100 protein-coding genes, 2 pseudogenes, 1 riboswitch and 1 other annotated feature (1 of these 104 running past the window's edge) are annotated in these 115,343 nt (G+C 48.0%); of the genes and pseudogenes, 66 read left to right on the top strand and 36 right to left on the bottom strand.

The window, feature by feature from the left end; translation table 11 throughout:
* Positions 1-476, top strand: the 3' portion of a protein-coding gene (locus tag AR543_RS21035) for a TrmH family RNA methyltransferase (RefSeq protein WP_060536300.1). Its footprint begins 316 nt before the window's first position; 476 of the gene's 792 nt are visible here — the last part of the coding sequence; the start codon falls outside the window, past its left edge; its stop codon occupies positions 474-476.
* 275 nt (positions 477-751) lie between these two features.
* Here the strand turns inward: AR543_RS21035 and AR543_RS21030 are convergent.
* Positions 752-1,980: pseudogene (locus tag AR543_RS21030) on the bottom strand (multidrug effflux MFS transporter).
* A gap of 179 nt (positions 1,981-2,159) precedes the next feature.
* Between AR543_RS21030 and lipA the strand changes: the two are divergent.
* Both lipA and AR543_RS21020 read left to right on the top strand, forming a co-directional pair.
* Positions 2,160-3,053 (top strand): lipoyl synthase, encoded by an 894-nt coding sequence (gene lipA / locus AR543_RS21025; protein ID WP_017815568.1) that lies wholly within the window; start codon positions 2,160-2,162, stop codon positions 3,051-3,053.
* Positions 3,054-3,074: 21 nt separating this feature from the next.
* Entirely contained in the window at positions 3,075-3,860 is a 786-nt protein-coding gene (locus AR543_RS21020) for a YutD family protein (protein WP_082472355.1), read from the top strand.
* Positions 3,861-4,142: 282 nt separating this feature from the next.
* Here the strand turns inward: AR543_RS21020 and AR543_RS21015 are convergent, their stop codons facing one another.
* Positions 4,143-4,952: an NAD kinase gene (locus AR543_RS21015; RefSeq protein ID WP_060536299.1), complete on the bottom strand. Its 810-nt coding sequence runs from the start codon at positions 4,950-4,952 to the stop codon at positions 4,143-4,145.
* Between the two features lie 594 nt (positions 4,953-5,546).
* On the opposite strand from AR543_RS21015, the gene AR543_RS21010 reads away from it, so the two are divergent.
* Entirely contained in the window at positions 5,547-5,945 is a 399-nt protein-coding gene (locus AR543_RS21010; protein WP_060536298.1) for a globin domain-containing protein, read from the top strand.
* 21 nt (positions 5,946-5,966) lie between these two features.
* Entirely contained in the window at positions 5,967-6,677 is a 711-nt protein-coding gene (locus tag AR543_RS21005; RefSeq protein WP_060536297.1) for a DUF2225 domain-containing protein, read from the top strand.
* A gap of 167 nt (positions 6,678-6,844) precedes the next feature.
* Here the strand turns inward: AR543_RS21005 and AR543_RS21000 are convergent, their stop codons facing one another.
* Positions 6,845-7,075: a hypothetical protein gene (locus tag AR543_RS21000; protein ID WP_060536296.1), complete on the bottom strand. Its 231-nt coding sequence runs from the start codon at positions 7,073-7,075 to the stop codon at positions 6,845-6,847.
* Positions 7,075-7,227 carry a YycC family protein gene (locus AR543_RS20995; RefSeq protein ID WP_064505603.1) on the bottom strand — a complete coding sequence of 51 codons (153 nt, stop codon included), beginning with the start codon at positions 7,225-7,227 and terminating at the stop codon, positions 7,075-7,077. Before AR543_RS20995 ends, AR543_RS21000 begins: the two co-directional genes overlap by 1 nt.
* 397 nt (positions 7,228-7,624) lie before the next feature.
* Here AR543_RS20995 and AR543_RS20990 point away from each other — a divergent pair, with 397 nt between their 5' ends.
* Both AR543_RS20990 and AR543_RS20985 read left to right on the top strand, forming a co-directional pair.
* Positions 7,625-9,430, top strand: a complete 1,806-nt coding sequence (locus AR543_RS20990; RefSeq protein WP_060536295.1) for a M3 family oligoendopeptidase — start codon at positions 7,625-7,627, stop codon at positions 9,428-9,430.
* Positions 9,431-9,891: 461 nt separating this feature from the next.
* Positions 9,892-10,299 (top strand): hypothetical protein, encoded by a 408-nt coding sequence (locus AR543_RS20985; RefSeq protein ID WP_060536294.1) that lies wholly within the window; start codon positions 9,892-9,894, stop codon positions 10,297-10,299.
* A 327-nt stretch (positions 10,300-10,626) separates the two neighbouring features.
* On the opposite strand, the gene AR543_RS20980 is transcribed toward AR543_RS20985, so the two are convergent.
* Positions 10,627-11,604, bottom strand: a complete 978-nt coding sequence (locus tag AR543_RS20980; RefSeq protein ID WP_060536293.1) for an aldose 1-epimerase — start codon at positions 11,602-11,604, stop codon at positions 10,627-10,629.
* 128 nt (positions 11,605-11,732) lie between these two features.
* Positions 11,733-12,007 (top strand) — a binding site (T-box leader).
* Between the two features lie 163 nt (positions 12,008-12,170).
* Here AR543_RS20980 and trpS point away from each other — a divergent pair.
* Positions 12,171-13,160 carry a tryptophan--tRNA ligase gene (trpS, locus tag AR543_RS20975; RefSeq protein WP_060536292.1) on the top strand — a complete coding sequence of 330 codons (990 nt, stop codon included), beginning with the start codon at positions 12,171-12,173 and terminating at the stop codon, positions 13,158-13,160.
* A 1-nt stretch (position 13,161) separates the two neighbouring features.
* Here the strand turns inward: trpS and AR543_RS20970 are convergent, their stop codons facing one another.
* Positions 13,162-13,347: a hypothetical protein gene (locus AR543_RS20970; RefSeq protein ID WP_060536291.1), complete on the bottom strand. Its 186-nt coding sequence runs from the start codon at positions 13,345-13,347 to the stop codon at positions 13,162-13,164.
* Positions 13,348-13,730: 383 nt separating this feature from the next.
* On the opposite strand from AR543_RS20970, the gene AR543_RS20965 reads away from it, so the two are divergent.
* The 3 genes from AR543_RS20965 (at position 13,731) to AR543_RS20955 (ending at position 16,797) form a co-directional block, all read left to right on the top strand.
* Positions 13,731-14,735 carry a FecCD family ABC transporter permease gene (locus AR543_RS20965; RefSeq protein ID WP_060536290.1) on the top strand — a complete coding sequence of 335 codons (1,005 nt, stop codon included), beginning with the start codon at positions 13,731-13,733 and terminating at the stop codon, positions 14,733-14,735.
* The gene (locus AR543_RS20960; protein ID WP_060536289.1) at positions 14,736-15,761 is read left to right on the top strand and encodes a FecCD family ABC transporter permease; all 1,026 of its coding nucleotides are present in this window, start codon (positions 14,736-14,738) and stop codon (positions 15,759-15,761) included. It begins immediately after the preceding gene.
* A 106-nt stretch (positions 15,762-15,867) separates the two neighbouring features.
* Positions 15,868-16,797, top strand: coding sequence for an ABC transporter substrate-binding protein (locus AR543_RS20955; protein WP_060536288.1), 930 nt, complete (start codon positions 15,868-15,870; stop codon positions 16,795-16,797).
* Positions 16,798-17,185: 388 nt separating this feature from the next.
* On the opposite strand, the gene AR543_RS20950 is transcribed toward AR543_RS20955, so the two are convergent.
* Positions 17,186-18,181: a metal-dependent hydrolase gene (locus AR543_RS20950; protein ID WP_060536287.1), complete on the bottom strand. Its 996-nt coding sequence runs from the start codon at positions 18,179-18,181 to the stop codon at positions 17,186-17,188.
* Positions 18,182-18,621: 440 nt separating this feature from the next.
* Here AR543_RS20950 and cyoE point away from each other — a divergent pair.
* Positions 18,622-19,544, top strand: a pseudogene (gene cyoE / locus AR543_RS20945) (heme o synthase).
* Positions 19,545-19,667: 123 nt separating this feature from the next.
* Here cyoE and AR543_RS20940 read toward each other — a convergent pair.
* The gene (locus AR543_RS20940) at positions 19,668-20,018 is read right to left on the bottom strand and encodes a toprim domain-containing protein (protein ID WP_060536286.1); all 351 of its coding nucleotides are present in this window, start codon (positions 20,016-20,018) and stop codon (positions 19,668-19,670) included.
* Positions 20,019-20,226: 208 nt separating this feature from the next.
* Here AR543_RS20940 and AR543_RS20935 point away from each other — a divergent pair, with 208 nt between their 5' ends.
* From AR543_RS20935 to AR543_RS20860, 16 genes are all read left to right on the top strand, one after another.
* A complete protein-coding gene (locus tag AR543_RS20935) occupies positions 20,227-20,682 on the top strand; it encodes a VHS/ENTH/ANTH domain-containing protein (RefSeq protein WP_060536285.1) in 456 nt (151 codons plus the stop codon).
* Between the two features lie 34 nt (positions 20,683-20,716).
* Positions 20,717-21,871: a transglutaminase domain-containing protein gene (locus AR543_RS20930; RefSeq protein WP_060536284.1), complete on the top strand. Its 1,155-nt coding sequence runs from the start codon at positions 20,717-20,719 to the stop codon at positions 21,869-21,871.
* A 268-nt stretch (positions 21,872-22,139) separates the two neighbouring features.
* Positions 22,140-24,158 carry a peptidoglycan D,D-transpeptidase FtsI family protein gene (locus tag AR543_RS20925; protein ID WP_060536283.1) on the top strand — a complete coding sequence of 673 codons (2,019 nt, stop codon included), beginning with the start codon at positions 22,140-22,142 and terminating at the stop codon, positions 24,156-24,158.
* Positions 24,159-24,613: 455 nt separating this feature from the next.
* Positions 24,614-26,644, top strand: coding sequence for a peptidoglycan D,D-transpeptidase FtsI family protein (locus AR543_RS20920; RefSeq protein WP_060536282.1), 2,031 nt, complete (start codon positions 24,614-24,616; stop codon positions 26,642-26,644).
* Positions 26,645-27,195: 551 nt separating this feature from the next.
* Complete coding sequence (locus AR543_RS20915; protein WP_418304205.1) at positions 27,196-28,101, top strand: metal ABC transporter solute-binding protein, Zn/Mn family; 906 nt, start codon at positions 27,196-27,198, stop codon at positions 28,099-28,101.
* Between the two features lie 226 nt (positions 28,102-28,327).
* The gene (locus tag AR543_RS20910) at positions 28,328-29,119 is read left to right on the top strand and encodes a metal ABC transporter ATP-binding protein (protein ID WP_060536281.1); all 792 of its coding nucleotides are present in this window, start codon (positions 28,328-28,330) and stop codon (positions 29,117-29,119) included.
* Positions 29,120-29,134: 15 nt separating this feature from the next.
* On the top strand, positions 29,135-30,052 hold the full coding sequence (locus tag AR543_RS20905) for a metal ABC transporter permease (RefSeq protein WP_060536280.1): 918 nt from the start codon (positions 29,135-29,137) through the stop codon (positions 30,050-30,052).
* On the top strand, positions 30,042-30,932 hold the full coding sequence (locus tag AR543_RS20900; RefSeq protein ID WP_060536279.1) for a metal ABC transporter permease: 891 nt from the start codon (positions 30,042-30,044) through the stop codon (positions 30,930-30,932). Before AR543_RS20905 ends, AR543_RS20900 begins: the two co-directional genes overlap by 11 nt.
* A 591-nt stretch (positions 30,933-31,523) precedes the next feature.
* Entirely contained in the window at positions 31,524-32,273 is a 750-nt protein-coding gene (locus AR543_RS20895) for a Cof-type HAD-IIB family hydrolase (protein WP_087071289.1), read from the top strand.
* Between the two features lie 223 nt (positions 32,274-32,496).
* Positions 32,497-32,985 (top strand): DUF456 domain-containing protein, encoded by a 489-nt coding sequence (locus AR543_RS20890; protein ID WP_060536277.1) that lies wholly within the window; start codon positions 32,497-32,499, stop codon positions 32,983-32,985.
* A gap of 252 nt (positions 32,986-33,237) precedes the next feature.
* Positions 33,238-34,875, top strand: coding sequence for a putative polysaccharide biosynthesis protein (locus tag AR543_RS20885; protein WP_060536276.1), 1,638 nt, complete (start codon positions 33,238-33,240; stop codon positions 34,873-34,875).
* A gap of 32 nt (positions 34,876-34,907) precedes the next feature.
* A complete protein-coding gene (locus tag AR543_RS20880) occupies positions 34,908-35,264 on the top strand; it encodes a thioredoxin family protein (RefSeq protein WP_060536275.1) in 357 nt (118 codons plus the stop codon).
* 464 nt (positions 35,265-35,728) lie between these two features.
* Complete coding sequence (locus AR543_RS20875; RefSeq protein ID WP_060536274.1) at positions 35,729-36,742, top strand: COX15/CtaA family protein; 1,014 nt, start codon at positions 35,729-35,731, stop codon at positions 36,740-36,742.
* An 839-nt stretch (positions 36,743-37,581) separates the two neighbouring features.
* Positions 37,582-37,738: riboswitch (SAM riboswitch) on the top strand.
* A 139-nt stretch (positions 37,739-37,877) separates the two neighbouring features.
* A complete protein-coding gene (locus AR543_RS20870) occupies positions 37,878-38,894 on the top strand; it encodes a methionine ABC transporter ATP-binding protein (protein ID WP_060536273.1) in 1,017 nt (338 codons plus the stop codon).
* On the top strand, positions 38,894-39,568 hold the full coding sequence (locus AR543_RS20865; RefSeq protein WP_060536272.1) for a methionine ABC transporter permease: 675 nt from the start codon (positions 38,894-38,896) through the stop codon (positions 39,566-39,568). The genes AR543_RS20870 and AR543_RS20865 overlap by 1 nt, the downstream gene beginning before the upstream one ends.
* A gap of 94 nt (positions 39,569-39,662) precedes the next feature.
* Complete coding sequence (locus AR543_RS20860) at positions 39,663-40,502, top strand: MetQ/NlpA family ABC transporter substrate-binding protein (protein ID WP_060536271.1); 840 nt, start codon at positions 39,663-39,665, stop codon at positions 40,500-40,502.
* A gap of 156 nt (positions 40,503-40,658) precedes the next feature.
* Here AR543_RS20860 and ybaK read toward each other — a convergent pair whose 3' ends face one another.
* On the bottom strand, positions 40,659-41,144 hold the full coding sequence (ybaK, locus tag AR543_RS20855; RefSeq protein ID WP_060536270.1) for a Cys-tRNA(Pro) deacylase: 486 nt from the start codon (positions 41,142-41,144) through the stop codon (positions 40,659-40,661).
* Positions 41,145-41,302: 158 nt separating this feature from the next.
* Between ybaK and AR543_RS20850 the strand changes: the two genes are divergently transcribed.
* On the top strand, positions 41,303-42,094 hold the full coding sequence (locus AR543_RS20850) for an SDR family oxidoreductase (protein WP_060536269.1): 792 nt from the start codon (positions 41,303-41,305) through the stop codon (positions 42,092-42,094).
* A gap of 162 nt (positions 42,095-42,256) precedes the next feature.
* On the opposite strand, the gene AR543_RS20845 is transcribed toward AR543_RS20850, so the two are convergent.
* Positions 42,257-42,760, bottom strand: coding sequence for a hypothetical protein (locus AR543_RS20845; protein WP_060536268.1), 504 nt, complete (start codon positions 42,758-42,760; stop codon positions 42,257-42,259).
* A 287-nt stretch (positions 42,761-43,047) separates the two neighbouring features.
* Positions 43,048-43,293, bottom strand: a complete 246-nt coding sequence (locus tag AR543_RS20840) for a NifU family protein (RefSeq protein WP_017815716.1) — start codon at positions 43,291-43,293, stop codon at positions 43,048-43,050.
* A gap of 214 nt (positions 43,294-43,507) precedes the next feature.
* On the opposite strand from AR543_RS20840, the gene AR543_RS20830 reads away from it, so the two are divergent.
* Entirely contained in the window at positions 43,508-43,762 is a 255-nt protein-coding gene (locus AR543_RS20830) for a YuzB family protein (protein ID WP_060536266.1), read from the top strand.
* 87 nt (positions 43,763-43,849) lie between these two features.
* On the opposite strand, the gene AR543_RS20825 is transcribed toward AR543_RS20830, so the two are convergent.
* Positions 43,850-44,926, bottom strand: coding sequence for an NAD(P)/FAD-dependent oxidoreductase (locus tag AR543_RS20825; RefSeq protein ID WP_060536265.1), 1,077 nt, complete (start codon positions 44,924-44,926; stop codon positions 43,850-43,852).
* Positions 44,927-45,246: 320 nt separating this feature from the next.
* A complete protein-coding gene (mqnE, locus tag AR543_RS20820; RefSeq protein WP_060536264.1) occupies positions 45,247-46,353 on the bottom strand; it encodes an aminofutalosine synthase MqnE in 1,107 nt (368 codons plus the stop codon).
* 446 nt (positions 46,354-46,799) lie between these two features.
* On the opposite strand from mqnE, the gene AR543_RS20815 reads away from it, so the two are divergent.
* Positions 46,800-47,162: a HesB/IscA family protein gene (locus tag AR543_RS20815; RefSeq protein WP_060536263.1), complete on the top strand. Its 363-nt coding sequence runs from the start codon at positions 46,800-46,802 to the stop codon at positions 47,160-47,162.
* A 166-nt stretch (positions 47,163-47,328) separates the two neighbouring features.
* The gene (locus AR543_RS20810) at positions 47,329-47,514 is read left to right on the top strand and encodes a hypothetical protein (RefSeq protein WP_060536262.1); all 186 of its coding nucleotides are present in this window, start codon (positions 47,329-47,331) and stop codon (positions 47,512-47,514) included.
* 351 nt (positions 47,515-47,865) lie between these two features.
* Here AR543_RS20810 and AR543_RS20800 read toward each other — a convergent pair whose 3' ends face one another.
* Positions 47,866-48,582, bottom strand: coding sequence for a metallophosphoesterase (locus AR543_RS20800; protein ID WP_060536260.1), 717 nt, complete (start codon positions 48,580-48,582; stop codon positions 47,866-47,868).
* A gap of 622 nt (positions 48,583-49,204) precedes the next feature.
* Positions 49,205-50,005 (bottom strand): hypothetical protein, encoded by an 801-nt coding sequence (locus tag AR543_RS20795; protein WP_145953938.1) that lies wholly within the window; start codon positions 50,003-50,005, stop codon positions 49,205-49,207.
* A 332-nt stretch (positions 50,006-50,337) separates the two neighbouring features.
* Here AR543_RS20795 and AR543_RS24905 point away from each other — a divergent pair, with 332 nt between their 5' ends.
* Positions 50,338-50,472 (top strand): hypothetical protein, encoded by a 135-nt coding sequence (locus AR543_RS24905; RefSeq protein ID WP_257790506.1) that lies wholly within the window; start codon positions 50,338-50,340, stop codon positions 50,470-50,472.
* Positions 50,473-50,551: 79 nt separating this feature from the next.
* Here AR543_RS24905 and AR543_RS20785 read toward each other — a convergent pair whose 3' ends face one another.
* The 5 genes from AR543_RS20785 to AR543_RS20765 form a co-directional block, all read right to left on the bottom strand.
* The gene (locus tag AR543_RS20785) at positions 50,552-51,124 is read right to left on the bottom strand and encodes a hypothetical protein (protein ID WP_060536258.1); all 573 of its coding nucleotides are present in this window, start codon (positions 51,122-51,124) and stop codon (positions 50,552-50,554) included.
* 403 nt (positions 51,125-51,527) lie between these two features.
* On the bottom strand, positions 51,528-51,755 hold the full coding sequence (locus tag AR543_RS20780) for a hypothetical protein (RefSeq protein WP_017815708.1): 228 nt from the start codon (positions 51,753-51,755) through the stop codon (positions 51,528-51,530).
* Positions 51,756-51,977: 222 nt separating this feature from the next.
* Positions 51,978-52,625, bottom strand: a complete 648-nt coding sequence (locus AR543_RS20775) for a TraX family protein (protein ID WP_060536257.1) — start codon at positions 52,623-52,625, stop codon at positions 51,978-51,980.
* Positions 52,626-52,679: 54 nt separating this feature from the next.
* Positions 52,680-52,868, bottom strand: coding sequence for a hypothetical protein (locus AR543_RS20770; RefSeq protein ID WP_060536256.1), 189 nt, complete (start codon positions 52,866-52,868; stop codon positions 52,680-52,682).
* A 368-nt stretch (positions 52,869-53,236) separates the two neighbouring features.
* Positions 53,237-54,235 carry an NAD(P)/FAD-dependent oxidoreductase gene (locus tag AR543_RS20765; RefSeq protein ID WP_060536255.1) on the bottom strand — a complete coding sequence of 333 codons (999 nt, stop codon included), beginning with the start codon at positions 54,233-54,235 and terminating at the stop codon, positions 53,237-53,239.
* Positions 54,236-54,834: 599 nt separating this feature from the next.
* Here AR543_RS20765 and AR543_RS20760 point away from each other — a divergent pair.
* Positions 54,835-56,028 (top strand): NAD(P)/FAD-dependent oxidoreductase, encoded by a 1,194-nt coding sequence (locus tag AR543_RS20760; protein WP_060536254.1) that lies wholly within the window; start codon positions 54,835-54,837, stop codon positions 56,026-56,028.
* A gap of 1 nt (position 56,029) precedes the next feature.
* Positions 56,030-56,281 carry a hypothetical protein gene (locus AR543_RS20755; protein WP_060536253.1) on the top strand — a complete coding sequence of 84 codons (252 nt, stop codon included), beginning with the start codon at positions 56,030-56,032 and terminating at the stop codon, positions 56,279-56,281.
* Positions 56,282-56,408: 127 nt separating this feature from the next.
* On the opposite strand, the gene AR543_RS20750 is transcribed toward AR543_RS20755, so the two are convergent.
* Both AR543_RS20750 and hemQ read right to left on the bottom strand, forming a co-directional pair.
* Positions 56,409-58,406 (bottom strand): methyl-accepting chemotaxis protein, encoded by a 1,998-nt coding sequence (locus tag AR543_RS20750; protein ID WP_158523999.1) that lies wholly within the window; start codon positions 58,404-58,406, stop codon positions 56,409-56,411.
* A gap of 296 nt (positions 58,407-58,702) precedes the next feature.
* Entirely contained in the window at positions 58,703-59,452 is a 750-nt protein-coding gene (gene hemQ / locus AR543_RS20745; protein WP_060536251.1) for a hydrogen peroxide-dependent heme synthase, read from the bottom strand.
* A gap of 332 nt (positions 59,453-59,784) precedes the next feature.
* Between hemQ and AR543_RS20740 the strand changes: the two genes are divergently transcribed.
* The 4 genes from AR543_RS20740 (at position 59,785) to uvrC (ending at position 65,923) form a co-directional block, all read left to right on the top strand.
* The gene (locus AR543_RS20740) at positions 59,785-61,341 is read left to right on the top strand and encodes a replication initiation and membrane attachment family protein (RefSeq protein WP_060536250.1); all 1,557 of its coding nucleotides are present in this window, start codon (positions 59,785-59,787) and stop codon (positions 61,339-61,341) included.
* A gap of 156 nt (positions 61,342-61,497) precedes the next feature.
* Complete coding sequence (dnaI, locus tag AR543_RS20735; RefSeq protein ID WP_060536249.1) at positions 61,498-62,463, top strand: primosomal protein DnaI; 966 nt, start codon at positions 61,498-61,500, stop codon at positions 62,461-62,463.
* Between the two features lie 180 nt (positions 62,464-62,643).
* The gene (gene trxA, locus AR543_RS20730) at positions 62,644-62,961 is read left to right on the top strand and encodes a thioredoxin (RefSeq protein ID WP_017815698.1); all 318 of its coding nucleotides are present in this window, start codon (positions 62,644-62,646) and stop codon (positions 62,959-62,961) included.
* A gap of 895 nt (positions 62,962-63,856) precedes the next feature.
* Complete coding sequence (gene uvrC, locus AR543_RS20725; RefSeq protein ID WP_060536248.1) at positions 63,857-65,923, top strand: excinuclease ABC subunit UvrC; 2,067 nt, start codon at positions 63,857-63,859, stop codon at positions 65,921-65,923.
* Between the two features lie 182 nt (positions 65,924-66,105).
* Here the strand turns inward: uvrC and AR543_RS20720 are convergent, their stop codons facing one another.
* Both AR543_RS20720 and AR543_RS20715 read right to left on the bottom strand, forming a co-directional pair.
* On the bottom strand, positions 66,106-67,845 hold the full coding sequence (locus AR543_RS20720) for a type II CAAX endopeptidase family protein (protein ID WP_060536247.1): 1,740 nt from the start codon (positions 67,843-67,845) through the stop codon (positions 66,106-66,108).
* A gap of 131 nt (positions 67,846-67,976) precedes the next feature.
* Positions 67,977-68,243, bottom strand: a complete 267-nt coding sequence (locus AR543_RS20715) for a hypothetical protein (RefSeq protein WP_060536246.1) — start codon at positions 68,241-68,243, stop codon at positions 67,977-67,979.
* 309 nt (positions 68,244-68,552) lie between these two features.
* Between AR543_RS20715 and AR543_RS20710 the strand changes: the two genes are divergently transcribed.
* Complete coding sequence (locus AR543_RS20710; protein WP_060536869.1) at positions 68,553-69,899, top strand: TrkH family potassium uptake protein; 1,347 nt, start codon at positions 68,553-68,555, stop codon at positions 69,897-69,899.
* A gap of 211 nt (positions 69,900-70,110) precedes the next feature.
* Here the strand turns inward: AR543_RS20710 and AR543_RS20700 are convergent, their stop codons facing one another.
* Complete coding sequence (locus tag AR543_RS20700) at positions 70,111-71,079, bottom strand: LysR family transcriptional regulator (protein ID WP_060536244.1); 969 nt, start codon at positions 71,077-71,079, stop codon at positions 70,111-70,113.
* A 333-nt stretch (positions 71,080-71,412) separates the two neighbouring features.
* On the opposite strand from AR543_RS20700, the gene AR543_RS20695 reads away from it, so the two are divergent.
* The 9 genes from AR543_RS20695 (at position 71,413) to AR543_RS20655 (ending at position 80,037) form a co-directional block, all read left to right on the top strand.
* Positions 71,413-72,081 (top strand): succinate dehydrogenase cytochrome b558 subunit, encoded by a 669-nt coding sequence (locus AR543_RS20695; protein ID WP_046228398.1) that lies wholly within the window; start codon positions 71,413-71,415, stop codon positions 72,079-72,081.
* A 145-nt stretch (positions 72,082-72,226) separates the two neighbouring features.
* A complete protein-coding gene (gene sdhA / locus AR543_RS20690) occupies positions 72,227-73,969 on the top strand; it encodes a succinate dehydrogenase flavoprotein subunit (protein WP_060536243.1) in 1,743 nt (580 codons plus the stop codon).
* A gap of 98 nt (positions 73,970-74,067) precedes the next feature.
* Positions 74,068-74,856 carry a succinate dehydrogenase iron-sulfur subunit gene (gene sdhB / locus AR543_RS20685; RefSeq protein WP_060536242.1) on the top strand — a complete coding sequence of 263 codons (789 nt, stop codon included), beginning with the start codon at positions 74,068-74,070 and terminating at the stop codon, positions 74,854-74,856.
* Between the two features lie 114 nt (positions 74,857-74,970).
* Positions 74,971-75,768, top strand: a complete 798-nt coding sequence (locus AR543_RS20680) for an AAC(3) family N-acetyltransferase (protein WP_060536241.1) — start codon at positions 74,971-74,973, stop codon at positions 75,766-75,768.
* A gap of 57 nt (positions 75,769-75,825) precedes the next feature.
* On the top strand, positions 75,826-76,605 hold the full coding sequence (locus AR543_RS20675; RefSeq protein ID WP_060536240.1) for a DUF3891 family protein: 780 nt from the start codon (positions 75,826-75,828) through the stop codon (positions 76,603-76,605).
* Between the two features lie 100 nt (positions 76,606-76,705).
* Complete coding sequence (locus AR543_RS20670) at positions 76,706-77,671, top strand: metallophosphoesterase (protein WP_060536239.1); 966 nt, start codon at positions 76,706-76,708, stop codon at positions 77,669-77,671.
* Between the two features lie 25 nt (positions 77,672-77,696).
* Positions 77,697-78,437: a metallophosphoesterase family protein gene (locus AR543_RS20665; RefSeq protein ID WP_060536238.1), complete on the top strand. Its 741-nt coding sequence runs from the start codon at positions 77,697-77,699 to the stop codon at positions 78,435-78,437.
* A gap of 20 nt (positions 78,438-78,457) precedes the next feature.
* Positions 78,458-79,102, top strand: a complete 645-nt coding sequence (locus AR543_RS20660) for a GNAT family N-acetyltransferase (RefSeq protein WP_060536237.1) — start codon at positions 78,458-78,460, stop codon at positions 79,100-79,102.
* Positions 79,099-80,037, top strand: coding sequence for a DMT family transporter (locus tag AR543_RS20655; protein WP_060536236.1), 939 nt, complete (start codon positions 79,099-79,101; stop codon positions 80,035-80,037). The genes AR543_RS20660 and AR543_RS20655 overlap by 4 nt, the downstream gene beginning before the upstream one ends.
* Positions 80,038-80,255: 218 nt before the next feature.
* On the opposite strand, the gene AR543_RS20650 is transcribed toward AR543_RS20655, so the two are convergent.
* Positions 80,256-81,065, bottom strand: a complete 810-nt coding sequence (locus AR543_RS20650) for a histidinol-phosphatase (protein WP_060536235.1) — start codon at positions 81,063-81,065, stop codon at positions 80,256-80,258.
* A 24-nt stretch (positions 81,066-81,089) separates the two neighbouring features.
* A complete protein-coding gene (locus AR543_RS20645; RefSeq protein ID WP_060536234.1) occupies positions 81,090-81,992 on the bottom strand; it encodes a LysR family transcriptional regulator in 903 nt (300 codons plus the stop codon).
* 420 nt (positions 81,993-82,412) lie between these two features.
* Between AR543_RS20645 and AR543_RS20640 the strand changes: the two genes are divergently transcribed.
* A complete protein-coding gene (locus AR543_RS20640) occupies positions 82,413-82,868 on the top strand; it encodes a chemotaxis protein CheX (RefSeq protein WP_060536233.1) in 456 nt (151 codons plus the stop codon).
* Positions 82,869-82,998: 130 nt separating this feature from the next.
* Here the strand turns inward: AR543_RS20640 and AR543_RS20635 are convergent, their stop codons facing one another.
* On the bottom strand, positions 82,999-84,123 hold the full coding sequence (locus tag AR543_RS20635; protein ID WP_060536232.1) for a S1C family serine protease: 1,125 nt from the start codon (positions 84,121-84,123) through the stop codon (positions 82,999-83,001).
* The gene (locus AR543_RS20630; RefSeq protein WP_060536231.1) at positions 84,116-85,453 is read right to left on the bottom strand and encodes an FxLYD domain-containing protein; all 1,338 of its coding nucleotides are present in this window, start codon (positions 85,451-85,453) and stop codon (positions 84,116-84,118) included. Before AR543_RS20630 ends, AR543_RS20635 begins: the two co-directional genes overlap by 8 nt.
* Positions 85,454-85,705: 252 nt before the next feature.
* Between AR543_RS20630 and AR543_RS20625 the strand changes: the two genes are divergently transcribed.
* From AR543_RS20625 to AR543_RS20575, 11 genes are all read left to right on the top strand, one after another.
* Positions 85,706-86,482, top strand: coding sequence for an SDR family NAD(P)-dependent oxidoreductase (locus AR543_RS20625; protein ID WP_060536230.1), 777 nt, complete (start codon positions 85,706-85,708; stop codon positions 86,480-86,482).
* A gap of 140 nt (positions 86,483-86,622) precedes the next feature.
* Entirely contained in the window at positions 86,623-88,047 is a 1,425-nt protein-coding gene (locus AR543_RS20620) for a DEAD/DEAH box helicase (RefSeq protein WP_060536229.1), read from the top strand.
* An 11-nt stretch (positions 88,048-88,058) separates the two neighbouring features.
* Positions 88,059-88,823, top strand: coding sequence for an ABC transporter ATP-binding protein (locus AR543_RS20615; RefSeq protein ID WP_060536228.1), 765 nt, complete (start codon positions 88,059-88,061; stop codon positions 88,821-88,823).
* Positions 88,780-90,039 (top strand): ABC transporter permease, encoded by a 1,260-nt coding sequence (locus tag AR543_RS20610; protein WP_082472298.1) that lies wholly within the window; start codon positions 88,780-88,782, stop codon positions 90,037-90,039. Before AR543_RS20615 ends, AR543_RS20610 begins: the two co-directional genes overlap by 44 nt.
* Before the next feature lie 163 nt (positions 90,040-90,202).
* Positions 90,203-91,420: a PucR family transcriptional regulator gene (locus AR543_RS20605; protein WP_060536226.1), complete on the top strand. Its 1,218-nt coding sequence runs from the start codon at positions 90,203-90,205 to the stop codon at positions 91,418-91,420.
* A 342-nt stretch (positions 91,421-91,762) separates the two neighbouring features.
* Positions 91,763-92,899, top strand: coding sequence for an alanine dehydrogenase (gene ald, locus AR543_RS20600; RefSeq protein WP_060536225.1), 1,137 nt, complete (start codon positions 91,763-91,765; stop codon positions 92,897-92,899).
* Between the two features lie 635 nt (positions 92,900-93,534).
* Positions 93,535-94,746, top strand: coding sequence for a branched-chain amino acid ABC transporter substrate-binding protein (locus AR543_RS20595; RefSeq protein WP_060536224.1), 1,212 nt, complete (start codon positions 93,535-93,537; stop codon positions 94,744-94,746).
* 104 nt (positions 94,747-94,850) lie between these two features.
* Positions 94,851-95,837: a branched-chain amino acid ABC transporter permease gene (locus tag AR543_RS20590; protein WP_060536223.1), complete on the top strand. Its 987-nt coding sequence runs from the start codon at positions 94,851-94,853 to the stop codon at positions 95,835-95,837.
* Positions 95,838-95,846: 9 nt separating this feature from the next.
* Positions 95,847-97,145 carry a branched-chain amino acid ABC transporter permease gene (locus AR543_RS20585; protein ID WP_060536222.1) on the top strand — a complete coding sequence of 433 codons (1,299 nt, stop codon included), beginning with the start codon at positions 95,847-95,849 and terminating at the stop codon, positions 97,143-97,145.
* A 149-nt stretch (positions 97,146-97,294) separates the two neighbouring features.
* Positions 97,295-98,083, top strand: coding sequence for an ABC transporter ATP-binding protein (locus AR543_RS20580; RefSeq protein ID WP_060536221.1), 789 nt, complete (start codon positions 97,295-97,297; stop codon positions 98,081-98,083).
* Entirely contained in the window at positions 98,080-98,784 is a 705-nt protein-coding gene (locus AR543_RS20575) for an ABC transporter ATP-binding protein (RefSeq protein ID WP_060536220.1), read from the top strand. Before AR543_RS20580 ends, AR543_RS20575 begins: the two co-directional genes overlap by 4 nt.
* A gap of 168 nt (positions 98,785-98,952) precedes the next feature.
* Here the strand turns inward: AR543_RS20575 and AR543_RS20570 are convergent, their stop codons facing one another.
* The 3 genes from AR543_RS20570 to AR543_RS20555 form a co-directional block, all read right to left on the bottom strand.
* Positions 98,953-101,964, bottom strand: a complete 3,012-nt coding sequence (locus tag AR543_RS20570; RefSeq protein ID WP_060536219.1) for an S-layer homology domain-containing protein — start codon at positions 101,962-101,964, stop codon at positions 98,953-98,955.
* Positions 101,965-102,272: 308 nt separating this feature from the next.
* Positions 102,273-103,571, bottom strand: a complete 1,299-nt coding sequence (locus tag AR543_RS20560; protein WP_060536217.1) for an aminotransferase class I/II-fold pyridoxal phosphate-dependent enzyme — start codon at positions 103,569-103,571, stop codon at positions 102,273-102,275.
* Between the two features lie 454 nt (positions 103,572-104,025).
* A complete protein-coding gene (locus AR543_RS20555; protein ID WP_060536216.1) occupies positions 104,026-104,688 on the bottom strand; it encodes a pyridoxamine 5'-phosphate oxidase family protein in 663 nt (220 codons plus the stop codon).
* A gap of 283 nt (positions 104,689-104,971) precedes the next feature.
* Here AR543_RS20555 and pdxR point away from each other — a divergent pair, with 283 nt between their 5' ends.
* Both pdxR and AR543_RS20545 read left to right on the top strand, forming a co-directional pair.
* The gene (pdxR, locus tag AR543_RS20550; protein ID WP_060536215.1) at positions 104,972-106,543 is read left to right on the top strand and encodes a MocR-like pyridoxine biosynthesis transcription factor PdxR; all 1,572 of its coding nucleotides are present in this window, start codon (positions 104,972-104,974) and stop codon (positions 106,541-106,543) included.
* 130 nt (positions 106,544-106,673) lie between these two features.
* Entirely contained in the window at positions 106,674-107,459 is a 786-nt protein-coding gene (locus AR543_RS20545) for a helix-turn-helix domain-containing protein (RefSeq protein ID WP_060536214.1), read from the top strand.
* Positions 107,460-107,966: 507 nt separating this feature from the next.
* Here the strand turns inward: AR543_RS20545 and asd are convergent.
* Positions 107,967-108,794 carry an archaetidylserine decarboxylase gene (gene asd / locus AR543_RS20540; RefSeq protein WP_060536213.1) on the bottom strand — a complete coding sequence of 276 codons (828 nt, stop codon included), beginning with the start codon at positions 108,792-108,794 and terminating at the stop codon, positions 107,967-107,969.
* 289 nt (positions 108,795-109,083) lie between these two features.
* On the opposite strand from asd, the gene AR543_RS20535 reads away from it, so the two are divergent.
* Both AR543_RS20535 and AR543_RS20530 read left to right on the top strand, forming a co-directional pair.
* On the top strand, positions 109,084-109,683 hold the full coding sequence (locus AR543_RS20535) for a histidine phosphatase family protein (RefSeq protein ID WP_060536212.1): 600 nt from the start codon (positions 109,084-109,086) through the stop codon (positions 109,681-109,683).
* Positions 109,684-109,725: 42 nt separating this feature from the next.
* Positions 109,726-110,346 (top strand): NUDIX hydrolase, encoded by a 621-nt coding sequence (locus tag AR543_RS20530; RefSeq protein ID WP_060536211.1) that lies wholly within the window; start codon positions 109,726-109,728, stop codon positions 110,344-110,346.
* 42 nt (positions 110,347-110,388) lie between these two features.
* Here AR543_RS20530 and AR543_RS20525 read toward each other — a convergent pair whose 3' ends face one another.
* The 3 genes from AR543_RS20525 to AR543_RS20515 form a co-directional block, all read right to left on the bottom strand.
* Positions 110,389-111,324, bottom strand: coding sequence for an AEC family transporter (locus AR543_RS20525; protein ID WP_060536210.1), 936 nt, complete (start codon positions 111,322-111,324; stop codon positions 110,389-110,391).
* A gap of 321 nt (positions 111,325-111,645) precedes the next feature.
* Positions 111,646-112,587, bottom strand: coding sequence for a nuclear transport factor 2 family protein (locus tag AR543_RS20520; RefSeq protein ID WP_060536209.1), 942 nt, complete (start codon positions 112,585-112,587; stop codon positions 111,646-111,648).
* Positions 112,588-112,968: 381 nt separating this feature from the next.
* Positions 112,969-114,177, bottom strand: a complete 1,209-nt coding sequence (locus AR543_RS20515; protein ID WP_060536208.1) for a cytochrome P450 — start codon at positions 114,175-114,177, stop codon at positions 112,969-112,971.
* 461 nt (positions 114,178-114,638) lie between these two features.
* Here AR543_RS20515 and AR543_RS20510 point away from each other — a divergent pair, with 461 nt between their 5' ends.
* Positions 114,639-115,082, top strand: coding sequence for a GNAT family N-acetyltransferase (locus tag AR543_RS20510; protein ID WP_064505602.1), 444 nt, complete (start codon positions 114,639-114,641; stop codon positions 115,080-115,082).
* The last annotated feature ends 261 nt before the right edge of the window (positions 115,083-115,343 follow it).

Genomic DNA, 115,343 nt, shown 5'->3' with positions numbered 1-115,343 from the left:
TGCAATCCATTTTGACAGAGCCAAAGGGCATTGTCATTGTACTGGATGGCGTACAGGACCCCGGCAATGTAGGAACGATCATCCGCAGTGCCGATGCTTCAGGAGCAGCAGGCGTGATCCTGGGACAGGGCTGCGCCGATCTGTATAACCCCAAAACGATTCGTTCCACAATGGGATCACTGTTCCATCTGCCGGTGCTGGAAGGCAGTTTGCAGGAGATTCTGCCTGCGGCCAAAGAACAGGGAGCTGTACTGCTGAGTACTTCACTGCAGGCAGAGAAATCATGCTATACGTATGATTTTGGCGGCGGTGCCTGGATTGTAATTGGCAATGAAGGAAAAGGAATCTCGGCGTCTACAGCAGCGATGGTGGACGAGCATATTCTGATCCCGATGCAGGGACAGGCCGAATCGCTGAATGCGGCGATGGCATCGACGATTTTGTTGTTTGAGGCGATGCGTCAGCGTGGCGTCTAAATTATAATTTTTACGAGGAATTTATAGCCGTTCTGAGAATCTGGATGAGATACAGATATTACGGTATGCCAAACCAGTGATACGTGTGAAATAAGAATGGTGAGATATTCGTTGTACAAAAAACACCGCAGACCCGTTAGCTTTACCGGTTCTGCGGTGTTTTTGTATTTATTGTTTATTTCACAGGGTTGCTGAATAAGCTGCATAAAATCCGTGAAATTTATTAACAATACCTACAATCAGCTTATCAGTTACTATTTGTTGCTGATTACCATTTACTGCTGACGCTGACGACGTACCAGTACAATAAAGCTCAGTACCGCCAGCACTTCTGCCCCGAAGATCACCAGACTCATCGGTACAGCCGTCAAGCCGCTGCCCAGACCGACCAGTGGAGAAGCTGCGCCGCCGAGCAGCAGTGGCAGCAGTCCCAGCAGCGCAGATGCACTGCCTGCCGAATTGCCCTGGCTCTGCATCGCGAGAGAAGTAGAGGTAGCCCCTACCGAGCCGACACAGGATACGACCAGAAATAGCATCACAGCAATCGGAATCAGCCCGCCGCCTGCCATGGCAATAACAAGCAGTAACAGAGCAGCAGTAAAAGCAATACCCAGACTGATTCGCAGTATACGATATTCCCCGTATTTACCAGACAATCGGCCGGCAAGCTGGGCAAAAATAACAATCCCCACACCATTAATAGCAAAAAACAGACTAAACCCTTGCGCAGAAACACCGAAAATGTCCTGCACGACAAAAGGCGATCCGGCTATATAGGCAAACATGGCTGCTGTAATAAAAGCCTGTGACAGGGCAAACCCGATAAAAGCACGATCCCGGATCAATCGGCCAAACGTACGCAGTGTAGTACCAAGTCCTCCGGTGACCTTACGCTCCTGGGAGAGTGTCTCCGGTAGTCCGAACAGTACCATAACGAACATAATCGCTCCAATAGCAGCCAGTACAACAAACACACCCTGCCATGGCACAAATTTGAGCAGCAGTCCGCCGATAATCGGAGCAGCAATCGGAGCTACACCATTAATTAGCATTAGCAGCGAGAAGAAGCGGGTTAATTCATGACCAGAGTATAGATCACGTACAACCGCCCGTGAAATCACGATGCCTGCGGCGCCTGTTCCCCCTGGACAAAGCGGAGCAGGATCAGCATCCAGATGTTGCCGGTTAACGCACAGAGCAGGGACGAGACGGCATACAGCACGAGCGAAATGATCAGTGGTGTACGGCGGCCTTTGACATCACTGAGCGGTCCTACAATCAGCTGTCCCAGGGCCAGACCGAGCAGACAGGCAGTCAAACTCAGCTGTGCCAGCGAGGCGTTGGTCTGTAAATGCTCTGCGAGCGTAGGCAGCGCAGGCAGGTACATATCAATCGATAACGGAGCAAAAGCCGAGAGGGAGCCCAGAATCAGGGCAATCCAGAGCCGACGTGATTTGGTCAGCCCGGCTGAAGTTAACGGTTCGGAAGATGCAGATTTTGACATTGTACAATAATCGTCCTTTCTAAAAACAATTCGTTGTTTATACAACAACTTTTAGTGTATACGATCCAAAGGAATGAAGAAAGCAAAGATTTCAGCCGCATGGATTTCGTGTTATAATGTATCCCAATGATCAATAAATCCTGAAAGACAATACAACTGAGGAAGGTAGGTCAAACATCTTGTCTACAAAAGCTAAGCAACCGAAGCCCGAATGGATCAAAATCAAGATGACCAACAACGAAAACTATCAGGAAATCAAGAGCATGATGCGCTCCAAAACACTGCATACGGTGTGTGAAGAAGCACGCTGTCCGAACATTTACGAATGCTGGGCCAACCGTACTGCTACGTTTATGATACTGGGAGATATTTGTACACGTGCTTGCCGTTTTTGCGCTGTCAATACGGGGATGCCAACGGAGCTTGATTTGCAAGAGCCAGAACGGGTAGCGGAAGCCGCTGAGAAGATGGGCCTGAATCATTGTGTTATTACGAGTGTGGCCCGCGACGATCTAAAAGATGGAGGCGCAACCATTTTCGCGGAAACCATCCGTGCGATGCGCAAGCGTCTTCCACTCTGTAGTGTGGAAGTACTGATTCCTGATTTTATGGGAGATATCGATTCCCTCAAAATCGTAATGGATGCCAAGCCGGATATTCTTAATCATAATATTGAGACTGTGGAACGCATGTCTGACCGTGTCAGAGCCAGAGCGAAATATCCACGGTCCATGGAACTGCTGCGCAATTCCAAACAACTTCAACCAGACATCCCGACCAAATCCAGTATCATGCTGGGTGTAGGTGAAGAGTGGGATGAGATTCTACAGGCAATGGATGATCTTCGTGCGGTAGATTGCGATATTCTGACACTGGGTCAGTATTTGCAGCCAAGTCCAAAGCATCTGAACGTGGCCAAATACTACACTCCGGATGAATTCGCTATTCTCAAAGAAGAAGGACTCAAACGCGGATTCAGTCATGTGGAATCCGGTCCGCTGGTCCGCAGTTCTTATCATGCGCATGAACAGGTGAAATCCGCATCCAAGTCGAAGGAAGCTTCGACCGTTTAATTGCTGAAAGGCGGGGAAAACTTGATTCAGATTGGTGGCAAAACTTACGAGCTCATCAAAGAACACCGGGACGGATGGAATGTGGAAGTATTCCGTGACCGCTATAGTGAAGTACTCGATCGGTACGATTATATTCTGGGCGACTGGGGATACAACCAGCTGCGCCTCAAAGGATTTTACCGTGACGGTCATCCGAAGGCAGGCAAGGATACATCGCTGTCCAGCCTGACCGAATATATTAATGAATACTGTAACTTTGGGTGCGCCTATTTTGTACTCCAGAAAGTAAAAGATACCGGCAATCCGCCGAAATCGGCTACCGAAGAGGACAAAGCCGAAAAACCGGACAGACCGTCCAGAGGACATGGCTCACGCAAAGAACGACAGGACAAGAACAACAAAACCGATAAAACAGCATCAGCTGATAAAGGCTCCAGATCCAAAGGTAATGGAGGTTCTAAACCCGCGGCAGAGACCAAAGTCTCTTCGCAGCAGCCGGCAGCGGAAGCAAAACCGGCAGCGCAGCCAGCGGGAGAACCCAAATCTTCACCGCAGCCTGCAGCCGAGTCCAGACCTCCAGTACAACCTGTCGTGGATAACAAAGTCTCTCCGCCACAGTCACCAGCCGAGGTTAAAGCGGCAGCAGAGCAGCCAGCAGTGGAGATTCAAAATCCACCACAATCGCCTGCTATCGATAAAACAGCACCAATAGCACCGGCCGGAGAAACCAGAATGGCTTCACCGCTGCCTGAAGAACCAAACCGTACTGCTGAGAATCCACAGGAAGCTTCGCAGCGATCCGAATAACGGTATAGGCAGCATACAGGGATCAGCAGTTCTCTGATTACTGCCGAGCTCTGCGTGCTATAAAAGGTACATTTTGTCGCTTACGCAATCAGACCGTATGCTGGATATAGGTAGTATTTCTCGCAAATAAACAGTATACCGGATGAACATGCAAAAAGCTGACTTCGTAAAAGAAGTCAGCTTTTTTGTATGTCTATGAGACGGCGGAAGTGCAGAGGCAAGCGATAGCAGAATAAAACAAACAGACGCATGCTTTGTCGCTAACGGGCATTATACGATAAATCAGCCCAGGAAAGATTGTCTTACCCGGTTCCAGAAAGGATAGGGACGATATCGGGCAAAACTGACACGTACCTTGGAAACCTGACAGCGGATCGAGATCAGATCGTCAATCGACAGATTCAGATGATCAATCGTCAGCTGCAGACGCTGCGGCTTGCGGGAGTGAATATCGCAGTGATGATGCTTGGGCAGCATCATGGATGAACCAAGTGTACGATAAACACGGTTATTGATCGAAGCAATCTCGGCAATTTGCAGCGCTTCGATGGTCGGGTGTACCATGGCTCCGCCGAGCGCTTTGTTATAGGCGGTACTGCCGGATGGTGTGGATATGCAGATTCCATCGCCACGGAACATTTCAAAAATCTCGTCATTGATATCGACCTGTGCGACTACGGTTGTGCCGTCTACACCTTTTAATGTGAATTCGTTCAAAGCCGTGTAATGGGATGTACCGCTCTTGGTATTGATCTCCAGGTCTACCAGTGGATATTTGACGATCTTGGGATGGTGCTCCATGCTGTCGCTGGATTCACCTGCCATGAATTTGACCAGTTCTTCCAGTTCATCGGCTTTCCAGTCTGCATAGAAGCCCAGATGACCGGTATGAATACCGACAAAGGCCAGGTCGGGAATATGATCGATAAACGTATGGAAAGCGTGCAGCATCGTACCGTCTCCACCGATAGAGACGACAATTTCAGGTGATTCCGCATCGAGTTCAAAACCGTACTTGGCAGCCAGCTTATGGAATCGTTCACTAAGTTCAATGGATAATTGGTCTCCGCGATCAAGTACATAGTATCTCAAGTTAAGGAAGCTCCTTTGTCCAATATGGTTAACCTACTCACTTTTGATGATAATCAATTCTTGAAGGGAACACAATGTTTTACTGAATAATTACCCGGAAAACCAGATAGTTACGTCGATGCAACACAAACGCAATATTATACCGTTTTGTAAAGAGTCTGTAATCTAATTGTTAAAGTAAACGCTTACAAAAAGGCTCCTATTTGAATGCTGGTATGGTAAAATAAAGACAAGAATAAAACGTTATCCACCGTCGGAAGTCAACATAACTTTGAGAAACGGAGTGATCAAGATGAGTGTAAGTATTATATCCGGTCTGGTTGTGTGTGCGTTTGTGTATGTCATCCGATCCTCTTTTGTACAGCCTGGTGAAGAAGACGGAAGCATGTATTAATGATTTCGACACTTTAATCTAACTTAATATCTACTCATATATCCACTTCCGCCATCACGGCGTAAAAGGGCAGGAGCGCTAAATTAACGTTTAGCGCTCTTTTTATTGGAAAAAAGCAATAAAATCTATACAGATTCCGCTAAATTAGGCCTCTTCATTCAAGTACACATCCAACTATGTTATAATTTTGGCAATGACGCATGGAAAGTTGGCGATTCACTGTGAAATTTGATCGATCTATTTACGAGCTGCTTGGCGGAGATGAAGGTCTTCGTCGTCTAGTTGAAGCATTTTATCCAAAAGTTCAGCGTGATCCATTGATAGGTCCTTTATTTCCGGAAAATATTGATCCGGTAATGGAAAAACAATATATGTTTTTGTCGCAGTTTTTTGGAGGTCCGCCTTTGTTCTCGGAAAAGCATGGTCATCCGATGATGAGAGCAAGACATATGCCGTTTCCAATTACACACGAAAAAGCCGATGCCTGGCTGGCGTGTATGAATGAAGCACTGACTGATATTGGTGTAGAGGACGAGCTGCGCGTCTTTATCGTAGACCGCCTGTCCGGACCGGCGCACCATTTTGTAAATACAAATTGATTTTGGGGGAAGATGGAATAGATGGGGGAGTCTGTAGAATTAGAACCGTTATATCAGATAACGGTAAATTGTCCACAATGCGAGGAGGACTTTAAAACAAGCCGTGTACGTCCCAGCATGAAACGGGCGACGCGGCGGGATTCCGATTTCTGTGCTTATTATCAGCATGAGAATCCTGATTTCTATGTGGTACGGATCTGCCCACATTGTGGATTTGCATCCACCGAGAATTCACTTGCCAAGCTGAGCAGTGAGCAAAAGCAAAAGTATATGAGCCAGATCGGCAGCCGTGTTGCCAAGCGCGAGATGGGCGGACACCGGACAGGAGAGCAGGCGCTGGAAGCCTACAAGCTCGCCCTGATGTGTGCACAAACGATAGGAGATCGTGAACGCATCGTAGCCAGTTTCCTGCATCATATTGCCTGGCTGTATCGCTATAAGGGAGAATCGGAACAGGAGCTGCGCTTTATCCGGTATTGTCTGGAATCGTATATTCGTGTCTTCGAGCTGGAAAGTGTCAGTGGCAGCGATGCCAAATTGATGTATCTGATCGGAGAACTGCATCGCCGTCTGGGCGAGTTCAACGATGCGGTAAAATGGTTCTCGCGTGTTATCAATGACCAGCGTATTACCGATTCGGCCATGATCCGTGCTTCGCGTGAGCAATGGGTCGTTTTGCGTGAACAGATGCTGTCCAAAAATATTGATTTGCCGGAAGAAATGCAGCAGTAAGATCTATCGTATCATTCAGGATAAACAAAAGGAGCCCTCATCCAGAGCGGCTCCTTTTTTAGTTGGATCGTTACAGGGTACACGTTATATTTCCCGAAGATAAAGTATGGAAAGGGAGTATACAAATGCTATCACCAGTCCATAATCATCTGTACTGCAATGTGCGATTAGCGCAGTATCGTATCGGTTAGCAGATAGTCCGAATCGCTATCCAGCAGGGTAACGCGGTTGCTGCAGCAGGGAAAGACCAGTAGCTTCTTTTTGCCATTATGAATCGTAGCCAGCTCTTTGGGAGGAATCGGCAGCAATACATTATTCGTATGACAAAAAGGACATTCCTGAATATATACATCGTTCATTACAATATCGTAAGGCCAGGCCTGATTAAATGGAATCATTACTCACTGCCGTCCTTTTGCTCATCTTTGGCCAGTTCGGCCAGCTTTTGCATCAGGATGTGCTGTGGCATATGCATGAGCTGCTCCAGAGGAACATTAAGCTTCTCGGCCAGTTTGACAGCCGTATCCGCAGAAATCTGTAGTGGTCGCATCAAAGCTCCCTCCTCATTACAAAATAGTATTGAATTAGAGTATACTATAGTTATACCCTCTTGGCGATGATGAAGCATTATCCCTCCAGGGTAAAGCTGACAGTTGCTGATTAGGCAGGCTCCGATCACTTTGCTATGCGGCATTCTTTGCATTTCTGGCAGATGTATACCGGCAGTTGATTCGGTAATTTCGTATTAGACGTGGGTATATTGGTTATTCTATCCGCTGTCATTTGTACACTGCACTATTTTATTATACATATTCATAAACAAATTGTCGGTATAAAAGCAAAGCAGAAGAAAGCCGAGCAGCAGGCGCTGTCGCAACTTGTAATTAACCACTGGTCATATTCTTATTCTGTCTGCATGCAGACCTATACAGAAAGGTGATGTCAACATGAACCATCCGCTGAATCCAACCTGGAATCTGGAACCCATTTTTGCAGGAGGCTCTACTTCCGAACAATTGCAAGTATTTTTGGGCAAACTGACGAAGGATATCGATCTGTTGACGTTTGAACTCAAACAGCTGTCGGCTCCGCAGCAGGTAGAAGAGACACAATCGTTTGATGCGCTGCTGGAGCAGCTGCAGGATACCAGAATACGTCTGCGTGAAGCAGGATCATTTGCGAGTTGTCTGACCGCCCAGGATCAGGGAGACAAGCAGGCTACCCGTCTGTCTGCAGCATTATCCGATCTATCGGCGAATCTGCAAGCCCTGTTTGTACAATTCCAGAGTATTTTGCTGGATACACCGGATGCCGTATTTGCCGGCTGGCTTGAACGCCCGCAGGTCGCACCGATCGCTTTTTATCTGAATGAAATCCGCTCGGTTGCCGGGGAGAAAATGTCGCCGGAGCTGGAAAGTCTGGCATTAGGACTGGCTGTAGACGGATACCATGGCTGGAGTGACTTCTATGATACGATTGTTAGCCATGTGCGTATTCCTTTTGAACAAAATGGAGAGACGGTTATGCTGTCGGCAGGTCAGGCAGCCAACAAAATGAGCGACCCGGATCGCAATCTGCGGGAAGAAATGTTCCAGAAATGGGAAGAAGCATGGACTGGCGTAGAAGACTTTTGTGCGGATACACTGAATCATATCGGCGGTTTCCGCCTAAAGCTGTATGATCGCCGCGGCTGGGATAATGTCCTCAAAGAACCGCTGGCTATCAACCGCATGTCCGAACAGACGCTCAATACCATGTGGGATGTTATTGTCAAAAACAAACCGGTATTTGTCTCTTATCTGGAGCGCAAAGCAGAAGTGCTGGGCGTAGAGCGGCTCAGCTGGAATGATGTGGATGCACCGATCGGCAGTACAGACAGCAAAGTAAGCTATGACGATGCCGCTGATCTGATTGTGGAACAATTCCGTAAGTTCAATCCGGAAATGGCGGATTTTGCTGCCCAGGCGTTTGAGAAACGCTGGATTGAAGCGGAAGATCGCGCCGGCAAACGTCCGGGTGGGTTCTGTACCTCTCTGCCGCTGAGCAAGGAAACACGCATCTTTATGACATACAGTGGTACAGCTTCTAATGTATCGACACTGGCTCATGAACTGGGTCACGGATACCATCAGCATGTGATGAATGATCTGCCTGCTTTTAGTCAGCAGTACGCGATGAATGTCGCCGAGACGGCATCGACTTTTGCCGAGATGATCGTGGCGGATTCACTCGTTAAAGAAGCCAAAACCGAGGAAGAAAAGCTTTCTCTACTGGAAGACAAAATCCAGCGCAGTATTGCTTTCTTCATGAATATCCATGCCCGCTTCCTGTTCGAGACTCGTTTCTATGAGCAGCGCCGCTCCGGTATGGTCGGCAGTGAGGAATTGAGCCGTCTGATGGAAGAAGCGCAGCGCGAAGCTTTCTGTGATACGCTGGCATCGTATCATCCGCATTTCTGGGCATCCAAGCTGCATTTCTACAAAACAGGTGTGCCGTTCTATAACTTCCCATATACCTTTGGATATCTATTCAGCACAGGTATCTATGCGCTGGCTCAGCGTGAAGGCGCCGGATTTGCTGCCAAGTATGATGCGCTGCTGCAGGATACAGGCCGCATGACAGTGGAAGAACTGGCGCAGAAGCATCTGGGTGTAGATCTGACGCAGCCTGAATTCTGGCAGGGCGCAGTGGATGTGGGTATTGCAGACGTGAAGCTGTTCCTGGAGATGACGGCTTCCTATGCCCGCTCTTGATCGGGATTAGAAATTATCAGTATGCATGAAACCTGCAGACTGGATTGCCGAGGAGAACAGTTAAAGGGAATAGCTGGTAAGACACGTAAACACGTAAAATTAAACCCAAAGTATGGCTGCGATAAAAAAACGGGTCTGTTTTCCTCAGCAGTCTGCATAATGATCTATAGTATTCAAAAGCAGTACTACGCAAAAGCTCTTTTTATTTCTGTTATAGAGATAAAAAGAGCTTTTTATGTTATCTGTTGCTGCTTATTAGACAGAGATAATTCTCTCGAATACACAAGGTATAAAAAGGATACATAAAAATAGGGTCACTTAGTAGTTAAAGGAATTTTATGTCGAATATTAGTTCTTAGTACCTAAATATGTAGTTAGAGCTTGATGAATCATAAAAATCGACATATAATGAGTCGTAAGTCCTGATCTTATAGGACTACCAGAGAAAGGAAGGGGAACATATGCCTAAAAACGATCTGGTATCTCTGGCGAGACAACTTGATATCGTATTTAAGGAACTTGAGAAAGAATTATCCTGTCTGGATTCGGGGACGGTGTTTATCCAGATCCGTAATAACATGATTGGAAAATTCGGTATCAAGCATAATCCGATCGCCGGTAGAGAGGGAGAGTGGAATGGTCCGGAGCACGGTCTGAGTGCGATTCAGATCAAATCGTTTCGCCAAATGGCAATTGAATCGCTAAAATTCAAAAACCATTGGACGCATGGGGAAATCAGCTACGAATTTGCAGTGCGCAAAGGGCTGATTGCGGTAGATACGGTTATTGAATCGAACTACAATATGGCTAACCACATGATTCGCTATCCTAGAGCTACATACAGCGATACCAACGCAGAATTATCGTAGTGTTGTAGAAATCCTGTTCAACCAGCAATTCCAAGTGTAGATTTACCTTATGTTGCAAAAATTGAGTAACCATCCATTGTATCCGAACAGCATCATGTTTACTGCCATTATATTATATATTATTTTATTCTATTGGCTCGATAGAGCCGCATATCCGATGTATTGTAACAGAACAATGGAAAAAGGGCTTCCCGATGGGGAGGCCCTTTTTGGTAATATATGAATCGGCATAATGTACATACACAAAGTAAATAAAGACGAAAAGAAGGCGTATCAGTGACAGGCCTATCGCTTATGCACTTATCATCCACATTTATCTATGGACAATTACAGCATCGTAGACTTTTCCACAACATCCAGCTGCAGGCTCAGCTCTACCGGTTCGCCCGGATGAAGCTCGATCAAGCCGGTAAACTGCTGTGGATGCGATGAGTTCGGAGCATCTGGCAGACTCGTATACGGCTCAATGCACAGGAATTGATCACTTTCACCTTTGGTATATAATACCCAGTATTTGAAATAATCCGGATCTGCCGAATAGCGCAGGCCGTAGCCGTCGTCACGTTTCAGCTCGGCACTCACCGGGCGCTTGTCACCAATTCGCAGCAGATTATCCCAATTGCGATTGGCCATATTCATACCGGTATTCAGCTCTTCCCATTCCTCCAGCGGAACAACTTCGCCTGTAGGAATCTGCTCTTCATCCTGAAGCAGCTGATCGCTGACCGGAATCTTGAGCGTCCAGCGCTCCGGCTCGCCATCCAGCAGGAACCAGGTATGCAGTCCAAAGCCAAATGGAGCCGAATGCTCTCCCAGATTGGTAATCTTGAGGCGCTGCATCAATGAAGTACCCTGCAGCTGCAGCGTCATCTCCAGCTTGAGCGGGGTCGGATATTGTCTGATCCAGTTAGGATCATCGGAAGTCAGCAGCTCCGTAACAATCTGGCAGCCGGCATCGTTCTCGTCAATATCGGATACACGCCATGCCTGAGTACGATGCAGACCGTGGATATGGTTATCATTGGCTGTATTCTGGTCAAACTGGTACTCCACACCATCATACTCAAAGTGCCCGCGGCGAATCCGGCCGGGCGGCATCAGCATCGGCATTCCGAAGTGATACGGCTTTTGCAAATAAAAATCCAGCTCGCTCTCTTCCGGACGACGAAGAACTTCACGATTCTCCTGCAGGTCACGAATACCGATAACATTGTTGCCGAGCTTGGGCAGCAGAGTGACTTCGAGCTGCTTGCTTTTTAAAATATACGTCTCATACTTATTCCAGGTTCCTTTGGTCACCTTCATTGCGCTGCTCCTTCCTGATCTTTCAGAACAAATGGGAGTGAGGATAATACAGTTATCATACCAGATTTTACGGATAAAAAGGAATTTGACATTTACGGAATTGGGAATTATGATGAGTGCAAGATACTGGGAATACGATGATAGAGAGTAGTACGCAGAAGAATGCTTCTTCAGAAAGCCGGTGGTGGATGCGAACCGGTGAAGCTGGTCTGCCGAATGGACTCTGGAGTGCTTGGCTGAAATGGACCTCTGTGGAGGATTCCGGATTAGGCCGGCCGGCTGGTTCACCGTTAACGGAACCTGTATGAGGCCGGACTCTGTCTGTGCTGTAGCTATATGATATAGTGCTGCAGCCCAGTGATACCGGTAAATGAGGGTGGCACCACGGTCACACGTCCCTTGCTGGATGTGTGGCCTTTTTGCGTTCCATTTTACAGGCGGAGTGTTGGGAATGGAGCAGATGTACAGGCTGCCATCAATATTCGGACAGATCCAGCCACCGCATAATGTCCAATCCTGTCTTTGTGTATACATCCCATGCATCATCCATTTGAGGAGGAACAATAATGAAAACTGTACTATCCGGCATTCAGCCAAGCGGTCTATTAACGATCGGTAACTATATCGGCGCAATCAAAAACTTTGTAGAACTGCAAAATGAATATAACTGCTACTTTATGGTAGTAGATCTGCATGCTATCACCGTGGCACAGGACCCTGCTGCACTGCGTGAAGCTTCCGAATCGGTAGCTGCTCTGTATCTGGCGGCAGGACTGGACCCGTCCAAAGCGAATATTTTCCTGCAGTCCCATGTCCCGCAGCATGCCGAGCTGGGATGGATCATGACGACGCTGGCTTCGATGGGCGAATTGGAGCGTATGACCCAGTTCAAGGACAAGTCGGCAGGCAAAGAAAATGTAGGCGCAGGCTTGTTCGTTTATCCGGCACTGATGGCAGCGGATATTCTGATGTACAATGCTGACGTGGTACCGGTTGGTGATGACCAGAAGCAGCATCTGGAGCTGACTCGCGATCTGGCAGCACGCTTTAACCACCGATTCGGTGAATTCTTTACCCTGCCGGAGCCGTATATTCCGGAAGTGGGCGCACGCATTATGTCACTGGATGACGGCACCAAAAAAATGAGCAAGAGCAACCCGAATACTGGAAGCTATATTGCCCTGCTCGATCCGCCAAGTGTGATTCGCAAAAAAATTAGCCGGGCGACAACGGATTCCGGCCGTGAAGTACAGTATGATCCAGCGAACAAGCCGGAAGTAAGCAATCTGATGACGATTTATTCCCAGTTCTCGGGATTGTCTCTGGCCGAGGTAGCAGACAAATTCGAAGGACAGATGTATGGAACATTCAAAAAGGATCTGGCAGAAGTGGTAGTAGCCGGATTGGAGCCGCTGCAGCAGCGGTATCAGGAGATTCGCCAAACGGGTGAGGTCCGTGATATTCTCCGCCAGGGTGCACAAAATGCACAGGCCGCAGCGGAGAAAATTCTGACCGGAGTAAAAGACAAGATGGGATTTCTACCTAAAGGATTCTAATTCAGGCCGGATAGTTGCTGCTGCGGCGTTCCCGCTTGGCTTTGATAACAAAGCCCCAGCCAATATTGGCAACGCCCAGTACACCGAGCAGTACGGCGAGCCATGCAGAATGGGAAATAGCAATAGCACAAAACAGCAGCAGCATAATAGAAGAAACGGCGAACCAGAGAGAAAGACCTTTGCTCATGGGGATACAGCCTCCTGAAAAATTGAAATATAGATAGAAAACAAAGAGTTATAAGTGATGTAAGCGTATTACAATGCTTATATCCATTGTGCCTGACCGCTGGTCACGGGTCAAGCGAATCTGTCGGAAGTTTCCAATTCCGGCTGCCTATCCTAACTATAGTTGCAGTATGTCTGAGCCTTTTTTCGGTTATAAAAGCAGGAATGCCGTCGTGGTATGTTTTCGCTTTTGTACTGAAGAAAGGCTTTTTTGTAGTAGAGAGCTGCTTAATATTGGCATACATCTCCATTCCTGCCTTTAATTATGGCTGGGTCGTCGAATAAAGCTATGCTATACTGATAATGATTATCAATATTATTTGAAAAGGAAGGCAATGGACAATTATGGTATTTGGCAGACAACTGCAAATCGGAATCTGGCTTCTGGCTGCAGCAGCGGGATTGCTGCTGTCGGTCTTTTTCGCTGTGTCCTATGGGGCAAAAGAGCTGACACTGTCTGTAGTCTGGTCTGCTGTATGGCATTATGATCCACGCCTGACTTCTCATCAGATCGTACATGATTTGCGGCTGCCTCGTGTACTGGGTGCAGCTGTAATCGGGATGGCGTTTGGTACAGCGGGGGCGATGATGCAGGGTGTCACGCGTAATCCGATGGCGGATACTGGCATTCTGGGCATTAATGCAGGTTCGGCAGCGGTTGTGGCGCTGACATTTGCCTGTATGCCCGGTGTTTCTTACCCGCAGCTGATGCTGTTGTCTTTTGCCGGGGCAGTGCTGTCTACACTGCTGATTCTGCTGCTGGGCTCTGCCACGCCGGGAGGACTTACTTCGTTGAAGCTAACGATTGCCGGAGCAGTGATTGCCGCTATGCTGCACTCGTTTAGCACAGGCGTAGCGATTTATTTTGACCTTAGTCAGGATCTAGCTTTCTGGTATGCCGGTGGAGTAAGCGGGATTACCTGGGCCCATCTGCAGTTGATTGCACCGGTGATTATCCTGACGATTGCAGGTGCTATTCTACTGGGGCGACCGATTACTTTTTTGTCGCTTGGGGATGAATCGGCGATCAATCTGGGGATCAAGGTACGCTGGATACGTGTGATAGCGCTGACGATGGTAGTGATTCTGGCAGGCGTCTCGGTATCGGCAGCCGGCTCGATCAGTTTTGTCGGTCTGGTAGTGCCCCATATGGCAAGACGTCTGATTGGTGTGGATTATCGCGCGGTTATTCCGCTATCTGCGCTGCTGGGAGCTATTTTGCTGGTCTGGGCAGACCTTGCCTCACGCATGGTTCAGCCGCCCAGGGAGTTTGCTATAGGCGCGATGGTCGCACTGGTTGGAGTTCCTTTTTTCCTGTATCTGGCCAGACGGGAAGGGAGGGAACTGTAAATGAATCTTCATTATATACAGGCACAGCGCGCGCGTCGGGCCTGGTGGGTGAGTATTCTGCTGTTGGTGATCTCGGTGATAGTGATCCTGATCAGTCTGAATACAGGAACCATTCGGTTGTCTCCGCTGCGGGTAGGGTATACGCTGCTGGGATTTGGCACCCGGCAGGAGCATATGATCATGTTCGATTATCGCTTGCCGCGTATTCTGATTACGATTCTGGCTGGAGCAGGTATCGCGGTGGCTGGTGTAATTTTGCAGGGGACTTCGCGCAATTCGCTGGCTGACCCCGGTGTGCTCGGTATTCACGCTGGTGCAGGGTTTGGATTGATTGTTTTTGTCTCCTTTTTCCGTACAATGGACGGACCGGTAGCGCTATTGATTCCGTTGTTTACTTTTGCAGGCGGAGTATTGACAGCCCTGGTCATTTTTCTGCTGTCTTATGATCGGCAGCGCGGAATACTGCCGATCCGGATGATTCTGGTTGGGATTGCAGTAGCTGCAGGACTCAGCGCAGTAACTCTGCTGCTGTCGCTAAAGCTGGATGAGGATACGTATACCTTTACAGCAACATGGCTGGCTGGCAGTGTATGGGCCAGAGATTGGGTTCACGTATGGACGTTGCTGCCATGGATAGCGCTGCTCTTGCCATGGGTATACTGGCATTCCCGTTATCTGGATCTGTTCACGCTGGGCGATGAACTGGCTTCCGGTATAGGCAGTCAGGTCCATCGTAACCGAATCGGCTTAATGCTGCTGGCAGTCGCCCTGTCTTCTGCGAGTGTAGCGATGGTCGGCTCGATAGGATTTGTCGGATTGATTGCTCCGCATATAGCCAGGCAGCTGGCCGGATCACAGCATCGCTATTTTATGCCGGCGGCTGCGCTGCTGGGTGTAGTTATTCTGCTGCTGGCAGATACGGTAGGGCGTTCCGTTTTCCAGCCCAATGCTGTACCGGCTGGGGTAGTAGTAGCAGCGATCGGTGGTCCTTATTTTCTGTATTTATTGTTCAAAAGCAAATTTTGATTATAACGAGTACAGAGAAGCTTTACTAAATAAATAGCAAAAGGGTTCCATGTCTGAACCCGAATAATCTATAAAAGTAACCGATAAATCTGGAGGTTCTATAATTATGTTCAAAAAAATACATCTTATTATTGCCATGGGCATCATGATGGCACTACTCGCAGGCTGCGGACAACCGGCAACTGCCCCATCGAGCGCAGTCGTTCATACAGCCAACGGTACAATCACGCATGACGCCAGCGCGCGTATCGCATCCATGTCGATTCATATTACCAACAATCTGCTCGCTCTTGGCATCAAGCCGGTCGGCTCTGTAGTCGGCGGCGATGTCAAAGACTTTCTGCCGCATGTAGCCGATCAGCTGCAGGGTACAACCAAGCTGGGACCGGTCACCGATCCGGATATGGAAGCACTGCTGTCCCTGCAGCCGGACGTTATTTACATTGATAAAGAATACTCTGGCAAAAACCTTGCCAAATTCGAAGCCATTGCTCCAACAATCGTTATCGATATGGATCAGGGAACCTGGCAGGATCAACTCAAACAAATCGCGACGCATACCGGACGTACCCAGCAGGCGGATAAATTCATCCAAACGTACGATACCAAAGCTGCCAAAGTAAGCAAAATGATCCAAGCCAAACTGGGAGCAGATGCCAAAGTAATGGCAATCCGGGCTACAGCCAAAGAACTGCGCATAATGAGCACTGGCAGACCGCTTGGTCCGATTATGTATAACGATCTAAAGCTCAAGCCTGCGGATGGAGTAGCCGATATTGCAGCTACGGAACCATTCGCTGTGATCTCCAAAGAAGTACTGCCGGATTATCACGCCGATGCGATCTTCGTTATTATCAGCAAAGGCAGTGAAGCCCAGGCGACATTCGATGCCCTGGAATCCAATCCAGTCTGGCAGAATCTCAAAGCCGTAAAAGAAAAACATGTTTACATGCTGGATGGACAAAAATGGCTGGATTACTCCTCCCTGGGTCACAGTATGGCACTGGATGATGCCGAACAGTTATTTTCCAAATAAAAGCTTGCTTCTCCCAAAATTATTTTGATAATTGGGAAGATTGAAGATTGAAGATTGAAGATTGAAGATTGAAGATTGAAGATTGAAGATTGAAGATTGAAGATTGAAGATTGAAGATTAGAAGCCAGTGTAAACTTGCAAATGATATCAACTACACGGAACGCAAGAAAGGAAATAAGAGAACTAGAAGCCTGGAGATCCTCTTTTTCAATTAGCGATTCAGGATCTCCAGGCTTAACCGGAGGACAGTCTCTTATTCCTTTCTGAAGTGGATGAATCTAATCACCAAAAAGCCCCTGCAATTTTCCCGCTACCAAAAGGATCTCCATCCTGATCGGTACATGGAAAAGCAGGGGCTTTATTCATTTCATCTTATCAAATGTAATTGTTAGCTCATATGCAGACTAAGCCGGTCATTCATTTTGTCCGGGCTCAGCCAGCCTACATACGAATCAATTGCCTGGTAATTTTCATCCATAACGACAACTGCCACGAACGGATACTGACGACGATGACGGTAACGTACATCGGCCCAGCGCACAATATAGCCGTTTTGGGTCTTCTCTACCTCGGATACTGTGTAGGAAGAGAAGTACAGCAGCGCACGAATATCACGGTGACTGCGTGAAGCTTCGATCGCGGGGTGACTCATGGATTGGATAGAGTCGATCCAGATCAGTTTGTCCGGGCTGTACCAGCCAATCCGGTAGCTGCCGTCTTTTTTGGCATGCACCACATGCCAGCGGCACAGAGAAATGGTCGGGATAAGCACATAATGGCCATCCGGCTCCGGAGAACGTCCATCTTCGATATCCATCTGTTCGACTTTGCGAGTCAGATACCAATGGGTCAGCGTACGCCATACATAATACAAAGCAATAATCGCATACAGGGTGACAAACAGTGGAGCCGGTGCGACCAGTCCGGTCATCCATAAGATCAGGGCTACAATATGCGTACTGAAAATAAACGGATCAAAAATATTAATAATATTCCAGGAAATCCAGGTCTCGCTGAATGGACGTACTGCCTGCGTACCGTACGTGTTGAACAAATCGGTAAATACATGCAGGACGACGGCTACGGCCGTCCATAACAGAATATGCCAGAAGCCTTCCTGATGCAGCAGCAGTGACGTAAATCCGCTGATTAGCGCAATCCACAGCGCCATAAACGGCAGGGAGTGGGTGATGCCTCTATGATTGCGCACATAGGTCGCATTATCTTTTAATCGTAAAATGGTATCGGAGTCCGGCGCCTGGGAGCCTACAATCGTAGCTACCATAACAGCAATAGCAAGCCGCGGATCGGAAGCGACAACAGGGTCCACATAGGCAAGTCCGGCAAGTCCAAAACCCATGGCAAAATGGGTGGCAGTATCCATTCGGTATTCTCTCCTTATGACTTTCAGGATGTCCATATTCATGAGGAATAGGAGGTATAGCGCGACAAAAAGAGCAAGTGTACTGCAGTATTTTGTCTTTACAATATATATCCGTTTTGGTTCGTGTGTAGTTTACCATAAACGGGAAATGAAAATATTAAACCTCGATAAATTCGGGAAGGTTGTCAATAAATTGTCATAATAATGACCGATCCTGTCACTGAATTCCAAAGACATTTGTATACAGGTATGATAAAGTTTATAGAGCGAATATTTTGGATGATTTATTTTATTCACTTTTTGTGAAAATCTGTAAAAATGTGAAGCGCATTTTCAGATGATATACAGAGAGTGAATATTTTTGTGATTATATTTCTTGTTTACTCATCGGCTGATACTGGCTGAATTTTAAGGAGGAACTTATAAACGTGGATAAACATTTGGGTTATCAGACCCCCCGGATTCCACAACGTTCGTAAGCCCGTCTCCGCAAGACCAGGCTGTGACCTGGAGAGATTTTGTCGCTTTAACCAAGCCCGGGATTTTAAGATCGAATCTGGTGGCTACGTTTGGCGGCTTTTGGCTTGCTTCCGGCTGGAATGTTCATTTTATACATCTGATTTGGACATTGCTCGGCACCATGCTCGTTATGGCTTCTTCGTGTGTATTTAATAATTATTTTGACCGTGATCTGGATACCAAAATGGCACGGACACAAGATCGTGTATTGGCGACTCGTCGTTTGTCGCCGAATGTGGTCCTCTGGTATGCGATCGGACTGGGTGTGCTTGGTCTGGCTGTACTCGCCATATTCTCCGGCTTGCTCGCTGCAGCACTTGGGGTACTCGGCATGTTCGTATATGTGGTCATTTACACGCTTTGGCTGAAACGCTCATCTACATGGAGTACTTCGATCGGCGGAATCTCCGGTGCAATGCCGCCTGTAATCGGCTATGTAGCGGTAACCAATCATATTGATCTGGCCGCCTGGCTGCTGTTCGCCATGCTGTTCCTGTGGCAGCCGCCGCACTTCTGGGCACTTGGCATTCGCCGGGTTGAAGAATATCGTGCCGCCGGCTTCCCGCTGCTTCCTGTAGTCAAAGGAATTACGCGAACCAAGTATCAGATGCTTCCGTACATTGCCCTGCTGATTCCGATTCCGATTCTGATGTATGTGTACAATTACACCGGAGTCATTTACATGATTGTATCGCTGGTACTGTCAGTCGTATGGCTGTTCATGGCAGTAGCAGGCTTCCGCAAGCCGGATACAGATAAATGGGCGAAAACGGCTTTTATTTTCTCCATTAACTATCTGACACTGAGCTTTATTCTGATGATTATTGATACGGTTCATAAATAAAAGCCGCATCAGAATATCAGATGGAGTTGTAAGACTCCTATTTCCCGGGTAATACCGGGTCTCTATTATTGTAGCCGCAGAGTGTTCCTGTCTCTGCGGCATTTTTAATAGGCAAAAACGGATTCAGGACCATGAAGGACCGGGATCGATGATGTATTCATCCAGCCCTGCCTTTTCCAGCTGGGCAACGACGTATTCATCCGGCGTGCCTTCTACTCCTGCATAGCCGCGCCGGGTATACATATGAGTGGCATCCGGAAAAGCATCGCTCAAAACCGCACGTATTTTGCGACCGGATGGATCGTTATCCATAAACAGATATACTTCATCCTGACCGATCTGTTTGCGCAACTTCTCCAGCTTTTGCGAATTGAGTGTGCCAAATGTACATAAAATATCGACTTCGGGCTGAAGCAGTCTGCGCAGCTTGCTGCGATCATTTTTGCCTTCTACAATAATATAAATCAAGGTCATCACCTCTATAAATAATTGTATCGGATAGCACGGTTCCTGTGCAAAAACCGGAGTATGCGAAACTGCTGACACCCTGTACACACTTCGGTTATAATGATTCTAGCTTGCTGGCCGAATCGGCAGTACAAGATAAATCTCTGAATTGTAATGAATACACCAATTGTGCTGAATTTGACTCAGCAGATGTAAAAGGCTGGAGGGAAACAAGATGGATTGGCAGGTATGGAGCGAATTTTTCAGGCAGAACTGGCTGATTATTCTGGTAGCCCTGATTATATTGTTTATGGTTATTAATCTGGTCAAAACGGTGATCAAATGGCTAATCGTCATTATTATTGTCGCCGCTGTGTGCATATATAGCGGAATTTCTATCGATCAGATTCGCGATACGGTCTCCGGCGTAACCGGACAGACGGTAGCAGCTCTACAGGAGCAAGCGATGGATGTGATGAAAGATGAAGCAAAAAGCGCCCGTTTTATCCAGAACGGTGATGGCACCTATACAATCAAAACCGATACGATTGAACTAAAAGGCACACCGGGCGCCGGCAAAGTAGGAGTGACGTTCCGTGGTGTTCCTCTGGGAGAATGGGAGATCAATAGTACGATTCGTTCAGTGATCGATCAGGCCAAGAAAAATACAGCTGCAGGAGCTTCCTCCTGATGAACAGTCTGGATCAAATAGGAGGAATGCAGGTATGGAGCTGAGCAGTATCCAAGCATTATTCGATAGCAGTCTGGTCTCCTGTCTGTTCTATGGTATTGTGCTGATCTCTGTGCTGCAGGGGATACGCCACGGCGTGGTCCGCTCGGCAGGTATGCTCTTCTCATGGGCAAGCCGTACACTGCTGACGATTGTCGCGATTATTCTGGCTGCTCCTTTTGCCCTGTGGGTTTCTCCGCATGTGCAGACATGGGCAGAGCAGGTATCTTCGTCTGTACCGCAGGGAGAGCTGCAGTGGTGGTGGGAAATGTATTACTCCGCTGTGTATCTGATCTCGGAGTTCTCGCTGTTGCGTTTTGTGGTGCTATTTATGCTGAGCTATGTGGTAGCTAGTATTTCTTTTTCACTGCTGGCTGTGTTGCTGCTGCCGGAGAGATGGCGTCAGGGAGGACTGCCTGCAGAAGAAAGGCGCTCTTCATGGTTCAGCCGTGTACTGGGTGGCGGTATTGGTCTGGTGAATGGACTGCTGCGCTGCGGTATTGTGATTCTGGTGTTATTTATCGCAATCAGTCTGTATCCCAATACGAAAATGACTTCGTATGTAGAAGCTTCCTCGCTGTATAATCATACGGTGACGGCTGTAGTTCAACCTTTGACAGGCTCTTTTGTCAAAAACACCCTGCCGGTATTCACCAGTGCAGTCGAGCAGGAACTGACCGGTATTTTCCAGCGAAAATATGATGTGGTCGATCGCAGTATTCCGGCAGATATCGAAGAAGCCGCGGCAGCGGTCGTATCGGGTGCGAGTGGAACAGAAGACAAGGCGCGCCGTTTGTACGAATGGGTTGGCTCACGTGTTAGTTATGACTACGGCAAAGTCACAGATTACGAACAGCGCGGAGTATGGCATGAGCAGACACCGGAAGATACGTTTGCTACCCGGATGGGAGTATGTATCGATTATGCTCGTCTGTATGCAGTGATGGCCCGTTCGCAAGGAATCGATGTGCGTGTCGTTACCGGTCTGGGGTACAACGGTCAGGGTGGTTATGGACCGCATGCCTGGAATCAGGTATATTTGCCGGATCAGCAGCAGTGGGTGCCACTTGATCCGACATGGGCCTCTGCAGGTAACTGGTTTAACCCGCCCAAATTTGCAGAGACCCATATTGAACAGAGCGTACTCTAGTCTGCATCGGCAGGCTCCGAATCCGCCAATTGTATGGATCAACGCGAAATTTCTCAATAGCCTGCTGGCTATGCTAATATATATAGTACATGTTGCGTCGCAGTGTCCAAAACCGTACAATACAGCACGTTCTGTAAAGAGGTGTCTGTGAATAGCGGTGTTTATACCAAGGTACCTAGATACATTTGAACGATCAGGCATCATAGACAGTGCCTTATAAACAGGTACTTTCTTGTGATGCCGTGAAAAGAAGGAGAAAGATCAAGAAATGAAGAAATCGGGTATTGATGAGTCGTCCAAGCGCGAACTCCGAAATCAGCGTCAGTTCTCTATCCGTCTGAACGTTTTCTTTTTTGCGACATTTATTGTATTTACCGTTCTGATTGTACGGCTGGCGATCCTCCAGTTTGTTGAAGGACCAACCTTGCGGGAAAAGGAAGCAAGTATTTCAACTAAAAGCACACCGATTCCGCCGATCCGCGGGAATATTATGGATGCCTCGGGTAAAGCGCGAATCGCTTATTCTACGTCGTCACAGTCACTCTATTTTACATTGACCAAAAATTATACATTGGAAAAGAACAAGCCGGAATTGTATGAAATTGTCGGCAAACTAAAAAAAGTATTCAATGAATATGGCGATCCCAAAGAAAAAATGACTGCCGAGCAGATCATCAAAGCGATGGATATCAAATCCAAAGTACAATTTGGATACACACCAAGACGAATCAAAAAGAATCTGACCAATGAAGAAATTGCTCATTTCCTGGAACACAAAGACGAATTTAAGGGGATTGAGATTGTTGAGGAAAGTGTACGTCACTACGATACCGATCAGGTAGCGACACAGACAGTCGGTTATCTGCGTCAGTTTAGCGGTGTCAGCACGACAATGGATCATTATATTAACAAAGCCAGAGTAACCGAGGCAGATGAGAAATATCTGTCTACCGAATATGTCGGTGTAGATGGTATAGAATATGCCTATCAGGATGATCTGCGCGGTAAAAATGGTCTCAAAACAACCCCTGTTAATTCACTCAATATTGCAACAGGCCGAACTGAGCTGACTGCCCCGCAAAAGGGAAATAACGTCTGGATGACGATTGATAAAAATGTACAGCTCGCTACACAAAAAGCTATTACCGATCAGCTGTCCTATCTGCATTCCTATCGAAGCGGCAGCTCTTATGCACCTAATGCCCAGACAGGTTACGCCGTAGCGATGGAAGTGAACACCGGTAAAGTTGTAGCCATGGCAAGTATGCCGGATTACGATACCAATGTCTGGGAAAACATGACAGATGAAACGTATAAAGAGATTCAGCCCCATGTAGCCAACGGTACGATCAAAGAAGTGTATCGTGAAGGCCATGCATCTTCCATGGTATTGATGGGTTCTGTTATCAAACCACTTACCGTACTGATTGGCCTCAAAGAAGGATTGATCTCACCGGGATCAGGCTATCAGGATAGAGGTTACGCCGAGTTTGGTAAAGAAGGTCATGAAACCAAGGTACGTAACTCCAGTGGCCACGTATATGGTTATCTGACACCATCCACAGCTATTCAGCATTCATCCAATGCATTTATGATTGATGAAGTCGGACTGCCGTTATATCGTAAATATCAAGCGGATTCGATTAATGTATGGGATAAATATATGAAGCAGTTTGGATTGGGGATCTCGACGAAAAGTGGATTGCCTGGCGAAAGTAAAGGTTCAGGTGAGTATATGAACCTGGAAGCTGCAGGTAGTGCGCAAGCAGCGATGGCTTTTGCTTCCTTTGGACAGCAGGGGAAATATACAACATTGCAACTGGCTCAATATGTAACGACACTCGCCAATAAAGGCAAACGTCTGAAGCCACAATTTGTCAGCAAAATTACTGACTCTGAAGGCAATACGGTGAAAGAATTCAAACCGGAAGTCGTTAATACAATCAATCTGCCGGACGAATACTGGAATACAGCCATCAATGGTATGCGCAGTGATGTACCAGTATTCAAAGATTACAAGTATGACGTTGCCCGTAAAACAGGTACTTCTGAGCAATCCATTTATGGACATACTGTCGATAACGGGGTATTCATTGCTTTCGCTCCACGTGAGAATCCTAAATTAGCAGTTGCTGTAGTTATTCCAGAAGGTGGATTTGGTGCGCAGAGTGCTGCACCAGTAGCGCGTAAAATTTTCGAAGCTTACGACCAAGAGTATGGTTTGGATGGTATACCGAAAAAAGCAGCTGCTACAGATGCGACAAATCAGGATAGCACACAGCAATAATCAAAGCAGCATAATCAGATCCATTTCTAGTCCAATACGTTTGTAAAGAGGCTGTCAGTCAGCGGATCGATTATTAATCACCCATATAGCGTATTTATCCAGCAGGGAGCAGACGATATACCGTTTGCTCCCTGCTTTTATTTTATAGGCAATAACGGATAGGCGATTTCGAACAACAGTGTGATGATTTTTATCCTGCTGGATTCTTGTTTTTATCCAGAAAGCATGGATGATCGAATATAATCATTTTAGATCCATACTAGTATCTATCATGATTTGTACAACAGCCTGCTTGTGCTATATAGTAATTGGATTAATAGATATCGCATCCGGGATGTGTTCCTGCAGCAGGTTATGCTAAAATGAAGAAACAACTACATATTATGGAATGCTCTATTTGTAAAACATTCTGAAATAGATGATATATCCACAATAAAGGGAGGTTTATAACGTTCATGAAAAAAATAGGTTCATCGGAATCGGAAGAGTTTGAAGAGAGTCATCGACGCCAGTTTTCGATCCGGTTGAATATTTTCTTTTTTGCTACTTTTCTTATATTCACTGTGTTGGTGGTACGTCTGGCTATTTTGCAATTTGTGGAAGGCCCGACACTGACCGAAGAAGAATCGAGCATTACCAATAACGAGACGCCGATTCTGCCGAGCCGTGGAATTATCTATGATGCTTCCGGTTCCAAAATCGCTTATTCGATTCCGACACAGTCGCTGTACTTCACGCTAGATAAAGATTACCAGCTCGAAAAGAACAAACCGGAGTTTTACAAAATTGTCGGAGATCTGAAGCGTGTATTTAACACGTATGGCGATCCGGATAAAAAAATGACAGCTGAAGAGATTATTGATGCAATGGATATTACGTATCGTAAAAACTTTGGTTATACACCGCGCCGGATCAAAAAGGATCTCAGTAATAAAGAAATTGCTTATTTCCTGGAGCACAAGAGTGACTACAAAGGAATTGAAGTTCGCGAAGAAAGTATCCGTCAATATAGCCCGGATCGTGTAGCTGTTCAGGCAGTCGGTTATCTTCAGGGATTTTCTGCAGTCAAAGGAGATAAAAATTATCAGGGTGGTTTGGTTAAGTACCGAAATAGAGCTCAGCTTACAGGTGCTAAAGAAAAATATCTGGATACAGAGTTTGTTGGTGTAGATGGTCTGGAGTATATGTACCAGGATGAACTGCGTGGCAAAAATGGAGTACGCAGCACACCAGTCAATGCATTGAATCGTGCCGATGGACGAAGTGAACTAACACCACCTCAAAAAGGGCATAATCTCTGGATGACTATCAACAAAAATGTACAGGTTGCGACACAGCAAGCAATCACCAATCAGGTTGCACAGCTGCGTTACCAAAAAGGAGCCGGCAATGCGCTGACTGGATATGCGGTAGCCATGGAAGTACAGACTGGTAATGTGATCGCTATGGCGAGTATGCCAGATTACGACTCTAATATATGGTCGAAGTCACCGTCAGGACAGCAAATTGCTGATTTGGCATCTGTTTACCCGAACGGAACGATCCGGGAGATCTATAATGGCAGACGCGCCTCTTCTATGGTATTACTGGGTTCTGTTATCAAGCCGCTCAGCGTTATGATCGGCCTGAAAGAAGGACTATTTACTACGGACACATGGTATTATGACCGGGGTTATGCGGAATTTGGTAAAGCGGGTTACGAAACCAGGGTACGAAATGCATTAGGAGAAGTATTGCAATCTTTGAATCCAACAACGGCTATTCAGAAATCCTCCAATGCCTTTATGGTCGATATGGTGGGTAAGAAGCTTGTCGTTAAATATGGCAGCAAATCTATTGATGTATGGGATAAATACATGAAGGAGTTTGGCCTTGGCGTCACTACCCAGAGTGGGCTGCCTTATGAAAATGAAGGCCGGGGTGAGTATACCAACCTCAAAGCAGCAGGTAGTGTGCAGGCCGCGATGGCGTATGCTTCCTTTGGCCAGCAGGGACGTTATACGACGCTCCAGCTTGCCCAGTATGTCACTACCATTGCCAACAAAGGTAAACGCCTCAAGCCGCAATTTGTGAGCAAAATTACCGATGCCAAAGGCAATGTGGTGAAAGTAACCAAGCCGGAAGTGCTGAATACTGTAGACTTCCCGCCGGAGTACTGGAATACAGTTATTAACGGAATGCGCAGTAAAGTGGAAGTGCTGAATAATTACCGCTACGATGTAGCTCGTAAAACCGGTACATCCCAGCAGTCCGTCTATGGCAAAATTGTTGATAACGGTGTATTTATCGCCTTTGCTCCGCGGGATAATCCGAAGCTGGCTGTAGCCGTTGTTATTCCGGAAGGCGGATTCGGTTCGAAGAGTGCTGCACCGGTGGCGATCAAAATCTTTGATGCGTATGATCAGGAGTATGGTCTGGATGGTGTTCCAAAGAAAAACACATCTACCGCTGATACCGCTGAAAGTGAAGAAACAGCATCACAATAATGGACGCATCAGCAGTTATTTTCGAAATAAACGTCTATCCTGCAAAATCAAGCAAATCGGTACACAAAGGCACTTTCCTTTTTATAGGGAAGTGTCTTTTTTTATGCATATACCGGTTCCATTTTTAGCACTTGCATTTTGACATTTTACCCCTTAAAATTTGCACTAAGGAAACATTATTTACTTATATAAAAATAAAGTCATATAGGCAATACTTTTGTTTGCTGGCAATATCAATCGGTTGAAGATATAGGTATAGCATCCATCATTAAAAGAAAAGGAGAGAGATGATGAACCGTAATGTAACAGTACAAGCAAAAAGTGTAGCTACTGCCCCGAATCACAGCAAAATAGCAAATCAGACTAGAGCGTTGAGCCGCAGTATAGCAATGAGCAGCTGTAGAACGATGAACCTAAACAGAACGATAAATTATAGTGCAACAATGCATGGTGGCAGCCAAACGAGCAGTTCTACGATGCATTACAGCAGCCCGACGAACATTTTTAAACATAAACGACTGATCTGGGGCTTGCCCGTATTTCTTATACTGATGATCACAATGATGACAGGCTGCAGTAATCCTTTTGAATCGGAAAATACGGTAGAAGCCGAGGCAGCAGGCAAGTTCCGAATCACAGCCACTACGGGAATGATCGCAGATGCTGCCCGTCAGGTAGGCGGAGAGCATGTATACGTAACCGGTCTGATGGGACCTGGCGTCGATCCCCATATGTACAAAGCTTCCCAGGGTGATATTCGCAAGCTGGATAAAGCGGATCTGGTTCTGTATAACGGACTGCATCTGGAAGGCAGTATGACGAATATTATGGAGAAAATGAGTCGTACACGGAATGTGATAGCTGTAACTGCCTCCATCCCGACCAGTGAACTGCGGCAGAGCGAGGAGAACTCCAGTGAATATGATCCGCATATCTGGTTCGATGTCAGCCTGTGGATGCAGGCGGTAGAGCAAATTCGTGACGCGTTGATCGCAGCTGATCCTGATCATGCAGAGAATTACCGCGACAACGCCGCAGCCTACCTGGATGAACTAAAGCAGCTGGATAAAGAAGTGCAGCAGCAGATTGCCAGTATTCCACAGCAGAGTCGTGTGCTTATAACGGGTCACGATGCTTTTGGGTATTATGGGGATGCGTATAATATCGAAGTACGCGGACTGCAGGGGATTAGCACCGCTTCGGAATACGGTTCGCGTGATGTGAGTGAGCTGCGAGATATGCTGGTACAGCGCCGTATCCAGGCCGTCTTTGTAGAAAGCAGTGTACCGGCGCGCTCCATGGAAGCCATTATCGCCGGAGCCGCGCAGCAAGGACACACTGTCCATATCGGTGGCGAGCTATACTCGGATGCACTGGGTGAACAAGGCAGCGATGCCGGAGACTATATAGGTATGGTTCGCCATAATACAGAAACGATTGTCAAAGCGCTCCGGTAGATCGGACAGCAGGCAGCTTATCCCGATCCCCAAAGCAGATCACTTGGCGGCTGCTGCATATGAATCTTTCAATGCTTTGCTAGTGATATGAATACGTATCAGGATGACACAATAAAATTAATCTATGAATAAACGATAGGTTTGGAACATACTCCCTTTCTAAATACAGCTCCAATTCCAGTTCCAAATTCAATTTCAAATCCAATTTATAAAAGGAGGAATCAACATGAATAAAAAGACTGTGCAGGGATCCAATCCTACAGCAGTAAATCCGCTGCAGGCCGAAGGAATCACCGTAGCCTATCATAAAAAGCCGGTTGTTCAAAATGTGTCCTTTACCCTGGGAGAAGGCCGGCTGGTTGCGTTAATCGGACCGAATGGAGCGGGCAAGTCGACTCTGCTCAAAGCGATGCTGGGACTGGTGCCTGCAATCAGCGGTGAAGTAAGCGTCTATGGACTGCCTTACGCCAGCCAGCGCAAGCGGATCGGCTATGTACCGCAGCGTGAATCGGTGGACTGGGATTTCCCAACCAATGCGCTCGATGTGGTGCTGATGGGTACCTATGGGCGACTTGGCTGGTTCCGCCGGCCCGGACGACAGGAACGAGAAATTGCGCTAGAATCGTTATCCCAAGTTGGCATGACAGATTATGCCGATCGCCAGATCAGTCAGCTGTCCGGCGGCCAGCAGCAGCGTGTTTTTCTGGCCCGTGCGCTGGCTCAGCAGGCGGATCTGTATCTGATGGATGAACCGTTCGCCGGTGTGGATGCCGCTACAGAAAAAGCGATCATCACACTGCTGGAGCAGCTCAAACAGCAAGGGAAAACCGTGCTGGTCGTGCATCATGATCTGTCGACAGTAGAGACCTATTTTGACGATGTGCTGCTGCTGAATCGGGAGTTGGTAGCAGCCGGCCCTGTAGAGAAGGTATTCAATACCGAGATGCTGCAGCGCACGTATGGCGGTCGATTGACCTTTTTACAGGATAGCGGCAGCATGATCATGACAGGGAAATAGGGAGGAATCATATTGATGGATATACTTGTTTATATCGTTAACGATCCCAATATCCGCTGGATTATACTCGGGTGTATGCTGCTTGGGCTCAGCAGTGGAGTTATTGGTTCCTTTATGGTGCTGCAGCAGAAAAGTCTGATCGGTGATGCACTGGCTCATGCAGCCCTGCCGGGAATCTGTATTGCGTTTATGCTGCTGGGGGTAAAATCGACGGCGGGATTCCTGATAGGAGCGCTTGTTGCCGGTGTGCTGGCAACTGTAGGCATCCGCTGGATCACGGAACATTCCCGGATCAAACAGGATGCAGCCATGGGGATCGTTTTATCGTTTTTCTTCGGAATTGGCGTTCTGCTGCTGACGCGTATTCAGCATAGCGGTAATGGCGGACAGAGTGGATTGGATAAATTCCTGTTTGGACAGGCCGCGTCCATGATGCGCGAAGATTTGTACCTGCTTGCCGGGATCAGCATGTTACTGATTGCTGCCTGTACGCTATTGTTCAAGCAGTTCAAGCTGGTCAGTTTTGACCGTGGCTTTGCACGGGGGCTTGGTTGGCCGGTTGTCTGGCTGGAGCAGATTATTCTGCTGCTAACGGTATTTGTTGTTGTAGCCGGTATTCAGGCAGTCGGTGTCGTGCTGATGTCAGCGCTGTTGATCACCCCGGCAGTAGCTGCGAGGTACTGGACAGACCGTCTGCATATTATGATCCTGCTGGCTGGCATATTCGGTGCAGTTAGCGGCGCTGCAGGGACGGTGTCGAGCAGTATGGTGTCCCAGCTGCCTACAGGACCTGTTACCGTGCTTGTAGCGACGCTGATTTTTGCGGTTTCCGCACTGTTCGCGCCGCGACGTGGCTGGCTGGCCCGTCTCTGGCAGCAACGCCGGAACCGACTGGAGTGGAATAGAGAAGGAGGGATGCCGCATGAGCAGTGATTTCTGGATTATGCTGACAGCAGCACTGATGTCAGCCAGCTGCGGAATCCTGGGCTGTTTTCTGATTTTGCGTAAAATGGCACTGATCGGCGATGCGATCAGCCATGCGGTATTGCCAGGTATTGCGATTGCCTTTCTGCTGAGCGGCGGACGGGATTCGATGGCGATGATGATCGGAGCAACTGCGCTGGGGCTGATTGCTGTATTTATTATTCAATGGCTGCAAATCTCCGGTATCCAGTCGGACGCGTCAATCGGTATTATTTTTACCGCTTTGTTCGCTGTCGGCGTTATTCTGGTCAGTCTGAATGCCCGCAATATCGATCTGGATCTGGATTGTGTCCTATTTGGAGAGATTGCTTATGTACAATGGGATACCTGGATGCTAAATGGTGCAGATATGGGACCACGCTCGGTATGGATGCTGGGCTTTGCATTATTGGTCATTCTGACGCTGCTGGGACTGTTTTATAAACAGTTCAAAATTACCGCCTTTGATCCGGCGATGGCAGCAGCCTGTGGTATTCCGGTCATGCTGTTCCATTATCTGTTGATGGGTATGGTATCAATGACATCGGTAGCTTCTTTTGAAAGTGTAGGCGCTATTCTGGTTGTAGGCATGCTGGTTATCCCGGCAGCTACTGCTTACCTGCTGACCGACCGTCTCGGCAGAATGCTGATTTACAGCGTTATCGTTGGCGTTGTTAGCTCTATTGTGGGTTATTATACTGCCTATATGCTGAATGCTTCGATCGGCGGCAGCATCGTAACCGTAGCCGGTATTCTTTTCATTATTACTTTCCTACTGTCCCCACGCCATGGTGTTCTGTTCCGCAAACTAAAGCAAAAGCGTATAGCCTCATCTATAACTTCCAACTGAGTATGTATACGAATTTGAATGATCTATCATAATAGAATAGACAGGATTTGACGAAATGACCAGTAAACTGCTGGTCATTTTTTATTGCAGAATCAAATTCAATATACTTTTATAATACATGCCTACCCATCAGCAATTCTTTGGAAAAAAGAAGTCAGAAAAATACAAATAACATTGAGCAAATGTGTAAGAAGTAAGAAGTAAGAAGTAAAAAGTAATAGATGGAAAATAAAAGGTGAAAGTAAAACTATATAAGCAATCAGCACGGAACGAAGGCAAGGAAATAAGGGCAAAGGACGAGATTGGAGCCGGGGAATCTACTGCCCCGCCCATTTCGTAGATTCCCCGGCTCCACCGGAGGACGTGCCCTTATTCCTTGCCGAAGTGGACGCTATCCAATCATCTCCAGTACCTTCCAACGATTCAACTACTAGCCTCTTTCACCATAACCAATCTAACCCCTACTTTACAAAAGCTTTTGTGAGCGTTGAGCATAATATGCTAAAATACCTCTGATACCCCTATAGCTAGTAACTGTTAAACTCGCAGTTTACAAATAAATCAACAAAATGGATGGAGGAACACCCCAAAATGACAACACGCAAATACAAGCTGCTCGCTCTCGATATGGATGGAACACTGCTCAATGACAATCACGAAATCACCCTGGAGACGAGCAAATGGATTAATAAAGCGATGGACGAAGGCATCCATGTCTGCCTCTCCACCGGCCGCGCAGCCAGCAGTGCACTGCCTTATGGACAGGAACTGGGTCTGGAGACGCCGATGGTTACTGTCAATGGCAGTGAAGTCTGGAAAACACCGCGCGAGCTGTACCGCCGTACGCTGCTGGACCCGGCGCTGGTACGCCAGATGCACGAACTGGCTGTAGAAAAGGATGTATGGTTCTGGGCGTACGCTGTTGATCGGCTGTATAACCGCGACCGCTGGCTGGAAAATACTCCTTTGGAGCAAATAGAATGGCTCAAGTTTGGCTATAATACCGAAAATGACCAACTGCGTCATGAGATTCTGATGGCCCTGCAGGATATGGGTGGACTGGAAATCTCCAACTCCTCTCCGCACAATCTGGAGATCAATCCTCTCGGCATTAACAAGGCCGCAGGTATCGCTGAAGTGTGCCAACTGCTGAATATCGACATGTCCGAGGTTGTCGCTGTTGGTGATAGCCTGAACGATCTGGCAGTTATTCAGGCGGTTGGTCTTGGAGTCGCTATGGGAAATGCCCAGGAGACTGTCAAACAAGAAGCCGATCTGGTCGTAGCCAGCAATAATGATGATGGAATCGTCGAAGTCATTCGCGATCATATCCTGATCTAATTTTTCTTCGTTCGGTTTATCTCCTGCATTTTGAAACCAATGTGTCATTTGGACAGTATACAGGTATACAAATAGTAGAATATATCTTTGAGACCCTGACAGATGTTTTTATCCGGAACAGGATAAATGTGGCATACAGGATATCTTGAAAATAGGTTCTGATGCATCATGGATTACGATGTGTTAATCCGGCTGGACCGGATCTGACAAAGGAGAGAGACGAATGGTAGAAGTAATAGGTTGGATACTGGTTATTGCCCTGTTTGTAGTAGGGATGCTGGGTACTATTTATCCGGTACTGCCAGGAGCACTGGCAATATATTTTGCATTTTTCGTTTATGGATGGTTTTTCTCGTTCGCCGAATTTGGACCGTGGTTCTGGATTATCCAGACCGTTATTGTCATTGCTCTGTTTGTAGCTGATTATCTGGTCAGCGCCTATGGTACCAAAAAGTTCGGCGGAACGAGGCTGTCGGTGATTTTGTCGACCATCGGTCTGATTATTGGCCCGTTTGTTATTCCGGCGTTTGGTCTGATATTAGGGCCGTTGATCGGTGCGCTCGCTGGTGAGCTGATTAGCGGCAAGAACTTCCAGACTGCACTCAAGGTAGCCTGGGGAACGATGCTCGGACTGCTGTCCAGCGCGATTGTCAAAATCATTCTGCAACTCGGTATGATCATCATCTGGATTATCTGGATTGTGGTGCATTAATCGCGTGTGCATTGCGAATTACGCAAAAGCTTGTCTATAATAGTAATGCTGACGTAAGACGACGACCGGAAGGCCAATCAGCCTTCCGGTTTTTTGTGCCGGCTCGGTTACATAGACAGTCTGTAAGCTTCAGGATTCTAGAGCCGAATTCTGCTGTACCCTTAACCGACAGCAGGCGGCAAAGCAAAACATATAATGAAACGATCCAAATAGTGTGCATCCATGATGTGACTGGAGAGAAGGGGAATTATTTTGGCAAAGGCAGAATCATTTATCAAAGGAACGATCATCCTGGCGATGGCGGCACTGGTCGCCCGCGTGCTGGGACTGGCTCAGCGGGTACCGCTGGAGCACTTGCTCGGATTTACCGGGGATGCGGCATTCTCGATTGCCAATAACGTGTATCTGATGCTGCTGGCGGTCGCTACGGCAGGTATTCCGAGTACACTCAGTAAAATGGTGTCCGAGCGATATGCGCTGGGACGTCCGCACGAAGCGCAGCGCATTTATTATGCAGCACTGTTATTTGCCGGAGCAGCCGGTATTGTTATGACGCTGCTGCTGTACTTCGGAGCTCCTTATTATGCAGCAATGTCCAAAGAACCGGCGGCGGCACTGTCTCTGCAGGCGATAGCACCATCGCTGCTGCTGTTTCCGACGATTGCCATGATGCGCGGTTACTTCCAGGGGCGCAATATGATGATTGCCGGCGGTATCTCCCAGATTGTGGAGCAATTTGCCCGTGTATTTACCGCTATTTTGCTGGCGTACCTGCTGCTCCGTATCGGTTACGGAGATGTAGAAGTGGCTGCCGGAGCTTCATTTGGTAGTGTGCTGGGCAGTATTGGCGCTTTTGCGGTCATGATCTACTTTACCTTCAAGCTGCGCAAGCAGGATGCTGCCAATCGTCTGGAAATGAAAGCAGCCGGTGAAGAATCGGTTATTCCGCTAGGTCTGATTTACAAAGATATTTTCAAATTATCGATTCCGATCGTTATCGCATCACTGACGATTCCGGCGGTTAATATTATCGATAGTTCCATTATCAAACCGCTGTTGATTGATCAGGTCGGCAATCTGGCAGCGACAGCTTCACTCGGTATTCTGGGGCAGCGTGCACAGAGTATAGCGGGCATTCCGCCAATTCTGGCTATCGCCCTTAGTACTTCACTGATCCCGATTATCTCGGCAGCATATGCCCGCAAAGAACAGGAAAATCTGCAAAAACAGATGACACTCGCACTGCGTATATCGGTACTTACCGGAGTCCCGATCGTGCTGATGCTGGCGACAGCTGCTTATTGCATTAATGGATTATTGTTCAGCTCACGCGATAGCGTAGGAGCGGATGCACCAAGCATTATGGCGCTGCTGACGATCTGTACCATTTTCCAGATTACGATGATGACGAGTAACTCGATGCTGATCGGTATCAACAAAGTCAATCTCTCGATGGTCCATGTACTGGCAGGGATAGCGCTGAAGCTGGTGCTGAGTCTGGTACTGTCCCAATTCCTCGGTATCTATGGCATTATTGCTGCGACCGGATTATGCTTTGTTCTGATTACGATTCTGAATCTGCGTTCCCTGCATCAGGTCGTTAACTTCTCGGTGCTGGGCAGCCGCTGGCCGGGCTTCCTGATTACTGTTGTAGTGCTCGGACTCGTCGGTCTGGGTCTGAATCAGGCGGGAATCGGATTGACGGCCTGGATGAATGACAGGGTTGCATTTTTCCTCGGTTGTTGTATGGTAGGAATAGCAACACTCATATTGTATCCGGTAATGCTGGTTCTGCTGCGCGTGGTGCGTGCAGAGGAGTTGTCTTCGTATCCGAAGCCGCTGCGCAAGCTGCTGTCGCCGCTGATGCGCCTGCAGTCCCGCAAAGCCTGATTATTTATTATTTATCAAGGAGGATAATCCCCATGCAAATGATTAATTCAAGCGAAAGCTTTTATACAACCATTAACTCTGCCAAACTGACCGTCGCTGTCTACAAAGCAGACTGGTGTGTGGACTGTAAATTTATCGATCCATTCATGCCCGAAGTGGAAGACCAGTATGCAGATCGCCTGCAACTGGTCGAAGTGGATGTAGAGAGCGTAGGCGATGTGAGCCAGGAACAAAATATTATGGGCATCCCGAGCTTTGTAGCTTATGCCAATGGCAAAGAGCTAGTTCGTTTTGTAAATAAAGCCCGTAAATCCCGCCAGGAGATCGAACAGTTCCTGGATCGCGCTGTAGCTGTATATGAAACGCTGAATATACAGACAGCCGAGTAAGTATTAACAGGTATAGGAAGGATCATCAGTGTAATCAAGTAAGTGTGTTCTGCTGGCGATCCTGCCGTATGTAATCGTAATAGAAGCAGCCTTCTTCAATCGTAGAGCTTAACTGGTATAGGTAATAGGAATTTGCCGACATGCCGTGAGCCCATCGAATACGGAGAAGGCTGTTTTTTGATAATAAGTGAGAGAATGATCCGAACCACAGCTTAGTAGACCATCCTGCTTTGATCGAAACAAATACCGGATTAGTTCAGCAATAAAGTATACTGATCCTGATACACAAAGAACTCCTGTGCTCACGTATCAAACGTCATATCAGCATTTTCGTGGTTCTGTCATACTACAGAGATTGATCATTTTTTGTCACAAACCTGCCGCTAGGATCGGGCCAGAATTGATATAATAAGATTGACTTCAAATGAACGTCACTATCATATAAATAGCGGGTGATTCTCATCATGGCCAAAAAGCCACTAATAACAATTAAGCAACTGAAATGGCTGAGCTATATAACCTGTCTCGCCATGTTTCTCGCAACGATGGGCGGCCTGGTCGTAACCAAAACAGGTTCCGGTATGGGCTGCGGAGCACAGTGGCCGCTGTGTCACGGTAAATTTATTCCGGCTTATACGATCGCTTCATTGATTGAATATTCACACCGTGCAGTCAGCGGATTTGCCGGACTCACAGCACTGTTTTCCTTTATCGGATTTATGTTCTTTAATAGAAACAAAGAGCTGCGCGTGTATGCTTCATTCACTCTGTTCTTTGTTATTTTGCAGGCGATTATGGGCGCATTTGCAGTAGTATTCTCCCAATCGTCTCCGGTTATGGCACTGCATTTCGGTTTCTCGATGATCGCGTTTGCCAGCTCCGCGCTGCTCGCGTTCAGTACCCGCCGACTGCATCTGCGGCAGAAGATTCACGATATTGCCGATGAACCTCCGGTTAGCAAAGGGTTCCGCAATCTGACCTGGTTCGCTACGATCTTCACGTATATCGTTGTTTACACAGGAGCATTTGTCACGCATACCGATTCCCGTGGTGGCTGTTCGGGCTTCCCGCTCTGTAATGGCGCGCTCGTCCCTGAACTGTCTGGCGGCGTCGCAATAGCCTTTTTACACCGCGTCGCTGCTGTCGCACTTGTGATCGTGATCGCTATTCTCGCCCATTACGCCTATCGTCGTCATCCACATAATCCTGGTATCCGCAAAATGGGTCTGCTTGCTATCCTGCTGATCCTGCTGCAATTCGTTAGCGGAGCAATCAACATTTTCACCATGTATGTACCGGAAATCTACTTCTTTGCTACGATGTCACATACCCTGATTATTCAGTTTCTGTTCGGTGTTCTCTGCTACATGAGTCTGCGCGTATGGCAGCTCAGCCGTGGCTCCTACGGCCGCCTCGCACCCAACGCATGGGGAGAAGGTACAAGCACCGCCGATCAGAAAACAGGTACCGTACACTAATGGCGTATACATCTTTGCCGAGCCACGCATGGCATAGTAAAAGGTAAACCATCTAAACGCTGTATTATCTCAAATTCGTATATTGTTCACCATCTGGTCTATTTTCCAGATTGCGATCAAGCCGTTCCATGTATTATGTGGAGCGGCTTTTTTTATTTATATTCCTACACTGAACAGATTCCGATACCATTAAGCAGTAAGAGCAGTAAGAGCAGTAAGAGCAGTAAGAGCAGTAAGAGCAGTAAGAGCAGTAAGAGCAGTAAGAGCACCTATGCAATATTCTATTTCTTTGCTTTTTATCCAAACGAAAATCCCCACCCAACACCAGCGAAGAGAAGAGAATTCTGCCAATGACCGACATTTAAGAATGGAGATCGACCGCTGCAAGCGGTAGTTCAAGATCTCCATTCTTAACCGGAGGGAGTGGCAGAATCTCTTCTCGCAGCGTATGAAGCATACCGTTCCAAAGCCCAAACGCACAATATCCGCTGCTTAAAATAACCCTTCATGAAAACCAATTTTCTTTGCATAATCCTCATCATAATTACAATTTCAAAAAAGCTATAACATATTCCGCCCTTACAGACGAAAAAGTACTAAAGCCCAATAGCTTGCTTCCAAACTGTCCAAAAACACATCAGCAGGCAGATTTATTAGCATGCTGACCAATTTCCTTCTATAAATATGTAACTTTTTACGAATACCAAGTATTCTGATAAACTTTAATTACTTTTTGGCGAAATTTTGCCGAATTCATTAAAAATCCATATATTTCTGCTTTACAAACGATGTGATCTTCAATATACTGAGTAAAGATTTTCATTCGACGTTTTCATATTTTCTTATCGAGAGTGGTGGAGGGACTGGCCCGATGAAACCCGGCAGCCGATTTGGAAAATGACCGTTAAGGTCTTTTTTTCCAAATGACATGGTGCTAAATCCTTCAAAATGGCAGATGCATAATGTATAGCATCCTGCGATTTTGGCAGATGAGAAGGCAATATCTAGATGATAGAGAGCCCTTTTCTGCAAAGGGCTCTTTTTGTGTATAAAGCGGTCGCTTGAAGAACAAATGAAGAACATAACAGCATGAAAGCTTGAAATAGAGCAAGATGCGAGGAGGAGGACCAGCAGCTTGATTCAACTGGAGAATTTGACCAAAACCTATGGCAAAGGCAAAAATGTAACCCCTGCCTTGTCCGAGCTGAATCTCTCGATCGAACGTGGCGAGATTTTTGGCGTGATCGGCCATTCGGGTGCTGGTAAGAGTACGCTTATACGATGTATTAATTTATTGGAACGTCCGACTTCCGGACGGGTATGGATTGATGGAGTGGATCTGACCCGGCTGAGCAAGTCAGCGCTGCAAGCTCGTCGTCGCAAGATCGGTATGATCTTTCAGCACTTTAACCTGCTGTCTTCGGCTACCGTGTACGACAATATCGCATTCCCGCTGCGGCTCGTGAAGACACCGGAAAAAAATGTGCGTGCCAAAGTGGAGGAACTGCTGGCTCTGGTCGGCCTGGAAGCCCACGCAAGCAAATATCCGGCCCAGCTGTCCGGTGGACAAAAGCAGCGTGTCGGTATCGCCCGTGCGCTGGCAAGTGATCCGGATGTGCTGCTCTGCGATGAAGCGACATCTGCACTGGACCCGCAGACGACAGATTCGATTCTGAAATTGCTGCTGGATATTAACCGCCGCTTTAACCTGACGATTGTGCTGATTACGCATGAGATGCATGTGATTCAGAGTATCTGCGATCGTGTCGCTGTTATCCATCAGGGCGGTATTGTGGAAAAGGGTCCTGTCGCTGAAGTGTTCCTGAAGCCACAGCATGCGGTTACCCGCGATTTTATCAGCCGTGAATACAGCCAGGCAGAACTGCTGGATACAGCGCTTGCTGCACCACATGGTGCTTCTGCGCTGGCTGTGAAGATTTCGTTCCTCGGAGACAAAACCTACCAGTCTATTCTGTCGCAGACCGTGCGCCAGACAGGCGTAGATTTTGCTATTATCCAGGGAACGATCTCCACACTGAAAAATGTTCCTTACGGACAGCTGATTGTCCGGTTTGAGGGAGAAGAGGCGCTGATCCGCCGTACGATCGAGATATTGACCGGCGAAGGCCTGGATGTGGAGGTGATTGAGTAATGGATGTAGGTGCACTTGATTTTACGCAGGTAGACTGGACAGAGTTTGGTACAGCTACCAAGGATACACTCGCCATGCTCGGTGCTTCGGCATTGTTCACCCTGATTCTGGGACTGCCGCTGGGAATTATCCTGTTTATGTCGGCTCGCTCGACATCGCCTGTTATACGTGTCGTATACAGCGTACTGTCGGTGATTGTGAATATTCTGCGTTCGGTACCATTTATTATCCTGATCGTAGCCCTGCTGCCACTGACAGATAAGCTGGTCGGTACCACGATTGGTGTCAAAGGAACGATTCCGCCACTCGTTATCGCAGCTGCGCCGTTTTTTGCCAGACTGGTGGAGACGGCACTGCGTGAAGTGGATCGCGGCGTTATCGAAGCCGCTCATGCCATGGGGGCTTCTGTATGGCAGGTGATCACCCGGGTACTGATTCGGGAAGCGATGCCTGGTCTGATCGCCGGATTGACGGTTACTGTGGTCGCACTTGTCTCTAATACGGCGATGGCCGGTATGGTGGGCGCAGGTGGACTCGGAACGCTGGCAATCAACTATGGATATTACCGCTACGAGACAGCAGTCATGCTGGTAGCTGTCGTGCTGATGGTCATCATTGTGCAGGTACTGCAGATGATTGGCGACCGTCTGGTGATTTATTTTTCAAGAAGATAGGAACGAAGAGAGGCAGGCACTGTCTGCAAGCGTTGCTCTGAACTTCATATCTTCATCTTATACACCAAACTATCTTAAAAGGGGATAACACACGATGAAAAAATGGGCACTCGCTCTGATCAGCATCATGCTGATCGCTGTAGTCGCAGCTTGCGGCAATAAAAACACTGGAGATTCCGCATCATCCGGCGCAGCTGAAGGCAGCAAGGAAGTAACACTGCGCGTCGGCGCAACAGCTGTTCCACACGCAGAAATTCTGAACCACCTCAAGCCAATTCTGGCTAAAGAAGGCGTCAACCTGGAAGTGGTTGAATTTACGGATTACATCCAGCCAAACGTACAGCTGAATGACAGCAAGCTGGATGCGAACTATTTCCAGACCAAGCCTTACCTGGATGAGCAAAACAAATCCCGCGGCATGAACCTGGTAACGGTACAAGGCGTACACATCGAGCCATTCGGTGGATATTCCAAAAAGTACACTTCCCTGGATCAGCTTCCTGACGGCGCAACAATCGCGATCCCGAACGAAGTATCCAACGGTGCACGTGCACTGATCCTGCTGGCCAACAATGGTCTGATCGAACTGAAAGACAAAACCAATATCACTTCTGACGTAAAAGATATTACAGCTAACCCGAAAAACCTGAAATTCGTACCCATGGATGCAGCAATGCTGACTCGTCAGCTGAACCAGGTCGACATGGCGATGATCAACATGAACTATGTGCTGGAAGCCAAAATCGATCCTAAATCTGCACTGGTAGTCGAAGACAGCAGCGCGCCATACGCGAACTATCTGGTATCCCGTGAAGACAACAAAGATTCCGATGCCATCCAGAAGCTGGCAAAAGCACTGACTTCCGATGATACCAAAAAGTTCATCGAAGAGCAGTACAAAGGCGCTGTAATCCCGGCATTTGAAACTAAATAATTAATGAATCATAACAAAAATACGGTGATGCCCTTTATGCGGCTCACCGTATTTTTTTGTTTTGCGTCCGTAATGATGCAATGATCAATCTCGTTAGCTTGCTTTCTTTGCAGGATGTTTTGTATATCCAATAGAGGTTGTCTGGTATCTTGAACTCTAATCGTCTATACATAGCTCTTCAAATCGTGCCTGTACAACCTGAGCCAGTTCCTGCGGATGCAGCTCGATCTGGGTGCCGATCCTTCCTGCGCTGACGATGATTTGATCCAGCTGGATTGCGCGATGATCGATAAAGGTAGGATATAGCTTTTTCATCCCTACAGGCGAACAGCCGCCGCGGATATAACCCGTCCATTTTTGTAGTTCTTTAACCGGCAGCATTTCCAGCTTTTTCTCCCCAGCAGCGCGGGCAGCCTGTTTGAGATCCAGCTCTGCACCGACCGGAATAACAAAAATATGAAGCCCCTGCTTACCCTGGGTCACCAGTGTTTTGTGGACCATCTCGGCAGGCTTGTTGATTTTGGCGGCGACGGCATTGCCGTGAATCTGGCCGTCTTCCGGATCGTATTCGTGAATCTGGTAATGGATCTGTTCCTTATCCAGAATGCGCATAGCATTCGTTTTGTTTTTATTGGCGCTCATGGTCAGGATTCCTTTCTGCCGATATTCATACTCTGCTTCTAATCTATCCAAAATAAAGCTGGAATTCAACCCGTACCCTGTAGTGATGTGTTATCAGCAGTTACCTTTTGACATCTGCTATTACTAGTTTGTACACTATTAGTGAACTTGAATTAAGGATGAATGACCAGGGAGGCATCATATTGGAACGCAGAATCGCTCTAATAACAGGAAGCGCCAAGGGACTTGGCAAAATGACGGCGCTTACGCTGGCCGGTCAGGGCTATGATATTGCTCTAAATTATGTACGCAGTGAAGCAGAAGCACTGCAGCTGCAGCAGGAGATTCAGCAGCTGGGTGTACGCTGTATTGCTGTGCAGGCAGATGTGTCAGTAGAAAAGGAGATTGACCGGCTGGTGGACGAGGTAGAGCAGCAGCTGGGCAGTGTAGATATATTGGTGAACAATGCAGGTCCTTTTATTCGGGAACGCCGTTTGTTTATGGAATATGAACGTTCAGAGATTATGGACATGCTGCAGGGTAATCTGATCGGCGCCATGCTGCTGGATCATCGGGTACTGCCGCTGATGCGCAAGCGCAAATGGGGAAGAATTATCCATTTTGGATTTGGTCATGCCGCCGAATCCAGAGCCTGGCCGCACCGCGCCGTCTATGCTGCAGCCAAGGTAGGTCTGGTTTCTTTTACCAAGACACTGGCTGTAGAAGAAGCCGCTAACGGGATTACCGTTAATATGATTTGTCCCGGTGATATTCGCGGCGACAATAAAGAGAAGCGAATCGATGAAGTGCTGGGCATGAGTGACGGCGAGACCCCGCGCGGTCGGCCAGGCAGCGGCGAGGATATTGCCCGCGTGATCGCTTATCTGTGCGAGACGAATTCAGACTTTATTACCGGCAATATTATGGAGATTACCGGAGGACTCGACCCAATCCGGCCGTATATCAAGTAAGAACATGAACATCGAGAGACTGTAAATCAAACAGACATAAGGAAGTACCTTTATGTCTGTTTGATTTTTCGATTAGATATTATAACAAAAGTATGGATCAAGACGATTTAGGTAGCTATGAAAGTCAAAGTATATCCGTACCTATTCATTGATCTTAAAAAATTAGGAGGTAGAAGCACGTACCGAGACATCCATCGATCCAGAAGAACCATCTGAAGTAACAGCATACATATACCAGAATGGGCCAACAGCTGTTGTTTTATCAGTTTTATTCAAGCTTAGAGTATATTCCTTGGTCTGACCCGGAGACAAGTGAGCTTTTTGATAACTTGTTACACTATCCGGATAGATGATATTGATATCGATCCGCTTTTTGGATGTATTATGGACAGACATAATGACTACCTCATGCTGATGATGAGCAAAGGTAATATTGGTTTCTCCGTTCGCCAGCTTGAAATGCTGCAAAGCCAAGATCGACAGCTTATGTTCTGGACGAATCAGAGACATGTCCGTGAATTGTCCCTTTTTTTGAATATTATCAGAAGTACTTATAAGAATATTAGGATGGGAGAATAAGGCGGATAAAGGCTCTTTGCCAGCTATACTACCAGCTCCCAGAGCGACAGCTAGCAGAAAAGCAGCAGATACAGTCATTTTGATCATCGAATATGGTCTCCTTATGTATATCAATAAAAATAATAAAACATGGTATAAATCTTATAGAACCTGATAGATATAATTTATTAGAGTAGGCTACTATTAGGCAAGAGCCATAACATCTAACCATGTTAATAAAACTGATTTTTTCTATTTTACAAATACAATCTATCTATTTACAAAAAATATAAAATCATATGAAAAAGATTATACCGTATATCAAAGAGACCCTCCATCAGGAAGGTCTCTTTAAGTGGCAATTGCCTATAGATCAATGCATGAAAAGGAATGACTTAGAATACTTGCACTACCTCTTCCACACCTTCAACTTCTTCGAAAAGGGCGCGCTCAATACCGGCTTTCAGTGTGATTGTAGAACTTGGGCAGCTACCGCATGCACCCATCAGTTTCAGTTTGACGATACCGTCTTCAACATCAACCAGTTCCACGTCACCGCCATCGCGCTGCAGGAATGGACGCAATTTGTCCAGTACTTCCATTACTTCATCATACATTTCAGCTTGTACGCTTTCACTCATATTGTTCAACTCCTTTCGTAAGTATATTATAATATAAAAGTAAACCAATTTCAGCATTTGCGCCATTGATTTTTATACTCATTTCAAATTTATTTTGAAAATGAGACATGATCCCGTCACAATCTGCATTAAACATGATAAAATAGATCAGATCGGCAGGAGAAAAAACAGCTTTCATCGCTATACTGAAAGGACACAGATTGGAGCGTATCACATGAGACCGATTATTGAATTTTGCCAGAGTAATATGCATAATGGCACAGATCGCATTATGAAGGAGCTCGACAGCCATCCCGATTACGATGTAATTGAATACGGTTGTCTGGGGAACTGCGGTCAATGTTATGCCATGCCATATGCACTCGTTAACGGAGAAATTGTCGCATCGGAAGATGTAGATTCCTTATATACATTAATTATGGATAAAATTAATGAGGCGGATGCCTGGGCTGATCTCGATCTTGATTGAGATCAGCTTTTTTGTATTTACAGACATGCCGGTTACCAACAATTATTCAATATATCACCAGTCAAAGGCACGACAGTACCTGGCCTATTAACCGAAATGATGTCTGGACATCCAGAGCACGCCACTTTTCAGCAGACGTGGTACACGGCCGGTAACAGAGCTTTTGCCACCGAATCCAAATCCTGAACCAAAGCCGGCATGTTTACCGAGTGCACCAAGTGTACCTTTGAGCTTGAGTGGTTGTACTTTGGGTTGTTCACCCTTCCAGCCGGCGACGATAACATTGGCGATTTGTTCTGCCTGTGCTTCAGCAGCCTGTGCGCTGGCAGCGAATGGCAGAGATGCGCAGTCACCACATACGAAAATTTCCGGACGGCCCGGAATGCGATACAGATCATCCAAAATGACGCGGCCGGAGTTGTCCTGATTCACGTTCAGCTCATCGACCAGCGGTACTGGACGAATACCTGCTGTCCATACTGTAATATCTGCCGGGATGCGCTCATCCGGTCCATTGTAGACACAATCTTCCTCAACGCGGCTGATATTGATTTTGTTACGAATTTCTACGTTATGCTCTTTGAACCAATCCTGTACATACTTGGATAGACGTGGAGGAGAAGCCGACAGCAATCTTTCTCCGCGATCCAGAATACGAACATGCAGATCTTCGCGGCTCTCGCGAATCTCGGCAGCAATCTCGATACCACTCAGTCCGCCACCTACAATATTTACAGTTGCCTGAGGCGGCAGATTGTTCACACGGCGATAGGTCTCGCGTGTAGCTTCAAATGTCTGGATTGTAGACGTAAATGTATCTGCTCCCGGTACGCCATGGAAATTATCAACACAGCCCAGTGCAATGACCAGTTGATCATATTCCAGCGGTTCTCCTTCGGCAAAGGAAATACTTTTATCGTCCATGTTGATGCCGGTTACTTCGCCATAACGCATGGACAGTTTGGGATGAACAGGGAATTTGACGCGCAGCTCCATATCGGAGGAAGTTCCTGCCGCCAGCGCGTAATATTCGGTTTTGAGTCCCTGGAATGGCATGCGATCCACCAGGATTAATTGAGTGTCTGCCGGGATTTTGTGATCCAGCAGCTCATGCAGCAGGGTGGTTCCACCGTACCCTCCGCCGAGAATGACTAAGTTTTTCATGATATCTTCTCCCTTTATGCAGTGTGATTAATTGAGAATGTAATAGATTCCCGGATAGAATTACATAGCTTGGAAACGATAATGTATACTGACATCATCCGGCGCAGGGAAGCCAATAACGAGACCGGGTAATGCCAATCGCCTGACCGTATAAACCGTATAATAGGTTTATCGGCAGGCGGATAAACGGGCTTTACTTCAATGAGAAAGCATGTGGTTAACATGCCTGTTCAATTAAGTAAAGCCCGGTGTATAGTGAAATGCAAAGCGCGGATAAAGGTATTCCCTGCAAAAGTATTTATGCTCCTGCAGCTGGACGGTTATTCGTACACTTGAATTTCGTTATAGAAGGTATCCCGCTCAACCGGAATGCGACCTGCGCCTTTGACAAGCCAGACCAGTTCCTTGCGAGTCAGACCTTCCGGTGTCAGGGCTCCTGCAGCGTGACTGATACGTTCCTTGAGGATTGTACCGTGTACGTCGGAAGCGCCAAACGCCAGAGCCATCTGGGTCAGCTGGGTACCGATATTAATGAAATAAGCTTTGATATGATCGATATTGTCAAGCATCAGACGGCTGATCGCGATCGTTTTGAGATCTTCATAAGCCGAGTTACGACGCATAATGCTTGCGTTTTTGCTTTTTGGCTGCATGGACAGTGGAATAAATACCTGGAATCCATGAGTTTCATCCTGCAGTTCACGAATCTGGATCATATGATTCACGCGATCCTCATAGGTCTCGATCGAACCGTACAGCATGGTAGTATGCGTACGCATGCCCAGCTCGTGAGCCGTGCGGTGTACTTCCAGATAGCGGTCTACATTGGCTTTGTTGACACGCATTTTTTTACGATATTCGTCTGACAGAATCTCGGCACCGCCGCCAGTCAGTGATTCCAGCCCAGCTGCTTGCAGCTCAACCAGTACTTCTTTGACGCCAAGTCCGCTGATGCGGGTAAAGAAATCAATCTCGGCTGCTGTGTAAGCTTTCAGTGTAACATCAGGGAAAGCTTCATTCAGTGCTTTGAGTGAATCCACATAATATTGGAAAGGCACGTTGTTGTTGTGACCACCGACAATATGGAATTCGCGAATACCCGGGTGGATATGCTGATTCACATAATCAACCATTTCCTGACCGCTGAGGGTATAAGAACCTTCTTCGCCTTCATCTTTACGGAAATTGCAAAAAGCACAATGGGCTTCACATACATTGGTGAAGTAAAGGCTCATATTTTCGATGAAATATACCTTTTTGCCATTTTTGCGCAAGTTAGCTTCGTTAGCGAGCTGCCCAATTGTCAAAATATCATCGCTCTCGTATAAATATACCCCATCTTCCAGGGATAAACGCTCACCTGCGCGTACTTTATTAATAATCTCTGCCATCCGTGTATCGGTATGTGGTGTAATAAGGGTGGACATGCTATATTCCTCCTGTTCTCCTGTGACGCTTCTGTCTATGGTGTCTAATCCCGTAAGACGCTCTTGTCCTGTCTTACACCAATTTGGCACTATTGAATAATAGAAGCCTATATTTATAGTTCGGTTATCTTTGATTTGTCACAACATTCGACACAACTATATCATTTTTGAAATAACGCCTAATATCCAATATACAACAATGTACATAAGAAGTCATCCATATTAACAATAATTGTGAAAAAAGTTACAACGAAAAATAAGGCTAAAAACGTAATTGTTTTTGACAGAAATTCGACATTTCACGTCATCGTTCACTATTCATTATAAACCTCTCATCAGGGACGGGCAATACAATTACTTAAAAAATGAAGGTTTTAACAAGGTATTCATCCTTGAGAGGACCGAAGCAGAAGAGTATAATGAAAGAGGAAAAGGAGGGAATACGAATGATTACAATTAGTGATACAGCGGCTTCGCGTATGAAGGAAATTATGGAGGCACAGGATATTCCGGGGCTGTTTGTACGTGTAGGTGTTAGTGCCGGCGGCTGCAGCGGATTCTCTTATGCCATGGGCTTTGACAGTGAAGAGACAGAGCAGGATATATATATGGATGTTCAGGATATGAAGGTCGTTGTTAACAAAGAAGACCTTGGACTGCTGAATGGTCTGGAAATAGATTACGAAGAATCGGGTCTTGCCGGAGGATTCACGATCAACAACCCCAATGCAATTGCTACCTGCGGCTGCGGCGCTTCGTTCCGTACCCGCAAAGAAGACGAAGTACTCGCCCAGCCTTGTGAAGACTAACAGACCGAAATAGCCAATAAGTCATGTGTATGCATGCGATGGTAAACAGTATACATTTCGGAATTGTTCATGGAACAGCATTTGGATCTGAAAGGATCAGAATGCTGTTTTTTTATATTATAGGAAAAGCCACGTAATACTTATCAATAAAAAGGAGAACAGTAAAATGAAATCACGCATAACAGCGTTACTGGCTATACTGCTGTTTATTTCCATAGTAATAAACCTGCAGCAGTATCACACACGAATCATGAATACACCGAAACAAGCAGATACCAAAAATCATTATGATCAGTTCACGAATCGGCTGTATCATACCGATCAATCCATGAAAGATTATCAACATTCCTAATCGGCAGCTGCCCGGAATACATCTCTCATACAGGCAGCAGGATATGCAGGCGAAGCAGCAAACGAGCTGAATATAATCAATGCCAGTACGTTCGACCCGCGCGAACAGCCTTTGGATTTGCTTGCACGTGATATGACCGATATACATAACAAGCTTCAACTTTACGCTATCGCCGCAGCTGGAGGTCACGATCCTGCTAACACGGATATACAGCGTACAAGCACACAGATCAATAAACTTATAGCAGCACTTCAGCACATATCATTGCAGGATGAACACTCATTTGCAGAGATTCGAGCCGCGGCAGAAGCAGTCAACAGTCTGTACAGGGAGTAACCACTCTCCCGTACTTTATTGCTTATGCACAGCATAGGAGATTCCGCTGGTCGTATCAAGTGCATTTAGCTGTCCGCCATAGGCTGCTCCTCCATCAATACCGATAATCCGGTTTACACCGTAAAAAATATCAAAATTGGCAGCGTTCTGATGCAGATAAAAAGTAGGGGTATGACCAAATACAACCAATTGCTCTCCGTCATATCCGGTATGAAAAGGTTCACGTATCCAGAACAGCTGACGTGCTGTTGTCTCGGCTGCTGTTTTGCCTGGTTCTACACCGGCATGCACATACAGGTAATCCGGTGTCTCGTAATACAGTGGCAGCTCGCGAATAAACTCCAGATGCTGCTGCAATTCTTCATTGTGCAGATCAGGCAAATGAAAGTCTTCACCCGACAATGTAATCAATTCCTCACGAGTAAATCCGTAACTGAGCAGTGTAGCGAGACCTCCATTGACCTTGAGCCAGCGGTTCCAGTCGGCTTCCCTGCTGCTGGTCAATGCGTTGAACATCAGGTCTTCGTGATTACCTTTTAGTGCAATAGCGCCTGCGCGGGTCAACTGTATGACACGCTCCAATGTGCCACGCGAATTACTGCCACGATCTACATAGTCACCAAGCAGAATCAACTGATCCTGCTCCGGTCGATAATCGATTTTGTCGAGCAGACGGTCGAGGAGGTCAAGTTCACCATGAATATCACTTATTGCGAGAGTACGTCCGGACATGAGAAGCCCTCCTTTATTCATGAATAAAATACAATCACAACAGGAATCAGCTGCAAGCCATATATGCTAGTAACAGCTCTAAGCTATACATACAGCCTTAACAAATGCTATTAACAAACGCATCCCAACTCCTGTCTATACTGCGGCTATCTATTTGATTATTACCCGTGATTGGCCAACTTGAGCGGGCAAGCAGGGGGCAGCCTGTGTGACAAGGCTGATATTGCCAGTTCAGGATTAGGTTAGATCCTGTTCAGAATTGTTTATAGTGGAAGTGCATAAGTCTTTGCTGCATTATGTATATCGCTGGATAAAGCCCGGGTTTATTTCGCGGGATTTTATAAAGAATGAGTATAGAAGAACTTTGGATATAGAAATACACGGATCGGATTTATCATTGATCGATCCAGTAACAGTAACAATGAGAGAGGACACTGTAATTTCTGCGCTGCCGATAAATAGCCTTAATATCCACAAAAAAGTGTAAATGTAAAGAGCAAAAAGACTGTACCGAGGCGCTACCCCGGTACAGTCTTTTGCTGCATCATCGGCTGTTTGGTCATTGCTAGTTATTGTTTTTGTCTATCTACATCACGAGCATTCCCTGTTTAATGATAATGATTTAGACAGAGGTTGTGGAAGTTTTTGGCTCGGGCAATGCTGGTTGAGCAGCTGGATCTTTCGGTTCAGCAGCAGGTGCCGGTTGCTTGTGTTCGATAGGCGGTTTGACAGCATGTTTAGCTTTTTTGGCTGGATCGGTCGTTTCTTTGGCATGAGGTTTGACTGCTGCCGGTGGAGCCAGATGGCGTTCGATTTTGGCAGCTACTTTGCTGTTTCCTTTGAGCAGCACTGCAATACGCTCTCCCGGTTTGAGATCGGACAGGGCGATTTTTTGCTTGGTTTTGCCTACTGCCGGATCATGAGTAATGCTTACAATTCGGGTAGAGTCAGTTACTTTAAATGTAAAAGTGGCGCCGCTGTAACGAGGACCCATACTGTACGTATCCTGCCCTACAGTATGCTTGTCCGGTTTGGTTGTCGAATAGGTGTCTGCAGAAGCAGTTGGTGCCGGCATTCCGTCATCCGGTTTTACAGGTGGTTGAGGCTTGGATGTATGTGAATGGGCTTTGGGATGCGGTGGAGCCGGTTCATAGAGGGTAATCTGGTTGCCATCTATGGATTGGATCATACCGGCTTTGCGCAGCAATGTCTCGGAATCGGATGGTGTTGTCGGAGCTGGCGGATTCTCCGGTGCAGTAACAGACGGAGCTGCTGCTGTGTGACGAGGAGCATCTACCGGATGTTTCTCGCCGCCGGGAGCAGATAATGGAGCTGCAGATACAGAGGCTGCCGAAATGGTGCCTGCCAGTAATACCGCCGAAAAAGCAGATCCGGAAAGTACTTTCCATGTGTTGTTCATCATAATTCCTCCTTACTGGTAATAACAGGATAAAATAAACACGGACAGAGCCGATACGTCAATATCCAGGTTAAAGTCAGTAACTAGATCAGTAACGTATCCATTATGCAATAAAGTGAGCCAATCAGACTTGTCCAGCATAGGACAGGTCTGCATAGCCTTCTGACCGGTGCTAGTAGTGAAGTCTAACGATCCAACATGAATAGAATATGAGTATAAGTTTAAAATAAAATGAAAATTGATTAGGCATCTGGCTATGTAAATAGTACGGATCATCGTTATTACAAGAAGAAAAGGATGAATTTCACCGATTGGTGATAGATATAAAATGTGTTTTGGATACACTTGTTCAGGATGAGGATGAGGATGAGGATGAGGATGAGGATGAGGATGAGGATGAGGATGAGGATGAGGATGAGGATGAGGATGAGGATGAGGATGAGGATGAGGATGAGGATGAGCGGAATTAAAACCAGCCATCTCCGTTATAGATGGCTGGTTTGTAATACTAATAGATCGGCATATTCTGTACAGTCACTGGCTGGCTACTTATTTAGTGGCAGTGGCTTTGGCAGCTGCCTGCGCAGGCATTAATTCGATTTTGCTTACTTTGGTCGTGCTGCCGGAGGCCAGAGTCATAAATACAATATCGCCGGCTTTGAGAGAGGAAAGGGATTTTTTGGTCTCGGTCGCTTTGGTGCTGCCCGCTGCATGAGTCACGCTCACCACGCTGGTTGCACTGGTGACTGTAAGAGTAGTGGTTGCTGTACTGAAGGTCTGGGCAGGAGGCTGACCGCCAGCGTTTGCTTTGGCTTCGCCTGCTGCCGGAGGCGTTGGAGCCTCGCCGCTTGGAGGTGCTTCACCTGCTTTGGGGGCGGTAGCACCTTCTGTACCAGCAGGAATAGCCGGTTGGGTAGAAGATTTGTAGATCACAATCTTGCCACTGCTAATCGATTTAATTTTGCCAATAACGATATTCTTGTTGTTAGCAGCAGTTTTCGCTGCGGTAGAAGTGGCTGTTTTGGTCGTAGTAGCTGCATCGGCTGTAGAAAATGCTGTAAATGAGCCTGCCAGCAGAGCAGCGGACAGAGCAAGACTGGATAGTACTTTTATCGTTTTCATGAATAGTATTCCTCCTGAATGGTAGATGGTGGGTCAAGCTGTATGACTGGCTTACAGTTCACAGTATAGATCCATAATATGAACTCCCTGTGAATAGAATATGTATTTTCGAACTATGGGATAAAGATCGGTTGGAGATGCTGAATAAGACATAATCGCGCGGATGTCGAACAATAATCCAAAACGTTCAGTTGTTGTTCATTTTGTGGTACCCGTCCATACACGATCAGCCAGCTGTTGCAGCAAAATCAAGAATACGCATAACCAAAAAGTGCATGATCAAAAAGCGCATAACCAAAAAGCCATCCTCGGCTCCGCTACAAATCAACGGAAAAGAAGATGGCTAAACGGCCAGCAGATTATTCTGCTGCCGGTAAGAGATCAGGTATATAACGTTCAGGAATCAATCTGTTTGAAACATGGTCATATCGCGACTGTACAGACTTTTGGTACCGGATTGCAGATTGCGTACACGTACATATTTATTCGTATAGGCTTCTACATACCCTCGGCCGACTTCACAATACACGCCAGCAGGATCTTCCTGCCATACGATAATCAGGCTGCCGGACAGGCCAGCAGTAAAAAAGTGAATGTCTTCGGTCAACGTATGTTTTTTATTGGATTTCATGGAGGAGCCCCTTCCTATATTTAAAACCGCCTCATCCGGCGGAATTGTTCCGGTAAAGATTATACTCCATGACTGTACATATGGCGATAGCTTTTTTATATAAAATTAGAAAAAACCGGGAACCATACCAATCCCGGTTAATGGGTACAAAAAAGAAGCACAGTATAGAGCCAATTGAATCGTTGGCAGGATCAAAATCTCTGCTCATTTCAACACTATTTATTAAAAGTATCCATGTATACTGCCCTGAACGATAATGGCAATGACTGCCAGATGTGCAGGGTAAAAAGCGCGCCATAACCAGCGCGGAGGAGCAGCAAACCGTACATCCGGACGCAGCTCTGTGCTGGCTGTAATCAAAAGGGTAGAGAATATACTGTACACCTGAATCAGACTCATATGTCCAGTCAGTATGAAGATAAGGGTCAGCGCAAAATGGGCAAGTACCATCATATAACCCGGCATATATCGATAAATCAAAATAAGCAGAATCCCATAAGCCCCATAATCGGTATGCAATACTTCTGCGAGCAAGCTGAAAGCAGCGGCCAGCAGAATCGATATCGGAAATAGCCGTGAAGGTATACGATCCAGCAGAATCATTAATAGCAATCCGATCAGCAGGGTAAAGACCACATTCAGATTCGTAATATTAAAAGCGAACATAAACGGAAACTGGGAAAGCAGTGCAATCACCATCAGCCGAATCAGATATTTATTCACATTTCGGGTATGCCGGTAGCCGACAACCAGCAGATAGCAATAGATCGGAAATGCGATTCGTCCGATAATCCGCATATACCGCTCATCAGAAAAAAAGGCATAGCCCAGATGATCAATCAGCATTGTAATCATTGCCAACCATTGCACAAGGCCACACCTCCCTATTCATAACTATACGTTGTAAACCGGCAGATCCATTTATCAAAAACTTAGCATGACTCCGCGGACAGCGAGTGAAATGACCAGTGCTCCGAAAATAATAAAGCCTGTACCTGCCGCTTTGCTGTTTTGTTTGAAAAACTTGCTGCCCAGCGCTACCATCATGCCACCGATAATAAGCAGCATGAGTGAAATAATAAGTCGAAGGGTGAAGTATACACCAACACTCAAGCCGATAGACCTCCTTTATTTGAACAATCTTCAATTCAAATCAATTGCAATAATCTAATTTTAAACTTCTCTATACTATACGATAAAAATCAGCCGCGAATCCAAGGAAAAGGTGAACAATTTGGCAACATCGGAAGCGCTGACAGCAGAGAATAGACACAGACCCCAGACCAAAGCCGAATCGTTAGGATTCCATATTTCAAAATAGACATAATGATCTGCGATAGATCTTCACATTTTGTCCAGAAGAAAAGCGCTTCTCCTGTCCGTTCATCATCATGGAAAGGGAGAAGCGCTTGTATCCGGTTCGAGCTGCGTAACAGGGCAATCCCTGATAGGAGAATATCCCGGTCAAAATTGGTACAGGCTTAGAGCTTCATGTTACTGCTGTGTCCCGGAGACAGTTTGGCATCCGGATCGACGTATACTTTGGCATTATTGATAGCGGTAGGCGCTTCACCAAAACCGACTGCAATCAGTTTCAGTTTACCTGGATAAGTCGTAATATCCCCGGCAGCAAAAATACCTTCGACATTTGTCTCCATACGGGAATCAACGATAATAGAGTTCTTCTCAATCTCGATTCCCCATTCAGCGATCGGACCGAGCGAGGAGAGGAAGCCAAAGTTGATAATCACATCATCCACTTCGATCTCCTGGGTCTCGCCGCTTTTCACATGAGCCAGGGTAACACGCTCGATACGATCTTCACCATGCAGTTCGGTGATTTCGGTAGGCGTTACCACTTTGACATTGGATGCCATCAGGTTTTCTACACTATGCTCATGGGCACGGAATTTGTCCCGGCGGTGGATCAGTGTCACTTCAGCAGCTACAGGCTCCAGCATCAACGCCCAGTCTACCGCCGAGTCGCCACCACCGCTGATCAGTACCTTTTTACCGGCAAACCGGCTCAGGTCGCTGACAAAGTAGTGCAGGTTGGCTTTTTCGAACTGCTCGGCATTCGGCAGCTCCAGACGACGCGGTTCAAATGCGCCGACACCGGCAGTAATAATAACTGCTTTGCTTTCATGGGTGCCTTTATCAGTAGTGACGACAAAATGACGGTCGCCTTTTTTCTCTACATTCAGTACTTTTTCTTCCAGACGAATATCTGTATCAAACAGATTCATCTGCTGCTGCAGGTTGTTCACGAGCTCCTGGGCAGTGATTTTCGGGAAGCCGGCTACATCATAAATATATTTCTCAGGGTAAAGGGCAGCAAGCTGTCCACCCAACTGAGGCATACTTTCGATCAGTTTGACAGATGCCTGACGCATACCGCCGTAAAAAGCGGCAAACATGCCTGCAGGACCTCCACCAATAATAAGGATATCGCTCATTGCTCCGGTGGTTGTAGATGTCACCGTACCACACCTCCATAAGTAATCAAATCTTTACTCATTATAATCGGTTGAGAACGATTTTCAAAGGAAGGAAATGATCAATATTGTGAAGCCATTAATAACCATCCTGCAATTTCTGAAAAATTAAGATTAAATTTTACATGAAATATACTGAAAATTAAATTTTCTCTTGATCTTTTCAGCGAAAATAGCTATCATTTCAGTTGTGTCGATAATGGTTTGTGACAGAAAACGGACAGTTTTTTGAAAAAAAAGCAAATTTTTTTTGAAAAAATGGTGCATAAGCGTTACAATATAATGTGACATATCGTATAGCAATATTTAGACAACATCTCTATTTCTGCCACCCGTTGTGTATATTTTCACAATTGCGCTATAGAGCTTCCGTGAAATGTATATACAGGTTTCTGCCAGAATGAAGAACCATTATCCAAGGTTTAGTTAACAAGGTTTGGTTAAATAATTTATATCGTTTCAGTGCAGTGTCTGACTGTCTGTCATCAACATAAGTGGGCAGCTAGATAATGCACGTAATGAATATCATTATGATTCAGCATTTTCTAATGCTCAATTGAACAAATTGGAAGGGGAAAACAGACATGAGTAGCATTCCAAAAATCGTCATTCTTGGCGCCGGTTATGGCGGCATCATGACAGCGCAACGTCTTCAAAAAGAACTGAACTATAATGAGGCAGATGTGACTCTGGTCAACCGTCACGAGTATCATTATTTCACAACCCACCTGCATATGCCTGCAGCAGGTACAGACGCTGAAGAAAATGCGTATGTGCCAATCTCCAAACTGGTCGACGAATTCAAAATCGATCTGGTAAAATCCAACGTAAAACAAATCCTCCCACAGGAGAAAAAAGTAATTCTGGAAGACGGTACACTGTCTTACGATTACCTGGTTATCTCCCTGGGCGGCGAGCCGGAAACATTCGGTATCCCGGGTATGATGGAAAATGCAATGATGATCCGCAGCATTAACTCCGTTCGCAAAATCCGTGAGCATATCGAAAGCCAGTTCGTAGCTTACAAAACAGACAAAAAACCGGAGCGTCTGAGCTTTGTTGTCGGCGGTGCCGGCTTCACAGGTATCGAGTTCGTAGCCGAGCTGGCTGATCGTGTAGCCGAGCTGTGCAGAAAACACGGTATCGATCGTTCCGCAGTTAAAATCTACAACGTGGAAGCAGCTCCAACTGCACTGCCAGGCTTCGATCCTGAACTGGTAGAGTACGCGATGAAAGTGCTGCAAAACAAAGGCGTTACGTTCAAAATCGGCGTAGCGATCAAAGAATGTCAGCCTGACGGCGTTGTCGTTGGCGACGATCTGGAGAAAATCCCGGCGAACACTGTCGTATGGACAGGTGGTATCCGTGGTAACCGTGTCGTGGAAGAAGCTGGATTCGAAACGATGCGCGGCCGCGTAAAAATCGATGAATATCTGCATGTACCAGGTTATGAAGATATCTTCATGATCGGTGACAGCGCCCTGATGTTCAATCCGGAAGGACGTCCATACCCTCCAACTGCACAGATCTCCATGCAGCAGGGACCGGTAGTAGCACAGAACATTCTGGCAGCTATCCGTGGACAACAACCGAAGAAATTCACATTCAGCAACAAAGGTACAGTTGCTTCCCTGGGTAAAGGCGAAGCAGTTGGTATCGTAGGCGACCGCAAGCTCAAAGGCTGGGTAGCTGCACAGCTGAAAAAAGTCATTGATATCCGCTGGCTGTTCATCATCGGTGGCGTATCCCTGGCACTGAAAAAAGGTAAATTCCTGTAAGATGCGTCATTGCAGCGTTCAGGTGCGTGGATTGTTGACGCGTGACGAGCTGGACCGTTATAACGGCTTGATGGAAGCCGGTTCCTTTCTGGAAGATCAGAGCCGTCATGATCTGGCTTATGTGATCCAGCAGGAAGTGGATCTTCTGATCCAGCCGGCCATCGAGCGGTTAAAAGATAAAAGCCGGACACGTGACCGTGAAGAGCAGGAGTATCTCGCTTCATTGAAAAATGACGGAACTCCGGCTGAATAACCTTACTTTCCGTGAATCATGCAATACGATATACAGGTCAAAATAAAGAGCAGACTCCGATCAGGAGCCTGCTCTTTTTGTATAGTTAACGGTCTATTCAGGAGAGAATAGAGTGGAAAAGATCATATTAACGGGAAGATGTCTCGTTATTGTGTGCATTGACCTGGAATTGACCAATTTCCTGCAGCAGATGGTTGGCGCTTTCGGTCAAATGCTTGGACGATGTGGAGATGCTGGAAATAGACTGGGTCTGCTCGATAGTGGAAGAAGCCGCTTCCTGTGTTGCAGCTGCACTTTCTTCGGCAACAGCGGCAAGCCCTGTAATAACGTCGGATACTTGAAGCGCACCTGTCTGTACTTCATTAACACCCGAGAGTACCTGGGTGATCCGGCCGATAATGCCATCTACCGAACTGCGAATCTGTTCAAAAGATTCCCGTGTCTCATTCATGGATTGCTGCTGTTGTACAGTCGTCTCCCGGAAGGAAGCCAGTACACTGGAACTTTGCTTGCCGGCATCCTGCAGCTCAACCAGCAGTGCGCTGATATCTTCGGCAGAATGAGAAGCTTGCTCTGCCAGCTTTTGGACTTCGCTGGCGACTACTGCAAATCCGCGGCCATGCTCACCGGCACGGGCTGCTTCAATCGAGGCATTCAGTGACAGCAGGTTGGTCTGGCTGCTGATCTCGCGAATCACCTGCGTAATCTTGGCGATTTCTTCGAGTTTGCTGATAAGCAGCGAGTTGGAAGATTCTACGCGCTTGGTGGATTCCTGACCCGCATTGGCGAGTGAGCTTTGCTGGGTGATTGCATCCGTACCACGTGTCATGGCTCCATTAACTTCATTAATCATGCTGGCAGCCTGTCCGGCATGGGCAGATACCTGCTCCAGAGAATGGGTCATACCCATTACCATCTCGGCACCGACCTGGATCGATTCTGCCTGATCGTTGGCGCCGCGCGCGATTTCTTCGATAACCGTAGAGATTTGCTGTGCGATATCGCCGGAGCTGGAGGCGTTGTTATACATTTGCAGGGATGCTTTGTTTACATTTTCGGCAGAGTTGGAGACGGTCTCGATCAGATTGCGCAGAGCGGCAGACATGGTATTAAAGTCTTCACCCAGCTGGGCAATTTCATCTTTGCCTTTGACCGGTACCTGTACAGTCAGGTCGCCCTGTGCCAGGCGCTGTGCATTTTTCTGAAGAGTGTTCAATGGTTTTACAATACGTGTAGCAAAGAAGAATGCCAGTACAACAAGCACAATCGTGATAACAACAAGGAGAAGAATAATTTTATTGCGAAGCTGTACATAATCGGCAAAAGCCAGTTTTTCGGAAATGGAGGTTGCTACGATCCAGCCGGTGCCGGGAAGTTTTTGATAATATACGAGCTGCGAATCGCCTTTGTAGCTATATGTCATACTGCCGGAATCGCCGGAAAACATCGATGCAGCGATGCTGCTGTAATCGGCCTGCTCGGCAAGAGGCTTGCTGACGAAGTCTGTATTGGGATGAGCCAGTACAGTTCCTTTTTGATCCAGCAGGAAGGTAAAGCCGCCTGGTGTTTTGATATTGTTAATATAATCAGTAATAGTGGAGAGGTAGATATCTTCTGCCAAAATACCGGCAAACTCGCCATTAGCGTCTTTCATCGGCATTGTGATAGGGACAGAGAATTTTTTGCTGATCAAATCTACATAAGGTTCGTTAACGGCCAGTTTGTTGGCTGCTTTACCGTTGATATACCATGGACGTGTACGCAGATCATAATCTTTATCGGGTACCCAGCCGCTGCCATCGATCATTTTATTGTTTTTCAGACCGAGATAGAGGTCAGAGATATTGCCGTTGTTCAATTCACTTTTGTATACTTCCAGATGCTTGGTAGTCACTTCATCCAGCGGAATATTGTTCTGGATAAAGGTACCCATGGTCTCCAGCACTTTGCTGTTGGTATTGATCCAGCCCTGTGTCTGGCTCACGGCTGTTTCGACCGTACTTTTCAATTCACTGTGTACCGATTGTTCTGCTTCCTGATTAAGCGCATACAGAGCAATCGTGCCTACAGGTACAGCAATCAGAATCACTGCGGAAACGACGAGTAAAATTAACTTGAGTTTCAAAGACATAGGATCTCCCTCTTTCTATTCTCCTGAATAATTAGTGATTGGTAATGTCGGTTAATTCGGATAATTATAAAGTTTAATTCTATATCGTCGGATAGATTGGTAAACATTACATTTTTCGACAATTATTTTTGGATGAAATAGGACTTTTTTACTTATGGAAAAGTAATATACCAAGTATGTATTTTCACAAATGAAAATAAAAAGCCTGCGAATGTTCCGGAGGACCGGATCAATCGCAGGCTGGCTTATATTATTTGCTTGAAAAATATATGGACAATTAGCGTATGCTGTTACAACTTCAGCATTTCTTCGAACTTCTCGCTGTCCAGCAGACTACCTACATAGAAAGCGCCAAATTCGCCAAAGCGTGCGCTGGCTTCGTCAAAGCGCATTTCATAGACAAGTTTTTTGAATTGCAGGGCATCATCGGAGAACAGGGTAACGCCCCATTCCCAATCGTCCAGACCTACCGAACCGGTAATAATCTGTTTAACCTTGCCGGCATAGCTGCGGCCGATCAGACCGTGGCTGCGGATCATCTCGCGGCGCTCCTCCATAGGCAGCATGTACCAGTTGTCGCCCAAATTACGCGTTTTGTTCATCGGATAGAAGCAGATATAACGGGAAGCAGGCAGTGCCGGTTTGAGGCGGGCGACAACCTGTGGATTCAGCATGGGATCTTCATCGCTCTTGCCGGCCATATAGCTGCTCAGCTCCACTACGCTGACATAGGAATAGGCTTTTTCGGTAAAGCGGGCGAATGTCGTTTTGTTAAATTCGGTCTCGATCTTGTTCAGATCTTCGAGCGTCTCGCGCAGATGCATCATCACAAAGTCGGCTTTTTGTCCAACGATGCTGTAGACGGTTGTACTGCCGCTTCTTTCGGCGCTGATTGTATTCCATTCATGGATAAGTGCGTTCAGTTCTTCGAGTGCACCGGCACGTTCCTCATCGTCGGCTGCTTTCCATGCCGTCCAGTTAATCGTGCGGAAATCATGCAGTGCGTACCAGCCTTCGAGTGTAGCTACAGCTTCGTTCATAAAAGAAATCACTCCTGTATGTGTAAGTTGGTCAACCGTGTAGTTCCGGGAATATAATAAGGCGCATGGTTGAAATGGCTGCGCCTGGTCTGCAAAACCTGACCCTATTATTGTAACCGAACGGGATGGGCAGGGCAATTCACTTCACAGTCTGTTCATGGTTGCTTCATCTTCAAAATCGCTATTGATGTGTATTCTCGCAAACAATAGATTATGTTGAAGCACAGTGGTTATTCCGCCCATATTTTCACTTTATTTTCAGAGTGGAAAGTGAATGTTTTGTGGTAGAATAGAATTCCGTATAAATGGGTGCAGCAGAAAGGGGGCGGAATATGCGCATCAAGAATTTACTTCATTTTACAGAGAATCACCGTTACTGCGTATACCGCGAATTTGGACTGGGCAGCCTGGACGAACGGATGCTGAACCTGGTCTACCAGCCGCTTACCGGAGCGTTCGCCATCAGTCTGTACCGTCTGCTCTGTGATCATGTGAACGCACAGCAGGTGGGCTACTCACCGGTCGAACAGCAGCGGGGATTATTCCTCACGCTGGGTCTGGAACCGGGTGAGCGTGGACGCAAGCAGCTGATGGAACAGGCATCCCTGCTGGAGGCCGTAGGTCTGCTCCAGACGAGCCGGGTCTATTTTCCGGATCAGGATGATTATATATATGAATATGAACTGCAGCAGCCGCTGGCACCGGGTGAATTTTTCCGCACACAGCATCTGACACTGCTGCTGCGGGACAAGATCGGCAAGTTTGCTGTGCTGTCCTTGCGGGAGCAATTTTTCGGCAAGCAGCCGGAAGGCTGGGACAGTCCATCTGTACAGAAAGAAAATATTTCACAGCCATTCTATGATATATTTGAGCTGAATACGCATGTGATCGATTATGAACTGGAGCAGGCGCTGACCGAGGTGAGTACGCAGACTCGCAGCAATCAGCCCAAGCTGAGTGAGGACGATCTGATCAACTATGCGGATATTATTCGTTATTTCCCGCGTGGATCGCGGAATCGGCAGTTTGTGGAGAAGCTGCGCTTTCAGCCGGAGCAGATGAATGTACTCAGCTATATTGCCTATAAATACAAGCTGGATATCCAGGATATCTGCCGGATGCTGGATGAGGACGGTATCTTTACCGCAGAGGGCGAGCTCGCCGAGGAAGAGATTCAGCGCCGGGCGAACCTCCAGTTCCGTCAGGGCAAAAAGCGGATGGAAGAACGTCAGATTCACGAAGCCAAAGTAGTATCACTGCGTCAGCAAAATCAGGAACCGGATGAGCAGCCGCAGGATTTGCCAGTGGAACATGCGGTAGAAATGGAATACTACCTTGAGGTACCAAGACAATTTACCGGCAAATGCGATATTCACCAGTATAATATGATGCTGCGCAATCAGCCGTATACCCGGATGCTGGAAATGTTCTATCCAGGCAGTGTGCCGAACAGTATTAATGATATTTTCGAGCATATCGATATTAATTATAAGCTGCCTGAAGAAGTGATGAATGTACTGATTCATTACTTGCTGGCCGTCAAGATGTCCCAGCCGGGCGAACGTCTGAGCAGCAAATTCGTCGACTGGATCGTGACGAATATGCTGAATCAGCAGGTCAATACGTATGAAAAGGCTGTTCGTTATGTACGGGAGCAGAACAAGCTGGATCTGCGGATCAGCGACCAGGCCAAGCTGAAAGGCAAGGAATCTGCAGGAGGCGCAGCCAAGCGTACCGGACGCAATTACGGACGTACACCGGCGCGTACCAAACCAGAGATTCCGATCGTAGAAGGATCGCAGGGGAAATCCTCCAGCATATCCGACGAGGAGCTGGCAGAAGTTCTGCGTATGGCTGAACAGATGCAGTCCGGCAAAAACGGCGGATAAGGCAGTGCCAAACAGCATTTACCGGTCAAAAGAATGTTATACATTCAGCTTTCACACCGCATAACAGGGACTTGCGGTATACGGGAGATACAGCTGTCCTCGTTATCGCAGACAGCTATAAGTAAGAGTTGAACAAACGGGAAGGGGCTACACACCATGGAATCCATCGGTGATCTGCTGCGGCAGATGAAGAGTACGCGCTTTCGGGAACAATCGAACAAGATTGCCACGCAGCTGTTCACGGATCCGCTGGTGCTGGAGCTTCGCAGCCAGCATCCGGAGCTAACTGATCAAGAGCTGATGACCAATCTTAGCAAGCTGTACCAGTATGTCGGGGATCAGCGTAACTGCGATAATTGTCCCGGACTCGACCAATGTCCCAATGATTTTCAGGGACATTATACCAAGCTCAGTGTACAGTCATCCGAAGAAGGAGCCAGACTGCATGAGCGCAAGGCACCTTGCCAGAAGCAGCTGAGCAGACAGCATGAACAGCAGGTCAGACAGCGAATTCACAGCTTTTATGTGGATGATCGCGCGCTTAACGAAGGGTATAACGCTGTGGAGATCGTATCCAAGGATATCGAACGTGTTCCGGCAGTGAAAAAGATTTTTGGTTACATTAATGAAGTGAAACAAAACGGACTGCCTGCCAAAGGGCTGTATCTGGTCGGACATTTTGGTACCGGCAAAACGTTTCTGATGTCTTATATGCTGCATGAATTGGCCAAAGCCGGCTATACCGGCGTGATTGTATATATGCCGGAATTTGTGGAAGATCTCAAGTCGATGTTCCAGGATAATAACCGGATGAAAGAAACCATCGAGATTATGAAAAATACGGATCTGCTGATCTTTGATGATATAGGTGCAGAGAATCTGAACCCATGGGTACGTGATCATGTGCTGGGAGCTATTCTGAATTACCGGATGGAACGCAAGCCTACCTTTTATACTTCCAATTATTCACTGGAGGCGCTGCTGCAGCATCTCAGTTTTACGAATAAGGATGGCGAAGAACGTTACAAAGGCGAGCGCCTGATGAACCGGATTGCTCCATTCGTGGATGTAATCAGTGTGAGCGGAGAGAACAAAAGAGGCGATATGCCAGGTGAACAATAACGATTTACAAAGATATTAGTAATTAAAAGTATAATAGTTACTAAAATATAGATAAGTATAATAAATTCGTATTATCTGTTTCGGAATCCACATTCCTGTGTTATAATAGGGGTGTAATAGATTCTATAGTTGTTTAAATAATGAATAATTCAAATAAAGGTATTCAAGGAGGAAATTTCCATGGCAATCGTTAATGTATCTGATCAATCCTTTACAAATGAAGTAGAAGGACAAGGCACAGTATTGGTAGACTTCTGGGCACCATGGTGCGGTCCTTGTAAAATGCTTGCTCCAATCCTGGACGAGCTGGCAACTGAAGTAGGCGACAGCGTGAAAATCGCTAAAGTCAATGTAGATGAAAACCCTGAAACAGCTTCCCGTTTCGGCGTAATGAGTATCCCTACAATGATCTTCTTCAAAGACGGTCAACCAGTAGATAAAGTAGTAGGCCTGAACTCCAAAGATTCCCTGAAATCTATCCTGGCAAAACATCAATAATTTGTCTGGACCCAATTATAGCAGTATAAGACAGCTGATCCTGTTGGATTAAATCGTCTCTACTGCACCAACCCTCGGTATTTGCCGGGGGTTTTTTCTGTCGTCTATTTGCTATGTAGTCTGTTTAAGTCCATGATCACGCTCCAGTTACTACGTATTACGCTGCAACCTATCCTGTCTCTGCCATTTTTACTTCTATTTTCATCATCATACTTTATATTTCATGACTTCATATAGAACATATGTTGCCCTAACACTACCCGATCCCCAATTAGAACTGCTATAATAAAAAAAGGCTATAAACAGAATACAGCCCAAAACACAGCGTCTTATCAAGAAAATAAGCAGCTTATTCATACCAGTATACAATTCGGCATACGACATATATCCAACCCAGTTCCCAAGCACATCCAAACCAAAGCAATATAATCACCAACCCCTATACAAATCCCCTCTCTAGGGGTAATACAGTATATTATACCGTCTGCCCATATTCCATACTGATTCTGTATCGCATAAGTTCTATTTCCAGCCCGCCTAACAATAGAAAAGCGATATCGATACAAGCAACAAGCACAGAGCGAAGGAAAAGGAATTGGACCAAAGGACGACATTTAAGCCTGGAGATCCTCTTTTCCAATTAACGATTCAGGATCTCCAGGCTTAACCGGAGGACATGGTCCAATCCTTTTCCGCAGCGGAAGAACTGCAGCGGCAGATGCGCTATACCAGCGCTTGATATATACCAACGCTTGCTATATATCAGCAACTACCTTTTACCTTGCAGCTACACCTATAGACGTGCATTTCAGACAAGAATCAGGCAGACACTCAGAGCTTATATAGACACCCAGTTATAGCAATATTCAGCAGGAAAGACAGGAAGGAGAAGTCTATGGATTCACATTTGGAAACGATTCGCGAGCAGGAGCAGGCAATCGAGAATATTCGTCACAAGCTTGCTTTGCTGCCCGATTTGCCGGGCTGTTATTTGATGAAGAACCGGGAAGGCACGATCATTTATGTCGGTAAAGCCAAAGTGCTCAAAAACCGTGTCCGGTCTTACTTTACAGGCAGTCATGATGGCAAAACCCAGCGTCTGGTCGCAGATATCCGCGATTTTGAATATATTGTAACCGGCAGTAATATGGAAGCACTCATTCTGGAGTGTAACCTGATCAAAACCCATCAGCCCAAATATAACGTACTGCTGAAGGATGACAAGACTTTTCCGTATATCAAAATTACCAATGAAGAGCATCCGCGTCTGGAAGTGACCCGGCGTGTGCTCAAAGATAAAGCCAAATATTTTGGCCCCTATCCCAATGCATTTGCTGCCCAGCAGACCAAAAAGCTGCTGGATCGTATGTATCCGCTGCGCAAATGCAAAGTCATGCCCAAGGAAGTGTGCCTGTATTATCATATGGGCCAGTGTCTGGCACCATGTGAATATGAAGTACCGGAAAAATCCTATGACGAGATCCGTCAGGAGATCACTCGTTTCCTGAGCGGAGGACATGAAGAGATTAAAAAGGATCTACAGCGCAAAATGGAAGAAGCGGCGGAAGATCTGTATTTCGAACGAGCCAAGGAACTGCGTGACCAGATCCGTAATATCGATGCACTGATGGAAAAACAGAAAATCACGATGGCGGATGCGCGGGACCGCGATATTTTCGGTTTCTCGGTCGACAAGGGCTGGATGTGTGTACAGATCCTGTATGTGCGTCAGGGTAAAATGATTGAACGCCATGCGTCGGTATTTCCTTTTTACGGGGAGCCTTATAACGACTTTATGTCCTATGTGACCCAGTATTACAGTGACAACCCGGCGATGCCGCAGGAAATTCTGCTGCCGGCTATGGAAGCTTCTGTCGATCTGCAAAGTGCCAACGACAAGGCACTGGATGCGGCGGAACAGGAAGGTCTGAATACGAATGATGGAGACGGATCGACAGGTATGAATGATCTGGCTGATCGCGTAGCCGAGACTGGCGAACAATATGCTGTAGAGTCTGCCCAATCGGAAGCAGCAGCATCGGGTTCTGCCGATTCTGATAAAAATCAAAGTGATCCGGAAAGTGTCAAAGCTGCCGGAGGAGACCAGCTGGATGCGCCAAGCAGTGCCCAGATGCTGCAGCAGTGGCTCGGTATCAAAGTACTGATTCCACGCCGTGGTCTGAAGCGTCAGATGATCACGATGGCACAGGATAATGCCAGAGTCTCGCTGGATGAGAAGTTCCGTCTGATCGAGCGTGACGAAGAACGTACCTCCAAAGCAGCCGAGAATCTGGGACAGGCGATCGGGCTGAACAATCTGCACCGTGTCGAAGCCTTTGATAACTCGAATATTCAGGGTTCTGATCCGGTATCGGCGATGGTCGTGTTTATCGACGGCAAGCCTGCCCGAAAGGAATATCGCAAATACAAAATCCGTACGGTTGAAGGTGCGGATGATTACGGTACGATGCGTGAAGTTATCCGTCGTCGCTATGAGCGTGTGCTCAAAGAGAATCTGGAGATGCCGGACCTGATTGTAGTCGATGGCGGGAAAGGCCAGATCTCCGCAGCTACCGATGTACTGGAAAACGAACTGGGATTGTTTATTCCGGTCTGCGGACTGGTCAAGGATGCGAAGCACCGGACAGCCCAGCTGATGGTGGGCGATCCAGCCGAACCGGTCAAGCTCGCTCGTGATAGCCAGGAATTTTACCTGCTGCAGCGGATTCAAGACGAGGTTCACCGATTTGCGATTACGTTCCACCGGGAGCAGCGCGGCAAGTCGATGATCGTGTCCCAGCTGGACAGTATCCCGGGTATCGGGGAAAAGCGGCGCAAGCTGCTGATCAAGCATTTCGGTTCCGTCAAAAAAATAAGAGAAGCCAGTGTCGAAGATTTTCGGCCTCTTTCGATCGGCGACAAGCTCGCCCGTCAAATACTGGATGCATTAAAAGAAGAGTAGCCATTATGGCTACTCTTCTTTTTTGGTTCAGTATTGTCGTAATTCAACCCATCCTGCAGCTATGATATTGCCTGATAAAACGTTGGCTCTCTGGTGCGTTCGCTCCATTTTATATCTAATAGCTGTGCCTATACAGGCTGAATACATTGGATACAGTTGTTGCTCGGTAAACTGCAGCCTTACTATCTGGATTTGTCTGTATCGTCATCATGTGATGGCAGCGAATCCGTAGAAGTAGAAGGTTGCTCAGTATCCCGCTTCATCGGTTCTATCGATGATTGCGGTGGCGCAGCAGAAGGATCCGGCTGCTTGGTTAGATTCACATTCTGCGAATGATCTGGAGGCTGCTGATCCGGCGACTTCAGCTGCTGTTCACCGGTAAAAGATAGCTGGCCGGGATCTTCTAAGGAATGATCCGGACGGTGCTGCTGGTCCTGGTTTTTATTCGGTTGAACAGGTGGCTGTACCGGTGCAGCAGGTGCTTGTGGTTCCTGATATTGATGGAACCGGCTGGGATCATTGGGCAGTCCCTGGCCATGATGATGCGCTGGCGCACCGGGATTATAGTAGGAATGCGGCGGCTGTCCAAGATCCGGCTGGCCTGTCGGTGCGTAGACCGGCATTCCTGGCTGCGGCGGCGTATACGGTGGATACGCGTTGTCTACCCCTTTGTTGCGGGTGAACAGGTAGATAATGTAGGCGATAATACCCGGCATAATAATATAGAAAATACCAAGCGCAATATTACCTGCTCCGCCAACCGTCATCAGACTGAACGACATTAGAATGGTATCGAACATTACATGGGCAAATACGACAGCGATAAAGCCGTAACGCAGGAATACCAGACTGAACAGCAGTCCGATAATCAGCAGCTCTACCGGACGGGAGTAGACCGGATAGATCGGATACAGCGTATGACCGAGTGCCCAGATAATCGAAGTAATAATAGAAGCGACAAAGGTATTGCGCAGCAGCTTTTTCAGCATACCAATCCCGAACAGTCGGTATACTCCTTCTTCGCCAATGCCGGCCATCCAGGCGAGCAGTGGCAGCAGAGCCGGTATCGCCATATTATAAGGGGAGCTGGAATCATCGCTGGAAGAGAACACACCAAGTGCATTTTCCAGTACCAGATAGATAATCGATTGCACACCCAGCAGAATAATAGCGAACAGATAACCGAGTGCCGCGCTATGCAGTACATATTTGCCATAGCCCTTTTCTTTGGAGCGCGGCCACATATTCATGCCACGTTCCCGCCAGAGGCCATCGCCGCCGACAAGGGAGAAGTAGAGCAGCACGGCCATCAGCACGTTCAGGATCAGCTGCAAGCCGACCAGGAACAGCGTCATGAACATACCATAATCCTGACTGCCAAAGCTGGCTTCAAAATAAGGCCACATATTGACGACACTGATCACGGATACGGCACAGTAGATCAGCGATAATACAATTCCTCTTTTAAAAGAAGTATGCTTGCGCTTCAATGAAGCAAAGACGATTGCCAGTACTCCGAGTACCAGCGTAAACAGCCCATACCCTGCAAAGGTCAGCCAGTAGGCGAGGGTAGTCTGTTTTTCGATATACTGGGTATAGGAGGCAGGTGGTGTTAGCACCGGCTGGAATGAGAGCAGTTCGCCCTCCTCAAAAGTAAACTTGAGATGCAGCTGGGCTTCACCGAGCTTGCCGCCATCACGCAGTGTATAATCGAGTCCATAACCTCCATCGGTCTGCAGTTCCAGGGAAGCGGGATCATAGCCCATTGTCTTCAGCACAGGGCGAGCCTGTTCCACTTTCTGGGTCAGCGTCATATTGCCTTCATTAACAGAAGACGGTTTCGGAGACAATGGATTACTGTTATCCATCGGTGTATTCGAATCGGTTTTGATGAGAAAAGCGACTACTTTTCCGGTATTCATATGTACATCAATGTCTACGGAAGAGAGATAGCCGCCGGCTTTGTAGTGTACGCGAAATACATCATAGGGAGCGATCTTTTCCAGTTGTTTGCTGTACTGCTGACTCAGTTTTTCTTTGGCTACATATCCGCTCAGTTCGGAATCGGTATGGTAGCTGGCTGGGGGGAGTGCAGCTGGCTGATCATTTCAGGTGTCAGCGGCAGATTGTTTTTGAAAGCATCGGCACTGGCTATTGCCTTTTCCTGACTGATTACATTGGTCTGATCCACTTCGAGCGTCTCCGAAGCGGTCAGCGGAATCACCTGGGTAAATAAAAAGATAACCAGGGCGATGACTGCCAGAATACTCAGTATCTTGTAATTGGGTTTGAGCTGTACAGGCTTGCCTGTTGGGTTCATAAGTTCCTCCTTGGTGTAAACATGTAGTTTGTCCGTTCGCATACCAGCCTATACGTCTTTTAGAAAAGAAATGATTCGGGTGCAACGTGACAAAAGGCGCAGATAATGCAAGTTTAGCGTAATCTGTAAACTATTGCAAAATAGCTTGGTAGTCCGGCAGAACAAGGATTATAATCGATAAGCATCTGCTTAAAAATACAGCAGCACAGGTATAGAATATAAGGAAGCGGGATATCTGAATATACCATAGCTGCTGGCTGTACTTACTATATTAATAATATGACAGACAGAGGTGTACATAAGGTGAAAATGAATTTGAAATTAAAAGGAAACAGCAGGGTATGGACGCCGCCGCGTATTCTGGCGCTGGGATATGCTGTTATCATTTTGCTGGGCAGCTTTTTGCTGATGCTGCCCCAGTCGCATCAGAGTGGGGAAGGGCTAAGCTTTCTTAATGCCTTTTTTACTGCGACCTCGGCAACCTGTGTAACCGGACTGGTTGTTGTAGATACAGGAACCTTTTTTACTCCTTTTGGCCAAACCGTTATTATGTGCCTGATCCAGATCGGTGGTCTCGGATTCATGACGATGGCGACGCTGATCGCACTGGTCTTCCGCCGCAGGATTTCACTCCGGGAGCGTCTGATCCTGCAGGAATCCATGAACCAGGGGGATATGGAAGGCATCGTACGCCTGATCAAAAAAGTACTGTACTATTCTTTTGCGATTGAGCTGGTTGGCGCGATTGTGTTCAGTCTGCGACTAATGATGGATCATCCTCCCGGCCAGGCTGTATTTTTCGGCATTTTCCATGCGGTATCGCTGTTCAATAATGCAGGGTTTGACCTGTTTGGTGAATACCGGAGTCTGACCGGATATGTAGCGGATCCGGTGATGAACCTGGTGGCTATTTTACTGATTGTGCTGGGCGGTCTGGGCTTTGTGGTTTTGTCCGATCTGATCGAATTTCGCAAAAATCGTCGACTGTCCCTGCATACCAAATCTGTTTTGCTGATGACCGGCATTTTGCTGGCAGCCGGCTTTGTGCTGGTGTTGGTGTTTGAATTTACCAATCCGGGCACACTTGGCAAATTAAGCTGGGGCGGCAAGTTCTGGGCTTCTTTGTTTCATTCCACCACGACCCGTACAGCCGGAGCCAATACGGTAGATCTGACCCAGCTGCGGCAGGCGACACTACTGCTGACGATTATATTCATGTTCATTGGCGGTTCGCCAGGCTCTACAGCCGGCGGTGTCAAAACAACGACCATTCTGCTGATGTTCGGTGCAGTGCTTGCTATGCTGCGTGGACGCAAAGATGTAGTGCTGTTCCGCTTTCGGCTGGGACAGGAACGTATTTTCAAAGCGCTGACGATTGTTGTTTTTGCCCTGGTACTGGTGATCACGGCGACGATGATTCTCAGTATGACAGAATCGACCGATTTCCTGACCGTTTTATTCGAAGCGACATCCGCTTTTGGTACAGTGGGTCTGTCGCTTGGCTTGACTCCACATCTGACGGTGATCGGCAAGCTGCTCATCTGTCTGCTGATGTTTGCCGGACGGGTTGGACTGATTACGCTGGCTTATGCACTGGCACCAAAGCAGGAGAAAGAGCCTTTCCGGTATGCCGAAGGCAAAATTATGATCGGCTGATCCCTTGATTTCTTATATTCTTTGCTGGGCAGGATAGCAATAATCATTATTGGCTGCCTCCTGAAAAAGGAGCTGCATACCGCAAAGCGGCAGCTCGGGATCATCATTGCCAATACCGGACAGATAGTATATCGAAGCAGGGATTATACGAATAAAGATCAATTTGCAGAGTATATCTTCAGTAGAATATATTTTCAAAAGAAAAAAGGCATTACGGTGACCATTCTTCATTCTCCAGCCGGGGAGCCGTATCGGCCACACGGATATTTGCATCCTTGATCATCCGCGAGGAATCGTCAAAACGCGCGGTAGTATCGGCAATCCACTGGCGCGCTGCTGTTCCCAGCTCGGCGGCTTCATTATAAATAAGGCAGGTCGTACGGCGGGTCTGCTCCAGCTCGGGAATATGCAGCGAGACCAGTTCATTACTCGATAGTAGCTGTTCACCGATATAGGAGCGGGGTAGCAGCGCCGCTGCCATGCAGATTGGCAGCAGCCGCACAATCGCTTCAAAAGAATCAATCTCCATACGCAGATCGGGCATGACCATATACCGGTGAAATACATCGTCGATTAGCTTGCGGTACCAGGTACCCTTGGAGAACATAATCATCGGCAGCCCCTGCAGATCCTGCATATCGGGCTGCTTTTTGTCGGCAAGAGCATGATTTTTGGGCAGCACCAATTCCAGATGATCATCAAACAGCGGTGCGCAGACCAGACCCGATTCATGAATGGACGAAGCAACAATACCGATATCGGCGCGTTTGTCACGAATGTCATTGACAATCTCGTGTGTCTTGCCTGTAATCAGCTTGACCTCGGCATAGGGATGTTTCTCTGTAAAGCTGCGTACGAGCGGCGGCATCGTCGTCTGGAGCGTCGTGAGGCTCGCTCCGAAGGTCACAGTGGTCTGTTCCTCGGATTTGTAGCGGTTCAGGCTCTGGAGGAAACGGAGCTGCTGCTGGCGCTGCTCCAGAGCGTATGTGTAGGTAAGCCGCCCGATAGCAGTTAGTTCCAGCCGTTTGCCATTACGGTTAAACAGCGCTACACCCAGCTGTTCTTCCAGTTTGGCTATTTTGCGTGAGAGTGCAGGCTGCGATAAATTCAGCAGCCGTGAAGCCTGGTTCAGACTGGATTGCTCCACAACGACAGCAAAAACATCTAAATCTTCTATCATCTGGGAAATAATCTCCTCTCTTATGCAAAAAAGTTATAACATTTAATAATTATATTGCAATTCCATTATAAGCCAAATTAGAGTAACATAAAAAGCGACACAACTTGTTCACATACGAACGTTATGTGAATATCTTTTTACGGAAGAAAGATATTGCATGATACGACTCCTTATTTACAGTCGTGAACAAGCTGTAAAGCTACGGAAGATGGGGAACTTCCTAGCAAGGATGGATAGAGGTCCGATACTTGCCTGTCCATCCGGGTCTAGGCGGCATTTTAATATGCCTGTCGATATGAAAACGCTCTTATTTAGGAAAGGGGAACGTCATTCATGAAAGGCTTTTATGCCAGAAGGCTGCATTCACTGCTCGGGGTCATTCCGCTCGGTTTATTTTTTCTGGAGCATTTGATCACCAACTTTTCTGCTTATGAAGGAGGAAAGGAATCTTTTGATGCCGGAGTAAAATTTCTGAACGGTCTGCCGCTTGTACTTGTTTTGGAGACCTTCTTTATTTTTCTTCCGCTGCTCTATCATGGCATTTACGGTCTGTATATCGCATATCAGGCCAAGCCGAACAATGCTCATTTTGGAAATGAGCGCAACTGGCGTTATACGCTTCAGCGTGTAACCGGTGTTATTACTTTTATCTATATTGCATGGCACGTATATGACACTCGCTTCCAGGTTGCACTTGGCAATGTAACGCATGAGCAGCTGGGCGGCATCATGCATAATATCGTCACCAACCCGGCTACATTCGTACTGTATACGATTGGTGTGATAGCGGCTTCGTTCCACTTTGCCAATGGTCTCTGGTCATTCCTCGTTACATGGGGAATCACAGTAGGCCCAAGATCGCAGCGTGTATCTTCATACATCTGTATGGCGCTGTTTGTGATCGTATCGATTATGTTCGTTCTGTCTCTGGTAGCATTCCGTAATATGGATTTCCAAGACCCAACCGTTGCATTTCAAAGCATTCGTCATTTCATCGCATAAATGACTCTGTCACTGTAATATGCGTCATGTGATGCTATCGGAATAACCTCCAGCGTAGAGGATTATTCATCAAACAGATGGCTGGCAGGGCATAACATATACAGTCAATCAGGGGCAAGCAGGTTAAAGGGGAGGGTAATTTCTTATGGCAACATCGAATATCATTATCGTGGGCGGCGGTCTGGCCGGTCTGATGGCCACCGTCAAAGCGGCAGAAGCCGGCGTTCACGTTCATTTATTTTCACTTGTACCGGTAAAACGTTCGCACTCCGTATGTGCGCAGGGCGGTATCAACGGTGCAGTTAATACCAAAGGGGAAGGCGACTCGCCATGGCTGCATTTTGATGACAGCGTATATGGTGGTGACTTCCTCGCCAATCAGCCTCCGGTCAAAGCGATGTGTGATGCCGCACCTGGTATCATTCACCTGATGGACCGTATGGGCGTTATGTTCAACCGTACACCGGAAGGTCTGCTCGACTTCCGCCGTTTCGGGGGCACCAAGCATCACCGTACAGCCTTTGCTGGTGCAACGACCGGTCAACAGCTGCTGTATGCACTTGATGAGCAGGCGCGTCGCTGGGAGACAGCTGGTCTTGTAACGAAGTATGAGAACTGGGAGTTCCTGAACGCGGTGCTGGATGATGAAGGCGTCTGCCGTGGTATCGCTGCACAGAATCTGCGTTCGATGGAAATCGTTACTTTTGGTGCCGATGCCGTTATTCTGGCGAGCGGTGGTCCGGGTATCATTTTCGGCAAAACGACCAACTCGGTTATCAATACCGGTACGGCAGCGAGCGCTGTGTATCAGCAGGGCGTTCATTATGCAAACGGCGAATTTATCCAGATTCACCCAACAGCGATTCCAGGCGACGACAAGCTGCGTCTGATGTCCGAATCTGCGCGTGGTGAAGGCGGACGGATCTGGACGTACAAAGACGGCAAGCCATGGTACTTCCTGGAAGAGAAATATCCTTCTTACGGTAACCTGGTGCCGCGTGATATCGCGACCCGCGAAATCTTTGACGTCTGTGTTAACCAGAAGCTGGGCGTCAACGGCGAAAACATGGTCTACCTGGATCTGTCCCACAAAGATCCAAAAGAACTGGATGTGAAACTGGGCGGTATTATCGAGATCTATGAGAAATTCATGGGCGATGATCCACGCAAGATTCCGATGAAAATCTTCCCTGCAGTCCATTATTCGATGGGCGGTATGTGGGTCGATTACAACCAGATGACCAATATTCCGGGCTTGTTCGCTGCCGGCGAGTGTGAATACCAGTATCATGGTGCCAATCGTCTCGGAGCCAACTCCCTGCTGTCTGCGATCTATGGCGGTATGGTAGCCGGTCCAAAAGCGGTCGAATATGTCAAAGGCCTCAAAAAATCCTCTGCCGATCTGCCAACGAGTCTGTTCGATCAGGCGCGCAAGCAGCAGGAGGAGAAATACGAGCGTCTGCTCGGCATGAATGGTAAAGAAAACGCTTATGTGATCCACAAGGAACTTGGCGAGTGGATGACTGATAATATGACGGTTGTACGCTACAATGACAAGCTGCAGGCGACGATAAATAAAATCAAGGAACTCAAACAGCGTTACGGCAATATTGATGTGAATGACTCCTCCCGCTGGACGAATCAGGGAGTAGCCTTTACCCGTCAGCTGTGGAACATGCTGGAGCTGGCCGAAGCAATGACCCTTGGAGCGCTGATGCGTGACGAGAGCCGCGGAGCCCACTACAAGCCTGATTTCCCGGTACGTAATGATGAAGACTTCCTCAAAACAACCAAAGCCACCTGGACACCGGATGGACCGCAGATTTCGTATGAAGAAGTCGATGTGTCCCTGATCCCTCCTCGTGTACGTGACTACTCCAAGAGCTAAGTTAGCTTTGAGAGCCACCGCTTGAATGCAATTGACATGTCGTGAGTATATCGTATGAACACTCAGATTAATGTGAATGATAGAAGGGGGCATTACCCATGGCGGAAGCAGTTTCAACTGAGAATCAAACCACACAGCAAACAGGCCGTAAAGTGAAATTCGTGATTACCCGTCAGGACAAGCCGGAGGGCCCATCCTATGCGGAAGAGTTCGAATTACCATACCGTCCCGGCATGAACGTGATCAGTGCGCTGATGGAAATTCAGCGCAACCCGGTTAACAGCGGAGGCAAGGATACCGCACCGGTATGCTGGGAATCCAACTGTCTGGAAGAAGTCTGCGGCGCATGTTCCATGGTTATCAATGGCAAGCCGCGCCAGGCTTGCTCCTCACTGGTCGACAAGCTGGAGCAGCCAATCACGATCGCACCGATGAAAACATTCCCGGTTGTCCGTGACCTCGTTATCGACCGCAGCCGTATGTTTGGCGCACTCAAAAAGGTCAAAGCCTGGATTCCGATCGATGGTACGTATGATCTAGGTCCGGGTCCACGCATGGCAGAGAACAAACGCCAGTGGGCATACGAACTGTCCAAATGCATGACCTGCGGTGTCTGCCTGGAAGCCTGTCCGAATGTGAACGACAAAACCGAGTTCATCGGCCCTGCGCCGCTGTCCCAGGTTCGTCTGTTCAATGCCCATCCAACAGGTGAAATGAACGCTGAAGAGCGTCTGGATGCCATTATGGGAGAAGGCGGTATCGAAGCCTGCGGTAACTCCCAGAACTGTGTGCGTTCCTGTCCAAAAGGAATTCCGCTCACAACTTCGATTGCCGATCTCAACAAAGAAACCAACAAGCGTATGTTTAAACGCTGGTTGAGTGTATAATAGGCTGTAGCCAGCAGCTTTATAGGCAAAGCAGTAATTTGCTTTTGATCAAGCGGGTGACGCGTATAACGCGAAGCCCGCTTTTTTATACATATGATTAGCGGAGGAATGAACATGATTAGTGAAAGACCGATTAGCTTTGATCAGCTGGTCGCCGAATTCGAAGCATTGGGAGTGACGGCAGGCATGAATATTCTGCTGCATTCTTCACTCAAAAGTATCGGCGGATGGATTCCTGGAGGCGCGGAGACGGTTATTCTGGCGCTAGAACAGGTGCTTGGTAAAGAAGGTACACTGATGGTACCGACCCAGACCTCCCAGCTGACTCATCCAAAGCTGTGGAAATACCCGCCAGCCGATCCCAAATGGTGGGATCTGATCTGTGAGAGTATGCCTGCCTATGATCCGGACTTTACCGTGACATCCGGTATGGGCGTTATTGTAGAGACGTTTCGCAAGCAAAAAGGTGTCGTTCGCAGCAATCACCCCCATGTCTCCTTTGCCGCATATGGTCGTCATGCCGGTGAATGGATGGAGGATCATGGACTGGACTATGGGCTGGGCAGTGCTTCACCGCTGCAGAAGCTGTATGACGCGGAGGGTCATGTGCTGATGCTTGGTACCGATTATTTGACGAATACTTCTATCCATCTGGCAGAATTCATGGCTGACTGGCAGGACAAAAAGCAGATCGAGATGAATGCACCGGTGATCACGGAATCCGGCAAACAGTGGATAACATTCAAGGATCTCAATTTTGATTCGGATGATTTTGACCGGATCGGCAGCGACTTTGAGGCGGATTGTCCCCATCTGTGGACACAGGACAAAATAGGTCAGGCAGCTGCCAAATTAATGTCGCAGCGCGGTCTGGTCGATTACGCAGCAGGCTGGTTGGAAACGCATCGTTAAGGATATATATTAGATATAAATCTTTTACATAAATGCAGGTAGAGAGGGGTTATGGCTATGATATGCCGAGAACGCGAACACTCTTTTATAATGATCCGTCAGCATGATCATGCACGATTGTCCGGAGAATTCTCACGACATATGGATTCCGGTCCTACCCGGGAGACAACGCGCTGGGATGAGGTGGTTCTGGGCTGTGAACAGCATGACAGAGGCTGGATACCGCTGGATCAGATTCCGGTATGGAACGATGCAGAAGAAAAGCCATTTACATTTATGAATTTCCCGGAACCGGCCAAGCTGGTTTTTTACCGATATGGCATTAATCAGCTGGAAGAAATGACTGCCTATGGAGCAATGCTGGCGAGTCTGCATTATACGGCGCTGGTCAGTCACTATGGCGAGGAAGATCCATTTTGTCAGGCTTTTCTGCAGGAGGAAAAGGAACGCCAGGAGCGTATCCGCGAGCAGGTGTCTCCGGCGGACGACGAGCTGGCTTACCATCGCTCGGTATTGGAGTTGTGCGATGATCTGTCGCTGTATGCCTGTCTCAACGAACCGGGCGTAAACAAGAGCGAAGAGCAGGACTGGTGGAAAGACGGATTTGCTGTCGGCAAAAAGCTGGATGTGACCGATCACCAGACCATTATGCCGGAATGGACAGAGCCGGGCATGATTACGTTGAGTCCTTTTCCTTTCCGCGAGCCGGTTGAGGTGCAGCTGATTTATCGTGAAGTGTCCAAGGAGAAGATTCAGCAATCCGGTCTGGCGGAAGCGTATGAAGCAGCAGAAGAGCAGCAGCTTACGATTACTTTTCAGGCTGCGCAGGCAAACTAATACCGCTGGCGGGTAACCCCGAATTTGACGAAGGCTGCAGGATTCGGCACAATAATCATTATGGAATGACAGACTGTAGCAGCTTGCAGGTCTGTCTATAATGAATAGAGCTGAAGACAGCCTAGCGGAGAAGGAGGAACCCCGCCTGAATGATCAATATACACTAAACGCTATAGGCCGCGGGAGAGCCGGCTCTCTGATCAAGCCGGGTCTGTATTCGATGTCACGCAGACAATTTCTGAAAGGAAGTGCCGCTGCGCTGGCTGCACTCGGTGCAGGCGGAGCCGGTTATACATGGCTTGGCGAACCCAATTGGCTGGAAAAGGTATATATCGAGCTGGAACTAACGCAGCTGCCAGCCAGTCTGAACGGGATGAAGCTGATACAGTTCAGCGATATGCATCTTGGACTGGGCAACCATGCCAAGGATCTGGAGCAGCTGGCAGATATCATTATGGGCGAACAGCCGGATATGATTTGCTTTACCGGTGATATGGTGGATGACGAGGCAGCTGTACTCCAGCCCGGCATTGGTGCACTCCGGCGCATGAAAGCTCCGCTTGGACAATATGCGGTGCTTGGCAACCATGACTATCTGCAGGATGCGCTGGCGGTATCGCGAATGATGGAAGAAGGCGGGTTCCGATTGTTGATGAATGATAATCATCAGATTCGCCGAGAGGATGGCATACTGGCCATTGCCGGTCTGGATGATCAACTGCTCGGCAATCCGGATATACATAAAGGAGCAGCAGGCATCCCCACAGAAGCCTGCCGGATTCTGCTGATGCATGAACCTGACTACGCGGATCGTATACCTGCAGAGCTGAACTTCCATTTGCAGCTGTCCGGCCACAGTCATGGCGGCCAGATTCGTCTGCCGATGTTCGGGGCAGTCATCACACCGAGAGGATCACGCAAATATATTATGGGCTGGTATCAGGCCGGACCGACAGGACAGCTGCCGCTTTATGTAAACAGGGGGATCGGCATGTCCCAGCTGCCGGTCCGTTTTATGTGCCGTCCGGAATTGACCATTTTTACCCTGAAAAGAAAGCCGGTATAAACAGCGCCGGAAATGGAGGAAAATGATGGAACGCATTGCACTTGTATCCGATATTCACGGCAACTATCCTGCCTGGCAGGCAGTGCTGGAAGATATCGAACGCCGCGGAATCCGGCGTATTTTTTGTCTGGGGGATCTTGTTGGCAAAGGGCCGGATACCGTCCGTATTACCGAAAGTGTACGGGAACGCTGTGAAGTAGTTATTCGCGGCAATTGGGAAGAGCTGATCGTACGGATGAGCGGAGATGATGAGCTGTTCGGCTGGCATGCGCGGCAGCTGGGTACCGAACGTCTGGATTATCTGGATTCACTGCCGCTTCGTCATGACTTTATGCTGAGCGGACGGTTGGTCTCACTTGTACATGCATCGCCGGAAAGTGTATTCCAGCGTGTGCAGCCATGGGATTCGCTGGAGCAACGTCTGGCGATGTTCGCTCCTGTACCGGGTGAAGAAACTTCTACACCACGAGTACCGGATATTGTAGGTTATGGAGATATTCATAATGCGTACCTGCAGTATCTGGAAGGGCGGATGCTGTTCAATACAGGCAGTGTAGGCAATCCGCTCGACTTGCCGGAAGCATCCTATGCTATTCTGGAGGGAGACTATTTGTCTGATAAGAAATCGCCTTATTATCTGCAATTCGCCCGTGTGCCCTATGATATTGAGCAGGCGGTAGCGGATGCGCGGGCAGCAGGGATTCCTGCATTGGACTATTATATCAAGGAGCTGCGCACCGGTGTCTACCGGGGATTGCAGACCTGAGCCCAGGGAGGAAACAAGCAATGGCGATGCTGAGTAAACAGGAATTGAAAAAAGGAATTCCCGAGCTGCAGACCGATCGGCTGATTTTGCGTCGTCTGACTGCAGCGGATATTGAGCGCTGGTGGGAATATGCCAGTGATCCGCAGGTAATTACATATCTGTACGGTTCGCCCCAGATCAAGGAGTATCAGGCGCTGCAACCGGATCGTCTGGGCCGGAGAGTGGAAGAAGCTTTTCGCAGTATGACGTCTATTCATTTTGCTGTTACCTCCAAAGAAGATGGCACGATGTATGGCGTATGTTCCTTTCAGCGCTGGGATGAACATGCAGCCCGCGCCGAGATCGGGTTTGCCCTGTCCCAACCATTCTGGGGTAAAGGTTACGCGACAGAGGCGGTAGGTCGCCTGGTAACCTTCGGATTTGAGGAAATGGGACTGTCTCATATCGTGGGACGCTGCCATGTCAAAAATCAGCTATCGATACGCGTACTGGAGAAAAACGGAATGCGTCAGCAGCCGCCTGCCAATCCGGGGATCAAAAGCTACTGGCAGGAGATGGGCATTATCGTATATTCGGTAGCCAACAGCGAATTTGTTCTGCGCAAGGAGCGGGCATCCATGCATTCGCAAGTACGCGATGATCTTGGCGGTTCCGTCTCTTCATGAGCGGCGAACGCTGGTTTACCAGTCCTATCGGTGTACTCGTCAGTTCGCTGATCGCTGTTGTTCTATGGGGAAGCGCACTGCCATTTATCAAGCTAAGCTATCAGCATCTGGGCATCGGTTCGCATGATCTGTTTGCCCAGTGGCTGTTTGCAGGGTACAGGTTTGCGCTGGCAGGACTGCTGCTGATCCTGTTATCTTATATTCTCAAGCCGCGCGGACAGAAAATCCCCCGAATACCGGCTGGCAGATTGAGTATGCTGGCCCTGCTGCAGACGCTGCTGCAGTATATTCTGGTCTATGCTGCGCTGGGACTCGGATCGGGAATTACCATGTCTATTATTGCGGGTTCGACTTCGCTGTTTCAGCTGCTGGCGGTACGGTGGATGGAACGAACAGAAAAGCTGTCTGCTCGCAAATGGATAGGGCTGCTGCTCGGGTTCTCCGGCATTACAGTGATGGGAATGGCGCAGGGCAATGAACTTCGGCTTGTGTTCGGACTGGCGGAGCTGCTGATGCTGCTGTCTGCACTGTCCGGAGGCGTAGGCAACGTGCTGGCACGCCGTGAAGCTGCTGTAGAGCCGGTGATCAGTCTGACCGGTCGTCAGATGTTCTGGGGTGGCCTGGGACTGCTGGTGCTTGGTTGTGCTTCGGGGGATCCGGTTCCTTTTGAATGGGATCTGGTAGGGATTGGCATGCTGCTGTATCTGGCTGTTGTCTCGGCAGGAGCTTTTGCCCTCTGGAATATGGTGATGAAATACAATGAAGTGGGCAAAGTATCCATGTATCTGTTTCTGACGCCTTTATTTGGCGTGGTACTGTCAGCGGTATGGCTGGGTGAGCATATTTCCCTGTGGGCGCTCGTAGCGCTTAGCCTTGTTGCAGCAAGTATTCTGCTAGTGAATCGTCAGCGCAAAATAGCAGCTTCGCAGACATAACGCAGCCGAGGACGTGACATACAAGCAGTCCAGACAAGGTATATCAGCATATGAACATCGGCAAGTTACCGATTTGTCATTTAACTGCAATACAGCTGCAATCCGATTCTAACAAGCTGGCTGTATGATGAATAACAAGACCCCCTTTTTGATACATGTAAAAGGACCTGCGACATGCAGGTCCTCTTTTTTTGCGTATAATCCGGTTATCCGGTTGGTTACAGGGCAACCGCCTGACGCTGCTTTTGCTTGTAATAGACCCATTCGGTATAACCGATATCGCGCAGCTTCTGTGCGACCAGATCGAGATCGTCTCCGACGCGCTGGGCAATATGGGAATCCGAACCAAAGGATACTTCTACGCCAAAATGATGGGCGCGCTCCAGGATATCATCCACCGGATGCCAGAGTCCGCATACTTTGATTTTGCCGGATGTATTCACTTCAATAGCTACACCGGATTCGGCAATCGTCTGTAGCATCTGGTCCAGCGCCTGCGGAGCCTGAATCTCTGTAAAAGCAGGATAATTGCTTTTCATTGCATCGATATGACCGAGGATCTGGAACATGCCGCTTTTGGCGGATTCGCCGATCAGACGGAAATATTCCGTTTTGGCAGCTACCTGGGCTGCGGTATCCATGCCTTCCCAGCGGGTACGGTCGAATATGCTGTATCCATCGCTGAAATGCACGGAGCCAATAATATAGTCAAAAGGGTACTGGGACAGTGTCTGCTGATACAGCCGGGCATGATCCGGGAAGTAGTCCGATTCAATACCGAGCAGTACATCGATTTTGCCGGCGTATTCTTTTTGCAGATCCAGTACTTCCTGTACATAATTTTTCAGTTCACTTTTGCCCATCGTTGTATTGGGAAAAGGCTGATCCTCATCAGAACCAAAATACGGTGTATGATCGGAAATACCGATCACCTGAAGATCTGCGGCAATCGCCGCTTCAATATAATCACGAATATCACCGACTGCGTGACCGCAGCGGTAATGGTGGGTGTGCAGGTCAAATCTCATACGTCAATCGCTCCTTTGGCTAATTTATTCCGGACTCGTAAAATGATCTTCCGGCATCCCTTTGAGATCATTGAGAAACTGGCGCATCGCCGAATTGAGATAACGTCCGGATTTGTAGATCAGACCTACCGGATGACTGACTTCAAACTCCGGCATCGGAATCATCACAAGTGTGCCATGCTTCAGCTCACTCGTAATCGACTGTCTGGAAATAATCGCTGCGCCAAGATCAATCTCGACCATTCGTTTTACTTCCTCGCTGCTGGACAGTTCCATCATTACCTGGGGCACAATCTGGTGCGCTTTGAACACGTCATCGACAAAACGTCTACCGACGGTATCCGGAGACAGCATAATCAGAGGAAGATTCTCCAGATCGTGGATCGTGGCCTTGCGGGTACGTGCCAGGGGATGCTGGGGAGAGACGACCAGTTCGAACATATCATAATAGAGGATAGACGTCTCCAGATTCGGATTGCGCTCGATCAGATAACCGATGCCGACATCCACAATCCCGTTTTCCACACTGTGATAGACCTGGGAAGAAGACATCGAATGAATCATCGTTTTGATCAACGGGAACTGATTCTGAAAATAGGACAAAACCCGCGGCAGAATCTGAATCGCAATCGAGGTAGTTGTGCCCAGCAGAATGCGTCCCTGGGGTGTCTCATCCAGATCGGACAGCCGCTGCTTGAGCTGTTCCACAATCGTCAAAATTTGTTCGGCGTGCTCCAGAAATACGGTACCCTGATCCGTAAGCGTAACCGGCTGATTGCGGTTGACGAGCAGGGTCTTGAATTCATCTTCGAGGCTTTTGATCTGAGCGGAGACCGCAGGCTGTGTCAGATTAAGCAATTCACCTGCCTTACGGAAGCTCATCGTCCGCGAAATGGTCAATAATGTCTCCAATTGACTGATATTCATGAGTTCCTCCTTATGTACACCTATTATTAAATTATAGGTGATTCCCGAAAAAGCGGCAATGCGATAGAACACCCATTCGTGAACGAATTCACTCGCCTTTGATAAAATCCACAAAATAATTAGCCCAAACCGATTTATTCAGCTCATTCTAATCTACATAAATCCCTCGCATTATCCGATAATAATAAAAAGGCAGTCGATTGGACCTATAAAACAACACACACACCATTCTTTGTACCTAGAAATCGACAATATAACATCGATGAAAACCTTATTTCTAAAACAAATTTGATAAAATTTGAAATGTTTCAATGTTTCTGGATGAATTGTCCTAGGTTATAAGTTATAATAACATTACAATTCATAGGTCATAAGTTTCATTTAAAATAGTAACCCATAAGTAGAGGGGAGTATTAAAGTATGAAGGCGGAAGTTATTAATCCATTTTTGGAAGCAGCAAGGTTGGTTATCGGGCAGGTGGTTCAGGTAGCCCCTTCTACCGGAAATCTAGGGATCAAGGATATTGAGATGGCAGACAACCATATCTGGATTCAGATTGGCATGACCGGACAAATGAGCGGCGATATTATTTTTGGTATTCATGAAAGTGTAGCTTTGCGTATGGTCTCGGCAATGATGGGCGGATTTGTCATGACAGAGATGGACGAGATGGGACAAAGCGCCATTTCCGAGCTCGGTAATATGATCAGCGGCAATGCCAGTACCATTTTGTCCAATCAGGGTGTAACAGTAGATATTACGCCTCCAAAAGTAATGAAAACAAGTGCAATTACCTTCACTGCAGCCAAAGCATTGACTATTCCATTGATTATGGAAGGTATTGGCGAACTGGATATTCAGGTTATGGTATCCTGATCCACGATAAAGCAAGCAAAAACGATGTCCTTAGGACATCGTTTTTTTGTATTTTTTATGATAATTGGTATCTATGCGGGCAGTTGATGCTTATGCGGCGACAGCCGGAATTTCTGCTGGAATCAGAGGATTATTTGACTTTCTCGGCTTTGCCGCTAAGAATTTTCAGTACATTATTCTCGTAACCGGCAGTGTAATTGATCTGATACGAGGTGTAGACCGTACCTGTATCTTTGCGCTCTTCAGCAGTAATCCGCATCGAGACGATTGCCTGATCTCCCTCGCGCTCGGAAGAAATGCGATCGACAGTTACTGTGCCGGTATTCAGATAACCTTCACGGAACTTGGCATAAGCGAGCTTGCCCTGCCAGCGGCTGCCCAGCAGTGAATAGGCCGTAACATAATCGCGGGCATTAAGACTGTCATAAAAGTAGCTCACCACATATTCTGCTTCATCGGTAAGGGAGAGCTGTTCTTCCCCGGCACCGGTATCGGTGGATGCAGTCTTCGGCAGATTCTGTACAGGATGCGCTGACCACTCGGTGACCATATCCTTGATTTCGGAGACAGGGATACTGAAACCAATCGAATTCGATTCTGTAGCTGCCGCCGAATTAATACCGATCACTTCACCGGTAGCAGCATCGATCAGAGGACCGCCGCTGTTACCCGGTGCAATCGGTGCAGAGATTTGATACAGATTCCGGTAAATGTAGGGATCAATCGTCAGATCACGACCGACACCGCTGATAATACCGGTGGTCACCGTATTTTGAAATCCGAGCGGACTGCCCAGAGCGAGTACATTATCACCTACATCGGCTTTGGACGCTGCTGCCAGCGCTAGCGGCTTGGTATCTGCCAGTTCGGGAACGCGTACAACAGCAATATCAGTATCCGTTCCTATGCCGATAACGGTACCTTTCAGCGACCGGGCATCGGCGGTTTTGACTTCTACATTTTTGGTGCCTGCAACTACATGGGCGTTGGTAATCACATCGCCGGATGTATTATACAGAAATCCCGATCCGAGAATGCCGTCTTCCTGGCGGATCATGACGACCTTTTTCTGTGATTCATGAATGATCGTCTTAAGCGAATTCGGTTTGGATGCAGCTGACGATGCTGTGGCTGCCAGCAGCGGTTTGGTAGTCAGCTGTGCAGGTATGGTCCGGTTAATGTAGGCATAGCCACCCAGACCGGCGCCAACGATAAGTACACTGGATACGATACTGATAATCCATCCTTTATTCATGGGAACCTCCTTCATCCAGATACCAGGTCACTTGATCGAGCTGTACCTGCACCTGATCATACCAGCCATAGCCGTAGTCATACGCGCTAAAGGAAGCTGTTTCCCCCGGCTCCAGATAATAGGGATCCGTGGAGGTCGTGGAAGAAGAGAGATAAGCGCCATTCGCATCATATAGGGAATAATGGATTGTGATGCCATAGATCGGCTGGGTCGCCGTATTCTCTACGATACCGGTTGTGTCCAGATCCCCATACTCGGTAACACTGGTCGTTACTTGACTGACCTGTACACCTTCTGTACGATTTTTGAGATCTTCGGCTTCTGCCATCTGCTGGGCAGCACGTATGCGCTCTTGCTCCGCTTTTTCAAAAGCTTGCTGCTCGGAACGAATCCGGGTCTGCATATCTTTGAGTTTCTGCTGGGAGCCGGTGTACTCGATCGCAGTTTGCACGATTTGGGCGGCTTCATCGAAGCTGCTGTCCTGGATCAGCTCTTCGGCTTGTTTGAGTGTCAGCAGCACGATTTTGTTAATAATCAAATCATGTACTTCTTGGGCATCCTTGGTGTCCAGTCGATCTACTTCGTCCAGTTTGTAGGCGAGCGACTCCACATCATTCAGGTTGTCGAGCTCTTTTTTGATTGTCAGGATCGATAATTGATTCCGATTCTGCTCGGCCAGTTTCTGTTCGGGCCGAAATAGCGGCTCGGTGCGTCCCGACAATTCTTTTTCCAGAATACCGAGAGAGTGTTCGGCGCTGTCGAGCTGATTATTTTTTAATCGACCGGAGACGGCAGTCAGCTTGGTATGGAGCCGATCTGCCTTTTGGATCAGATTCAGATCGGTGGTAAAGGATGGTTCTTGCGGCCGCAGAGCCAGGGCCTGGTTAATCGTATTTTCGGCTTCTTTGTATTTGCTCTGCAGCGCCAGTTTTTGGGCTTGCTGCTGCAGCTGGATAGCCTGCTGATTCTGCTGCAGCTCATGCTGGTAGGCCCACCATAGAGCTGCACCTGTAATCAATAGCAGTAGAACAGGTGTAATCCACATCATCGGATGACGAGGATGATGACGCGATGGAAGCAAACTTTCGGTGTTGGCTGCAGTCGGTGTGTCTTCTAATAAGGCTGCAACTGGTTCTGCTGGTAAGGCTGCAACTGGTTCTGCTGGCTGATTCGGTAGAATATTTTGCTGCAGCAGCTCCAGTGCATCGGGCGCAGCTTGGGTGGCGTCGGCCTGATCCGGTTCTGTGTCTTCAGTGAGCCTTATACCGCAGCGGCTGCAGAAGACCGCATCTTCCTGCTGTGGTGCACCACAAACATGGCAGTGTATCATAGTATCCCCCTTGTTCATTGTTGCGTATCTATAAGCCGGTCTCTGTAAGTCTCTATTTATACAGATAGCTGTTTATTTCAATATAGCATAAGCTTACTGGATAATCAGGTGAAATTTCCCTCTAATGGGTATGAGCATTGGAGTGGTAGCAAGCATGCAAAAGCCTGTATCTATCTCACCAGCAGCTCCGATGCTGTCTGCTGGATATCTGATGATGAATCTCTTAGAATAGAAGAGACTGGAGGGAACGGTATGAATCTGGAAAATAAAGTGATATTGATAACGGGTGCATCCAGCGGTTTGGGTGCAGGAGTAGCGCCGCTGCTGCTGGAGCAGGGAGCAATCCCGATATTGACTGCGCGCTCCGAAGACAAGCTGGTTCAGCTATCGCGGGGACTTAACGGTCCGCATGAGATTATACGGATGGATGTACAGAGTGCCGAGGAAATTGAGCAGGCGGTTCGGCAGGTAATGGACAAGTACGGCCGGATTGATATTCTGCTCAACAATGCAGGCTATGGTCAGTTCAAAAGTATTCAGGAAATGGAACTGGAAGAGTACAGCGAAATGATGGATGTGAATTATATGGGCATCGTTCGCTGTACCCGGGCTGTACTGCCGTATATGCTGGCAGCAGGCAGCGGACAGATCGTCAATGTGGCTTCGCTGGCCGGCAAATTTGCGACAGCCAAATCGACAGCCTACACGGCGACCAAGCATGCAGTTCTCGGCTTTACCAACTCGTTGCGTCAGGAACTGCGCGGTACAGGTATCACAGTTTCTTCCATCAATCCGGGACCGATCAGTACCGCCTTTTTTGAGCGGGCCGATCCTTCTGGCGAGTATGTGCGCAATGTGAGCGGATTTATGCTGCCGCCCGGTCGCGTATGCCGGGAAATCGTACGTGTAATGCGCAAAAAGAAAGAAGAATCGGATCTGCCGGGCATTGCCGCTTTTGGACTACGGCTGTATACGCTTTGTCCACGGCTTGTGGACCGGCTCACCTACCGCTTTTTTGACCGTAAATAACAGCTGTTGATGAAATGCATATTGCAGTGCGGATTTGTACCAAATGCTGATATAATGATAAGGTATGGTGCTCTGTAAGGATTCTGGCTGTGTCCGTTGATTTGCATACACTTTAACTTGAACGATAAAGGATGAAACCCATGGAATCAAAATTGAATTTTCTCGAGCTGGGCATGGAAGAAGTATTTAACGATGCACTGACTCGATATGGTATTACAACGCCTTCTCCGGTACAGGAGGAGACCATTCCGCTGATGCTGGCAGGTCGGGATATTATCGCCCAGTCCCAAACCGGCAGCGGCAAGACGCTGGCTTATTTGCTGCCGATTTTGCAGAAGATCGATCCGCAGCGCAAGCAGATGCAGGCGCTGATTCTGGCGCCTACGCAGGAGCTGGCTATGCAGATTGTCCGCGAAAGCGAACGTTACGGCGAGGAGTGCGGTATTACGACGCTGGGACTGATCGGAGGCGCAGCAATCAAGCGTCAGGTCGAGAAACTGAAACGTCATCCGCATATTGCGGTAGGTACACCTGGACGTATCAACGAACTGATCAATATGCGCAAACTGAAAATGCACGAAGTAAATACGATTGTTGTCGATGAAGTCGATCAGGTACTGGGATTGGGCGGCGGTGCCGATGTGCAGCGTATTATCAAAAGCGCGCGTCGTGATCGTCAACTCGTCTTCCTGTCCGCAACCGTTAATGACCAGATTCGCAGTGTCGCCCAGCGGGATATGCAGGACCCGGCTGTTGTCGGTATCGAGCCGGAGCGTCATACCGCATCTGCGATTGAACATGTATACTTTGTGACCGAAGAGCGCAACAAGGTGGATACGCTGCGCCGCGTGCTGCGTCATTACAAGGCTCCGCGTTCGATCGTATTCGTGAATACAACGGAATTGATCGCCGAAATCGAATCCAAGCTCGATTATATGGGCTTCAAAGTACGCGCGATTTACGGGGATGCAGACAAAGTTACCCGCAGTACCGTACTGTCCCAGTTCCGTTCCGGCAAAGTGGAGGTACTGGTCGCGACAGATGTAGCCGCGCGCGGACTGGATATTGAAGACCTGAATCTGGTAGTGAGTCTGGACCCGGCATTTGACGCCGAGTTCTATGTACACCGCAGCGGACGTACCGGCCGTATGGGCAAAAAAGGCGTAGCTGCTTCGATCGTTACCGATCGCGAACGCTTTATTATGCGCAAATTTGCCGAGACGCTGAATATCGATCTGCAGGAGCAGGTGCTCGAATCTGGTCATGTCATAAGCACGGATGAAGTCAAACGTCCGGTTCGCAAGCCGGCAGCATCCCGCCCGGCGAAAACAGCTCCGGCTGGACAGCCGAATGAAGCAGTGGAGCAGACATCCGTACAGCCTGTACGTACAACGCCATCGGAAAATAAAGCCAAACCATCTACTGGCGGTAAGCCGGCAGCTGGCCGAAATGGCGCTGTATCCAAAAAAGAGGGCAGAACCAAAACAAGAAAAGCCGATCAAAAAAGCAAGGGAGCACCAAAATGGCTAAAAGCCAAACGTGAAGCTTCCCAGGATGAAAAGTGAGGTTATAAATAATGGAACAGGTATCTGTACTTAACGTTGACCGTCTAACCGGCGGTTACAGTCATGGCAAGCCTGTCCTGCACGATATCAGCTTTGAAGTTGGCCGTGGTGAGATGATCGGATTGATCGGCCTGAATGGTGCAGGCAAGAGTACAACAATGAAGCATATCCTTGGACTGATGACACCGCAGGGTGGAGAAGTTCAGATTCAGGGCTCTACACTGGCAGCAGATACCCAGCAGTACCGGGCTTCGCTGGCTTTTGTACCGGAATCGCCGCAGCTGTACGAAGAAATGACAGTGCGCGAGCATCTGGAATTCACTGCCCGTGCCTATAATGTCAGTCCCGAAGATTACGAGCAGCGCTCCCGCCGGCTCATTCAGCTGTTTAATATGGGAGACAAAGAAGACAGCCTGTCGATGCATCTATCTAAAGGGATGAAGCAAAAGGTAATGATTATGTGTGCCTTCGTAGCAGCACCGCCGCTGTACATTATCGATGAGCCTTTTCTCGGTCTCGACCCGCTCGGTATTCGTTCGCTGCTGGACTTTATGGTGGAAACGAAGCAAAATGGTTCTTCTATTCTGCTGAGCTCGCATATCCTGTCGACGATCGAGAATTATTGTGACCGGTTTATCGTACTGCACAAAGGACGTGTTATCGTTCAGGGCACACTGGAGCAGATCCGTGAGCAGACGGGTCAGCAGGGAGTACCACTGGAGCAGATCTTCTATGATCTGGTTCAGGACTCCAAATGGACGGTCAGCGATGAGTGATCTGCTGCGACTGCGCCAGCAGCGCAGAGCGGACTTCTGGTCCAGAATACTTCCATATACACAGTATGTGATACAGAGCGGTCTGGCGGTTGTAACCCTGTTTCTGCTCATCGCTTTTGCCGCCTGGTATACGACATTTTTGCAAAAGCTGCCGCCGGGTCTGCCAGTCTACTGGATCATGCTGATTCTGCTGACTCCGTTGACGGTATATGGTACGGTTCGGACGTATATGCGTCCTGCAGATGTGGTCTTTATGCTGCCGATGGAGAAACGGATGCATGAATATTTTGCTCCGGGTTGGCGTGGTGCAGTGATTGGCAAGTATATCTGGCTGCTGCTGCTGACGCTGATTGTCTGGCCATTCTATATCCGGGCTGCTGCTGACGCTAAGCCGCTCCTGCTGACACTTGTCCTGTTGCTGCTGCTCAAAATAGTGAGTAATTATGGCAGCTGGCAGGAGCTGCGTATTAACGGAGATACTGTTCGTGTTATCTACCGGCTGCTCCGATACGTAGCTGTGATTGCGCTGCTGGCTGCCTATTTGTGGTTGCCGCTGTGGACCGGCACAATCGTGCTGGTTTTGGGTGCGGCTGTGTATTATGGACTGCTGCGTTTGCCGGGCAAAGCACAGGTTCCCTGGGAACGTCTGATTGCTGCCGAGAAGAATCATGCTACAGCCGTTATGCGTATGCTGGGCTGGTTCGTGGATGTGCCGACCGGAGAACGGAAAATTAACCGCCGCCGCTGGCTGTCCTTTGCCGGTAACCGGGTGCCCTGGAAGCAGGAGCGGGCTTTTCGCTTTTTGGTCTCCAAAACGCTGGTGCGCAGTGAACTGCTGCCTACGTTGATCCGGTTTGTACTGTTCGGTATGCTGCTGGTGCTGCTGACCCGTGAATCGTGGTTTGGCGTCGCTGTGTATCTGCTGTTTATTTTGCTGGCAGGGATGCAGATGACCAGTCTGCGCAAGCAGCATACCGACACGTTATGGCTGTCTATTTATCCGCTGCCGCCGACTTCACAGCGGCTGGAGACTGTCGGCCTGATTACGCAGGTACAGCTGCTGATTGCTATCCTGATCTGGATTCCGCTGGCAACAGCTGGTGATCCGGTACGAATCGTCTGGACACTGGCGGCAGGTCTGGTCATGGTCTGGCTGTACCGCAGCTCACTGAATCGCAAATGGCTGCGTGATCTGGCGGCTGACGATGAGCTGTAGACAAAGTAATGGATTATTGATTGTCGATTATGAGTATATAAAACAAGTATAGCTGGATATACCGGGTTGGACATTTCCAATCCGGTCTTTTCTATCCGCTGAATGTCCGGATCATCAACTGGCAGCAGCGGCCAAAACAGAAGAGACAGGCGGTGCATGAACATTGGAGCATATAATAGACAGTCAGGTAGACAGCCTGCAGACGCTGGCCGAGATGATCAGTGAAGTGATGGGCAGTCCGGTGACGATTGAGGATGAAGGTCATCGGCTGCTTGCTTACAGTACGCACGATCCCAGTACCGATCCGGCGCGTATCGCTACGATTGTCGGACGCAAGGTACCGGAGCATGTGCAGCGCGCTCTGTATGAATCCGGAGCGATGCAGCGTCTGCTGGACAGTGAAGAACCTCAGCATATCCGCGAGCTTAGTGAGGTGGGACTGCGCAGCAGGATGGCGATTTCGGTACGGCATTACGATGAGGTGATCGGCTATATCTGGCTGCTGGAAAATGACGGCTCTTATACAACAGCCCAGCTGCAGCAGTTCAAGCGAGGCGCACAAATCGCAGCTTCCAAAATGATGCAACAGCAGCAACGTCAGCAAAAAATGGAGCTGCTGCGCCGGCTCCTGAACGGACGTTTTCAATCCGAACAGGAGGCTGCGCAGCAATCACGGGAAGCGGGAGTAGAGCTGCCTGTCTCGGGATATGTACTGATTATGGAGCAGGCTGGACAGCCCGATACAAGCAGTTGGTACGATAAAGTTGTTCAGGCGTCTGGCGAATATGCAGTCAAAGTCCACCTGCAGCTGCTGGAGCCCAATCGGCTGATTCTGCTATGCGGGATAAAAAGTGTATTTCAATCCGACAGCTCTGCCGAACTGTCTGCGCGTATCCGCATGATCATTACCCGGCTGCGTCTGCTGCTGCCTGTCGACGGTATTTGTTATGCCGCAGGCGAGGGATTCGGTTCTGCCCTGCATATTCAGCGCAGCTACCGGCAGGCCAGAGAACTGATTACACTGCACCAGCATTTGCCGGAGACACACCATATCCACTATTATCCGGATGCCGGTTTCTATCGGTATCTGAATGCTATGCAGCGCGAAGCCGAGCAGTTCCCGGTGAGTTGGGGACCGATTGAGCGACTGGCAGCGTATGACCGGGAGCATAACAGCAATCTGCTGCAGACGCTGGCTGTATTCCTGGACCATGACAGTGATGCCAAGCAGGCAGCAGCCCAGCTGCATGTGCATACCAATACACTCAACTATCGTCTGCGGCGTATTGCCGAGGTCGGGCATGTGAATCTGGACAGTATGGCCGAGAAAGTGACTTTGTATCTGGAGCTCAAGCTGCTATGGTTTGAGGGAGACAGCTGATAGGCAGATTCTACTGCTTTGTATCTTTGTAACTACTTTGCATCTTCATAACTATAGCTTTATAAGGTATCCTGCATTTACCTTATAATTAGCAAATAACCTGACAAACTGGGTTGGGGAAAATAAAAAAGATGCTGAATAGAGCAATAGATATTAGGAAAAGAGTAAATTTGAAAATAAAAGGTTCAATCTTGTGTTATGAATAGTAACGCAAAATTGAACCTTTTTGTGTTTTTACACAATTCCAATTGTTAAAATTTGGGGAACTGGACGATTACATGCTATTTTTTGTGTCTTATAATGAGTATACGAAATGGCACGTCATCTGAAGGAGGAACAAGCATGAGAATTGGAATCCCCAAAGAGATCAAAAACAATGAGAATCGTGTAGCGATTACACCGGCAGGTGTGACTACACTGACTGCAGCTGGACATGAGGTATATGTAGAAACCCAGGCCGGTAAAGGAAGCGGGTTCACCGATTCTGCCTATGAGCAGTCAGGAGCGACCATCATCCAGCAGGCCGCCGAAGTCTGGTCGACAGCCGAGATGATTCTCAAGGTCAAAGAGCCATTGCCGTCGGAGTATGGTTATTTCCGGGAAGGACTGATCCTGTTTACGTATCTGCATCTGGCAGCAGCTCCCGAATTGGCAGCAGCCCTGATCGAGAAAAAAGTGATCGGGATTGCCTATGAGACGGTAGAAGTGAATCGGACTCTGCCGCTGCTGACACCAATGAGTGAAGTGGCTGGACGTATGGCTGTGCAGATCGGTGCGCAGTTCCTGGAACGACCTCATGGAGGCAAAGGGATTCTGCTCAGCGGTGTGCCTGGAGTCAAAAAAGGAAGAGTAACGATTATCGGTGGCGGTGTAGTGGGTACGAATGCAGCCCGGGTAGCAATCGGTATGGGTGCTGAAGTGACCATGATTGATCTGAGCGCAGATCGTTTGCGTCAGCTGGAAGAAATATTTGGTCATTCGATTCAGACGCTGATGTCCAATCCATACAATATCGCCGAAGCGGTAGCCAGCTCGGATCTGGTGATTGGCGCGGTGCTGATTCCGGGAGCCAAGGCGCCCAAGCTGGTAACCGAAGAGATGGTAAAACAAATGGAAGCGCATTCTGTTATTGTCGATGTGGCAGTGGATCAGGGAGGTATCGTGGAGACGGTGGATCGGATTACTACTCATAACGAGCCAACCTACGAAAAACATAATGTACTGCATTATGCAGTTGCCAACATGCCAGGTGCTGTACCGAGAACATCCACAATGGCACTGACCAACGCAACAATGCCTTATGTTATGCAAATTGCCAACCGTGGACTGCGCGAAGCCCTGCTTAATAATCCGGCACTCCAGCTGGGAGTAAATACGGCTGCCGGTGCGATGACCTATGCGGCTGTAGCCCGCGATCTGGGCTATGAATATGTATCGGTAGATGAAGCGCTCAAAAAGACTTTTACAGCAACCAGCTAACTGGTTGGCATACTCTCTATTAGAGCAGTAAATCAGAAAGTAGTACGGAAAGTCAGTACAAACTATATTACGATCGAAAAATATACAATCGAAAAAGCTGTAAAAGCTAATCAAGGTGCGTAAATATACAGCTCTGGATGTCTACTTTCTCTCATGCATGATAAGTATGAGAAGGGGGCGGACGCCGGAGCTGTATTTTTTTATTTGGAAGAGAAAACGAAAAAATAAAGGATCTGCAAAGAAAAAGTAAAGTATAAATAGTATATGTAATATATATGTCACTTAATTTTTATTTAAGTATAAATAAATGTTAATTTATATAACACAAAATTGCTTATAAATTTTAAGTACAACCTACAAAAAACAATGTAATCCTACATTATATAAGATTATTATTTATTAAATATGCATGAAAATTTAATTTATACATAAAATAAAGATTAAAACGAACAATTTTAAATATATAAAATAAATAATTCGGCTTAATGAAATATTATTTTATAATATATTCCAAAATATGACTAATAATATCAAAATTTCTGATTGCCCGATGTATATAATCTATGTATACTTTAAATAAGTTATCGTACCACATAATGTTATATAAACTTACATCAAAAGGGGGATTCAGTAGTATGAAAGGGAGATGGAATGGTATAGTAGCCGCAGTCCTCGCAGTGGGCTTGCTGGCAGGATGCGGTAATGGTGGAAGTACGACGACAACCGGTGCATCTTCCGGTGGAAGCAGTGGCAGTGCTGGTGGCAAAGTCATCAAGATTGCAACACAATCTCCATTATCCGGAGGCAGTTCGATTCAGGGGGAAGCGATCCGACTGGGTGCTCAGATGTCGATGGAGGATCACAAAGAAGACTTTAGCAAACTGGGTTATTCGCTAGAGCTGGTTCCCTACGATGATCAGGGTGATCCCAAAAAAGGCGTAGCCAATGCCGAACAGATTGGTGCCGATCAGGCAGTACTCGGTGTAATCGGCCATCTGAACTCCGGCGTATCGATTCCATCTTCGGTTGTTTATGAAAAGTACAATATTCCGATGATCTCCCCGGCGAGTACAGCGACCGAATTTACCGACCGCAAGCTAAAAGTAGCCAACCGTGTCGTCGCACGGGATGATTTTCAGGGACCGGCAGCAGCGGAATATGCAGTGAAAACCGTTGGAGCCAAAAAAATATTCGTTATCCAGGATAAAACAGCATACGGCCAAGGATTGGCGGAAGCGTTCCGCGACAAGGCACAGGAGCTGGGAGCGACTATTGCCGGTTATGAAGGGATTACCGTAGGGGAAAAAGACTTTAACGGCGTACTGAATATCGCGGCAACCCAGAATCCGGACTTTATTTTCTTCGGCGGTCTGTATGCCGAAGGTGGTCTGATTATCAAGCAGGCGCGGGATAAAGGTATTACTGCTCCGATCATGGGCGGCGATGCACTGGATTCTTCCGGACTGGTCGAGATTGCCGGTGCCGATGTCAAAGGCTCGCTGTACAGCTCGGTAGCTGGTGAAATCGCCAAAATGGAAGGCGGCACCGATTGGGCAGCCCGCTACCAGAAGGAATTTAGCAAAGTACCGGAAGGGTACTCCGCTTATGCCTATGATTCCATGACCATCATGCTGGATGCGATCAAGAAGACACTGGATAGCAGCGGCGGCGAGATGCCATCCCGTGAGACCGTTCGCGATGCAGTGCGGGCAACCAAGGATTTCAAAGGAATTGCTACCGAAGTCAGCTTTGACGACAAAGGGGATAACTCTTTTGCGAAAGTATACATTTACGAGTTCGCCGGTGATACGTATCCAGGCAAACTGGTATCCGAAGTCAGTCAATAATTGAAGCACAAATTGCAGCACATGAACATGCGGCCAAGAGGGATGTGCAGATTGACGGCATACCTCTTGGCTCTTGTTTTATGGCGATAGAAAGGGGTGCGTTCATGTTCGCAAGTATTTTACAAACACTGCCACAGGTACTGATCGATGGACTGGCGCTGGGGGCTATCTATGCAGTAGTAGCGCTCGGTTATACGATGGTATACGGCATACTGGAACTGATTAACTTTGCGCACGGAGAGATTTTTATGACCGGAGCTTTTGCCGGTACATCGGTACTGCTGCTGTTCCAGTCCATGGGCTGGCTGGGCAGTCTGCCTGCCTGGTTCTCGTATGTGCTGATTATTTTTATCGCGATGATGGTGACCGGAGCGCTCGGTGTAGGGATCGAACGTGTCGCTTATCGGCCGCTGCGCAAAGCACCCAAGCTGATCTCGCTGATCTCGGCCTTTGGGGTTTCTTTTGTACTGCAGGATCTGGTACGTTTTATCGCTGAACTGAAAACCGGCAATTATATCATTAGCGTACCGCAGCTATTCGACGGACGCTTTACCCTGGGGTTCTCGTCCATGACGGCCATGTTCGGCAATGCAACAGTGAAGACGAATACGATCTTTATTTTTATTGTGGCGATTGTACTGATGATTGGACTGGATATTTTCGTTAACCGGACCAAATGGGGCGGTGCGATGCGGGCAGTGGCACAGGATCGGGAGACGGCTTCGCTAATGTCGATCAATGTGAACAAGGTGATCCTGCTAACCTTTTTTATCGGTTCGGCGCTCGGTGGATCGACCGGTGTGTTGTTTGCGCAGCAGTACGGCACAATCGATCCGTATATCGGCTTTATTTTGGGGCTCAAAGCCTTTACAGCAGCAGTGCTGGGCGGTATCGGTAATATCCGCGGCGCAATGTTCGGCGGTGTCGTGATCGGCGTGCTGGAAATGTTCGCTTCCGCGAACCTGGGCATTATGACTGGCGGCAATTTTGGCGCGGAGTACAAGGATGTATTTGCCTTTGCGATTCTGATCGTTGTATTGATCTTCAAACCAGAGGGCTTGTTTGGCAGAGCCGTCAAAGAGAAAGTGTAGGTGGCCTCAATGAGCAAATTGGACAATATGCGCATTACCCTGCGGGAAAACAAGCTGGCGCAAATCGTGCTGCTGGTGCTGTTTACACTCGTCACGGCAGCAGCAGTGTATCTGATGGAGCGCTCGGTCACAGCATTTTTGCTGCTGCTGGCTTCTCTGCTGCTGCTCTACTATACGTCCTTTACCAATGGAATCAAATGGATCATTGCCCTGGTCCTGCTGCTGGTCGTTATTCCCTTCGCTTCCTCCGGCGGTACATCGTATGACTCTTATATGGAAGTGGCAACCCAGTGCGGAATCTATGTGGCGATGGCATTGGGACTGAATATTGTGGTCGGCTTTGCCGGTCTGCTGGATATGGGATTTGTCGCCTTTTTTGCAGTCGGTGCGTATACGTACGGTATCTTTGCTACGGATCAGGCGAATAATTTTATCTCGGGCGATCTGTTTCCACTCTCCGGCGGCACGTTCTGGATCTTTATTCTGATTGGCGGATTTATGGCTGGCATCTTCGGGATTCTGCTTGGTCTGCCCGTGCTGCGGGTCAAAGGGGATTATCTAGCTATCGTGACGCTGGGATTTGGAGAGATTATCCGCATTATTTTCAATAACTTGGAGAAGCCGGTCAATATTACGAATGGAGCGATGGGACTGTCTTCGATCCAGCCGCCGGATCTGTTCGGTTTTGATTTTACATTTCCGCACCAATATTATTTTATCGTTATTGCGATTTTGCTGGTCGTGATCTTTGCTGTAAGGCGGCTGGAGCATTCCCGGTTGGGGCGCTCCTGGAAAGCGGTACGGGAAAATGAGATTGCTGCCCAATCGATGGGGATTCCGCTCATTCGCACCAAGCTGATTGCGTTCGCAATCGGAGCTTCCTTTTCCGGGATGATGGGTGTAGTGTTCGCCGCCAAGCAGACTTTTATCGATCCGACGAGCTTCACGCTGATCGAGTCGACGACGATCCTCGTTATGGTCGTACTGGGCGGGATGGGTAGTGTGCCAGGTGTTATTCTCGGCGCCAGTCTGGTAACGATACTCAATCTGCAGGTGCTAACCGAATTGACCAATTGGCTGAATCAGCTGTCGATGCAGGGGATTATTGAGGTACCCAATGCGCTGTCACCGTCCAAAATGCAGCGGTTTATCTTCGGTATGATTCTGATCCTGGTCGCGATCTTCCGTCCCAATGGTCTGATTGCCGCCAAAAATCGCAAAATTCCCAAGGAGGTGGTGACAGGTGGTCCACATCAACATCATAAAGTACCTGCGACTCCCATCAGCGCCAAAGCGAATCCCGAATAAAATGCTATGGAGAGCAGCCTGTGATCATCTGACGGCTGCTCTGTTGAATCGGTATACACCTGTACAAATGGTTCCGATAACCGGAGATAACAGGGAGCCGGACATATACACCGGGCCCAGCCAATCCCGCCTATGAGGAGGAGACAGTCATGAGTATTCTAAAAGTAAACCGGCTCACCAAGCGTTTCGGCGGACTGACTGCGGTTAGTGGTGTGGATTTTGCATTTCCAAAGGGACAAATCTCTGCCGTTATCGGTCCGAATGGAGCAGGCAAAACGACCTTTTTTAATATGATTACCGGTATTTATGTGCCGGATGAGGGACAGATTGAGCTGGACGGGGAATCGATTGTCAATGTGAAGCCCGACCGGATTACCGGCAAAGGCATCGCCCGTACTTTTCAAAATATCCGTCTGTTCGGCAGTATGACTGTGCTGGAGAATGTGCAGGTAGGTATGCATATTCATCTGAAAACAGGTGTGATCGGTACACTGCTCAATCTGCCCAGAGTACGGCATGAAGAACATACCTCGCAGCAGGAAGCGTATCGTCTGCTAGAGTATGTCGGGCTGGAGGAATGGTACAATGCCGAAGCGAGCAGTCTGTCATACGGAGCGCAGCGCCGGCTGGAGATCGCCCGTGCTCTGGCTGCCCGGCCCAAGGTGCTGCTGCTCGACGAGCCGGCTGCCGGGATGAATCCGAGGGAAACGGTAGACCTGACCTCGCTGATTCGCCGTATTCAGGAGAAGCTGAATATCTCCATTATTCTGATCGAACATGATATGAAACTCGTGATGGAGCTGTCACATCATATTCTGGTGCTGGATCATGGCGTCAAAATCGCCGAGGGCGATCCACAGGATATCCGTTCCAATCCCAAGGTAATCGAAGCTTATCTAGGTAAAAGTGCCGTCGAGGAAGGAGTGGTGGTCGAATGAGTCTGCTGCAGCTCAAGCAGGTGGAGGCATATTACGGTGCGATTCAGGCACTGCGCGGTGTGACGATTGATGTGAATGAAGGTGAAATCGTGACGCTGATCGGCTCCAATGGAGCAGGTAAATCGACCACGCTCAAGTCGATCTGCGGCCAGGTGAAGATTCGTGGAGAAGTGTGGTTTAACGGCAAAAATATCTCTGACCAACCGCCGCATGTTACCGCGCAGAGTGGCATCGCCCATGTCCCAGAGGGACGGCGCATTTTCCCGCGACTGACGGTTAAGGAGAATCTGGAAATGGGTGCATTCTCGGTTAAAAGCAAAAGCCTGATCCGGGAACGTATCGAGAAGTCTTTTGCCTATTTCCCGAGGCTCAAGGAACGTTATCATCAGGTAGGCGGTACGATGAGCGGCGGCGAACAGCAGATGCTGGCCATCGCCCGCGGTCTGATGATGGGTCCGCGTATTATTTTGCTGGATGAACCGTCGATGGGACTTGCACCGGTGATCGTGGATCAGATTTTCGAGATTATCCAGGAATTGAATGAATCAGGCATGACGATTTTGCTGGTGGAACAGAATGCTTATCAGGCACTGCAGATTGCCCACCGAGGGTACGTGATCCAGACAGGAGAGATCATTCTGCAGGATAATGCAGCAGAGCTGCTCAAGAATGATCAGGTCAAGGAAGCATATCTGGCGTAGAAGTATGACATAGCAAAGTCTGAAATATCATTAGTCTGTTCCACCTAGTCTATATCGAAGACATGTATTTCGTTATCCTAAGCAGGCGATAGATTTATCGATAGACTTACTGAAATCAAAAAACCAGCATCGGGATGAGCCCATGCTGGTTTTTTGGATGAAGCCTGTTTATTTTAGTTGCTGTAGCGCTGCATTTAGTTCCTGTAGAACAGTGATCTTGTCCTGTACAGCAGCGGCTTGCGGTAGAGCATTTTTGTGATCCAGAGCGGTCTGCAACCCGGTCGTATCCTGTCCGGCAGCTGGTTGTGCCAGCACACTTTGAGCGCGAATTGCAGCTTGATTCAACCAGGTATCCAGATTGGGTACATCCACGTACACGTTTTTTTGGATAGTGGTATCACCGAGACGGAGAGAAACGGTCACTTTATACGGTGCAGTATACGGACTGCCGTTATACTGGAGCAGTTGCAGACCTTTGCCCGTATCCGCAGTGGAGAGATATACATCATTGGTGACCGAAAACTCGTTATCTGTATCCGCATCGATAGCAGACAACAGTTCTACAGAGGAGACGGTTCTGGTGATACCATCAGCTGGTTGCTTATCTGTCAGGGTAATTTCTTGATTCAGCTTTGTATCATATGGCAGCACGATATCATCGGGAATAAGATCGGCTTCCTGTTCCAGCTTAGCTTGATCCGAATCAGCAGTTGGAATCGGCAGATACTTGGAGACTGGTGCTGCATTCAAGAGCAGATTACGATCCGTAAAGCTCAGCTGTCCATCAGCTATATTCATGTCAAATACATGCCAGTACGGCTCGTTGCCGTCACCTGCAGGTATCAGGTACGTCTTGATTGGCGTCGGAGACTGACCATCATAGACTTTAACACGGGCAGACGAATGACGTAGAGTAGCCGTACTGCCTAAATGTAATTGACTGATATTGTCTACATAAAATGTATATGTGCCTGGTGTACGTTTGCGGATCGTTAGAGCTTCTGGGCCATAACCCTGTATAGCATCGTAATTCAGTTCAGCATATACTTCACTATTGTAGATATATTGTTGTTCAGATGAATCCGTTTGAAATCCGAATCCGTCCGGAGTAGGTCCGAGCAGATGCACATCTTCGTCTTGCGGGAACTCATCCCAGGTCAGTACAATGTGAACCTGGTCTTTATCCGCCTGCTGGATGATAACTCCATTTTCGGTATCATTCAGGATGCCTGTTAATGAGACGCCAGTCATGTAAGATGTAAGGAATCCATCCTTTTGCATCTCTCCGGTATATATACCAGGTGGAAGCTGAACGGTATAGTTGCCATCCATACCGGTGGTTACTGTTGCTTCTACCGGTCCGGTCATTATGCCTACGCCTCGACGGAACATTATTTTTACTCCATTCACCGGCTCACCTTGAGTGTCGGTAATTACGCCGATAAAACCACTGATTTGTACACTGCCCTGGAACGTACGCGTAAGACGGGAAAAGTCTGCTACAGGGGCTATTTTGACCTGCAGTACTTTGCCATTATAATGCAGTAGCTTAAGTGGATCGAAGTGCACAGTACGCGTCACGCTGTCATAGCTGATCGAGCGCAAGTTGATAGGCACACCGTCCAGTGTAGCTGTAATATTCATATCGCTGAGGAACAGCACATCGCCCGCCTGAGGAGGCAGAACGGCCTGACCATTCTTGACATCCAGATGCTGGATCTGCGGCGGAGCCGTGACATCTGTGTTCGGAGTTGGCTTCGTCTCGTTTACAGGCGTTGTGGTCTCATTATGATTGGATTCTTTTTTCTTGGTATTGGTTGGGGTCAGTGGAAGTCCTACCGTATTGCCGCCTACGCGGGCAGTAATGCCATTATCTATACTCGTCTGCATCACCCGCGGCGTAATTGTGACTCCTTCAGCGCGAATATAAGCATGCTCGACCGTACCATTGCCGCCGATCGTTGCCGGGGCATTCAAGGTAGCGGATTGAATAGACGAGCTACTGGTCGTATCCACCCGGTTGCCTGTCGTACCGGAAGCGACAGCCAGACTATCGATTGAACCTGATATCAGCTGCACGTCAAGTGATGAAGCGGCGATATCGACTGCATCGAACCGTCCATTCATGGTCACTCTGGCACCGGTCGGCAGTAGGGAAGACATAACGACATTGTTAAATCCGCTGGCACCAGCGTTCGTTTTCTCTTCCAGAATGGCACCGGATTGAAGAACAGTCTGCTGAATCACAGTTGAACCACTGGTTTCTATGCGAACATCGCCATCTTTTTTGTTAATGACCATAGTAGCCAGATTGGAATCTTTGACATGGATACTGTGGCTGCCGCCGCCATTGACGGTTGTTGTTCCTTTGACCGTCACATGATCGAGCAGTGCATCTCCTTCGCCAATTCCCTGGCCAAGCAGCAGATCACCCTCGATGACCATATTACGCAGTGTGCTGCCAGCGGCATTGAGCTGTACATTGCCGGATATCTGCTGTTGTCCAGATGCCGGTCCGTAGACTCCAGCTGTATTATAGACTGTCGCTGCAGCACCGGTAGACTGAAGTGAACGATTCAGTACGGTGACGGCTTCGGCACGAGTCGTTGTGTCTTTGGGACGGAATCCTTTTTCATCGCCATTCATCAGTCCGTTATCGATCACGGCACCGATCGAGCCTTTGCTCCAGGAAGGGCTGTTGGCTGTATCTTTCATTCGACTGGCCGAGCCGGATGATTTTAATTTTTTGATAGAGGTCAGAATAACCGCCAGCTCCTGACGGGTAACTTGCTGCTCCGGATGGAAGGTGGAATCTTTGTATCCTTCCATATAACCTTGCGCTTTGGCCATAGCGATATCGTTATAGTACCAATCGGATGGTTGTACATCGCGATAATGAATGGGTACGGATGAAGTGAATCCGAATGATTTGTTGATCAGTGCAGCCAGCTGCGAACGGGTTACACTCTGATCCGGCTGTAGACTGCCATCCTGGAAGCCGCTAATATAGCCTTTGTTTTGCCAATCGATAAGAACATTTTTGGCCCAGTGATGCTGGATATCAGTCGCATTGACTGACTGTGCGCTGACTGGATCAGCTCCTGTGAGTCCGGCAGTCGGCAGCAGAATGGCTGTGCTCAGCAGCAGGATGGCCCACGGCCGAATTTTCGTCGTTAACATTCCTTAAGTCCCCCAATAAACCACAAATTTAAGCTTTATACCTAATCCCAATATAGTCTTAAAAACCTAATATTATCTCTTTTCTTTACAAAAATAGGCATATTGATCCATATTACTACAACTTTATTCTTTTGGGAAATGAATTTTCCTGTAATGGAATTGTATGGATAGGAAATAAGGCGGCTATTAATCCAAGGAACGCCAAAAAGCAGGCTCCGATCCATGACCGGAGCCTGCTATTATTTATGGATCTTATAATGATCAAAAAGAATTGCTGGTTAATAAAGAACTAACCGTCAGCTTGTTTGTTACGCCTGCTGCACATCCAGTACAGCCTGATGGATCAGATCGTACAGATCTTCAAGGTATTGCTCTTCAATACAGGAGAAAGCAACCCGCAGATCATGCTCACCCAGAGCAATTGTGCCGACTTCGTACTGGCTCAGCAAGCGCTGGCGTACATCTTCCGCCGATACATTTTTGAGCTTCAGGCACATAAAGTAGCCGGAGTTAAACGGATAGTATTCCCATACATCGCCGTATTTGCCGCTGTCGAGCAGCTGTTTGACTTTGTTGGCACGGCCTTTCATTACCTGGAATTTTTCGGCTTTTTGCGCTTCGAATTCAGGGGAGCGTAGAGCGTTCAGTACAAAGGTCTGGGATGGATGTGCACCGCTGGAAATGGTGGCACGGATAATACCCAGTGTTTTTTGCTCCAATGCTGTCAGCGCCGTAGCTGAAGAGGAACCATACGTAATAAATCCAACGCGGAATCCCCAAACATATTCTTCCTTGGTCGCGCCGTCGATCTTGATCGGCAGAATGCGCGGATGCAGATTATTCAGTTCGCCAAACAGGGATTCCTGCATGGAATCTTCGAAGAACAGTCCAAAGTAGGCATCATCCGTTACTACGACTACATTGATCCCGGCCAGTGCCGCTTCGTTGATGGCAGCTACGATCCGGTGACCGTCTTCGACGCTTGGTGTGTATCCGGTCGGGTTGTTTGGGAAGTTCAGGACGACAATTGCTTTGCCGCGGTCTTTTTGTTCCAGTAATGCATCGCGCAGACCATCGCTGTTGAAGCTCATATCTTCGGTGAACAATGGATAATTGATGATCTGTGCCCCGCGGCGGATACCGAAGGTCAGTTCGTAATTTTCCCAGTTCTTGTCCGGATAGATGATCGCGTCACCCTCATCGGCGAACAGATCGGCTACGATGCTCAGACCATGGGTCAGTGCATTGGTTACGATCGGATTGCCGAATTGTTGATCGGCCAGAGATGGATTGTCCTTGATCATTTTCTCGCGCCATGCGCTGCGCAGCTCGGGTTTGCCGGCTGGCGGAGCATACGGATACAGATCTTTCGGCTGAAAAGCGGATAAGGAATCCTGAATGACTTTCAGATGCATTGGTCCACCATTTTCGGTAGCGATACCGATCGTAGCATTGTATTTTTTGGCCTGGCTTGAAGCTTCTGCCGATTGGCTCAATATGCCTTCTTTGGGGAAATACATTTCTTTGCCGAGCGTGGACAGCATGTCGTAAATATAGGGACTGTCCTCTTTCAGGTTCTCATTCAATTGTTCTGCCAGTGGGTTCATCTTGTTCATCCTTCCGGGTCTGTTTAGAAGATATCAACCAGGCGAATCTGCTGCATATTCCGTCTGATTTCGCTGCCTCATAGTATATCATTGTTCACATTATGGTGTCACTGTGCAACCGGAGGATTTTGAATGAATAGATGTGAACGTCGTATGAAGAATGTCTTGTACGGACCAGATAGGAATGCTGTCGTAAGCCGATCAGATAGGCAGGTTGGCGTATGGTAAAATAGGTCAGCAGGATACTTCTATAGAAAGAGAGTGAATTCATGCACTATCAGTCCATCAAAGTAGTATGTATATCTGGAAGCCTGCGTGAACCAGGCAGCTGCTTTTTATATAATAGATACAAAGCAGAAAGCAAAAGCACAAAGTAGGAAGAAGAAAGTAGGAAACTGGATACTGGAAGCTGGTTCTACCCCCACCTAAAAAAGCTGCTCTGCCGGAGTGTGGACTACAGATCCTGATCGTCTGCTGTATTCTTGCCGGTCGCTCCACTTGCTGACTGATGATACGGACAGTATTTTTCCATCATTTCCAGAGTGGACAGATCGTCAGCAGATCCGCGCTGCTGCAGGCCGCTTATGATCTGTTCGCGTTCCTCACCCCGGACATTCTGGCCGAACTTGAATTTGGCCGTCCATTCGTCCGGGATAATCTTGATCAGCGCGACTCCCTTGAGGCGAGGGATATAACGGGGATCTTCGATAGTAATGGGATCATAGCCGCCTTCCGGCTGCAGTTTTTGCATAAAGATGCCGAGTGCCATCGCTTTTTCCTCAAGATCCGTGACGACCTCGGCATGACCCCGCACTGTTACACTTTTGAAAAAGGCGGTAGCCGGACAGGCCATTTCTTCATCGGTAAAATAAGATGGGATCAATGCGTACTCCCTGGCTGCCGAAAAAGTGACCTTGTTATCCTCCCGGAGCAGCTGCATTTTCTCCCCGGCGCGGCTGCCATGCATGTAAAATACTCCATTGCCGTATGCAAAATTAAGCGGAATCACCCGCGGCCATCCATCCTCGCTAGTGAGTCCAAGAAAGCCAAAACTGACTTCACCGAGAAATTGTTCAAATTCCTGCTGCTCGTCTACTGTAAATTCTTTTCTTCTCATTGTTAAATTCTCTCCCTTATCTCCTGTTTGGATGATTGACGTTCCGAGGTAATCAGCTTATGCTGAAAATTGACAGGCGAAAAGAGCCAATACAGGTACAATGGTATAGTCCGATTTTAATGAATTAACGTATAGAAGTATAAAAGGGAAAATAGTTCCTATGTGTGACTTCTTGTGCATCTCTCTGTACAGATAGGTTCAATGTATACGCTATTCGTAAGCAATTAGCCTGAGTTACATTCAATTGTCCAATATGATCAGCTGGAAAGGAGACAGGCACGATATGGATATCACTATTGCGTATCAGCGCGCTCTGCAGCAGCATCCATACAAATACATAGCGCTGTATTATGCACTGCGTGAAAATATTCTAAATGGATCGCTGCAGCCGGGAATGAGACTGCCCTCCACGCGTGAGCTGGCAGCGAGTTATGGTGTCTCCCGGGGGAGCGCAGCCGAAGCCTATGATCTGCTGCTGGCTGAAGGATATACCGAATCGGCTGTAGGCAGAGGCACCTATGTCGCCCGGCAGCTCACCAGTCTGCCGGTGATTCAGCACAGCACAAAAAAGGAGCAACCGGATCCGAAGCGCTCTGCTGCTGTATCTACCGCCGATCCGTCCAATAGCTATCGTACGTTATCCCGCTGGGGTAACCGTCTGTTGGAGATGGATCAACGGCAGCCTGCCGAATCACCAGCTGCTGATGATCCAGCCAACCTCCCGATCACACCATTGCAGAGACCTGCAACAATGATTTCTTTTGCTCCCCGTGAGATTCTGCTGGAGGGTCGCTCACTGACCGACTGGAGAAGTGCAATGACCGGTGCTGCGAGAGATTTACAGCAGCCGGTCCACAGTTCCGGACAGCGAGAAGAAGCCGGCGGTGATCTGCTGCTGCGCGAAGCGATCTGCAGTCATCTGGGACGTACGCGCGGTATCGCTGCCCAGCCGGAACAGATCGTATTATGCAGCGGCTCGATGGAAGCGATTGTGCTGCTCTGTCAGCTGCTCATTAATGAGGGAGAGCCTGTTATTCTGGAAGATCCGTGTTATCCCGGTATCTCCCGTGCGATTACAGCCTGCGGTGGACAGGTATGTCCGGCACCGCTGGATCGGCAGGGCATTATTCCGCAGGATTGGGATTCCCGCCTGCTGTTCGTTACACCAGGCCGCCAGTTTCCTACCGGAGTCGTCCTGCCGCTGCCCAGACGACAACAGCTGCTCCAGTGGGCAGAGCATCGGCAGGCGTGGATCGTCGAGGATGATTATGACAGTGAATTTCGCTGGGAAGGCCGCCCGGTAGAGCCGCTCAAGGCGCTGGATACAACAGACAGCGTGATCTATGTCGGTTCCTTTTCCAAAAGTATGTTCTCCAGCCTGCGGCTTGGTTATGCGATTATGCCTCCGGGACTGGCGCAAGCGCTTATAGCAGCCAAGCGCCTGTATGATCCGCTGCCTTCTTCCCGGCTGGAGCAGCGTGCACTGGCCCGCTTTATTATGCGAGGGGATTATATGCGTCATCTGCGCCGAATGACCCGACTGTACAGGGGACGTCATGCCATGTTTCGTGAACAGGTCGAACAGCAGCTACGGGGAGTATTTTCCTGGATGCCGGTCGGCTCGGGACTGCATGTGTACGGAGTATGGCAGCATGATCGCGAATCGTATGCACAATTCCGGCAGATCGCAGCAGGCTGCGGAGTCCGCTGGCGGGATGCTGCCGATTACCAGCTTACCGAAGGTACGCCTGCAGGCTGCTTCAGTTTTGCCCATCTGGAGGAAGAGCAGATTATAGAAGGAATCCGGCGTCTGCGGAATGCATGGAACACGCTGCAATCGACAAAATTTCATTAATTAGGTAACCTACCATTGACGAATACGAACTTTTTGCGCAATATAAGCCCATAGCCATTTAATATGACACAGCGGTATAGTTGAGATTCGAGAGATGCCTAGATAGAGGAATTGGAGAAGGAGGAACACCATGCTTGAATTATCGCCTGCTTCATTTATATTGAAGCCCGCCTTTGCCAAAATTTTCTGTGAACCGGAGTGGCGCTGGCCCAAACGGGAAAAGCCCATGCCCAATTATGATCTGTTCTATGTATGGAGTGGAGAAGGCGAATTGATCCTGAACGGAGAGCCTTATGCGATCAGCAAGGGAAGCTGCTTTGTATTTCGTCCGGGAGATGAGACGACGGCTACGCATAATCCGCAAAAGCCGCTGGTGCTGACCTATATTCATTTTGATGTAGATGCACCGGTCAGCCGCATCCCTGCACGCTACCGGGTGCTGGAGGAGACGATTGATTTCGAATATATGCTGGTCCGGTATGTACGGCTGCTGCTGGAACAGGCTTTTGCCGCTGAAGAGGAGGCGCGTCTGATTCTGAAGCAGCTCATGATCCATCTGCTGCGCGACGAACAGCACAAACCGGCTCCTCGCAAAGTAAGCAATCAGCTGAACGAGACGATTCAGGAAGTCGCGAATTATATCCGCCAGCACCCAAGCCTTGCGCACCGGGTGGAAGATCTGGCTTCACGGGCAGGATTGTCACCGCGCTACTTTTCGATCAAGTTCAAGGAACTGATGGGCGTATCTGTGCAATCGTATATCATACGGATGCGGATCGAGCGGGCAGAGCATCTGCTCGTCTATACGGGGATGAATGTAACCGAGGTGGCAGATGCGCTGGGATACCGTGATATTTTCTTTTTCAGCCGTCAGTTCAAGCAGTACACCGGCAAAAGTCCTTCCGAGATTCGCTAGCACGAGCGATGATTCCCGAACTGCTGTAAAGTTGCTCCGGGATGGCAAACTGCATTACAATAAAAGGAAGCATGACGATAAACGCCCCGATCCGTTGTTTGTTTCATTCGAAAACACGCGGGGTAAATACTGCTCATGTATATTGTAAGCATGAGGTAAACTTCTGTAAGCGGTTCTATCGTGAAGCAGCAGATACCATGCCATAGAGAGGGGGCCTTCACAATGCGTTTGAGAAGACGGGGGCGTAACAATAGTTCATCCAAGTTCAGCAGCAAAGTCTTCCGTAACCGTCTGCGTCGATTCGAGACTGCAGCACAACGGGCAGCCGAAGCCTGGTTCTAATCCAACTTATACTTAAGCAGGATGTATTTATATATAGGACAACCAAACAAAGCAGCAGCCCCGCCGAAGGTAACAATCGGACGGGGCTGCTGCTTTGTATCATTTATAATCTATCTGTCTTTGATCATTCTGTAGAATTTTCGCCTATAGCGATTGATCGCCGTATTAAGAAGGATCGATCAGACGACGATAAGGACGGGTCGCTTCCATATCCATCAGCGTGCCCAGCTTCTCACCCATTTTGACCCGGCTGCCGATATGCAGCATCTCGTCCGGGGTAAAGGTACCCTGCTGGATCAACAGCACAATCGTTGAGCCAAATTCAAAATAAGCGAGTTCATCGCCTTTGTTCCACGAGGTACGTGTCTCGTCGGCATAGCGGATACTGCTGACATTCAGCGCGCCGACCTTCACGACCGCCACTTCTCCATAATGATGCTGCATGTAGGTGATCTGACGCTCATTACGGCTCAGAACTGCGCGCATATTGAGCATACTTTTGTCATTAACCGGATAGACTTTGCCCGGAATATGATCCCGCTCGGTCTGCTTGCCGGTGACCGGAGCATGAATCCGGTGATAATCGGTCGGACTCAGGTAAAGCACGAACATATATCCATCACGGTAAGTCTCCATCCGCGGAGAGTGATTCAGCAGTTCTTCGAGGCTGTAGTCCTGGCCTTTGACCTGCGGAATCAGACCGTCCTGCAGTGGTCCCATAGCGGTGATCAGCGCATCGACCGGGCTGGTCAGCGACATCGGGTCCGCATCAACAGGACGTGCACCTGGACGGAGCCGTCGGGTGAAGAATTCATTTAATGTATGATAATCGTTGACGCTTTTCTCGGCGTCTTCTGCCGGAATGCGATAGGCCTGAATAAATTTCGGGATTAACGCGCGGCTGGCCCGTGATTTAGCAAAGCTGCCTGTCAGCCGGGATACCCATTTGCGTGAGGATAACTCGGTCATCAGGCGGAACAGTGAATTGGCCATGATAGTAATGTACCCCTTTCCAAATTAAGGAAAAATAATGCGATCATTTGTTTGCTTCGTTATATTGACACAGATAGAATTCAAAATCAACGCCTAAATCGGAACGTCCGGCACCACCTGTCCAAACATGATAAGATACAGGTAGGAGTGCAGACCATTCATGCATTGAATCAGGAGTTCCCTGTTTAAGGCATTATAAAATATATAAACAAGAGATTATTGTATACTTTTTGGCTGCAAATGTCACTCATCAGGTTAAGGTCATATCATGCGTAAAGGAGGAATAACAATGACTACATTCGGTTTAATCCGTCATGGAAGCACCATATGGAACAAAGAGGGCCGTGCACAGGGAAGTTCGGATATTCCGCTTAATGAAGACGGCTGGAATCAGGCTCGCCAGCTCGGTGAACGCATCGCTGGCGAATCATGGGATCGTATCTATGCCAGTGATCTGATTCGTGCGCGCCAGACTGCCCAGGCAATCGCCGAAGCATCGCAGCTGCCGGTCAGCTATGATCCACGTCTGCGGGAACTGGATGGCGGCCAGATTGAAGGTACTACACAGGCAGAGCGAATCGAACGCTGGGGAGAGCAGTGGAAGCAGCTGGATCTGGGATTGGAGACACCGGAGTCAGGTGCGGCACGCGGTATCAGCTGTCTGCAGGAACTGGGGCAAAAGTATCCCGGCGAGCGCATTCTGATCGTTAGCCATGGTGTACTGCTCAACCATGTGCTGAACGCAATTCTCAAGGAAGAACCGAAATGGCATACGCTGGAAAATATGTCGATTACCGTTGTACGCTGTGATGAACAAAATGCCTGGGAATGCGAATTGTACAACTGTGTCCGCCATCTGCTACCATATGAAGCAGAACAGCAGCAATAAACCAATCATCTTATAGGTCATGCTGCGGGGGAGATGAAAACAGTGCAATTGAAGTGGTTGGAGTGGGCCAAGCAGATTCAGGCAATCAGTCAGGCGGGGCTGGAATATTCCAGGGATGTGTATGATCTGGAGCGATTTGAGCAGCTGCGGGAGCTGAGCCTGGAGATTATGCAGCAGTACACGGATGTAGAGATTGAGCTGATTCGCGAATTATTTGCAGGAGAGACCGGTTATGCGACACCCAAAGTGGATATCCGCGCGGTTGTTTTTCAGAATGATCGTATTCTGATGGTGCGCGAGAAGCTGGATGGGGCATGGGCTTTACCGGGAGGATGGGCAGATATCGGACTGTCGCCCAAAGAGATCGCTGTCAAAGAGGTCAAGGAAGAGTCCGGCTATGATGTTCGCGCCGGTCGTCTGCTGGGCGTAGTGGACAAGAAGTTCCATCCGCACCCTCCTTCACCATGGCATGTATACAAATTTTTTATCGAATGCGAGCTGATCGGCGGTACAGCAGCAGTAGATACGACCGAGACGATGGAGGTCGGATTTTTTGCCGAGAATGAATTGCCACCGCTGTCGGTAGAGCGTAATACAGAGCAGCAGATCCGTACCGCATTTCAATATCTGCGCCAGCCGGATCTGCCAGTATTCTGCGATTAATACCGAGTCATCGGATTACAGAATAACAAGAGGCAGCTGCGTTTATTGCAGCCACAGAATCAGTACCGGCAGTACCAGCATAGAGGACAATGTCGTCCACAAAATGCAGCGTGATACGAGCCGGGGGGCTGCTCCGAACTGTTCTGCCAGAATAACGGCATTAACCGCTGTAGGCATGGATGTGAGAATCAGCAGTACATCAAACAGATTGCCCTTCACGCCAATCAGTGTGAGCAGCAGCCAGGATAACAAAGGTGCGGCAGCCAGCCGGATCGTCATGCCTGCCCAGAAGGCACGCTGTGATGGTCGGGCGGCTGCCGTTTCGTTGTTTCGAGAGCCGACATTGATCATCTGGGCGCCAAGAACCACGAGTGCAACCGGCGAATAGGCGGCGGCCAGCATGGCAAATCCCTGATCCAGCGAAGCAGGCAAGGTCATTTCCGACAGCCGCAGCAGCACCGCGATTACAGTAGCATACACTGCTGGCAGACGGAAAATAGAAGCAAAAGCCTGTCGGGCCGAGAAATGCGAACGGGCTGCAAAAAATACGCCAACCGTATTCACAATAACCATTTGCCCGATCACGTAGACGGAAGCCTTGTCCAGACCGAGCTGACCAAAAGCCAGAAATACAAGGGGCAGCCCATAATTGACGCTATTGGTAAAAGTAGCGATCAGCGTCAAGCCTGCCTTTTCCTGTGGATTCAGATGCAGAATTCTGCTGACAACAACCGCTATCAGCCACAGCGCAACCAGTGTCAGCAGAGAAAAGGTAACCGTAGAACTCACATCCTGCCACGAAATCTCCGCATGCAGCAGCGTATTGAATACAATCGATGGCGTAAGTATATACAGAGAGAGTGTAGCCAGCGGCTTGGTATCCAGCCCACGGAATCGACGCAGCAGAATGCCGCCTACCACAGGAAGAGAAATCGGAAGAAAAACCTGGTACAACGTAGACAGTAAATGCATCAGCATAACAGTTATCCTTTCGGCAGCGATATAATAACAGACAGGCAGCAGATAGCAGAACAGATATTTTGCTCCCTGGTGGAATCCTGTAATCGAGTATGGAACTGTTATCAATGTAAGCCTGCACCGGTCTATCGTCAAATATCCGATTCCTATTCATTTATAGGATTAATCTATTAGTGAATATCAACTTATTGGTTTTGTTCTATTGGAGGTAGTTAGTAAGTCTATTAACCGAAAAGAAAGCGCCGGCAGCAGCGAGCGCTTGATCATGTTCGTATTCCATATAAGGTAAAAGGTTTGGCTTGTTTAGAATGTTAGTGATGATCAGAACATTGTATTGGTATTGGCAGACTTTTCCGGTACCGGCTGAACGACATCCCAGTGTTCCACAATCTTGCCGTTGGCTACGCGGAAAATATCCACAACTGCACTTCCGCGGTCATTTTTGCTGCTCTGGGCATGGACATGCAGAGCGACAATATCTCCTTCTGCAATAACGCGAACGATCTTGTTGCGGCTGTCCGGATTGCTTTGCAGTATAGGAATAAAGGATTCCAGTGGCTTGCGGCCGGTAGGAACCGTAGGATTATGCTGGATATAATCTTCGGCGACATATTTGTGCAGAGCGGCTCCATCATGTTCGTTGAAGAACTGGTTGTAGAAGGTAGTTACCAGCTTCTTGTTAGCCGCAACCTGCTGTGAAGAAACAGGTTTTATCTGTACGGAGGTGCCGGGAAGAGGGAACATGGTATTGTCATTGGCTGATTTGTCGGGTACCGTTTGTCCCACATCCCAATGCTCGACAATTTTATTGTTTTTGATCCGAAAAATATCAACAACAGCCATTCCTTTATCTTGTTTACCCGTTGTTACATGATAGTGAGCCATGACTAGATCACCCTGGGCAACAATACGCTTCACATCTGCTTTCAGATTGGGATTTTGTTTGATATATGCTCCGAAAAAGTCTGCAAAAGCCTGGCGTCCGTCTGCCGCGAGCGGATTATGCTGGATATAGTCTTTGGCGATATAGGAGCTGATTTTGTTGAGCTTATGTTCATTAAAGACCTCTTTGTACATGTTCAGTACCAGCTGCTTGTTTTTGGTTTGCTGGGATGCAGTAGCTTTGGCCGTAGTGCTGGTCTGGGACACAGGAGCAGGCGGGCAGACAGACGATGCGGCGCTGGCAGCAGGCAAACCGGCTGTCATCACGGTAATCACAGCGGCAACAGCGGTACTGATCCACAGGGTACTTTTCTTGTTCATTGAATATCACTCCTTTGATTATAAGCAAGCTATAAAGCTTGGGATTTGATTAGATTGTAACCTGTAACTGCACACGTTTCAACTAACGGTGATGAAAGGACTATAAAAGGAGGGAGAAACCCCTTTTTTTATATATATAGTGACATAATGAACCTATCCTTTTCCCTATAAGCAACAAAAAGACGCCTTTCCGATATGAAAAAGAAAGGCGTCTGCAGAATAAAATGATTTTGAGGATATGTTGTTGCTCCAGAGTATGGCGGTGCTGTCTGCTTTGTTGTCATGGCATGCTTGCAGCTGCTCTATACTTATACCAGGCATTTGCTGCGTGCTGTACTGCTCTAGTTTTTTCCATATAATGATGCAGCCTCGAAACGATGATTAATCCGGCTGGATCGGCTGGAAAGTGATCGGGTATTCTTTGACTCCAAATACAAAGGCACTCTGGATCGGCTCCAGCTGTGTGCCTTCTACCAGTGCAATCCGGTCCATATGACGCAGCAGCGTGTTCAGAACGACCCGGCCTTCGAGCCGTGCCAGCGGTGCACCGAGACAGAAGTGAATACCAAAGCCAAAGCCCATATGCTGATTCGGCTTGCGATCAGGGATAAAGGTATCGGAATTGGCAAATTTCTGTTCGTCCCGATTGGCAGCTCCTACCCAGGAAATAACCTGCTCGCCTTCACGAATCTGCTGGCCGCGCAGTTCGATATCTTCTTTGGCGACACGTCCGATCGCAACGATCGGCGGATAATAGCGCAGTGTCTCCTCGACAGCGGTCGGTATCATCTCCGGATGTTCGCGAAGTTGCTGCTGCAGCTCCGGCTGTTCGGCCAGAATACGTACCGCATTGGTGATCAGATTGGTCGTGGTCTCATTACCGGCAGCCAGCAGCAGGATACAGAAGCTAATAATCTCATCTTCGGTCAGATGCTCGCCTTCGATATCGGCGGCAATCAGCAGGGAAATCAGATCGTCCTGCGCGCTCTGGCGACGCTCCTGGATAATACGGCCAAAATAGGCTCCGAGCTCTGCATTGGTACGGTCTTTCTCTTCCATCAGTTCCTGAAAAGCTTCATCACTGTCATTGCGGGCACCTTTGACCAGGATATCGGACCATTCCTTGAACCGGTCACGGTCGGATGACGGAACACCCAGCAGCTCGGCAATCACAATAACCGGCAGCGGAGTCGCCAGATCATACACCAGTTGAAGCTGTCCCTGCTGGAGATGAGGGGCGAGCAAGTCATCTGCAATATTCTGAATATGCGGTGCCAGTTCCTCAATCTTGCGCGGGGTAAATGCCTGATTAACCAGATCACGCAGCTGCTTGTGTTTGGGCGGGTCCTGAGTTAGCATACTCTCGCGGTTGGCACGATTGCGCCGCGAGGAGAATAACTTGGGATTTTTCAGTACATACTGCACATCTTCATACCGGAACACATCCCAGCAGCTGCGATTCTCATCGTAGCGGACAGGAGACTGCTCCAGCAGTTCGTTATACACATCAAACGGGAACAATTGATGTTCCACCGTATTTAATTCACGCATAGGGATATAGTTGGCGTACTTGTTACTGATCTTTTTCATAAGTTCCTCCTTATTAAATATATAATTATTTACATAAAGGGCGTTGCTCCAATTATATAACATCCTATAGTCACATACAAATTTTGTAATTTTTGCTGTTGCTTTTGTTTCCCCTTTTTGATGACTTGTATAACCGGATTTCCTTATTTTCATAGCCTAAGCAGCAAAGTAGCATCATGAAGAGACCCAACCTGCTGATTAACCAGCTTGCGAAATGGGGAAAGAAAACAGATACTTGCTTGCTGTTTGCTGTTTGCTGTTTGCTGTTTGCAGGAGGAAATCACATGGGAAACAGGCTTGGTAATCTGACAAAATCATCATTTTGTGTCGATAGAAAAGCAGCCAAAAGATTGGATATACTAGGATAAGCAGCAGGATATACAGAAGAGCAGGACAGCATACATACCTGATTGGTAGAAGACCGGCACAGCCGGAAGAAATGGAGAACAGGGAGGCAGACGATGGAACAGACATTGGTTATTCGGGAAGCGCATCAAGAAGATATAGCGGCACTGGCAGTGCTGATGGACGAGTTGGGGTATCCGGTATCCGAGGAAGATATGAATACACGGTTTCTGGCTTTGCAGGAGCATCCGGATTATCAGTGCTATGTAGCAGAAGCCGATGGTGAAGTGATTGGCATGATCGGATTGATCCGAGAGCTTCGCTTTGAACGTGATGGAGTACATGTACGGATCGGTTCACTGGTCGTTCGTGAACAGCATCGTGGCGGCGGAATCGGCAAAGCGCTGATTTTGGCAGCAGAAGGCTGGGCTGGCAGTGTAGGCGCCCGGGCGCTTGCTCTGAACAGCAGCAATCGCGAAGAACGGACAGGAGCACACGATTTTTACCGTCACTTGGGTTATGAAGGAACATCTACCGGCTTTGTAAAGCGGATTGTGTAGATGAAATAGTACAGCTTGGATAACGGTCTACTCTATGGGAAGCAGTAAACACAAAAATAATGGATGCAAATACGCAATGTCAAAAAGGAAGCCCCCTGGGGAGCTTCCTTTTCGTATAGGGCTTGTACTATTCTTTTCCTGAATCAGATGCTTTGGCTAGTCCTACCGCTCCATCCAGACAGCAGCAGCGATGTTCGCAGCTGCAGATTGGAAAAGGCAACCGGTTTGCAGCAAGGAGCTGCTGCTGAGAATCTGCTGTGA

Origin of the sequence: Paenibacillus bovis (genome assembly GCF_001421015.2) — a bacterium.
Classification (GTDB): Bacteria; Bacillota; Bacilli; order Paenibacillales; family Paenibacillaceae; genus Saccharibacillus; species Saccharibacillus bovis.
The sequence above is the reverse complement of the archived record's forward strand: the minus strand, read 5'-3'. Positions and strand labels throughout refer to the sequence as shown.

What these genes read in the sequence shown, in the direction of transcription:
- AR543_RS21010 (WP_060536298.1), top strand. Translation starts at nt 5,547, where the DNA reads ATGGAAAGTTGGCGATTCACTGTGAAATTTGATCGATCTATTTACGAG.
- AR543_RS21005 (WP_060536297.1), top strand. Translation starts at nt 5,967, where the DNA reads ATGGGGGAGTCTGTAGAATTAGAACCGTTATATCAGATAACGGTAAAT.
- AR543_RS21000 (WP_060536296.1), bottom strand. Translation starts at nt 7,075, where the DNA reads ATGATTCCATTTAATCAGGCCTGGCCTTACGATATTGTAATGAACGAT.
- AR543_RS20995 (WP_064505603.1), bottom strand. Translation starts at nt 7,227, where the DNA reads ATGCGACCACTACAGATTTCTGCGGATACGGCTGTCAAACTGGCCGAG.
- AR543_RS20990 (WP_060536295.1), top strand. Translation starts at nt 7,625, where the DNA reads ATGAACCATCCGCTGAATCCAACCTGGAATCTGGAACCCATTTTTGCA.
- AR543_RS20985 (WP_060536294.1), top strand. Translation starts at nt 9,892, where the DNA reads ATGCCTAAAAACGATCTGGTATCTCTGGCGAGACAACTTGATATCGTA.
- AR543_RS20980 (WP_060536293.1), bottom strand. Translation starts at nt 11,604, where the DNA reads ATGAAGGTGACCAAAGGAACCTGGAATAAGTATGAGACGTATATTTTA.
- trpS (WP_060536292.1), top strand. Translation starts at nt 12,171, where the DNA reads ATGAAAACTGTACTATCCGGCATTCAGCCAAGCGGTCTATTAACGATC.
- AR543_RS20970 (WP_060536291.1), bottom strand. Translation starts at nt 13,347, where the DNA reads ATGAGCAAAGGTCTTTCTCTCTGGTTCGCCGTTTCTTCTATTATGCTG.
- AR543_RS20965 (WP_060536290.1), top strand. Translation starts at nt 13,731, where the DNA reads ATGGTATTTGGCAGACAACTGCAAATCGGAATCTGGCTTCTGGCTGCA.
- AR543_RS20960 (WP_060536289.1), top strand. Translation starts at nt 14,736, where the DNA reads ATGAATCTTCATTATATACAGGCACAGCGCGCGCGTCGGGCCTGGTGG.
- AR543_RS20955 (WP_060536288.1), top strand. Translation starts at nt 15,868, where the DNA reads ATGTTCAAAAAAATACATCTTATTATTGCCATGGGCATCATGATGGCA.
- AR543_RS20950 (WP_060536287.1), bottom strand. Translation starts at nt 18,181, where the DNA reads ATGGATACTGCCACCCATTTTGCCATGGGTTTTGGACTTGCCGGACTT.
- AR543_RS20940 (WP_060536286.1), bottom strand. Translation starts at nt 20,018, where the DNA reads ATGACCTTGATTTATATTATTGTAGAAGGCAAAAATGATCGCAGCAAG.
- AR543_RS20935 (WP_060536285.1), top strand. Translation starts at nt 20,227, where the DNA reads ATGGATTGGCAGGTATGGAGCGAATTTTTCAGGCAGAACTGGCTGATT.
- AR543_RS20930 (WP_060536284.1), top strand. Translation starts at nt 20,717, where the DNA reads ATGGAGCTGAGCAGTATCCAAGCATTATTCGATAGCAGTCTGGTCTCC.
- AR543_RS20925 (WP_060536283.1), top strand. Translation starts at nt 22,140, where the DNA reads ATGAAGAAATCGGGTATTGATGAGTCGTCCAAGCGCGAACTCCGAAAT.
- AR543_RS20920 (WP_060536282.1), top strand. Translation starts at nt 24,614, where the DNA reads ATGAAAAAAATAGGTTCATCGGAATCGGAAGAGTTTGAAGAGAGTCAT.
- AR543_RS20915 (WP_418304205.1), top strand. Translation starts at nt 27,196, where the DNA reads ATGATCACAATGATGACAGGCTGCAGTAATCCTTTTGAATCGGAAAAT.
- AR543_RS20910 (WP_060536281.1), top strand. Translation starts at nt 28,328, where the DNA reads ATGAATAAAAAGACTGTGCAGGGATCCAATCCTACAGCAGTAAATCCG.
- AR543_RS20905 (WP_060536280.1), top strand. Translation starts at nt 29,135, where the DNA reads ATGGATATACTTGTTTATATCGTTAACGATCCCAATATCCGCTGGATT.
- AR543_RS20900 (WP_060536279.1), top strand. Translation starts at nt 30,042, where the DNA reads ATGAGCAGTGATTTCTGGATTATGCTGACAGCAGCACTGATGTCAGCC.
- AR543_RS20895 (WP_087071289.1), top strand. Translation starts at nt 31,524, where the DNA reads ATGACAACACGCAAATACAAGCTGCTCGCTCTCGATATGGATGGAACA.
- AR543_RS20890 (WP_060536277.1), top strand. Translation starts at nt 32,497, where the DNA reads ATGGTAGAAGTAATAGGTTGGATACTGGTTATTGCCCTGTTTGTAGTA.
- AR543_RS20880 (WP_060536275.1), top strand. Translation starts at nt 34,908, where the DNA reads ATGCAAATGATTAATTCAAGCGAAAGCTTTTATACAACCATTAACTCT.
- AR543_RS20875 (WP_060536274.1), top strand. Translation starts at nt 35,729, where the DNA reads ATGGCCAAAAAGCCACTAATAACAATTAAGCAACTGAAATGGCTGAGC.
- AR543_RS20865 (WP_060536272.1), top strand. Translation starts at nt 38,894, where the DNA reads ATGGATGTAGGTGCACTTGATTTTACGCAGGTAGACTGGACAGAGTTT.
- AR543_RS20860 (WP_060536271.1), top strand. Translation starts at nt 39,663, where the DNA reads ATGAAAAAATGGGCACTCGCTCTGATCAGCATCATGCTGATCGCTGTA.
- ybaK (WP_060536270.1), bottom strand. Translation starts at nt 41,144, where the DNA reads ATGAGCGCCAATAAAAACAAAACGAATGCTATGCGCATTCTGGATAAG.
- AR543_RS20850 (WP_060536269.1), top strand. Translation starts at nt 41,303, where the DNA reads ATGAATGACCAGGGAGGCATCATATTGGAACGCAGAATCGCTCTAATA.
- AR543_RS20845 (WP_060536268.1), bottom strand. Translation starts at nt 42,760, where the DNA reads ATGATCAAAATGACTGTATCTGCTGCTTTTCTGCTAGCTGTCGCTCTG.
- AR543_RS20840 (WP_017815716.1), bottom strand. Translation starts at nt 43,293, where the DNA reads ATGAGTGAAAGCGTACAAGCTGAAATGTATGATGAAGTAATGGAAGTA.
- AR543_RS20830 (WP_060536266.1), top strand. Translation starts at nt 43,508, where the DNA reads ATGAGACCGATTATTGAATTTTGCCAGAGTAATATGCATAATGGCACA.
- AR543_RS20825 (WP_060536265.1), bottom strand. Translation starts at nt 44,926, where the DNA reads ATGAAAAACTTAGTCATTCTCGGCGGAGGGTACGGTGGAACCACCCTG.
- mqnE (WP_060536264.1), bottom strand. Translation starts at nt 46,353, where the DNA reads ATGTCCACCCTTATTACACCACATACCGATACACGGATGGCAGAGATT.
- AR543_RS20815 (WP_060536263.1), top strand. Translation starts at nt 46,800, where the DNA reads ATGATTACAATTAGTGATACAGCGGCTTCGCGTATGAAGGAAATTATG.
- AR543_RS20810 (WP_060536262.1), top strand. Translation starts at nt 47,329, where the DNA reads ATGAAATCACGCATAACAGCGTTACTGGCTATACTGCTGTTTATTTCC.
- AR543_RS20800 (WP_060536260.1), bottom strand. Translation starts at nt 48,582, where the DNA reads ATGTCCGGACGTACTCTCGCAATAAGTGATATTCATGGTGAACTTGAC.
- AR543_RS20795 (WP_145953938.1), bottom strand. Translation starts at nt 50,005, where the DNA reads ATGATGAACAACACATGGAAAGTACTTTCCGGATCTGCTTTTTCGGCG.
- AR543_RS20785 (WP_060536258.1), bottom strand. Translation starts at nt 51,124, where the DNA reads ATGAAAACGATAAAAGTACTATCCAGTCTTGCTCTGTCCGCTGCTCTG.
- AR543_RS20780 (WP_017815708.1), bottom strand. Translation starts at nt 51,755, where the DNA reads ATGAAATCCAATAAAAAACATACGTTGACCGAAGACATTCACTTTTTT.
- AR543_RS20760 (WP_060536254.1), top strand. Translation starts at nt 54,835, where the DNA reads ATGAGTAGCATTCCAAAAATCGTCATTCTTGGCGCCGGTTATGGCGGC.
- AR543_RS20755 (WP_060536253.1), top strand. Translation starts at nt 56,030, where the DNA reads ATGCGTCATTGCAGCGTTCAGGTGCGTGGATTGTTGACGCGTGACGAG.
- hemQ (WP_060536251.1), bottom strand. Translation starts at nt 59,452, where the DNA reads ATGAACGAAGCTGTAGCTACACTCGAAGGCTGGTACGCACTGCATGAT.
- AR543_RS20740 (WP_060536250.1), top strand. Translation starts at nt 59,785, where the DNA reads ATGCGCATCAAGAATTTACTTCATTTTACAGAGAATCACCGTTACTGC.
- dnaI (WP_060536249.1), top strand. Translation starts at nt 61,498, where the DNA reads ATGGAATCCATCGGTGATCTGCTGCGGCAGATGAAGAGTACGCGCTTT.
- trxA (WP_017815698.1), top strand. Translation starts at nt 62,644, where the DNA reads ATGGCAATCGTTAATGTATCTGATCAATCCTTTACAAATGAAGTAGAA.
- uvrC (WP_060536248.1), top strand. Translation starts at nt 63,857, where the DNA reads ATGGATTCACATTTGGAAACGATTCGCGAGCAGGAGCAGGCAATCGAG.
- AR543_RS20720 (WP_060536247.1), bottom strand. Translation starts at nt 67,845, where the DNA reads ATGAATACCGGAAAAGTAGTCGCTTTTCTCATCAAAACCGATTCGAAT.
- AR543_RS20715 (WP_060536246.1), bottom strand. Translation starts at nt 68,243, where the DNA reads ATGAACCCAACAGGCAAGCCTGTACAGCTCAAACCCAATTACAAGATA.
- AR543_RS20710 (WP_060536869.1), top strand. Translation starts at nt 68,553, where the DNA reads ATGAATTTGAAATTAAAAGGAAACAGCAGGGTATGGACGCCGCCGCGT.
- AR543_RS20700 (WP_060536244.1), bottom strand. Translation starts at nt 71,079, where the DNA reads ATGATAGAAGATTTAGATGTTTTTGCTGTCGTTGTGGAGCAATCCAGT.
- AR543_RS20695 (WP_046228398.1), top strand. Translation starts at nt 71,413, where the DNA reads ATGAAAGGCTTTTATGCCAGAAGGCTGCATTCACTGCTCGGGGTCATT.
- sdhA (WP_060536243.1), top strand. Translation starts at nt 72,227, where the DNA reads ATGGCAACATCGAATATCATTATCGTGGGCGGCGGTCTGGCCGGTCTG.
- sdhB (WP_060536242.1), top strand. Translation starts at nt 74,068, where the DNA reads ATGGCGGAAGCAGTTTCAACTGAGAATCAAACCACACAGCAAACAGGC.
- AR543_RS20680 (WP_060536241.1), top strand. Translation starts at nt 74,971, where the DNA reads ATGATTAGTGAAAGACCGATTAGCTTTGATCAGCTGGTCGCCGAATTC.
- AR543_RS20675 (WP_060536240.1), top strand. Translation starts at nt 75,826, where the DNA reads ATGATATGCCGAGAACGCGAACACTCTTTTATAATGATCCGTCAGCAT.
- AR543_RS20670 (WP_060536239.1), top strand. Translation starts at nt 76,706, where the DNA reads ATGAATAGAGCTGAAGACAGCCTAGCGGAGAAGGAGGAACCCCGCCTG.
- AR543_RS20665 (WP_060536238.1), top strand. Translation starts at nt 77,697, where the DNA reads ATGGAACGCATTGCACTTGTATCCGATATTCACGGCAACTATCCTGCC.
- AR543_RS20660 (WP_060536237.1), top strand. Translation starts at nt 78,458, where the DNA reads ATGGCGATGCTGAGTAAACAGGAATTGAAAAAAGGAATTCCCGAGCTG.
- AR543_RS20655 (WP_060536236.1), top strand. Translation starts at nt 79,099, where the DNA reads ATGAGCGGCGAACGCTGGTTTACCAGTCCTATCGGTGTACTCGTCAGT.
- AR543_RS20650 (WP_060536235.1), bottom strand. Translation starts at nt 81,065, where the DNA reads ATGAGATTTGACCTGCACACCCACCATTACCGCTGCGGTCACGCAGTC.
- AR543_RS20645 (WP_060536234.1), bottom strand. Translation starts at nt 81,992, where the DNA reads ATGAATATCAGTCAATTGGAGACATTATTGACCATTTCGCGGACGATG.
- AR543_RS20640 (WP_060536233.1), top strand. Translation starts at nt 82,413, where the DNA reads ATGAAGGCGGAAGTTATTAATCCATTTTTGGAAGCAGCAAGGTTGGTT.
- AR543_RS20635 (WP_060536232.1), bottom strand. Translation starts at nt 84,123, where the DNA reads ATGAATAAAGGATGGATTATCAGTATCGTATCCAGTGTACTTATCGTT.
- AR543_RS20630 (WP_060536231.1), bottom strand. Translation starts at nt 85,453, where the DNA reads ATGATACACTGCCATGTTTGTGGTGCACCACAGCAGGAAGATGCGGTC.
- AR543_RS20625 (WP_060536230.1), top strand. Translation starts at nt 85,706, where the DNA reads ATGAATCTGGAAAATAAAGTGATATTGATAACGGGTGCATCCAGCGGT.
- AR543_RS20620 (WP_060536229.1), top strand. Translation starts at nt 86,623, where the DNA reads ATGGAATCAAAATTGAATTTTCTCGAGCTGGGCATGGAAGAAGTATTT.
- AR543_RS20615 (WP_060536228.1), top strand. Translation starts at nt 88,059, where the DNA reads ATGGAACAGGTATCTGTACTTAACGTTGACCGTCTAACCGGCGGTTAC.
- AR543_RS20610 (WP_082472298.1), top strand. Translation starts at nt 88,780, where the DNA reads ATGATCTGGTTCAGGACTCCAAATGGACGGTCAGCGATGAGTGATCTG.
- ald (WP_060536225.1), top strand. Translation starts at nt 91,763, where the DNA reads ATGAGAATTGGAATCCCCAAAGAGATCAAAAACAATGAGAATCGTGTA.
- AR543_RS20595 (WP_060536224.1), top strand. Translation starts at nt 93,535, where the DNA reads ATGAAAGGGAGATGGAATGGTATAGTAGCCGCAGTCCTCGCAGTGGGC.
- AR543_RS20590 (WP_060536223.1), top strand. Translation starts at nt 94,851, where the DNA reads ATGTTCGCAAGTATTTTACAAACACTGCCACAGGTACTGATCGATGGA.
- AR543_RS20585 (WP_060536222.1), top strand. Translation starts at nt 95,847, where the DNA reads ATGAGCAAATTGGACAATATGCGCATTACCCTGCGGGAAAACAAGCTG.
- AR543_RS20580 (WP_060536221.1), top strand. Translation starts at nt 97,295, where the DNA reads ATGAGTATTCTAAAAGTAAACCGGCTCACCAAGCGTTTCGGCGGACTG.
- AR543_RS20575 (WP_060536220.1), top strand. Translation starts at nt 98,080, where the DNA reads ATGAGTCTGCTGCAGCTCAAGCAGGTGGAGGCATATTACGGTGCGATT.
- AR543_RS20570 (WP_060536219.1), bottom strand. Translation starts at nt 101,964, where the DNA reads ATGTTAACGACGAAAATTCGGCCGTGGGCCATCCTGCTGCTGAGCACA.
- AR543_RS20560 (WP_060536217.1), bottom strand. Translation starts at nt 103,571, where the DNA reads ATGAACCCACTGGCAGAACAATTGAATGAGAACCTGAAAGAGGACAGT.
- AR543_RS20555 (WP_060536216.1), bottom strand. Translation starts at nt 104,688, where the DNA reads ATGAGAAGAAAAGAATTTACAGTAGACGAGCAGCAGGAATTTGAACAA.
- pdxR (WP_060536215.1), top strand. Translation starts at nt 104,972, where the DNA reads ATGGATATCACTATTGCGTATCAGCGCGCTCTGCAGCAGCATCCATAC.
- AR543_RS20545 (WP_060536214.1), top strand. Translation starts at nt 106,674, where the DNA reads ATGCTTGAATTATCGCCTGCTTCATTTATATTGAAGCCCGCCTTTGCC.
- asd (WP_060536213.1), bottom strand. Translation starts at nt 108,794, where the DNA reads ATGGCCAATTCACTGTTCCGCCTGATGACCGAGTTATCCTCACGCAAA.
- AR543_RS20535 (WP_060536212.1), top strand. Translation starts at nt 109,084, where the DNA reads ATGACTACATTCGGTTTAATCCGTCATGGAAGCACCATATGGAACAAA.
- AR543_RS20525 (WP_060536210.1), bottom strand. Translation starts at nt 111,324, where the DNA reads ATGCTGATGCATTTACTGTCTACGTTGTACCAGGTTTTTCTTCCGATT.
- AR543_RS20520 (WP_060536209.1), bottom strand. Translation starts at nt 112,587, where the DNA reads ATGAACAAGAAAAGTACCCTGTGGATCAGTACCGCTGTTGCCGCTGTG.
- AR543_RS20515 (WP_060536208.1), bottom strand. Translation starts at nt 114,177, where the DNA reads ATGAAAAAGATCAGTAACAAGTACGCCAACTATATCCCTATGCGTGAA.
- AR543_RS20510 (WP_064505602.1), top strand. Translation starts at nt 114,639, where the DNA reads ATGGAACAGACATTGGTTATTCGGGAAGCGCATCAAGAAGATATAGCG.